Source organism: Pseudoruegeria sp. HB172150 (assembly GCF_013184805.1).
Classification (GTDB): domain Bacteria; phylum Pseudomonadota; class Alphaproteobacteria; order Rhodobacterales; family Rhodobacteraceae; genus Psychromarinibacter.
Map to the genome: position 1 here is coordinate 52,817 of NZ_JAATNG010000003.1, position 113,417 is coordinate 166,233.

General features: G+C 64.0%; 112 protein-coding genes (2 of these 112 running past the window's edge). 58 read left to right on the forward strand and 54 right to left on the reverse strand.

What is annotated here, in order from left to right:
- From HCO70_RS14960 to HCO70_RS14975, 4 genes are all read left to right on the forward strand, one after another.
- Positions 1-719 carry the end of a tripartite tricarboxylate transporter permease gene (locus tag HCO70_RS14960; protein WP_172297590.1) on the forward strand. The gene continues 787 nt to the left of window position 1, outside the view, so the window shows 719 of its 1,506 coding nt (coding positions 788-1,506); its start codon lies beyond the left edge, outside the window; its stop codon occupies positions 717-719.
- A gap of 79 nt (positions 720-798) precedes the next feature.
- Positions 799-1,164, forward strand: coding sequence for a VOC family protein (locus tag HCO70_RS14965; RefSeq protein WP_172298245.1), 366 nt, complete (start codon positions 799-801; stop codon positions 1,162-1,164).
- Between the two features lie 85 nt (positions 1,165-1,249).
- A complete protein-coding gene (locus tag HCO70_RS14970) occupies positions 1,250-2,611 on the forward strand; it encodes an acyclic terpene utilization AtuA family protein (protein ID WP_172297592.1) in 1,362 nt (453 codons plus the stop codon).
- Positions 2,604-2,906: a DUF4387 family protein gene (locus HCO70_RS14975; protein ID WP_172297594.1), complete on the forward strand. Its 303-nt coding sequence runs from the start codon at positions 2,604-2,606 to the stop codon at positions 2,904-2,906. Before HCO70_RS14970 ends, HCO70_RS14975 begins: the two co-directional genes overlap by 8 nt.
- Before the next feature lie 6 nt (positions 2,907-2,912).
- Here HCO70_RS14975 and HCO70_RS14980 read toward each other — a convergent pair whose 3' ends face one another.
- From HCO70_RS14980 to HCO70_RS14990, 3 genes are all read right to left on the reverse strand, one after another.
- Positions 2,913-3,920: a LacI family DNA-binding transcriptional regulator gene (locus HCO70_RS14980; protein WP_172297596.1), complete on the reverse strand. Its 1,008-nt coding sequence runs from the start codon at positions 3,918-3,920 to the stop codon at positions 2,913-2,915.
- A gap of 185 nt (positions 3,921-4,105) precedes the next feature.
- Positions 4,106-4,711, reverse strand: a complete 606-nt coding sequence (locus HCO70_RS14985) for an alpha/beta hydrolase (RefSeq protein WP_172297598.1) — start codon at positions 4,709-4,711, stop codon at positions 4,106-4,108.
- A gap of 3 nt (positions 4,712-4,714) precedes the next feature.
- Complete coding sequence (locus tag HCO70_RS14990) at positions 4,715-5,647, reverse strand: VOC family protein (protein ID WP_172297600.1); 933 nt, start codon at positions 5,645-5,647, stop codon at positions 4,715-4,717.
- Positions 5,648-5,793: 146 nt separating this feature from the next.
- Here HCO70_RS14990 and HCO70_RS14995 point away from each other — a divergent pair, with 146 nt between their 5' ends.
- The 6 genes from HCO70_RS14995 to HCO70_RS15020 all read left to right on the forward strand — a co-directional run bounded on the left by HCO70_RS14995 (position 5,794) and on the right by HCO70_RS15020 (position 13,402).
- Positions 5,794-7,374, forward strand: a complete 1,581-nt coding sequence (locus tag HCO70_RS14995; RefSeq protein WP_172297602.1) for a GMC family oxidoreductase — start codon at positions 5,794-5,796, stop codon at positions 7,372-7,374.
- Positions 7,375-7,550: 176 nt separating this feature from the next.
- Complete coding sequence (locus HCO70_RS15000; RefSeq protein WP_172297604.1) at positions 7,551-8,402, forward strand: flagellar motor protein MotB; 852 nt, start codon at positions 7,551-7,553, stop codon at positions 8,400-8,402.
- Positions 8,403-8,501: 99 nt separating this feature from the next.
- Complete coding sequence (locus HCO70_RS15005) at positions 8,502-9,812, forward strand: flagellar hook protein FlgE (protein WP_172297606.1); 1,311 nt, start codon at positions 8,502-8,504, stop codon at positions 9,810-9,812.
- A gap of 22 nt (positions 9,813-9,834) precedes the next feature.
- Positions 9,835-11,289 carry a flagellar hook-associated protein FlgK gene (gene flgK, locus HCO70_RS15010; protein WP_172297608.1) on the forward strand — a complete coding sequence of 485 codons (1,455 nt, stop codon included), beginning with the start codon at positions 9,835-9,837 and terminating at the stop codon, positions 11,287-11,289.
- 2 nt (positions 11,290-11,291) lie between these two features.
- The gene (locus HCO70_RS15015; RefSeq protein WP_172297610.1) at positions 11,292-12,302 is read left to right on the forward strand and encodes a flagellin; all 1,011 of its coding nucleotides are present in this window, start codon (positions 11,292-11,294) and stop codon (positions 12,300-12,302) included.
- Complete coding sequence (locus tag HCO70_RS15020) at positions 12,302-13,402, forward strand: flagellar basal body P-ring protein FlgI (RefSeq protein ID WP_172298247.1); 1,101 nt, start codon at positions 12,302-12,304, stop codon at positions 13,400-13,402. The genes HCO70_RS15015 and HCO70_RS15020 overlap by 1 nt, the downstream gene beginning before the upstream one ends.
- A 175-nt stretch (positions 13,403-13,577) precedes the next feature.
- Here the strand turns inward: HCO70_RS15020 and fliP are convergent, their stop codons facing one another.
- The 4 genes from fliP to fliF are packed head-to-tail and all read right to left on the reverse strand — an operon-like array spanning position 13,578 to position 16,855.
- A complete protein-coding gene (gene fliP / locus HCO70_RS15025) occupies positions 13,578-14,321 on the reverse strand; it encodes a flagellar type III secretion system pore protein FliP (RefSeq protein WP_172297612.1) in 744 nt (247 codons plus the stop codon).
- A gap of 5 nt (positions 14,322-14,326) precedes the next feature.
- Positions 14,327-14,599, reverse strand: a complete 273-nt coding sequence (locus tag HCO70_RS15030; protein ID WP_253913321.1) for a FliM/FliN family flagellar motor switch protein — start codon at positions 14,597-14,599, stop codon at positions 14,327-14,329.
- Positions 14,592-15,203: a flagellar biosynthesis protein gene (locus tag HCO70_RS15035; protein ID WP_172297614.1), complete on the reverse strand. Its 612-nt coding sequence runs from the start codon at positions 15,201-15,203 to the stop codon at positions 14,592-14,594. The genes HCO70_RS15030 and HCO70_RS15035 overlap by 8 nt, the downstream gene beginning before the upstream one ends.
- Positions 15,203-16,855: a flagellar basal-body MS-ring/collar protein FliF gene (gene fliF / locus HCO70_RS15040; RefSeq protein ID WP_172297616.1), complete on the reverse strand. Its 1,653-nt coding sequence runs from the start codon at positions 16,853-16,855 to the stop codon at positions 15,203-15,205. Before fliF ends, HCO70_RS15035 begins: the two co-directional genes overlap by 1 nt.
- A gap of 107 nt (positions 16,856-16,962) precedes the next feature.
- Between fliF and fliL the strand changes: the two genes are divergently transcribed.
- The 10 genes from fliL to HCO70_RS15090 all read left to right on the forward strand — a co-directional run bounded on the left by fliL (position 16,963) and on the right by HCO70_RS15090 (position 27,169).
- Entirely contained in the window at positions 16,963-17,478 is a 516-nt protein-coding gene (gene fliL / locus HCO70_RS15045) for a flagellar basal body-associated protein FliL (RefSeq protein WP_172297618.1), read from the forward strand.
- Between the two features lie 8 nt (positions 17,479-17,486).
- The gene (locus HCO70_RS24870) at positions 17,487-17,993 is read left to right on the forward strand and encodes a hypothetical protein (RefSeq protein WP_253913322.1); all 507 of its coding nucleotides are present in this window, start codon (positions 17,487-17,489) and stop codon (positions 17,991-17,993) included.
- The gene (locus tag HCO70_RS15055; protein WP_172297620.1) at positions 17,990-18,625 is read left to right on the forward strand and encodes a MotE family protein; all 636 of its coding nucleotides are present in this window, start codon (positions 17,990-17,992) and stop codon (positions 18,623-18,625) included. Before HCO70_RS24870 ends, HCO70_RS15055 begins: the two co-directional genes overlap by 4 nt.
- 87 nt (positions 18,626-18,712) lie before the next feature.
- Complete coding sequence (gene motA, locus HCO70_RS15060; RefSeq protein ID WP_172297622.1) at positions 18,713-19,582, forward strand: flagellar motor stator protein MotA; 870 nt, start codon at positions 18,713-18,715, stop codon at positions 19,580-19,582.
- A complete protein-coding gene (locus tag HCO70_RS15065; protein WP_172297624.1) occupies positions 19,582-22,047 on the forward strand; it encodes a hypothetical protein in 2,466 nt (821 codons plus the stop codon). The genes motA and HCO70_RS15065 overlap by 1 nt, the downstream gene beginning before the upstream one ends.
- A 213-nt stretch (positions 22,048-22,260) precedes the next feature.
- Positions 22,261-22,875, forward strand: a complete 615-nt coding sequence (locus tag HCO70_RS15070; RefSeq protein WP_253913323.1) for a lytic transglycosylase domain-containing protein — start codon at positions 22,261-22,263, stop codon at positions 22,873-22,875.
- 4 nt (positions 22,876-22,879) lie between these two features.
- A complete protein-coding gene (flhA, locus tag HCO70_RS15075) occupies positions 22,880-24,967 on the forward strand; it encodes a flagellar biosynthesis protein FlhA (protein ID WP_172297626.1) in 2,088 nt (695 codons plus the stop codon).
- Positions 24,964-25,743, forward strand: coding sequence for a flagellar biosynthetic protein FliR (locus HCO70_RS15080; RefSeq protein ID WP_172297628.1), 780 nt, complete (start codon positions 24,964-24,966; stop codon positions 25,741-25,743). Before flhA ends, HCO70_RS15080 begins: the two co-directional genes overlap by 4 nt.
- Complete coding sequence (locus tag HCO70_RS15085; RefSeq protein ID WP_172297630.1) at positions 25,740-26,831, forward strand: flagellar biosynthesis protein FlhB; 1,092 nt, start codon at positions 25,740-25,742, stop codon at positions 26,829-26,831. The genes HCO70_RS15080 and HCO70_RS15085 overlap by 4 nt, the downstream gene beginning before the upstream one ends.
- Positions 26,828-27,169 carry a hypothetical protein gene (locus HCO70_RS15090; protein WP_172297632.1) on the forward strand — a complete coding sequence of 114 codons (342 nt, stop codon included), beginning with the start codon at positions 26,828-26,830 and terminating at the stop codon, positions 27,167-27,169. Before HCO70_RS15085 ends, HCO70_RS15090 begins: the two co-directional genes overlap by 4 nt.
- Positions 27,170-27,245: 76 nt before the next feature.
- Here the strand turns inward: HCO70_RS15090 and HCO70_RS15095 are convergent, their stop codons facing one another.
- The 9 genes from HCO70_RS15095 to HCO70_RS15135 are packed head-to-tail and all read right to left on the reverse strand — an operon-like array spanning position 27,246 to position 31,858.
- Positions 27,246-27,764: a flagellar basal body-associated FliL family protein gene (locus tag HCO70_RS15095; protein WP_172297634.1), complete on the reverse strand. Its 519-nt coding sequence runs from the start codon at positions 27,762-27,764 to the stop codon at positions 27,246-27,248.
- Between the two features lie 9 nt (positions 27,765-27,773).
- The gene (gene flgH, locus HCO70_RS15100) at positions 27,774-28,514 is read right to left on the reverse strand and encodes a flagellar basal body L-ring protein FlgH (protein WP_371742236.1); all 741 of its coding nucleotides are present in this window, start codon (positions 28,512-28,514) and stop codon (positions 27,774-27,776) included.
- A 3-nt stretch (positions 28,515-28,517) separates the two neighbouring features.
- A complete protein-coding gene (gene flgA / locus HCO70_RS15105) occupies positions 28,518-28,955 on the reverse strand; it encodes a flagellar basal body P-ring formation chaperone FlgA (protein WP_172297636.1) in 438 nt (145 codons plus the stop codon).
- A complete protein-coding gene (gene flgG, locus HCO70_RS15110) occupies positions 28,955-29,740 on the reverse strand; it encodes a flagellar basal-body rod protein FlgG (RefSeq protein ID WP_172297638.1) in 786 nt (261 codons plus the stop codon). The genes flgA and flgG overlap by 1 nt, the downstream gene beginning before the upstream one ends.
- A 21-nt stretch (positions 29,741-29,761) precedes the next feature.
- Positions 29,762-30,478: a flagellar hook-basal body complex protein gene (locus tag HCO70_RS15115; RefSeq protein WP_172297640.1), complete on the reverse strand. Its 717-nt coding sequence runs from the start codon at positions 30,476-30,478 to the stop codon at positions 29,762-29,764.
- Between the two features lie 3 nt (positions 30,479-30,481).
- The gene (locus tag HCO70_RS15120) at positions 30,482-30,751 is read right to left on the reverse strand and encodes a flagellar biosynthetic protein FliQ (protein ID WP_172297642.1); all 270 of its coding nucleotides are present in this window, start codon (positions 30,749-30,751) and stop codon (positions 30,482-30,484) included.
- Between the two features lie 4 nt (positions 30,752-30,755).
- On the reverse strand, positions 30,756-31,052 hold the full coding sequence (fliE, locus tag HCO70_RS15125) for a flagellar hook-basal body complex protein FliE (protein ID WP_172297644.1): 297 nt from the start codon (positions 31,050-31,052) through the stop codon (positions 30,756-30,758).
- 11 nt (positions 31,053-31,063) lie between these two features.
- The gene (gene flgC / locus HCO70_RS15130; RefSeq protein WP_172297646.1) at positions 31,064-31,456 is read right to left on the reverse strand and encodes a flagellar basal body rod protein FlgC; all 393 of its coding nucleotides are present in this window, start codon (positions 31,454-31,456) and stop codon (positions 31,064-31,066) included.
- 9 nt (positions 31,457-31,465) lie between these two features.
- On the reverse strand, positions 31,466-31,858 hold the full coding sequence (locus HCO70_RS15135) for a FlgB family protein (RefSeq protein ID WP_172297648.1): 393 nt from the start codon (positions 31,856-31,858) through the stop codon (positions 31,466-31,468).
- Positions 31,859-31,939: 81 nt separating this feature from the next.
- On the opposite strand from HCO70_RS15135, the gene HCO70_RS15140 reads away from it, so the two are divergent.
- Entirely contained in the window at positions 31,940-33,319 is a 1,380-nt protein-coding gene (locus HCO70_RS15140; RefSeq protein WP_172297650.1) for a FliI/YscN family ATPase, read from the forward strand.
- Positions 33,320-33,377: 58 nt separating this feature from the next.
- Here the strand turns inward: HCO70_RS15140 and HCO70_RS15145 are convergent, their stop codons facing one another.
- The 6 genes from HCO70_RS15145 to HCO70_RS15170 all read right to left on the reverse strand — a co-directional run bounded on the left by HCO70_RS15145 (position 33,378) and on the right by HCO70_RS15170 (position 37,514).
- Positions 33,378-34,211 (reverse strand): DUF1217 domain-containing protein, encoded by an 834-nt coding sequence (locus tag HCO70_RS15145; RefSeq protein ID WP_172297651.1) that lies wholly within the window; start codon positions 34,209-34,211, stop codon positions 33,378-33,380.
- Positions 34,208-34,612, reverse strand: coding sequence for a flagellar biosynthesis repressor FlbT (gene flbT / locus HCO70_RS15150; protein ID WP_172297653.1), 405 nt, complete (start codon positions 34,610-34,612; stop codon positions 34,208-34,210). Before flbT ends, HCO70_RS15145 begins: the two co-directional genes overlap by 4 nt.
- The gene (gene flaF / locus HCO70_RS15155) at positions 34,609-34,989 is read right to left on the reverse strand and encodes a flagellar biosynthesis regulator FlaF (RefSeq protein ID WP_172297655.1); all 381 of its coding nucleotides are present in this window, start codon (positions 34,987-34,989) and stop codon (positions 34,609-34,611) included. Before flaF ends, flbT begins: the two co-directional genes overlap by 4 nt.
- Positions 34,990-35,063: 74 nt before the next feature.
- Entirely contained in the window at positions 35,064-36,632 is a 1,569-nt protein-coding gene (locus HCO70_RS15160; RefSeq protein WP_172297657.1) for a flagellin, read from the reverse strand.
- Positions 36,633-36,883: 251 nt separating this feature from the next.
- Positions 36,884-37,237 (reverse strand): hypothetical protein, encoded by a 354-nt coding sequence (locus tag HCO70_RS15165; RefSeq protein WP_172297659.1) that lies wholly within the window; start codon positions 37,235-37,237, stop codon positions 36,884-36,886.
- On the reverse strand, positions 37,224-37,514 hold the full coding sequence (locus HCO70_RS15170) for a rod-binding protein (protein WP_172297661.1): 291 nt from the start codon (positions 37,512-37,514) through the stop codon (positions 37,224-37,226). The genes HCO70_RS15165 and HCO70_RS15170 overlap by 14 nt, the downstream gene beginning before the upstream one ends.
- 119 nt (positions 37,515-37,633) lie before the next feature.
- Between HCO70_RS15170 and HCO70_RS15175 the strand changes: the two genes are divergently transcribed.
- The 3 genes from HCO70_RS15175 (at position 37,634) to HCO70_RS15185 (ending at position 40,975) form a co-directional block, all read left to right on the forward strand.
- Complete coding sequence (locus tag HCO70_RS15175) at positions 37,634-39,283, forward strand: flagellar hook-length control protein FliK (RefSeq protein WP_172297663.1); 1,650 nt, start codon at positions 37,634-37,636, stop codon at positions 39,281-39,283.
- Positions 39,284-39,304: 21 nt separating this feature from the next.
- Entirely contained in the window at positions 39,305-39,985 is a 681-nt protein-coding gene (locus HCO70_RS15180) for a flagellar hook capping FlgD N-terminal domain-containing protein (protein WP_172297664.1), read from the forward strand.
- Between the two features lie 207 nt (positions 39,986-40,192).
- The gene (locus HCO70_RS15185) at positions 40,193-40,975 is read left to right on the forward strand and encodes an aminoglycoside phosphotransferase family protein (protein ID WP_172297666.1); all 783 of its coding nucleotides are present in this window, start codon (positions 40,193-40,195) and stop codon (positions 40,973-40,975) included.
- Here HCO70_RS15185 and HCO70_RS15190 read toward each other — a convergent pair.
- The 4 genes from HCO70_RS15190 to gyrB all read right to left on the reverse strand — a co-directional run bounded on the left by HCO70_RS15190 (position 40,924) and on the right by gyrB (position 46,377).
- Positions 40,924-41,712 carry an Asp/Glu racemase gene (locus HCO70_RS15190; protein WP_172297668.1) on the reverse strand — a complete coding sequence of 263 codons (789 nt, stop codon included), beginning with the start codon at positions 41,710-41,712 and terminating at the stop codon, positions 40,924-40,926. The genes HCO70_RS15185 and HCO70_RS15190 overlap by 52 nt on opposite strands.
- Positions 41,709-42,866: a M24 family metallopeptidase gene (locus HCO70_RS15195; RefSeq protein WP_172297669.1), complete on the reverse strand. Its 1,158-nt coding sequence runs from the start codon at positions 42,864-42,866 to the stop codon at positions 41,709-41,711. Before HCO70_RS15195 ends, HCO70_RS15190 begins: the two co-directional genes overlap by 4 nt.
- A complete protein-coding gene (locus HCO70_RS15200) occupies positions 42,863-43,891 on the reverse strand; it encodes a pyridoxal-phosphate dependent enzyme (protein WP_172297671.1) in 1,029 nt (342 codons plus the stop codon). Before HCO70_RS15200 ends, HCO70_RS15195 begins: the two co-directional genes overlap by 4 nt.
- A 68-nt stretch (positions 43,892-43,959) precedes the next feature.
- Positions 43,960-46,377, reverse strand: coding sequence for a DNA topoisomerase (ATP-hydrolyzing) subunit B (gyrB, locus tag HCO70_RS15205; RefSeq protein WP_172297673.1), 2,418 nt, complete (start codon positions 46,375-46,377; stop codon positions 43,960-43,962).
- A gap of 154 nt (positions 46,378-46,531) precedes the next feature.
- Here gyrB and HCO70_RS15210 point away from each other — a divergent pair, with 154 nt between their 5' ends.
- Entirely contained in the window at positions 46,532-46,855 is a 324-nt protein-coding gene (locus tag HCO70_RS15210) for a monooxygenase (RefSeq protein ID WP_172297675.1), read from the forward strand.
- Here HCO70_RS15210 and HCO70_RS15215 read toward each other — a convergent pair.
- The 4 genes from HCO70_RS15215 to dnaN are packed head-to-tail and all read right to left on the reverse strand — an operon-like array spanning position 46,848 to position 50,269.
- Complete coding sequence (locus tag HCO70_RS15215) at positions 46,848-47,468, reverse strand: LysE family translocator (RefSeq protein WP_172297676.1); 621 nt, start codon at positions 47,466-47,468, stop codon at positions 46,848-46,850. The genes HCO70_RS15210 and HCO70_RS15215 overlap by 8 nt on opposite strands.
- Positions 47,465-47,992, reverse strand: a complete 528-nt coding sequence (locus HCO70_RS15220; protein WP_172297678.1) for a DUF1697 domain-containing protein — start codon at positions 47,990-47,992, stop codon at positions 47,465-47,467. Before HCO70_RS15220 ends, HCO70_RS15215 begins: the two co-directional genes overlap by 4 nt.
- Complete coding sequence (gene recF / locus HCO70_RS15225) at positions 47,989-49,092, reverse strand: DNA replication/repair protein RecF (RefSeq protein WP_172297680.1); 1,104 nt, start codon at positions 49,090-49,092, stop codon at positions 47,989-47,991. The genes HCO70_RS15220 and recF overlap by 4 nt, the downstream gene beginning before the upstream one ends.
- A 58-nt stretch (positions 49,093-49,150) precedes the next feature.
- A complete protein-coding gene (gene dnaN / locus HCO70_RS15230; RefSeq protein ID WP_172297682.1) occupies positions 49,151-50,269 on the reverse strand; it encodes a DNA polymerase III subunit beta in 1,119 nt (372 codons plus the stop codon).
- 201 nt (positions 50,270-50,470) lie between these two features.
- Here dnaN and HCO70_RS15235 point away from each other — a divergent pair, with 201 nt between their 5' ends.
- The gene (locus HCO70_RS15235; protein WP_172297683.1) at positions 50,471-51,346 is read left to right on the forward strand and encodes a phytanoyl-CoA dioxygenase family protein; all 876 of its coding nucleotides are present in this window, start codon (positions 50,471-50,473) and stop codon (positions 51,344-51,346) included.
- 4 nt (positions 51,347-51,350) lie between these two features.
- Here the strand turns inward: HCO70_RS15235 and HCO70_RS15240 are convergent, their stop codons facing one another.
- From HCO70_RS15240 to mutM, 6 genes are all read right to left on the reverse strand, one after another.
- Positions 51,351-51,641: a hypothetical protein gene (locus tag HCO70_RS15240; RefSeq protein ID WP_172297685.1), complete on the reverse strand. Its 291-nt coding sequence runs from the start codon at positions 51,639-51,641 to the stop codon at positions 51,351-51,353.
- Positions 51,642-51,771: 130 nt separating this feature from the next.
- Positions 51,772-53,133, reverse strand: a complete 1,362-nt coding sequence (gene dnaA / locus HCO70_RS15245; RefSeq protein ID WP_172297687.1) for a chromosomal replication initiator protein DnaA — start codon at positions 53,131-53,133, stop codon at positions 51,772-51,774.
- Positions 53,134-53,890: 757 nt separating this feature from the next.
- The gene (gene rpsT / locus HCO70_RS15250; protein WP_172297688.1) at positions 53,891-54,154 is read right to left on the reverse strand and encodes a 30S ribosomal protein S20; all 264 of its coding nucleotides are present in this window, start codon (positions 54,152-54,154) and stop codon (positions 53,891-53,893) included.
- Positions 54,155-54,321: 167 nt separating this feature from the next.
- Complete coding sequence (locus tag HCO70_RS15255; protein WP_172297690.1) at positions 54,322-54,600, reverse strand: putative quinol monooxygenase; 279 nt, start codon at positions 54,598-54,600, stop codon at positions 54,322-54,324.
- 15 nt (positions 54,601-54,615) lie between these two features.
- Positions 54,616-55,392, reverse strand: coding sequence for an enoyl-CoA hydratase (locus tag HCO70_RS15260; protein WP_172298255.1), 777 nt, complete (start codon positions 55,390-55,392; stop codon positions 54,616-54,618).
- A gap of 63 nt (positions 55,393-55,455) precedes the next feature.
- Positions 55,456-56,307 (reverse strand): bifunctional DNA-formamidopyrimidine glycosylase/DNA-(apurinic or apyrimidinic site) lyase, encoded by an 852-nt coding sequence (gene mutM, locus HCO70_RS15265; protein ID WP_172297692.1) that lies wholly within the window; start codon positions 56,305-56,307, stop codon positions 55,456-55,458.
- Between the two features lie 84 nt (positions 56,308-56,391).
- Between mutM and ubiE the strand changes: the two genes are divergently transcribed.
- Both ubiE and ubiB read left to right on the forward strand, forming a co-directional pair.
- Complete coding sequence (gene ubiE / locus HCO70_RS15270; protein ID WP_172297694.1) at positions 56,392-57,144, forward strand: bifunctional demethylmenaquinone methyltransferase/2-methoxy-6-polyprenyl-1,4-benzoquinol methylase UbiE; 753 nt, start codon at positions 56,392-56,394, stop codon at positions 57,142-57,144.
- On the forward strand, positions 57,145-58,671 hold the full coding sequence (gene ubiB / locus HCO70_RS15275) for a 2-polyprenylphenol 6-hydroxylase (protein ID WP_172297696.1): 1,527 nt from the start codon (positions 57,145-57,147) through the stop codon (positions 58,669-58,671).
- Positions 58,672-58,691: 20 nt separating this feature from the next.
- Here ubiB and HCO70_RS15280 read toward each other — a convergent pair whose 3' ends face one another.
- On the reverse strand, positions 58,692-59,414 hold the full coding sequence (locus HCO70_RS15280; protein ID WP_172297698.1) for a GntR family transcriptional regulator: 723 nt from the start codon (positions 59,412-59,414) through the stop codon (positions 58,692-58,694).
- Positions 59,415-59,586: 172 nt separating this feature from the next.
- On the opposite strand from HCO70_RS15280, the gene dctP reads away from it, so the two are divergent.
- The 12 genes from dctP to kdgD all read left to right on the forward strand — a co-directional run bounded on the left by dctP (position 59,587) and on the right by kdgD (position 73,652).
- Positions 59,587-60,618 (forward strand): TRAP transporter substrate-binding protein DctP, encoded by a 1,032-nt coding sequence (gene dctP / locus HCO70_RS15285; protein WP_172297700.1) that lies wholly within the window; start codon positions 59,587-59,589, stop codon positions 60,616-60,618.
- Positions 60,619-60,773: 155 nt separating this feature from the next.
- Entirely contained in the window at positions 60,774-62,855 is a 2,082-nt protein-coding gene (locus tag HCO70_RS15290) for a TRAP transporter large permease subunit (protein ID WP_172297702.1), read from the forward strand.
- Between the two features lie 10 nt (positions 62,856-62,865).
- Positions 62,866-62,988 (forward strand): dihydroxy-acid dehydratase, encoded by a 123-nt coding sequence (locus tag HCO70_RS15295; RefSeq protein WP_172297704.1) that lies wholly within the window; start codon positions 62,866-62,868, stop codon positions 62,986-62,988.
- A 10-nt stretch (positions 62,989-62,998) separates the two neighbouring features.
- Positions 62,999-64,744: an L-arabinonate dehydratase gene (gene araD, locus HCO70_RS15300; protein WP_172297706.1), complete on the forward strand. Its 1,746-nt coding sequence runs from the start codon at positions 62,999-63,001 to the stop codon at positions 64,742-64,744.
- The gene (locus HCO70_RS15305; RefSeq protein ID WP_172297708.1) at positions 64,744-65,949 is read left to right on the forward strand and encodes a mandelate racemase/muconate lactonizing enzyme family protein; all 1,206 of its coding nucleotides are present in this window, start codon (positions 64,744-64,746) and stop codon (positions 65,947-65,949) included. The genes araD and HCO70_RS15305 overlap by 1 nt, the downstream gene beginning before the upstream one ends.
- Entirely contained in the window at positions 65,946-66,833 is an 888-nt protein-coding gene (locus HCO70_RS15310) for a phytanoyl-CoA dioxygenase family protein (RefSeq protein WP_172297710.1), read from the forward strand. The genes HCO70_RS15305 and HCO70_RS15310 overlap by 4 nt, the downstream gene beginning before the upstream one ends.
- A complete protein-coding gene (locus tag HCO70_RS15315; protein ID WP_172297712.1) occupies positions 66,830-67,741 on the forward strand; it encodes a dihydrodipicolinate synthase family protein in 912 nt (303 codons plus the stop codon). The genes HCO70_RS15310 and HCO70_RS15315 overlap by 4 nt, the downstream gene beginning before the upstream one ends.
- Before the next feature lie 13 nt (positions 67,742-67,754).
- On the forward strand, positions 67,755-68,471 hold the full coding sequence (locus HCO70_RS15320; protein WP_216665461.1) for a ribonuclease activity regulator RraA: 717 nt from the start codon (positions 67,755-67,757) through the stop codon (positions 68,469-68,471).
- Between the two features lie 3 nt (positions 68,472-68,474).
- Positions 68,475-70,010, forward strand: coding sequence for a UxaA family hydrolase (locus HCO70_RS15325; protein ID WP_172297714.1), 1,536 nt, complete (start codon positions 68,475-68,477; stop codon positions 70,008-70,010).
- Positions 70,011-70,019: 9 nt separating this feature from the next.
- Positions 70,020-71,159: a fumarylacetoacetate hydrolase family protein gene (locus HCO70_RS15330; RefSeq protein ID WP_172297716.1), complete on the forward strand. Its 1,140-nt coding sequence runs from the start codon at positions 70,020-70,022 to the stop codon at positions 71,157-71,159.
- Positions 71,160-71,171: 12 nt separating this feature from the next.
- Positions 71,172-72,680, forward strand: coding sequence for an aldehyde dehydrogenase (NADP(+)) (locus tag HCO70_RS15335; RefSeq protein ID WP_172297718.1), 1,509 nt, complete (start codon positions 71,172-71,174; stop codon positions 72,678-72,680).
- A gap of 66 nt (positions 72,681-72,746) precedes the next feature.
- On the forward strand, positions 72,747-73,652 hold the full coding sequence (gene kdgD, locus HCO70_RS15340; protein ID WP_172297720.1) for a 5-dehydro-4-deoxyglucarate dehydratase: 906 nt from the start codon (positions 72,747-72,749) through the stop codon (positions 73,650-73,652).
- A gap of 104 nt (positions 73,653-73,756) precedes the next feature.
- Here kdgD and HCO70_RS15345 read toward each other — a convergent pair whose 3' ends face one another.
- From HCO70_RS15345 to HCO70_RS15360, 4 genes are all read right to left on the reverse strand, one after another.
- On the reverse strand, positions 73,757-74,149 hold the full coding sequence (locus HCO70_RS15345; protein ID WP_172297722.1) for a curlin: 393 nt from the start codon (positions 74,147-74,149) through the stop codon (positions 73,757-73,759).
- 51 nt (positions 74,150-74,200) lie between these two features.
- The gene (csgH, locus tag HCO70_RS15350; protein WP_172297724.1) at positions 74,201-74,587 is read right to left on the reverse strand and encodes a curli-like amyloid fiber formation chaperone CsgH; all 387 of its coding nucleotides are present in this window, start codon (positions 74,585-74,587) and stop codon (positions 74,201-74,203) included.
- Positions 74,588-74,672: 85 nt separating this feature from the next.
- Entirely contained in the window at positions 74,673-75,116 is a 444-nt protein-coding gene (locus tag HCO70_RS15355; RefSeq protein WP_172297726.1) for a hypothetical protein, read from the reverse strand.
- Between the two features lie 309 nt (positions 75,117-75,425).
- Positions 75,426-76,349 carry a rhodanese-related sulfurtransferase gene (locus HCO70_RS15360; RefSeq protein WP_172297728.1) on the reverse strand — a complete coding sequence of 308 codons (924 nt, stop codon included), beginning with the start codon at positions 76,347-76,349 and terminating at the stop codon, positions 75,426-75,428.
- A gap of 111 nt (positions 76,350-76,460) precedes the next feature.
- On the opposite strand from HCO70_RS15360, the gene HCO70_RS15365 reads away from it, so the two are divergent.
- The 4 genes from HCO70_RS15365 (at position 76,461) to HCO70_RS15380 (ending at position 81,778) form a co-directional block, all read left to right on the forward strand.
- Positions 76,461-78,122 (forward strand): SDR family oxidoreductase, encoded by a 1,662-nt coding sequence (locus HCO70_RS15365; RefSeq protein ID WP_172297730.1) that lies wholly within the window; start codon positions 76,461-76,463, stop codon positions 78,120-78,122.
- A 154-nt stretch (positions 78,123-78,276) separates the two neighbouring features.
- Complete coding sequence (locus HCO70_RS15370; RefSeq protein ID WP_172297732.1) at positions 78,277-79,707, forward strand: sodium:alanine symporter family protein; 1,431 nt, start codon at positions 78,277-78,279, stop codon at positions 79,705-79,707.
- A gap of 131 nt (positions 79,708-79,838) precedes the next feature.
- A complete protein-coding gene (gene map / locus HCO70_RS15375; protein WP_172297734.1) occupies positions 79,839-80,588 on the forward strand; it encodes a type I methionyl aminopeptidase in 750 nt (249 codons plus the stop codon).
- A 77-nt stretch (positions 80,589-80,665) separates the two neighbouring features.
- Positions 80,666-81,778 (forward strand): twin-arginine translocation pathway signal protein, encoded by a 1,113-nt coding sequence (locus tag HCO70_RS15380; protein WP_172297736.1) that lies wholly within the window; start codon positions 80,666-80,668, stop codon positions 81,776-81,778.
- On the opposite strand, the gene HCO70_RS15385 is transcribed toward HCO70_RS15380, so the two are convergent.
- Together HCO70_RS15385 and HCO70_RS15390 are read right to left on the reverse strand one after the other, a co-directional pair.
- A complete protein-coding gene (locus HCO70_RS15385) occupies positions 81,775-82,149 on the reverse strand; it encodes a hypothetical protein (RefSeq protein ID WP_172297738.1) in 375 nt (124 codons plus the stop codon). The two genes, HCO70_RS15380 and HCO70_RS15385, sit on opposite strands and share 4 nt — an antisense overlap.
- Complete coding sequence (locus tag HCO70_RS15390; RefSeq protein ID WP_172297740.1) at positions 82,149-82,391, reverse strand: hypothetical protein; 243 nt, start codon at positions 82,389-82,391, stop codon at positions 82,149-82,151. The genes HCO70_RS15385 and HCO70_RS15390 overlap by 1 nt, the downstream gene beginning before the upstream one ends.
- 210 nt (positions 82,392-82,601) lie before the next feature.
- On the opposite strand from HCO70_RS15390, the gene pncA reads away from it, so the two are divergent.
- Positions 82,602-83,198, forward strand: a complete 597-nt coding sequence (pncA, locus tag HCO70_RS15395) for a bifunctional nicotinamidase/pyrazinamidase (protein WP_172297742.1) — start codon at positions 82,602-82,604, stop codon at positions 83,196-83,198.
- On the opposite strand, the gene HCO70_RS15400 is transcribed toward pncA, so the two are convergent.
- Entirely contained in the window at positions 83,185-84,156 is a 972-nt protein-coding gene (locus HCO70_RS15400) for an AraC family transcriptional regulator (protein ID WP_172297744.1), read from the reverse strand. The two genes, pncA and HCO70_RS15400, sit on opposite strands and share 14 nt — an antisense overlap.
- 128 nt (positions 84,157-84,284) lie before the next feature.
- On the opposite strand from HCO70_RS15400, the gene HCO70_RS15405 reads away from it, so the two are divergent.
- The 7 genes from HCO70_RS15405 to HCO70_RS15435 all read left to right on the forward strand — a co-directional run bounded on the left by HCO70_RS15405 (position 84,285) and on the right by HCO70_RS15435 (position 90,452).
- A complete protein-coding gene (locus HCO70_RS15405; RefSeq protein WP_172297746.1) occupies positions 84,285-84,920 on the forward strand; it encodes a glutathione S-transferase family protein in 636 nt (211 codons plus the stop codon).
- Positions 84,921-85,036: 116 nt separating this feature from the next.
- Positions 85,037-85,588, forward strand: coding sequence for an RNA polymerase sigma factor (locus HCO70_RS15410; protein WP_172297748.1), 552 nt, complete (start codon positions 85,037-85,039; stop codon positions 85,586-85,588).
- The gene (locus tag HCO70_RS15415) at positions 85,585-86,169 is read left to right on the forward strand and encodes an anti-sigma factor (RefSeq protein ID WP_172297750.1); all 585 of its coding nucleotides are present in this window, start codon (positions 85,585-85,587) and stop codon (positions 86,167-86,169) included. Before HCO70_RS15410 ends, HCO70_RS15415 begins: the two co-directional genes overlap by 4 nt.
- A 33-nt stretch (positions 86,170-86,202) precedes the next feature.
- Positions 86,203-87,534 carry a S8 family serine peptidase gene (locus tag HCO70_RS25055; RefSeq protein WP_216665462.1) on the forward strand — a complete coding sequence of 444 codons (1,332 nt, stop codon included), beginning with the start codon at positions 86,203-86,205 and terminating at the stop codon, positions 87,532-87,534.
- 251 nt (positions 87,535-87,785) lie between these two features.
- Positions 87,786-89,078, forward strand: a complete 1,293-nt coding sequence (gene pncB / locus HCO70_RS15425; RefSeq protein WP_172297754.1) for a nicotinate phosphoribosyltransferase — start codon at positions 87,786-87,788, stop codon at positions 89,076-89,078.
- Positions 89,079-89,197: 119 nt separating this feature from the next.
- Positions 89,198-89,698 (forward strand): hypothetical protein, encoded by a 501-nt coding sequence (locus HCO70_RS15430; protein WP_172297756.1) that lies wholly within the window; start codon positions 89,198-89,200, stop codon positions 89,696-89,698.
- Between the two features lie 55 nt (positions 89,699-89,753).
- A complete protein-coding gene (locus tag HCO70_RS15435; protein WP_172297758.1) occupies positions 89,754-90,452 on the forward strand; it encodes a hypothetical protein in 699 nt (232 codons plus the stop codon).
- A gap of 58 nt (positions 90,453-90,510) precedes the next feature.
- Here HCO70_RS15435 and HCO70_RS15440 read toward each other — a convergent pair whose 3' ends face one another.
- The 7 genes from HCO70_RS15440 to HCO70_RS15470 all read right to left on the reverse strand — a co-directional run bounded on the left by HCO70_RS15440 (position 90,511) and on the right by HCO70_RS15470 (position 97,376).
- A complete protein-coding gene (locus HCO70_RS15440; RefSeq protein ID WP_172297760.1) occupies positions 90,511-91,644 on the reverse strand; it encodes a serine/threonine protein kinase in 1,134 nt (377 codons plus the stop codon).
- 141 nt (positions 91,645-91,785) lie between these two features.
- Complete coding sequence (locus tag HCO70_RS15445) at positions 91,786-92,769, reverse strand: DUF3137 domain-containing protein (protein WP_172297761.1); 984 nt, start codon at positions 92,767-92,769, stop codon at positions 91,786-91,788.
- Positions 92,770-92,809: 40 nt separating this feature from the next.
- A complete protein-coding gene (gene arfB / locus HCO70_RS15450; protein WP_172297763.1) occupies positions 92,810-93,232 on the reverse strand; it encodes an alternative ribosome rescue aminoacyl-tRNA hydrolase ArfB in 423 nt (140 codons plus the stop codon).
- A gap of 269 nt (positions 93,233-93,501) precedes the next feature.
- A complete protein-coding gene (locus HCO70_RS15455; RefSeq protein WP_172297764.1) occupies positions 93,502-94,134 on the reverse strand; it encodes a queuosine precursor transporter in 633 nt (210 codons plus the stop codon).
- A gap of 61 nt (positions 94,135-94,195) precedes the next feature.
- Positions 94,196-95,113 (reverse strand): esterase-like activity of phytase family protein, encoded by a 918-nt coding sequence (locus tag HCO70_RS15460; RefSeq protein ID WP_172297766.1) that lies wholly within the window; start codon positions 95,111-95,113, stop codon positions 94,196-94,198.
- Complete coding sequence (gene mepA, locus HCO70_RS15465) at positions 95,086-96,012, reverse strand: penicillin-insensitive murein endopeptidase (RefSeq protein WP_253913324.1); 927 nt, start codon at positions 96,010-96,012, stop codon at positions 95,086-95,088. Before mepA ends, HCO70_RS15460 begins: the two co-directional genes overlap by 28 nt.
- A complete protein-coding gene (locus tag HCO70_RS15470; protein ID WP_172297769.1) occupies positions 95,982-97,376 on the reverse strand; it encodes an MFS transporter in 1,395 nt (464 codons plus the stop codon). Before HCO70_RS15470 ends, mepA begins: the two co-directional genes overlap by 31 nt.
- 129 nt (positions 97,377-97,505) lie before the next feature.
- Between HCO70_RS15470 and HCO70_RS15475 the strand changes: the two genes are divergently transcribed.
- The 3 genes from HCO70_RS15475 to yaaA all read left to right on the forward strand — a co-directional run bounded on the left by HCO70_RS15475 (position 97,506) and on the right by yaaA (position 100,786).
- On the forward strand, positions 97,506-97,796 hold the full coding sequence (locus HCO70_RS15475) for a YggT family protein (RefSeq protein WP_172297770.1): 291 nt from the start codon (positions 97,506-97,508) through the stop codon (positions 97,794-97,796).
- Between the two features lie 73 nt (positions 97,797-97,869).
- Positions 97,870-99,909: a DNA helicase RecQ gene (gene recQ / locus HCO70_RS15480; RefSeq protein ID WP_172297772.1), complete on the forward strand. Its 2,040-nt coding sequence runs from the start codon at positions 97,870-97,872 to the stop codon at positions 99,907-99,909.
- Positions 99,910-99,973: 64 nt separating this feature from the next.
- Positions 99,974-100,786, forward strand: coding sequence for a peroxide stress protein YaaA (gene yaaA / locus HCO70_RS15485; RefSeq protein WP_172297774.1), 813 nt, complete (start codon positions 99,974-99,976; stop codon positions 100,784-100,786).
- Between the two features lie 12 nt (positions 100,787-100,798).
- Here yaaA and HCO70_RS15490 read toward each other — a convergent pair whose 3' ends face one another.
- Positions 100,799-102,985 carry an ATP-binding protein gene (locus HCO70_RS15490; RefSeq protein WP_172297775.1) on the reverse strand — a complete coding sequence of 729 codons (2,187 nt, stop codon included), beginning with the start codon at positions 102,983-102,985 and terminating at the stop codon, positions 100,799-100,801.
- Positions 102,986-103,133: 148 nt separating this feature from the next.
- On the opposite strand from HCO70_RS15490, the gene HCO70_RS15495 reads away from it, so the two are divergent.
- Positions 103,134-108,572: an alpha-2-macroglobulin family protein gene (locus tag HCO70_RS15495; RefSeq protein ID WP_172297777.1), complete on the forward strand. Its 5,439-nt coding sequence runs from the start codon at positions 103,134-103,136 to the stop codon at positions 108,570-108,572.
- Entirely contained in the window at positions 108,569-110,611 is a 2,043-nt protein-coding gene (pbpC, locus tag HCO70_RS15500; protein ID WP_172297779.1) for a penicillin-binding protein 1C, read from the forward strand. Before HCO70_RS15495 ends, pbpC begins: the two co-directional genes overlap by 4 nt.
- A 183-nt stretch (positions 110,612-110,794) precedes the next feature.
- On the opposite strand, the gene HCO70_RS15505 is transcribed toward pbpC, so the two are convergent.
- Positions 110,795-111,970: an acetyl-CoA C-acyltransferase family protein gene (locus HCO70_RS15505; RefSeq protein ID WP_172297781.1), complete on the reverse strand. Its 1,176-nt coding sequence runs from the start codon at positions 111,968-111,970 to the stop codon at positions 110,795-110,797.
- A 33-nt stretch (positions 111,971-112,003) separates the two neighbouring features.
- Complete coding sequence (locus HCO70_RS15510; RefSeq protein WP_172297782.1) at positions 112,004-112,438, reverse strand: MarR family winged helix-turn-helix transcriptional regulator; 435 nt, start codon at positions 112,436-112,438, stop codon at positions 112,004-112,006.
- A gap of 145 nt (positions 112,439-112,583) precedes the next feature.
- On the opposite strand from HCO70_RS15510, the gene hmgA reads away from it, so the two are divergent.
- Positions 112,584-113,417, forward strand: the 5' portion of a protein-coding gene (hmgA, locus tag HCO70_RS15515; RefSeq protein ID WP_172297784.1) for a homogentisate 1,2-dioxygenase. Its footprint extends 528 nt past the window's final position; 834 of the gene's 1,362 nt are visible here — the first part of the coding sequence; the start codon lies at positions 112,584-112,586; its stop codon lies beyond the right edge, outside the window.

Genomic DNA, 113,417 nt, shown 5'->3' on the forward strand with positions numbered 1-113,417 from the left:
TCATCGCCGGTGTCCTACCCGGGGCCGGCGCGTCGCTGGGATCTTTCCTTGCCTACATGTCCGAAAAATCCATCGCCGGTCCGAATGGCGGTTTCGGCACCGGCGTGCCGAAGGGTGTTGCCGCTCCCGAAGCCGGCAACAACGCCGCCGCTGGCGGTGCACTTGTCCCGATGCTAACGCTCGGCGTGCCGGGCTCCGGCACCACTGCGGTGCTGCTGGCCCTACTGATGACGCTGAACATCACGCCGGGGCCTACCCTTTTTGCCGAGCGGCCAGAGGTCGTCTGGGGCCTGATCGCTTCGCTGCTGATCGCGAATTTCGTACTTCTGCTGATGAATGTCCCGCTGGTGAAGATATTCGTTCGGGTGCTTCAGGTGCCCGCCTGGGTCCTGTTGCCGGGCGTCACGATGATCTCCTTCGTCGGAATCTACTCGCTGACCGGCAGCTATTTTGACCTGCTGCTGATGGTCGCCTTTGGCGCGCTCGGCTATGTGCTGCGCAAGCTGGATGTCCCAACTGTTCCGATCATCCTTGGCATCCTTCTCGGCAACGAGATGGAGGAGAACCTGCGCCGCGCAATGGTGATTTCGGATGGAGACTGGACCTATCTGTTCTCTTCGCCCATCGCCATTGGACTCTGGATAGCGGCTGTCGCCGGCTTTATGGCGCCACTGTTCCTACGGAAACTCCTTAAAAAGCCACAGATGATTACCGACTGACGGCCGATCGGTCACCGGGTAAAGAATTGGTTTTTTGCAATTGGACCTTATGTATGCAATTGCATACAGTGAAGAGTCGATGATGATTGAAGAAATCCACCACGTTCAGCTGGCCATGCCGAAGGGAGGCGAGTTCGAGGCGCGTTTTTTCTATCAGGATGTCCTCGGACTTTCAGTAGTTGCCAAGCCCGAGGCTCTAGCGGATCGTGGTGGCGCATGGTTCGAAAATAGAGCGGTCCGCGTACATCTCGGCATCGAAGACCCGTTCGCCCCGGCGCGCAAGGCGCATCCAGCATTCAGGGTCGCGTCTTTGATAGAGATGCGCGCGATACTCGACAGCAAGGATATACCATATAGTTCCGACGCCGACTTGCCGGGTATAACCCGGATCTTCGTCCATGATCCGTTCGGAAACCGGATTGAACTGCTGGAAGAACGACCATGAAACCGAGCCACACCCGCAACCGGTCGATCTTGTCTCGCCCGATTCCGGGGAGTATGCCCATGACACCTCTTGGGGGAGAACGGCCATGACCCGCGTACTCATTCCGTCCGGCGCACTCGGGCTGGGCTACGACCCCACGGCCCTTGAACGGGGCCTCGCGGCTAAGCCGGATATAATCGCTATCGACGGCGGATCGACCGACAGCGGCCCAAGCTACCTCGGGCGTGGCGTCTCCAAGTATTCGCGGGCGTCGACCAAGGCGGAGTGGCGTGGCCTCATCGAAGCGCGGGAGAAAACCGGCGTGCCGCTGGTGATCGGAACGGCCGGTACCTGCGGCGCAGGAAGCGCGGTGGACTGGCTGGTCGGCATTACCGAGGAGATCCTCAGTGAACTCGGCCTGTCCGCGAAGGTTGCTGTCCTGAAATCGGACCAGCCGAACAAGCGCGTTGCAGAGGCGCTGACCAGTGGCCGGATATCACCCCTGTATCCGGCGCCAGAGATCTCCGCCGACCTGATCGCAGAATGCTCCAACATCGTCGCGCTGGCGGGGGCAGAGCAAATCGCCACCGCGATTGAAACCGGAGCGGACATCATCATCGCCGGGCGCACGACCGACACCGCCATCATCGCCGCCCTGCCGTTGATGCGCGGCGACAAGGCCGGCGCAGCCTGGCACGGCGCGAAGATCGGCGAGTGCGGCGCGCTCTGTACGACCAATCCGCAAACCGGCGTCATCCTTGTGGACTTTGACGCTGAGGGCTTCACAATCACGCCGATGGCCGAGGATTCGCACGCGACGCCGCACACGGTATCGGCGCATATGCTCTATGAGAACTCCGATCCTTTCATCCTGTTCGAGCCCGGCGGGCATCTCGACGTCACCGCTTCTGCCTATGCCGCACTGGATGAACGCCAGGTGCGCGTGACGGGATCGGAATGGGTGCCCTCGGACCGCTATACCGTCAAGCTCGAAGGCGCCCGGCGCGCCGGTTACCAGAGCGTTTTGCTGACCCTGCTGCGGGACAGGCACTATGTCGAGAACGCGGACGCGTGGTGCGCCGATATCCAGCAGAAATGCCGCGCCAAGGCGATGGACAGACTGGGTCTGAGCGCCGAGGATTTCGACCTCGAACTGCGCATCATCGGCCGCAACGCCACCCTCGGACCGCTGGAGAACCGCGCAAATGGCGCCGTCGAGCTTGGTGTGGCGGGCATTGTGACCGCAGCCAGTCCGGAACGGGTGGAAGAGATCGCCAAGATGCTGAACCCATATCTGCTGCACCATTCTCTGACGGCGGAAGAGGCGATGCCGACGTTTGCCTTCCCGTTCTCGCCGGCCGAGGTCGAGCGCGGCGAGATATTCGAGTTTTGCCTGAACCACGTCATGGAGTTGAACGACCCGATGGAAGCCTTCGATCTCAAGGTGATGAACCTGCCCCATGCCTGAACTTGGTTCGATTGTCGAAAAGGTCCGCAGCAAGAACGCCGGACCTTTCTGGCTTACGGTCGATATCTTCTGCGGCTCGATGGAAGCGTTCGAACGGGTGTCGAAAGGCGTCTCAACCGAGCGTGTGGCAACCCTGTTTCAGACCGACGCGGCCCAATTGAAACGCTTCGACATACCTTCGCTGAACGTGGTGAAGTTCTCGCTGCCGCGCCCGCAAGTTCAGGGAACGCGCTTCGACCGCGACATGCATGGCGCAGCCTGGGGCGCACTGGTCGAAGAAATGGACGTGAACTAGGAGCGTTCAGCGCACCTTGCTGGAATCTCGGATCGCCAGCTGCGCGGGATGGCGCACCTGCTCCAGCGGTTTCACACCGGTATCGATCCAGTCGTACAGGTCGGCCACACATTGCCGCGCCATCCCTGAAACGTCGCAATGCACCGAGCTAAGCGGCGGATAGGCCTGCGTGCATTCGGGCGTGTCGTCGAAACCGACAAGATAGAAATCCTCGCCGATCCGCCGACCGGCCTTTTCCGCCGCGTCCGAAATACCCAGCGCGACGCTGTCGTTGATGCAGATCGCCGCCTGCAGGTCCGGGTACTTTTTTGCAATTGTCATCATAGCCTCCCTGCCAAAATAGCGGTTGGACTCGCCATGTATGACAAGCGGCCTTTGACCGTGAACATCCATGATGTCGCGGTAGCCGGAGGCGCGTTCCATTGCGATCTGATGGCCCGCCTGACCGCCGACAAAGGCGATACGGGTCAGCCCCTGATCCAACAGGTGCTGCGTGGCGAGGTGGCTGCCAATGGCATAGTCGAAAGAATAGAATGGCAGCTGTGCGACCCTTTTATCGCCCTGTCGCATCACCTGGATGGCCGGGACACCCGCAGCCAGTACAGTGTCGAAGATCGGATGCTGGATGCCGTGGCAAGGAGATATCAGCAGCCCGGCTATATCCTGTTCCAGCGCCAGACGGACGGCGCGGTCTTCGGTATCCGTATCTTCGTCGGAGTTGGCGACCAATGCAACCATGCCCCGCGTCGCCAGCGCCTTTTGTGCGGCGACGACGAACTCGGTAACGAACGGGGTGCGCAGATCGTTGACGACAATCCCGATACGGCCCGATTTGGAACTGCGAAGCGCCGCGGCGGCACTGTTGCGCACGTAGTTCAGGTCGCGGATCGCGTCAGTGACGGCTTTCTTGGTTTCCGGACGCACAAGTGGCGAGTCGTGGAGTACTAAAGACACCGTGGATTTCGACACTCCGGCCTTTTCAGCCACGTCGCGAATCGTCGCACGCTTAGCCATGCGTTTCCTTTGTATGCACCCCCAGCAAGAAAATACCTGCCAAGGTCTTCCCACACCCGCGCAAGGCATACAGCCCACTGATAGTTAACCCAAGTTAACAATAAATTAATGGTTAACCGCCGGCGGCGACATGCATGACCCTGCCCGAGATGCATGCATGTCGCTTAACCAAAAGGCAAGCGGAGTCAAACCGCTACGGGATCAAGAAATGCAGCCAGGGCCCGAATTTCATCGTGAACCAGCTCATGACCGCCATTATGCCAAACAAGTGATAGTTCCGCCCCCTGACCGGAGTACCAATCCGCAAGCGCATCAGTGGCCGGAGCGGGGCAGATCGGGTCCTGACGACCAGCCGTGATCAGAACCTTTTTTCCGGCCAGGTCGGGCTGCGGCTCCGGCCGCCATGGGATCAGTGGATGTAGCAGGCCGATCCGGTCGAACAGATCCGGATAACCGAAGTTGACCGACGCGAGGATATTAGCGCCGTTGGAATAGCCGAACCCAAACACCCGGCTCGCGCCGGTCCGTGCCTTGGTATCCGCCACGAACTGCGCCATCGTCACGGTCCGCTTCGCAAGGTCTTCCATGTCGTAGACACCTTCGCCTGTTCGGCGAAAATACCGTTTCATCCCGTGTTCCGATACGTCGCCGCGAGGCGAGATGATGTGAGCATGGGGCAGCATCTGCCGCGCGAGCCCGTGAAACTGGGTTTCGTCGCCTCCCGTACCGTGGAACGTGAAGAGAAGCGGCGCGCCGGGCGCGCCGCTGGATTCGAGCGTATGAAAAGTCATGGGTCAGTCCTCGATCGGCTCGAGATATTTCTGCTCCAGCACATCTCGCAAGTAGGCGTGCTGTTGCGGCAGTTTCAGCGCCTCGCCGAGATGGGCGGTGTCTTCGTCCCGATCGAAGCCGGGTTCGTTGGTGGCCACCTCGAAAAGGACGCCGCCGGGCGAGCGGAAGTAGATTGCCCAGAAATAGTCTCTGTCGATGACCGGGGTCACCTGGTAGCCGGTGTCGGACAGTGCCTTGCGCACCTCTAGCTGTTTCGCGCGGTTGTTGACGCTGAACGCGATGTGGTGGACGGAACCCGCGCCCTGACGGGCGTAGTTCGCTCCCTTCAACGTTTCCACATCAATCACGTCAGCGCCATTGCCGTCCGGTATTCGAAGTCGGACGGTATCGCCGTCGCGGTCGTCTTCCTCGTAGCCCATGAAGCGCAGCAGTTCTTCAGTCGCACCGCCGTCGCTGACGCGCAGATGCGCCGAATGGAAACCACGTATCGCCTCGTCATCCGGGACGCCGCCGCCCGACCACGGTGCGCGGCCGTCTTCGACCTCGACAAGCGCGAAAGCGTCGCCGTCCGGTCCGGCAAAGTGCAGGCGGTCCTGGCCGAAGGTCGTTCCATGTCCAAGACCCTCGACGCCGAGAGATTCCAGCCGCTCCTGCCAGTACTTCAGAGTGCCCTTCGGGACAGAATAGACGGTGGTACCGACTTCACCCAGCCCCGGTCGACCACGGGCTGCATTCGGGAAGGGGAAATATGTTATCACCGAACCGGGTGTGCCGACCTCGTCGCCGTAATAGAGGTGGTAGACCTCTGGCGCGTCGAAGTTGACGGTCTTCTTTACCCGGCGCAGGCCGAGGGTTCTGGTGAAGAATGCGTTGTTCGCCCGAGCGCCGCTTGCCAGCGACGTCACGTGGTGCAGGCCGTTGATCTGGTCCAACATGGTACATCTCCGCGCACCGGCCATCCGGCACGCCTGTTGCGTTGTCCCTGAATGTCGTCTTTTCTTGGCGTAATGAAAGGGGCGTCCCGGCACCTATTCTGTGTGAGATCGCACAGGACCGAGCGGGGATGCCGGGGAGGATGTTAATGGTGGCCGAGGCGGATTTCGTCGTGGTCGGGGGCGGCACGGCCGGGTGCGTGCTGGCGAACCGGCTGAGCGAAGCGGGGCAGGTCGTTCTGCTGGAGGCGGGCGGGCGTGACAATTACCACTGGGTGCATATCCCAGTAGGGTACCTGTACTGCATCGGCAATCCTCGCACCGACTGGGGGTTTCGGACGGTGGAAGAAAAGGGCCTGAACGGGCGGTCGCTGCTGTATCCGCGGGGGAAGATCCTGGGCGGGTGCAGTTCGATCAACGGCATGATCTACATGCGCGGGCAGGCGGCAGATTACGATCACTGGCGGCAGCTGGGCCTGACCGGCTGGGGCTGGTCCGACGTGCTGCCATATTTCCGGAAGTCCGAGGACTATGTGGACGGTGCCAGCGAACTGCATGGCGCCGGCGGCGAGTGGCGGGTGGAGAACCAGCGGCTGCGGTGGGAGATCCTCGACGATTTCATGGCGGCGGCGGTGCAGGCGGGGATTCCCGCAGTGGACGATTTCAACACCGGGGACAACGAAGGCGTCGGCTATTTCCGGGTAAACCAGCGGAACGGCTGGCGCTGGAACACAGCGAAAGCCTTCCTGAAGCCGGCGAAGGACCGGATCCGGGTGGAAACGCTTGCGCAGGCAGAAACAGTGATCTTTGACGGCAGACGCGCGGTAGGCGTGCGTTACCGGCAGTCGAACGAGGTAAAGGAGGTCCGCGCGCGCAGGGAAGTGATTCTGGCTGCGGGCGCGATCGGGTCGCCGCAACTCCTGCAGCTATCGGGCATCGGACCTGGTGATCTTCTACGGAAATACGGGATCGATGTGATCCATGAGGTACCGGGCGTCGGCGAAGACCTGCAGGACCATCTGCAGCTGCGTTGCTCCTACAAAGTGTCAAATGCCGTAACACTGAACATGATGTCGGCCAGTCTCCTCGGAAAAGCAAAGATCGCTGCAGAATATGCGCTCTTTCGCTCCGGGCCGATGTCGATGTCGCCATCACAGTTGGGCGCATTCGCCAGATCCAGCCCGGACGTGGCAACGGCGGATCTGGAATATCACGTGCAGCCCCTGTCGCTAGACGCCTTCGGGGAGCCGTTGCACGCCTTTGACGCGATCACCGCCAGTGTTTGCCACTTGCGTCCCGAAAGCCGCGGCCATGTGCGTATCGCTTCACCGGACCCGACCGCGCATCCCGAAATCCGGCCGAACTACCTGTCGACCGAGCGTGACCGCAAAGTCGCGGCCGACGCGATCCGAATGACCCGCAAGATCGTGGCACAGGATGCTTTCGCGAAGTACCAGCCGCTCGAATTCAAGCCCGGCTCGGGTTTCCAATCCGACGAAGAGCTTGCGCGCGCGTCCGGCGACATCGGAACAACCATCTTCCACCCGGTAGGCACGGTCCGCATGGGCACGGATGCCGAAGCGCCTCTCGACGGTGCGCTTCGCGTACGGGGAGTCGAAGGACTGCGCGTAGTCGACGCCAGCGTGATGCCGACGATCACCAGTGGCAATACCAACTCCCCCGTCATCATGATTGCCGAGAAGGCCGCGGACATGATCCGCACAGGTTGACAGATTTGGGTCGTAGCCGAATGATTTTCGTAAATCGGACGCTGGTTTTTCTTAAAGTTCCAGACACATAACCGCCTGCGAGTCGCCTGACTCATTGACGACACTTCGAGATATTAAACCCGCTTTCATACCCCGATGCTAAATACACCGCGGGGGTACTATTTCGAGGTGGTGGGATGAGCGCGACTTCCAACGCGCCAGTCATCATCAAGCGGAAGAAGGTCGTCGGCGGCGACGGACACCACGGGGGTGCGTGGAAGGTTGCCTATGCCGACTTCGTCACGGCCATGATGGCCTTCTTCATGCTGATGTGGCTGCTGAACGCAACAACTGAAAAGCAACGAAAGGGCATCGCGGATTATTTCAATCCAACGATCCCGATCAATCGCATGTCCGGCGGCGGTGACGGCTCCTTCGGGGGCGAGGATATCATGGCCGAGAACCATATGGTCCGCAGCGGCATTGGAGCCTCGCAGCAAAACCCGACCGAGGAGCATCTGGCCCGAGGCGATACCGGCATTGCCGAGGCCGAAGAGAATGAAAACGGCCACGAGGAAGAAACCCGGACGCTGCAGGAGATCGAGGAACAGCTCTCGGCGTTGTCGGGTGAAAGCATGGCCAGCGAAGAGGCCGCGCGCCACATCGTGACCCGCGTCACCGACGAGGGCCTGATCGTGGAAGTGTTTGACCTGCCCGGCGAGCCGCTGTTCCACGAGGGGACGGACCAGCCGACCGAGATCATGTCAGAGATCGCTATGATCGTTTCGGCGGTCTTTGCGGTCGTCATCAACGACGTTGCCGTCAACGGCTACACAAGATCCCATGCAGTGGTCCTGGCTGAAAACCCGGTATGGAATCTGTCCAGCGACCGGGCCGACATGGTCCGGCGCATGCTGGAAGGGTCTGGTCTGCCGCCTGAAAGGATGGAACGCGTCACCGGATATGCAGACCGGAAACCGGTGGCGGAGAACCCCATGGCGGCTCGGAACAACCGCATCGAACTGATCCTGCTTCGGGAGAACATCTAAGGCTTTTGTGGCGCATTTTACCTGTTAGCGGGCTGTTAAGCCGGTGGGGGTTACCCCTCCGGCTGACAGTGGCCCGATGCAGCAGAAAGGCGCTTTTCGATGACCATTTCTTCCGCTCTCTCCGCCGGTGTGGCCGGATTGAACGCCAACGCGACACGGTTGGCGACGGTTTCGGACAACATCGCAAACTCCAATACATACGGTTACAAGCGTGCGACGGCGGAATTCCGGTCCTTCGTGATCAACGGAACGCAGGGCAGCGGCACATATTCCGCGGGCGGCGTTCAGGCCTCGACAACCCGACTGATCGACGAACACGGGCCATTGGTTGCCACCAGCCACCCGCTGGACATCGCCGTCTCCGGCCGCGGCATGCTGCCAGTCACGACAGAGGTGGCGCTTGATGTCGGGCTCGATGACGAGCCGATGATGATGACCACCACCGGGTCCTTCCGCACCGACGCCTCGGGCATCCTGAAGACGGAAACCGGACTGGTGTTGTTGGGCTGGGCTGCCGATGCCGACGGCACTATCCCGACCAATGCACGTGACACTGCGACGGATCTGGAGCCAGTGGTGATCAACTTCAACCAGACTTCCGGCGATCCGACGACCGAGATGGGGCTTGGCATTAACCTGCCGGCGACAGAGACGGAGTTCGGCTCTTCCGGAGACTCGCTTCCGCTTTCGGTCGAATATTTCGGCAACCTCGGCACCTCAGAGTCGCTCGACATTACCTTTACCCCGACAATCCCCGCCGCCGCCGGAATGTCGAACGAATGGACCATGGTGATCGCAGACTCGGCGCAGGCCGGAGCGGTGATCGGTGAATATACCGTTGTCTTCGACGACAGCCGCGCCAATGGCGGAACGTTGCAGTCCGTCACCGTCGTGTCCGGCGGCACCTACGATTCGGCCACCGGCGTACTGGATCTTACGGTGGCCGGCGGTCCAATGTCCGTTACGATCGGACGCCTCGGCGACCCGAACGGGCTAACCCAGCTTTCCGACAGCTTCGCACCGACGTCCATCACCAAAGACGGTTCCCCGGTCGGCAACCTTACGGCGGTGGAAATCGATGCCAATGGCTACATCCAGGCGACCTACGACACTGGCTTTACCCGCACGATCTACCAGGTGCCCCTTGTCGACGTGCCCAACCCCAACGCCCTGATCTCGCTCAGCGACCAAGCCTATCAGGTCTCGCCGAATTCCGGTTCCTTCTTTCTGTGGGATGCCGGTGACGGCCCGACCGGAGAGATTTCAGGTTTTGCCCGCGAAGGATCGACCACCGATGTCGCGGGCGAGTTGACCACCCTGATCCAGACCCAGAGAGCTTATTCGTCGAACGCTAAGGTGATCCAGACCGTCGACGAGATGCTGCAGGAAACCACCAACATCAAACGCTGACACGTCCTGACGGGGGTCCGCCATGTCGATTTCTACCGCCTTAAACGCCGCCCTATCCGGCCTGACGGCAGCGTCTCGCCGGGCAGAAGTCGTGTCGTCCAACGTCGCTAACGCGGCGACGCCCGGTTACGGCCGCCGCCAGGTGGAGCTTGCCTCGGGGCTGGTCGGTGGCCTGGTGCCTGGCGTCAGTATTATCGGCGTGACTCGTAAGGAAGATCTCCTTTTATTGAGCCAGCGCCGCGGAGCTGAAGCAGGCTTGGCCAATGCCCAGGTCCGCGCCGATTTCCTGAACGGCACCGAGGATTCAATCGGACTTCCAGACGAACCCGGATCACTGAGCGACCGGCTCAGCAGTTTCGAGACATCCCTGATCGAGGCTGCTAGTCGCCCGGATAGTGAAGCCCGGCTGCTCGCTGTTGCGGAAACGGCCAGCCGGGTGGCAGAAAAGCTGAACGCACTCCATGACAAGGTGCAGGACGAAAGGCTGAACGCTGACAGGGCGATCGCGGAATCTGTCGATGACCTCAATTCCGCGCTCAGGCAGGTCGTCAACCTGAACGCTAAGATCATCCAGTTCAGCAGTTCCACCCGCGACACCTCCTCGCTGATCGACGCCCGCCAGCAGGTAATCGACAGCATTGCCGGGCTGATCCCCGTCCAGCAGGTACCGCGCGACAATGGCGCCATAGCTCTGTTTTCGCCCGGTGGCGCGATGCTGGTCGACAGCAAGGCCGCCGATTTCGGTTTCACTGGCGTTCCGATGCTGACTGTCTACATGACGCAGGCCGGGGGCGGACTGTCGGGGTTGACGATCAACGGCCAGGACATCTCGACTGGTGCCGAGAATGGTCCGATTTCCGGCGGCCGACTCGATGCCCTGTTCCGGATCCGCGACGAAATTGCGCCAGGCCTCCAGACGCAGCTGGACGCAGTCGCCCGCAACCTGATCGAACGATTTGAGGACGTGACCGTCGACCCCACGCTGACCGCCGGCGATCCGGGCCTGTTCACCGATAATGGCCTGGCACTCGATCTGACCGAGGAGCTCGGCCTGGCCGGCCGCATTTCGCTCAACGCGCTGGCTGATCCGGACCAAGGCGGCGCCGTATGGCGTATCCGTGACGGGCTCGGTGCAGCGGCTATCGGCGACCCAGGCAATGCGAGCCTACTGAACGCGCTCAGCGCGGCACTGGCCGATGATGTGACCCCGGGCTCCGGGGTGTTCTCGGTGGCGCGCGACGCTATCGGCCTCGCCGGCGATTTCCTGTCCTACGTCTCGATCGGGGCTTTCGCCGCCGAATCGCAGGTATCCTACTCGCGCGCCGAGACCGACGCGCTGATCACCGCCGAGCTTCAGGACGCCGTCGATACGGACCAGGAAATGCAGGAACTGCTGCTGGTCGAGCAGGCATATACTGCCAATGCCCGTGTAATGGCGTCAATTGACGAAATGATGCAGCAGATTCTGGGACTCTGACTATGACACTCCTGCCACTCGGCGATCTCGCCATGTCCTTTCAGCAGAAGCTGCATGGCACGCGCATCCGCAGGGATATCGCGCGTCTCACTGACGAACTCGCCAGCGGCCGGCGCAGCGACCTGCGCGAGGCCACGGCGGGCCATTTCGGCGCTTTTGCAGCGATCGAACATCAACTGAGATCGCTCGCCGCCCACAAGACCTCCGCCGAGGAAGCGTCGCTTTTCGCCAGTTCCCTGCAGGTAGCGCTTGGCACGGTTCAGGAATCAAGCGCCGACCTGGCACCCCTGCTGCTTGAATCGGCCGACTCCGCCCATGCTTCGTGGATCTCTGCCACTTCCTCGGACTCGCGGGCCCGGTTCTCTACCGTCGTGTCGACTCTGAACACCAGTGCCGCCGACCGCACTTTGCTGGGCGGCACCGCCACCACGGGCCCTGCCCTCGCCGACGCCGAGACGATGCTCGGCGATCTCGCGGCTGCCGTCGTCGCGGAAACCACCGCCGTCGGCGTAGAAACCATAGTGATCGCCTGGTTCGACGATCCCGGTGGAGGCTTCGAAACGAACGGCTATCTCGGAAGCACAACCGCGTTGTCGCCTTTCCGGGTCGGGTCTGAGCAGAGCGTCAGCCTGCCGGCGACTGCCGCCGACCAGGAAATCCGCGACCTCCTCAAGAGCTATGCACTTGCCGCACTTGCCGACGCCGGCGCGCTCGACGGGTTGGAGGCGGAACAGGGCGCACTGCTCGGCCTTGCAGGCGAACGCATGTTCAACGCCAATGCCGACGTCGTCGAGTTGCGCGGCCGGATCGGTGCCGCCGAAGCCGCGATCGAGGTTGCGATATCCCGGAATGTCAGCGAAACGACCGCGTTAAGGCTCACGCGCAACCAGATGATAGCCGCCGATCCCTACGACGCCGCCGTCGATCTGGAGGCGGCACAGCTTCAGCTCGAAGCGCTCTACACCATCACGGCACGCGCCGCGCGCCTGACCCTTACGGATTTCCTCAGATGATGGCGCGCCTTGCTACCATTGTCTTCGTGATCTTCTTCGCCGGCGTGTCCCTATCCGCGCCGGTCCGCATCAAGGACCTCGTCGAATTCGACGGCGTCCGCGGCAACGACCTCGTCGGATACGGATTGGTGGTCGGGTTGAACGGCACCGGAGACGGTATCCGAAACGCGCCCTTCACCGAAGAAATCATGTCGAACATCCTTGAACGGCTGGGTGTGAATGTAACGGGAGAGCAGTTCCGTCCGCGCAACGTAGCTGCGGTCTTTGTCACCGCCGCCCTGCCCCCGTTTTCCCGCGCTGGCTCCCAGATCGACATCACGGTATCCGCCATCGGCGACGCCAGCAGCCTTCTGGGAGGGACGCTGGTGATGACGCCCCTCAACGCGGCGGATGGCCAGATTTACGCCGTTGCGCAGGGCACGGTCATTGCCGGCGGCATCTCCGCCGAAGGCGAGGCGGCTACAGAAATACAGGGTGTGCCGACCTCCGGGGTAATCCCGTCCGGCGCACGAGTCGAACGAGAGGTCGAGTTCGACTTCGCCGATCTTGATACCGTGCGATTGGCGCTTCGTACGCCGGATTTCACCACCGCTGGCCTGATCGAAACTGCAATAAACGCCACATTAAGTCGACCGGTGGCCCGGATGATCGACCCTGGAACGGTGGTCGTGAATGTTGCCGCAACTGGCGCCGCTTCTCCCGCCCACGCGATGGGGCGAATCGAAAACATCCCCGTCGAACCACAGCGCCGGGCACGGGTCGTCGTCGATCAGCGGTCGGGCACAATCGTCCTTGGCGAAGACGTCAGAATCAGCCGCGTGGCCGTCAGCCAGGGCAATCTGACACTGCGGATCGACGAGACCCCTCTTGTAATCCAGCCGAACCCGTTCTCCCCGGGCGAAACCGTGGTTGTGCCGAGGACCGCCGCCGAGATCGAAGAAGAGCCGGGCATCGGACTGGCCGAGATTCCAGACGGGACGTCGCTCTCCCAGGTCATCGCCGGTTTGAACGCCTTGGGTGTCAGCCCCCGCGATATGATCGACATTCTAAAGAGCATCAAAGCAGCCGGTGCCTTGCATGCGGAATTCATCGTCCGCTGACAGTCAAAAACTCGACGATGGTCTGGCCCGAGTTCGGACGCCTTTGGTCTGGACGGCTGGCCGCAGGAGTTGTCACTGCAGATTTTGTCTGTTCGAAAGTGTCGCTTCAACATCTCCTCTGCTAAGGGAACTCATTTGCACGGCCGGGATACGCAGCCGCCCAGGATCGGACGGACTAGAAGTAGCTCCGGACGAGCGCGCCGGTAATCAGGCTCCAGCCGTCCGCAACCACGAAAAAGGCCAGCTTGAACGGGAGAGAGACGATGGCCGGCGGAACCATCATCATGCCCATCGACATCAGGATCGCGGCCACGACCAGGTCGATGATCAGAAACGGCAGGAATATGAGGAATCCAATCTGAAATGCGCGTTCGATCTCGCTGAGCAGAAAGGACGGGATCAGCAGGGACAGGGGCGCCTCCTCGAGCGGAGCCGACATTCCTTCTGTCTCCGGCCGCAGACTCGCCAGACGCTCCAATGTATCCGGGTCGAGGCGGTTAGCCATGAAGCCACGGAACGGATCGATCGCCTGCTGAAATGCGGGTTCAAGCTCCAGCTTGCCGTCGATCAGTGGCTGTGCACCCTGGTTCCACGCTTCGGTAAAAACCGGCTGCATCACAAAGTAGGTCAGGAACACGGCGAGACTGATGATCAGCATGTTGGGCGGCGACTGCTGCAACCCGATAGCCTGCCGCAGGATCGACAGGACGGTGACAATGAAGGGAAAACAGGTGATCATTATGGCGAGGCCGGGCACGAGGCTCAGCACCGTGACCAGTACGATCAGTTGGATCGACCGCGCAGCAAGCGTCCCGTCGCCGTTGCTGAGATCGATGCTGATTTCCTGCGCAAGCGCCGGTGCGCAAGTCAGATACAGACCAGCCAGTGCCAGGCAAGCCGTGGCCGCGCCGGTTCGCATCACGGTCAGAGACCGTTGCTGAGATCGGCGACCTCGGTCAGCCGCACTGCCAGTTGACCGGTATTTTCGCCATCCAGTTCCTGCAGCTCGCCCCGTGCGATCAGCTTGTCGCCGACATAAAGCTCGACGGGATCCTCAACCCGCTTGTCCAAAACCAGAACCGCGTCGTTCTGCAGCGCCAGAAGTTCGCGGACCACTGGATGGGCGCGGCCGACCGACACCATGATCTCGATCGGAACGCGGGTGAAGGGGTGGTCCTCGCCCATTGTGTCAGGCATGTTGCAGCGTCCTTTCGTTCAATTCATGAAGCGCCGCGGCCGCGGCGCGGATCTGCGTCAGCGCGCCGGACAGATCGACCTGCCGCTCCACCTTCCCGATCCGCAGAAAGGCCTGGCCCTCGACAAGGGTCGGCTCCTCAACCAGGCGGATTGCCGCGGCAGCATTCTCGGCGATTTGTCCCTCAAGCGCGGTCCGCGCGCCAGGTGCCACGACCAGATCGATTGGGACATCGGCACTGCTGGCGATCAGCGGGCGAAGTTCTTCCTGCACGGTCAGCGCAAATGTCTCTGCGACGATCCCGGGCAGGACCGTGTTCACCAATTCGTTCAACAAGGGTTCCATTGCATGGAGGACATGGGCCCGTGCCTCGTGAAAGGTGAAGGATAACTCCTGCAGATTGCGCGCGAATTCGGCGCCGATGCGCTGCCTGTCTTGAGAATGTGCCGACACCGCATCATCCCAGCCGGCCTGATACCCCTCTTCAAAAGCCGCGGTGCGGGCGTCTTCGCCCAGCAGCGTCTGATCGGCAACGGCTGGCGACGTGGCGGCTTGGGGCGGTGCCGGCGGTTCCGTATCGAAATCTTCAAGCATCAGCCCTGGCATCACGCGGTCTCCTTATCCTCGTCCTCCATCCAGCTGCGCAGGATCTCGATCGTTTCATCACGCCGCTCCTCGATCAGTTGCCGCAACCGGTCGACGGGATTCTCTTCGTACTGGAAGCCCGGCGTCGGCAGGATCTCCGGCAGGCCTCCGTCATCGCCGACAAGAGACATCGTCGGAAGAGGTTCCAGACCATCATCGATCTCGCCTGTCAGCACGGTGTCGCCCAATGGCAGCTCGTCCCCGGCACTCAATTCGGAGTCGGCACCCGTTTCGCCGCTGTCACCCGGCGCGGCCAGGGCAGGCGTCGCATTTGCCTCGCGTGCAAAGACTGGGCGTATGACGAATAGGCCCATCGCCAGCGCAAGAAGCGACAGCACCACAAGCCGTATCAGGGCCATCGCGTCTATCTGCATTCGCGACAGGAGACCCGGCGGCTCCGACTCGCCGGCAAACTCGTTCGGTTCGAACTCCAGCGATTTTATCGCGATCGTGTCGCCGCGCTCCGCATTGAAGCCGATGGCCGAGGCCACCAGATCCCGAAGCGTGTCCAGCTCTTCTTGTGGTCGGGCCGCCCAGCTCCCATCTCCGGTCGCGATGTCGGGCGTCCGCAACCCGTCGACCAGAACTGCGACAGAGATCCGCTTGATCGCGCCCGGCGCACGCAGCAATTCGCGCGTGGTCTCGGAGACCTCATAATTCACCCGCTCGCGGGTTTCGGTGTTCTCGCTTTGCGAGTTCGAGTCGCCGCCGGCCGCATCGCCTTCGGGCAGGTTACTGGCCACCGTGACGGCGCCGTTCTCGGTGCCGCTGGACGAGCCGGAACGCTCCTCGGTATCGGTGCTGATCGCGACCCGGCCCTCGGGATCGAACCGGCGCTCGGTAATCGCCTCCCGTTCGGTTTCAGTCTCTACATGCACCTCGACCACCGCATTACCGACGCCGACACGCGCCTCCAGGATACGCTTGATGTTCCGCCGCAGCTCCTCCGCACGGTCGTTCCCGGATACGGACATGTCATCCTCCGTGCCGACGAGCGCGCCGTTTCCATCGATCACCGAGACGTCTCCGGGTTGCAGTCCGGCCACGGCAGAGGACACCAGGTAGCGGAACGCTTTCGCCTGCGCCGGCGACACCGCGCCAGAGGAAGCGCTGATGGTCACGGACGCGGTCGGCTTCAGGTGACGCTGGAACGGATTGGAAGACGGGTTGGAAATATGCACCCGTGCTGCGCGAATCGCCGGGCTGGCAGAGATCGTGCGCGCCAGCTCACCTTCCTTCGCACGCCAGTACGCGGCATCGAACATCTGGCTCGTGGTTCCGAAGCCAGTCAGCGAATCGAGCAGTTCGTACCCCATCGCGCCATTGGCCGGCAGTCCCTCTGCCGCAAGGGTCATGCGCAATGCGTCGCGCCGCGTGCTGTCGACAAAGATCGCGCCTTCTTGCACGTCATAGGCTATGCCCTGTTGATCCAGCGAGGCCACAACCTCACCCGCCGCACCCGGATCCAGGCCGGCGTAGAGCAGCGACATCGACGGCTGCCCTGCTACTCGCGACAATGCGATGATCGCGGCGAACATAATCACTGTCGCACCGACGACGGTAATACGACGCCGACTGTCGAGCGATGACCAGGCCGACTGAAATTGCTGCAACGGTGCCTCCATTCTGAAAGGACGCCCCGTTTCTGCTCTATCTGCCTTAACAATCGGTTAGTCAGAACTCGGCTATACCGGCTCTGTCACATCTGAAGGTGTCCGACATGGCCGAAGACGTCGACGAAGAGGACGGCGCGCTAAAGAAAAAGTCGAAGCTGCCGATGCTGATCGGCACCGTGCTGGCCCTGGTGCTGGGCGGCGGCGGGTTTTTTGCCGTGTATTCCGGCATGATTCTCGGCCCAGAGGATGCACAGGATGCCGCAGCTGACGCGCACGGCGATCCGCATGCCGAAGCGATGGAGGATGCGCTACCGCTGCCGCAAGTGGCTTTCGTCCCCATCGACCCACTGGTGATCAACCTCGGCACCGGCGCCAGCAGCCGGCACCTGCGGTTCCGCGCACAGCTGGAGGTGACGCCGCAGTATCAGCAGGACGTTACCGATGTTCTGCCACGGGTACAGGACGTGCTGAACAGCTATCTGCGCGCGGTCAGCATCGACGATCTGGAGGATCCGACAGCGCTGATCCGGCTGCGCGCACAGATGCTTCGACGGATTAAGATCGTGACGGGCGAGGGCCGGGTGCGGGACCTGTTGATCATGGAATTCGTGCTGAACTGAGGGGAACAATGGAACTTATCGCCGACATCTTGCTCATCGCCGGGGCGCTGGGCGCGGCGCTGTATTGCATCGTCCTGTCCCGCCGGCTGAGGAGATTCAACGACCTTGAAAAGGGCGTTGGCGGCGCCATCGCTGTGTTGTCGGCGCAGGTCGACGACATGACGAAAACGCTGAAAAAGGCGCAGGGCGCGGCGATCGGCTCGACCTCTTCGCTGAAGGATCTGACCATTCGGGCGGAATCGGTCTCCAAGCGTCTGGAAGTGCTCGTGGCGGCGATGCATGACCTGCCAGACCCGCCGCGGCAACCGCCCGCCGCCACGCCAAGTGCCGAGCCGGAACACGAGCAACCCGCCACCCAAGCCCACGCACCTGCGCCGGCGCCACCGGCGCCGGTCGAGCCCGGTCCACCCAAAACACAGCCGACTCAGTCAGAGCTACCGAACTCGCCGGAACCGGACAATGTGCCAAGCGTGTTCCGAAGCCAGAGAAGCTGGTCACAGGAGGCCGCCGAATGACCAAGGCAGCACGGAAAACCCGTAAGGCGCCCAGCAAACGCAAGGCGCGCCGGCGCAGCGGGCGCGGCGTCCTGTGGCTGTTGATCGCGATGCTGACGGCCTCGGGCGCCGCCCGCCTGGCATCCGGAACCGGTCAGGTACTAGCAGAGGAAATAGCCAATCTCACATCCGAAGAGGGTCACGCGATGCCGGCATCCGACGATCTGGCCGAGTGCGAACCTGCACCTGATGTCGCAGCTCTTCTCGAAGCCTTCGCCCAGCGCGAGGCACGGTTGGTCGAACGGGAAACGGCACTGGCGGACCGCACGGCCGCATTGAACCTGGCCGAGCAGGAGATCGAGAAGAACCTGAGTGCTTTGGAAAAAGCCGAAGCGAACCTTGCTGAACTAGTGACGATTTCAGACCAGGCGGCCGAGGGCGACCTCGCCAGACTGACCGCGGTTTACGAGCAGATGAAACCCAAGGAAGCCGCCGCCCTGTTTGAGGAAATGGCGCCGGAATTCGCCGCAGGTTTTCTCGGTCGAATGCGGTCCGACGCGGCCGCCGCGATCATGGCCGGTCTGGAACCGGGCACCGCCAACACCGTCAGCGTCCTGCTTGCCGGGCGCAACGCGAATGCGCCTACAGAATAGCCCGCCGGATACGCGGCATTAACCTGGACAGGCCTAACTGACGGTAGCCCGAAGGCACCCGCAAAGCAGCAGGATAAGAGACTTCAGATGATCGGCATAATCGGCATCGTGGTGATATTCATCATGGTCTTCGGCGGTTACATCCTCGCCGGCGGCAAGCTGGCCATCATCCTCAAATCGCTGCCTTTTGAAATGATGATGATCGGCGGCGCCGCAGTTGGTGCCTTCGCTATCTCCAACGACATGGGCGCGATCAAGCACACGATGAAGGACATCGGAAAAGTGTTCAAAGGACCGCAATGGAAGCATTCCGACTACCGCGACCTGCTGTGCCTGCTATTCGAGCTGATCCGCCTCGCCCGGTCCAATGCCGTCGCGCTGGAAGAACATATTGAAGACCCGCCGAATTCCGGGATCTTCAGCCGCTATCCCAAGATTCTGAAGGACAAGGAAGCCATCGCATTGATCTGCGACACGCTTCGCTCCGCCTCGATGAATTACGACGACCCGCACCAGGTTGAGGAGGTGCTTGAAAAGCGGATGGAGGCGAACCTGCACCACGCCATGCATTCCAGCCACGCGCTACAGACGGTTGCCGACGGACTACCAGCGCTCGGCATCGTTGCGGCGGTGCTTGGCGTGATCAAGACCATGGGGTCGATCGATCAGCCGCCCGAAGTCTTGGGCAAGCTAATCGGCGGTGCGCTTGTCGGCACTTTTCTGGGCGTGTTCTTGGCCTATGGGCTGGTCGGCCCCTTCGCCGCCAAGGTCAAGACCGTGGTCGAGGAGGACGCACATTTCTACCAGCTGATACGCGAGGTGCTGGTGGCGAACCTTTACAATCATGCAACGAACATCTGCATCGAAGTCGGGCGTCAGAATACGCCTAGCCATTGTCGGCCCAGCTTCTCCGACCTCGAAGAGGCGCTGAAGGCCGTCAAGCAGGACGCCGCCTGATGCGCTGGACGATTTGTATCCTCCTGTTGTTTCTCACCGCACCGGTTACGGCGCAAACTTATCGCGTTCAGTCCGGGGATCATCAGGGCTACACGCGGCTGGCGGTGCTCTACCGCGACATTCCCAACTGGAAATTCGGCCGCGTCCCGGGCGGGTACGAACTGCGGCCAGTTCTGCCGAACGCCACCTACAACCTCACCCGTGTCTTCGTCCCGATCAGTCGGAACCGCATCTCGGACATCGAGGCGCGGGACGACGGCCGACTGTTCCTTGCTGTCAGCTGCAACTGCCACGCGGAGCTGTTTGAAACCGCCGACGCCCTCGTCATCGACATTCGCGACGGCCGGCCCCCAGACGGCGCGCGGTTCGAGTCCGCTCTGCCGGAACCGGTGGAAGAAACCGATACTGTGATGGAAAGAATGGCGGCGGCAGACGAAGCCAAGCCGCCATCGCCAGAGCCGCCGCGCCAGAACTTCATGCCGATTACAACCCGGCCGCTGCATACGCCCTATGCCTGGCGGGACAGCCTCGCCCTCGACCTCGTTCCGCGCGAACGCGGATCCGTCGCATCACCGGCGACCGGAGAATTACCCGCGCCCGCGCCCGACAGCACATTGCAGGAGCGGCTGGCGGAGATGCAGGCGAACATTTTGTCCGAAATCAGCCGGGCAGCCGGTCAAGGCATGATCCAGGCAGACGAGGCGCAGATCGATGCCGCCCTCGACACGGCGCGCGGTCGACCTTATCCGAATCCGGAGGGAACTCCCCAAGCGAACGAAGCGACAGAACGACCGGAAGGGGCAGCACACCCTCCGGAGCCGATACCGCACCCGCCACCTGGGCCACAGGCGGACGAGCCGGAACCGATAACAACGCTCGGCACGCTCGAGGACAACGAACACGTCAAGATAGAGACTGCAGTCGATCGTGGCCAGAGCGGGCCGATCCCCCTCCCACCGATGACTGAGAAAGGTGGCGAATGCATTTCCGACGCGCACCTCGACATCGAAAACTGGGGCGAACCGTTGGAAAATGGCGCGGCGCTGGCCCCCTATCGTGGCCGGATCGTCGGTGAGTTCGACGAAGCCGACCCGAAAAGCATCGCCGCGCTGGCACGCAACTACTTGTATCTCACCTTCGGGCTTGAGGCGCGCGTGCTGATCGAGGCTTTCGAAGACGACGTGGCAGATGCCGACATCTACCTGACCATGGCCGAAATCATGGATGACGGCACCGTTGCGGGCGGCGGTGCCTTTGACGACCTGATGGCGTGCAAGAACCGCGCGGCATTATGGGCCGTCCTGTCTCAGTCCAAGGCCCGCCCGTCCGATCGGATCGCGACCGAGTCCGTGCTGTCCACCTTTTCCGAACTACCGCTCCACCTGCGCCGCCACCTGGGCCCATCGCTGGTGGAACGGCTGCTTGAAAGCGGAGACGAGACAGCCGCCACCGCCGTTCGAAATGCAGTGGCCCGGGCGCTCGGCGATCACGGCGACGGATTTCAGATGATGGAGGCGGAGCTTGCGCTGGACACAGGCGAAGCAGAACAGGGCGCCGAACACCTGAGGAACATCGTGCGGGCCGACGGCCCAATGGCGCCGGACGCACTGATCAAGCTGATCGACACCCAGGTCGATACCGGCCAACGCGTTTCCGCACAGCTGCGCGACAACGCTGCCGCCCTTGCGTTTTCCGTGCGCGGCTCACCCCTGGCAACGGATTTGAAACGCGTCGAAATTCGCGCGTTGGTCGGTTCCGGAGAGCTGGTACGGGCACAGGAGGAACTCCGTATGGCGCAGCCCGCGCTGCCGCCACAGACAGCGGTCGCGCTGCAACTTGAGATCCTGCAAATGGCAGCGGCGGAAGCATCGGACGCAATCCTACTGAATCTCACGCTCCCCGGCCCGGTCGAGCTAGACCAGACGGAGGAGGCAGACGCGGTGCGCAGGGCCATCGCGGATCGGTTGATTGCAATCGGCCTGACAGAAGCGGCACGCGCCCAGATGTCCCAGGACAGCACTATTCCGACAGTGGAAGACCGGCTGCTGTATGCGCGCGCCTATCTGGAAGAGCGGCGCCCGGATCTGGTGATCGGCTATCTCGCCGGACTGGAAAGCATCGAGGCCAAGGAAATGCGGGCCAAAGCGCTGGAAATGGCGAACGAATACACGCAGGCGGCGGAAACCTATACAGAGCTCGGGGACGAGGCGGCGCGTGCCAGAGCGCTCTGGCGCAGCGAAGACTGGTCGGCCGCCTCCGAAATCGTGGAAGGTGTTGAAAAGGAGGCCGCCGCGCTTGCCGGTGGCACCTCCGCTCCGCTGAATATACCAGAACCACCGGGCGGCGAAACCGCCACCGAAGTACCCGGCGCACTCGCGCAATCGCGCGCCCTGCTGGACGAAAGCCGCGAGGCACGACGCATTCTCGAACGCCTTCTTGCCGGTTCGCCGCCGCCGGAGGGCTGATTCCCGGCCCCCGCTTACGGTTTCTCAATGGACGGCGGCTAGACCATGTCTCACCGAAAAATGTTCTTTCGACCGGTCGGCAGAATGCCCGCAAATACAGTACCATGGCACAGCAGGTTCCGCTCCACACGTGTCGCTCTCGCGGCGGTGACCTGCAGTGTTGTGCTGATGCTTTGTGCGTCCGGGCCGACAACTGCCGGCACTTCCCACGGCTTGCCGGATCTCTGCGAACGAGCCGCAGTCATCACCGCCCGGGAGTCCGGCGTTCCGCTGGATGTCCTGCGCGCCATCGCGCTGACGGAAACAGGCCGTCAGGAAAACGGAACGCTCCGCCCGTGGCCCTGGACCGTGAATATGGAGGGCAAGGGTGAGTGGTTCGACACACGCGCCGCGGCCCTGGCCTATGCCGACACGCATTTCCAGGCCGGCGCGCGCAGCTTCGATATCGGCTGCTTCCAGATCAACTACCGCTGGCATGGCCATGCCTTCGTCTCCATCGACGCGATGTTCGACCCTTTGGCAAACGCGCGCTACGCCGCGGATTTCCTGGCCCGGCTTTACAGTGAAACCGGGGACTGGAGCCTTGCCGCCGGCGCGTACCACTCGCGCACACCGGTGCATGCGGAAAGCTACCGGCGGCGGTTCGACCGCCTGCGCGCATCGCTGCAAATGGTCCCGCCAACTGTTGCCACCACCCCGCCGTCAGTGCCGGAACCGCCTGTGAACACCTATCCGCTGCTCCTCTCCGAGGCCGCGCAGGGGCAGCTCGGCTCGCTGGTCCCGCTGCGTGGCGGGACCGCCATCGCCGGCCTCTTCGGGCAGGAGTGACCGGATGGACTTGAAACTGTCCGCATTGTTCCAGCCGACGATCCTGCTGGCGCTGGCCCTGATGGCGATCATCGTAATGATGATCCTGCCTATGCCGGCCTGGGTACTGGATGTCGGCCTAGCCGCATCCTTCGCGCTGGCGATCCTGATCTTTACCGTCACCCTGTTCATCGAGCGGCCGCTGGATTTCTCGGTCTTTCCAACCGTGTTGCTTGCCTCGCTCATGCTGCGCCTGTCGCTCAATGTCTCCTCGACGAAACTGATCATCGGCCAGGGTCACACCGGCACCCAGGCCGCCGGAAACGTGATCGAGGGCTTCGCCATGTTCGTCATGGGCGGCTCGGTCTTTCTCGGGCTCGTCGTCTTTGGCGTACTGCTCATCGTCAACTTCATCGTCATTACCAAGGGCGCCGCGCGTATGGCCGAGGTCGGCGCGCGCTTTGCGCTCGACGGGATGCCGGGTAAGCAACTGGCAATCGACAGCGATATGTCCGCCGGCGCAATCAACCATTCCGAGGCAAAGGCGCGGCGTGAACGAGAACAGCAGGAGACGACCTTCTTCGGCTCGCTCGACGGCGCTTCTAAATTCGTCAAGGGTGACGCCATCGCAGGTTTGCTGATCACCTTGCTGAACCTGGTCATGGGGCTGATCATTGGCACGGCGCTTCACGGTATGCCGCTAAGCCAGGCCTTCGAGACCTATGCCATCCTGACGGTCGGCGACGGGCTGGTCAGCCAGATCCCCGCCGTGATCATCTCCATCGCCTCCGCGCTCCTGCTGGCGCGCGGCGGTTTGGCAGGATCTACGGACCTGGCCCTGTTCAGCCAGATCGGTCGCTATCCCGCCGCCCTGATGACCGTAGCAGTTCTGATGGTGCTCTTCGCGCTGGTTCCCGGCCTGCCCTTCGTCCCCTTCGTCATCGGTGCAGTGGTTCTGGGTGCCGGCGCGCTCCACGGCCAGCGAGTGGCCCGGCAACGGGCGGAACAGGAAAGCGATGACACCCCGGCACAGGAAAGCGAACCGCGCGCCGCCTCGCTGGGAGACATGCTGGACCTGGACGATATTCATGTTGAATTCGCGCCAGACCTAGTGACCATGGTACTCGATCCGGGCACCGGCCTCGATGCGCGGATCGCGAATATGCGGATGCATGTCGCCACGGTGTACGGGCTGATCCTGCCAGAAATCCGGCTGACCGACGAGGCGTCCTTGCCGCCCGGTGGATATGTCATCAGGATACAGGGTGTCGAGCAGGCACGGGACCGGCTGATGCCCGACAAGGTGCTGGCGATCGTGGCGGCAGAGCCGGAGGATCTTCCACCCGGCGACGATGTCAAGGAACCTGTCTATGGCGCGCCGGCGCGCTGGATCGGCACCGCTCAGCAGGAACGGGCGGCCCTTGCCGGTACCACCATCGTGACCCCGACCGAGGTGTTGGCCACCCATCTTCTGGAAGTGATGAAACGCAACTTCGCGCGGCTTCTCGGTCTCAAGGCCCTGCGACGGCTGCTCGATGAATTCGCCAACCTGAGCGACCCGAAGCGTGCCGACGCGAACCGGCGCCTGCTGGACGAGATGATCCCCGACCGGGTGCCGGTCGACCTGCTACTGACCGTGCTGCGGCTACTACTGGAAGAAAGGGTGTCGATCCGCAACATGCCGCTGATCCTCGAAAGTATCGCCGAGGCGCGCGGCGCACATGCCACGCCAGAGACGATCTGCGAGCATGTGCGGCAGCGCCTCGGCTTCCAGTTGATCGCCGAGATTAAACGTCCGGATGGCACGTTGCCCCTGGTGCAGCTGGCCCCGGAATGGGAGGAACATTTTTCCAACCACCAGCTCGACGGTGATTTCGGGCAGCAGGATGTGGCGCTGCCGCCTGAGGATTTCAACCGCCTCGCCAACGCCGTGGCCGACCGGCTGGCCAAGGCGGGTGAAACCGGGATCTACCCCGCGCTGGTCACCTCCCGGCGGCGCAGACGATTCCTGCGCACCGTTCTCTCGGCCAAGGGTATCATGAATCCGGTCTTCTCTTTCGAGGAGATCGGGACCGATGCACGCCCAGCCCTGGTCGGCATGGTGCCGGCATGACTGCGATCCTCGCCGATCTGCTGGACGCTGGCCGCACTGGCATCGCCGTCGGATTGGTCGTATTCCTTCGGATCGGTGCGGTCATGGCCCTGTTGCCCGCCTTTTCCGAACGCTCGGTGCCGGAACGGGTACGGCTGGTGCTGACCCTCGCCTTCACATTGATCGTGGCGCCCGCCGTGACATCCCCGGTCCTCGAGGTCCTGACCGACGGCACCGGAATGCTACAGATCCTTCTGTCCGAAGTGGTTATCGGCCTCGCTTTCGGTCTGCTCCTCCGGATGTTCGTCATCGTTCTGCAGACGGCAGGGTCCATCGCCGCGCAGTCCACTTCGCTATCGCAGATCCTCGGCTCGGCCGGGGTCGAGCCTCTGCCGGCGATGGGCCACCTGATGGTGATATCCGGCCTGGCACTGGCAGTTATGGCCGGGTTGCACCTGCGTGTGGCGGAAATGCTGATCGGTTCCTATCAGGTCTTCCCGCCCGGCCGCTTCCCGGCACCGGATCTGTTGTCTGCCTGGGGGGCGGAGCGCGTGGCTCAGGCATTCCGCATGGCCTTTGCCCTGGCCGCACCCTTCGTTATCGCGTCACTGATCTACAACGTAGCGCTCGGTGTCATCAACAAGGCGATGCCGCAGCTGATGGTCGCATTCGTCGGCGCCCCAGCGATCACCGCGGGCGGGCTGATCCTGCTCTTCCTGACGCTACCACTAATACTGAAGGTCTGGAGCGACGGCTTTTTCGGCTTCCTCGCCGACCCTTATGGCGGCACGCCATGAGCGAGAACCCGGACGAAAGCGGCGAGAAATCCCACGACCCGACGCAAAAGAAACTTGAGGATGCGCGCCGCAAGGGCGAGTTCCCGAAATCCGCCGACCTCACGACCGCGGCCGCATATGGCGGCTTGCTGATGGTGTTGATCGCCTTCGGCTCTACCAGCATGGCCACCGTCGGATCGTCCCTGGCGGACCTGATCGGTCGCTCCGACAGCCTGTCGCTCGTCTGGTTCGCCGATGGTGGCACACCCCTGACCCTCGACCTGATCGGCGTTCTGTCCGGACCCGTTGCTATCTGGCTGGGCCTGCCGGCCCTTGCGGCGCTCCTGGCCATCGTATCGCAGCGCGCCATCGTCCTTGCACCCGAAAAGCTGAAGCCAAAGCTCAACCGCATTTCGATCCTATCGAATGCCAAGAACAAGTTCGGCCGCGGCGGACTGTTCGAGTTCGCCAAAAGCGCGGTGAAACTCACGATCTACTCGGCATTGCTGGGTATCTACCTCTATCGCCAGCTGCCGCAGATCGTTACGGCAGCTCAGCTGAGCACAGCGTCGGCCCTCGCCACGCTGGGGCAACTGGCTATAGGTTTCCTGGCCATCGTTCTGGCGATCGCCGCGTCAATCGGCTTTGTCGACCTGCTCTGGCAGCATCAGGAACACATCCGCAAGCACCGCATGTCGCGCAAGGAACTGACGGACGAGACCAAACAGACCGAGGGCGACCCGCATATGAAGCAGCAGCGGCGCCAAAGGGCGATGGACATCGCCATGAACAGGATGCTGCGGGACGTGCCCGGCGCAGACGTGGTACTGGTGAACCCCGAACACTACGCGGTCGCCCTGACCTGGAACCGGAAGCCAGGCTCGGCCCCGGTCTGCGTCGCCAAGGGGATTGACGAGATCGCCGCTCGCATTCGCGAGATTGCGGCAGAGGCGGCGGTCCCGATTCATCGCGATCCGGACACCGCGCGCGCTCTTTATGCGACAGTCGAGCTGGGCGAGGAAGTCCAGCCGGAACATTACCAGGCCGTCGCCGCAGCGATCCGCTTTGCCGAAGCGATGCGCGCACGGGCACGGAGGGGCCTTGGGTGAACGACGGGCTCAAAACACTCGCCCGGCTGGCCGGGCTGATCCGTGACCGCGAGCTTACCCGTCTCAACAAGTTGTCCGAGCAGCGGCGCAAGGCCGAGTCAGAACTTTCCGTCAGTCGGGAAGCCCGCATGCGCGCCCTAAGCCAGGCAGCGCCGGACCCAGCGCATATCGCAGGAAGCGTCGAAGACTGGCTAAGGCTTAACGCGGCAGAAACTGGGCGGTTATCGCGGGCGGTATCCCAGGCCGCAGCGCAGGCAGAAGGCCAAGGCGTCGTGGCAAGGCGCGCCTTTGGACGTGCCGATGCGCTGGAGCGGCTGGCCCGGCGGAAGGGCAGGTAAGCTGCGCCACTATTTAAATCGCGAAAGCGGCGACAGGCGCGCGCCGCAACCTCTCTAAGGCTGCGACCCGATGCGCTCAGTTGTCCTGCCGCACGATATCCAGAATCAGCACATCGCTGACAAGAGGGCCCACGGTCTTTTGCGCGGCCTCTCGCAGGGCATTGCGTAGAACGTTGAGCTGGCTACCGTTGGTGAAGGCGCCATCGAACCCGCCGGCATTGGCGTGGTCAAACATGACCTGAAGCAACGCATCGCGCAGCTTCGGCTCACGTTCGTAGATCGCCTCGGTCTGGCCCAATGGCACCTCGATCGTCAGCGACATCACCACCAACGAATTCACCCGCCCGTCCGAGACGACCGGCACGATGAACTGGTTGTTGAGCTTGACGTAATCGTGCGACGACGCCTCTTCCTCAACGTCCTCGTCCTCATGTCCGTCGGTCACTTGCGTTTCCTCGCCGTCATGACCGGACATGTCGCCGCAAGGATCCTCCAGTGCCATCTCGTCATGTGTTGGGCGCAGCGCGATCCCCGCACCGACACCGGCGCCAAGCCCGATCAATGCCAGCAGAAGTGGGATCAGTTTACCAAGCATCGCGGCACCTCAGAACGGCAGGATGATATCGGCGATCTGCTGCCCATAGCGCGGCTGCTGCACGTCGGTAATCTGCCCTCGGCCACCATAGGAGATCCGGGCAGCGGCGATCTTGTCATAGGTTATTTCGTTCTGGCGCGAGATGTCCTGCGGACGCACATAACCTGTCACCAGCAGCTCGCGCAGCTCGAAGTTCACGCGCACCTCCTGCTTGCCTACGATCTGCAGGATGCCGTTCGGCAGCACGCCGGTTACGGTCGCTGCGATGCGCAACTCCAGCTTCTCGTTCCGGCTGACCGACCCGTCACCGGATGCCGAACTTGTGCTGTTGGTATCGACGCCCGGGCTCAAAGATGCGCCGTCCGGCAGATCCTCGTTGATACGCTGCGGGATACCGAACAGCTGGGTGATGCTCATACTTTCCGACCCGCTGCGGGACCGGTCGGTGGAGTTGGAAATCTCGGCGCTGTCGTCGATCTCGATTACCACCGTCAGGATGTCACCCTGGGTCATCGCGCGCCGGTCGCCCAAAAGCGACTCGCGCCCGCCGTTCCACAGTGAAGCACCACCGGTGGGCGTTACTGGATCCAGCGATATTGGCAAAGGCCGCGACATCATTGCATAATACTCATCGCCGTCGCGGATCGAGGTAAAATCCGGCGCCTTGCCGACATCTTCCAACCGCCCGCATGCGCCCACCGCCAGCAGGATCGCGCCGAACATCAAACCCGTCCGCATCGTCTTCATCATGCGCTACTCCGAAGAGGGGGTGCCGCCCACGGAGACCGTTCCGTCGGCGCGTACGATCCCGGTCACCGTGTTCCGCGAGGCAAGGTTCATGACCCGCACGACATCACCGATGCCGGCGCGACCAAGTGCCCGTGCCTCGGCAGCTATGGTCAGGGGACCGCTGCGATAGGTTAAGGTGACAACCTGGTTGCGATCGATGATCGCCGGCGGACCGATATCGCCTGGCCGGATCGGCCGCCCGGCATAAAGCACTACGCGGCTCTCCATGCCGACCGCCTCGCTGGCGTCGGCGAGCGTTCCGGGGATCGTCCTGTCGATTATCGCCAGGTCGACCGGCGTGATGATCGCCTGCGCCCGAACCGTCCGCGCCGCCACCAGCGTATCGGCGTGCGCGGGCGCAGGCGCAGACAGAAGCAGAAGCAAGGTGGCCACAACTCGCATCAGCGGACCTGTGTCGTCGCCGCCAGCATCTGGTCGGCGGCGGTGATGACTTTGGCATTCAGCTCGTAGCCGCGCTGTGCCTCGATCAGTTCGGTGATCTCGCGTACCGCGTCGACCGAGCTTTCTTCGAGATATCCCTGGCGGATGGTGCCCAACCCGTCCTCGCCCGGTGCGCCGATGATGGCTGCGCCGGAAGCCGAGGTCTCCACGAACAGGTTGCTTCCGATTGCTTCCAGGCCTTTTGCATTCGAGAACCCGGCCAGAGAGAACTGACCAAGTTCCTGCGCCGCGACCGCATCTGCGAAATAGGCGAACACCTCACCTTGCGCATTGATCGAAATCGCGCGCACGTCATCCGGAATTGCGATATCCGGCACCACGGGAAACCCGTCGGAGGTCACGATCAGCCCGTCGGCCGTCCGCTTCAGCGCGCCGTCGCGGGTAAAGGCGGACCGACCGTCGGGCAAGGTCACTTCCAGGTAACCGGTGCCCTCGATGGCGATGTCGAGGTCGCCGCCGGTCTGGGCGATGGTTCCCTGCTCCAGGTGGATCGAGACTGCCGCGGGCCGGACACCCAAGCCCAGCTGCACTCCCGTTGGCAGGATCGTTCCATCCGTCGCGTTCACCGTACCGGGACGCACCACCTGCTGGTAATGAAGGTCCGAGAACTCGGCGCGGCGGGCGTTGTAGCCGGTGGTCGACATGTTGGCGAGGTTGTTCGAAACAACCTCGACCCGCATCTGCTGGGCACTCATCCCGGTGGCGGCAATCTGCAAGGCACGCACGGTTCTGCTCCTTTGCGGTCTCTATCGTCCGAGGGTCCGGATCACGGCGCGGATCCGCTCGTCTTCCTTGTCTATGAACTTTTGCGCCTGCTCGTAGGCGTGCTGCACTTCGATCATTCGGGAGATCTCGCTGATCGGGTCCACGTTCGATCCCTCCAGGTACCCCTGCAGAATCACTCCACCCTCGATCGCCTGAACGCCGTTCTCGGCCATGAACCGGCTACCCGCGCGGCGGCCCAGATCGGTTGGATCGTTTGGAGCCCAGACCCCCAGCTGCGCGAACGGCTGGCCGTCGACCGACAGCGTGCCGTCAGCTGCCACCGAGACAGACGTCGCGTCCGCCGGCACGAAGACGGGTGCACCGGCCCCATCGAGCAGGCGGGCGCCGTCGGGTGCCACCAGCTCGCCATCGGCATTCGGGGTGAAGCTTCCGGCGCGGGACAGCATTTGTCCCTCGGGCGTTTCCAGCAGGAAATAGCCTTCGCCCTCGATCGCGAAATCGAAGGTGCCCTTGGTCTGGGTCAGCGGCCCCTGCTCCTGGTTGATGTTGCGCACATCGGCATTGGTCATCGACAGCGAGTCGAAGGGCTGGCCGGTGTCCTTGACGAACTCGGCAAAAATCGGCACCTCGCGACGATAGCCAGTGGTTGAGATATTGGCGATGTTCAGCGCCACCGAGTTCAACTCGCGCATCAGTCCCGACTGGCGCGTCAGGGCGATATATCCAGGCGAATCCATTGCCTACCCCCCCGCGATCAGCGGCACGATCTGCCGGCTGAAAAAACCGGTCAGCGTTTCGGTCATGAACCCCATCGTCGCCCAGAAAACCGCGGCAATGGCGGCGAGCTTCGGCACGAAGGTAAGCGTCATTTCCTGCACCGAGGTCAGTGCCTGAAACAGGCCAATGAACAACCCGGTGATCAACGCCACGGTCAGGATGGGGGCAGAGATCACGACGGCGATCCACAGCCCCTGCCGCAATGTATCGTAGAACAGGAACTCGGTCAGCATCGTGTCAGACCGGCATCCGCAGGATTTCCTGGTAGGCCTCGACGACCTTGTCGCGCACCGTCACAGCGGTCTCCACCGCCAGCTCAGTCTGGGCGAGCGCCTGCACCAGCGCATGCGGGTCCGCCCCGCCGGTCAGCACCGATTTGGCTGCCTCTTCACCCTTGTGGATCGTGGTGGCGAAATCTTCGGCCAGGGCCCCGAACTCCGTCCCGGCGGAGGGTCCGTCCGGCAATGGCTTCGGCGCTGTTGCCGGACGGGTTGCGGCATAACCATGCGTAGCAAGATAAGATCGGATATCCATTCTGGTGTCTCCTATCTCCGTAACAGTTCAAGCAGGCGGGTCGACATTTGCCGGGCCTGGTCGAACATCTTGAGGTTCGCCTCGTAGCTGCGCTGCGCTTCGCGCGCGTCAGCGATCTCGACCACCAGATCGACATTCGATCCATCGTAGTGGCCGGTCTCGTCGGCCAGCGGGTGCGACGGGTCGTATTCCCGCGGCAGTTCCCGCTGGTCCAGCTGGACGCGTCCGGGCTCCACCAGCCCGGTACCGTGCCCGGCATCCTTGATCTCGTTGAAGGCCAGCGTCTTGCGCCGGTACCCTGGCGTATCCGCATTCGCGATGTTCTCGGACACATGGCGCAGGCGCATCGCCTGGGCCATCATCCCGCTGGCCGAGGCGGTGAGAGTTCTGAGAAGGTCGCTCATCGCCCTACCCTATCGCCCGCGGCCAAGGCTGAGGCGCAGGACATTGCGCGCAGCCTCGTAGACCGAAAGCGCAGAGTCGTGCGCATAGCTCACCTGCGCCGCCTTCATCATTTCGGATTCCAGGGAAACAGTGTTGCCGTTCGGTGCGGCCTCTGTCTGCGTCTCGAAGCGGCGAAGCTGCACGGCGTCACCGCTTCCTTCGCCAAGATGGCCGGCGCGGGTGCTTCGCATTCCGGCACCGCCCCGGTCCGCCTTGTAGAATTCGGAGAATGCTTCAACGTCGTGGGCACGGTAGCCTGGCGTATCGGCATTAGCGACATTGGCGGCTATCTCAGCCTGCCGCGCGCTGGCATGAGCCGCCAGCGCATGCGCCATGCGAAAAATCTCTATTCTGTCGAACATCGGGGCTTCTCCCTCGAAAACGCAACTCGGGCTTAACCCTGATTCCTTTAGAAACCGTTTCGGGTTGCAGGAGGATTTGCGATGAGTGGCGTCGGGTTGGATGCGCTGACGGCGGAGATAAAGGCGATACGGGCGGTGCGCCCGGTTGGGCGGATCGTGTCGCTTGGCGGTGGCATCGTGACAGTCGCAGGCCTGTCCGACTGCGCCGCGCTGGGTGATCTGGTGTCACTGCCCGACGGGCACGGTGAGCCGATGCTGGGCGAAGTGCTGACGCTATCCCCGGACTCGGTCACCATCCTGCCCGACGGCAATGCCGACGGGCTGCGGATTGGCGATCACGTGATCCTGCAAGGGCAGAACACCGTCGCACCGCATGACAGCTGGATCGGCCGTGTCATCGACCCGTTCGGCAAGTCGCTCGACGGCGGCCCGATACTGCGTGGCGATCGTCCTCGGTTGCTGCGCGGTCAGCCGCTGAACCCGACGGAACGGCGCGGCCTCGGCGCCCGGCTGCAAACGGGGATGGCCGTCTTCGACACCATGCTGCCCATCGTGCGCGGCCAGCGGATCGGGCTGTTTGCTGGCTCCGGGGTCGGCAAGACCACGCTGCTCGCCAAGCTGGCGTTGGGGCTTCAGGCCGACATCGTCGTGATCGCGATGATCGGCGAGCGCGGGCGCGAGGTCCGCGAATTCGTCGAACGCGTGCTCGGCCCCGCCGGCATGTCGCGCGCAGTCGTCGTTGCCGCTACTTCTGACACATCGCCCATGGTACGGCGCCGCTGTGGCTGGACGGCGATGGCCGTGGCCGAACATTTTCGCGACCAGGGGCGGCAGGTGCTGTTCCTCGCGGACTCGGTCACGCGCTTCGCCGATTCCCATCGCGAAGTTGCGCTTGCGGCGGGCGAGGCGGGCAGTCTGCGCGGCTACCCGCCGTCCACCGCACACCTGATCACGGCGCTCTGCGAGCGTTCCGGTACCGGCACCGCCCAGACCGGCGATATCACCGCCGTCTTCAGCGTGCTGGTCGCCGGGTCGGATATGGAAGAGCCCATCGCCGACATCCTGCGCGGGGTGCTGGACGGCCATGTCGTGCTCGATCGGCGGATCGCGGAGCGCGGCCGGTTTCCCGCCATCGACCTTCTGCGCTCGGTCTCGCGCTCTTTACCACTCGCCGCCAGCGAGGCAGAGAACCGGTTGATTGCCGAGGCGCGGCATCGGCTGGGCACCTATGACCGGTCAGAGATGATGATCCAGGCCGGTCTCTACTCCATGGGTTCTGACCCGGAGATCGACGCGGCGATCCGTACGTTTCCGTCACTCGACGCCTACATTTCCGAGACCGCGCCGGGCGGCGTGTCAGCCAGCTTTGCAAGGCTCGCAGAGTGCCTCGGCCAGAAGGTGGCAGCCGACACATCGCAGCCCGAGAAGACTGGAAATCAAGGTTCGGTCGGCTCTGGCTGATCGCCTGCGGTGGTCCTGCTCTGGAAGACTCATCCACCGAGTTCGCAGCGCAACACAGTCAACCGAAAGAGGCGTATAGCCCGACCACGCTTGTCACCGACCGCGACTGCAGCAGCGTCAGCGCAGCAGTCCCCGCGGAATGGCTGGCCGAGACAGTTCGGAGCTCGGCTTGGACAAGGAACAGCCGCACAAGCTCCTCGCGCTTGGCGGAATCGGTGAACTGCGCCACCTCGCCATTGCCGAAGCGGGAAAGCGCGCGATCACGAAAGATGGTCAACTGCTGGTCAAGGTCCAGCGCGCCGACCGCGGTCGGCAGACCCAGCGCCGTCTCGAACACCGCCCGCACCGGCCCCTGCCCCATCACCGTGAACCAACGGCCGTTCTCTGTCGTGTCCTTCTCGGCGATCTCCAACAAGGCGCTGTCGAGACCCAGGGCCAGCCGCATGTTGGGGTCCCGCTCGCCCACTGCGATCTCGAACTGCTTCCGCTTGAACGCATCGGTAATCTCGGACGGAAAGTCGGACAGCACCGTACGTGGCGTGTCGAAATCGCCGAAACCGAAGGCCTTGGAGAAACTGTAATAGCGCTTATCCGACAGACGGTTGGCCAGCGCGTCATCGTTCAGCGTGCCGTCATCCAGAACCTTCCGAAGGTAGTACTTGTTGCCGATGTCCTCATCGAGGCCGAAAGCGCCGAGCGCCACGCGCAGCAGTCGGCGGTCGGATATCAAGTCCTCGGCGCTCAGCACCTTGCCGATCTTTTCCTTGAAATATTCGACGTCGCGGGAAATCCGGCTGGAATTGTCGAACGCTTCCTGCTGCACCTCGCGGGTGCGGTTCAGGAAGGACCAGCCGGCGAAACCGCCGACGGGGATGACTGGCTGAAAGGTCATGTCCGTGATGCAGCCAGCAGCCGCTCCTCTCTGGGCAGCAGGGTGCGCAGCGCCTTCATTGCCTGATAGAATTGCCCGTCCACTACCGAATCCGAGGCGAGCGCCAGTTGCTGCCGGCTGTCGGTGTCCCGCATCGCCTGGCTCAGCTGCTCGATCCCCCGCAACAGTTGCAGCTTGGCTTCCTCCGGCTCCGCATCGCCGGATAACACCAACTGCGCGATGTAGCAGACGCGCCGCACCGGCGTGGTCACCTCTTCCGGGTGGATCGCGTCGCGCAGCCGCAGGATATTGGCGTTCGGCGTGACGATCGACAGCCGCGACCGCCGTTCGCCGTTCTCGATCACTGCGCCGTTGATGAGCACACGCTCGCGCGGTCCGAGCTTCAGGACCAGCCCGCTCATGGCGCTGCGAGCTCCTGCTGGCGCAGGCCGCGCATGACGGCCGTGTTTATATCGATCAGGATGTCAGCGCTGGCAGAGCCGTTCAGCACTTTCGGCGAATGCTGGTGCGTGAACTCGGCAAGATAGAAGATCTGTGCCCGTAATCCCTGCGGCAGAGTATTGTCCTTGTCTGCGACATCCCCGGCCAGCAAAGTCCAGAGGCGGCGGTTGTCGTGAACGGCGGAGGCGAGAGCGTTGAAACCGCGCCGGCCCTTTCCGGCCGCTTCCTTCATGCGTCGCGTTATCTGCGCGAAGGCATCGTATTCGGTGCTTTGGTGGGTGCGGATCGGGGCCGCGGAAATGGCGTAGGCCGTTCGAGCCAGATGCAGAGCGCTCACGTCGGATCCTTCCGAATAACAGCGATGTCAGGTTGGATGGGGCGCGGGGATCGCCCGCGCCCCGCCCGGATGTCTTAGCGGAACAGTGACAGGATCGACTGCGGCGCCTGGTTGGCGATCGACAGCGACTGGATCGCCAGTTGCTGCTGCACCTGCAACGCCTGGAGCCGGGCCGACGCCTCTTCCATGTCGGCGTCGACCAGTGCGCCGATTCCGGTCTTCAGGGAGTCCATCATCTTGGACACGAATTCCGACTGGGTATCGATCCGGCCCTGATCAGAGCCAAAGGAGGCGGCCGCGTCGATCGAGTTCTGGATCAGCGTCTCGATATTGGCCAGTGCCGCGTCGGCACCGTCGTTGCTGGTGACGTCGATCGAGTCGATGCCATTCAGGCCACCGGTGGCTTCGCCATCCGCGGCACCGGTCACCGCAAACGCGATGTCGGTGGCGTCGTCGTTGTCGACCTGCAGGAACCAGTTCCCGGTGGTGTCGTCCTGGATGACATTCGTGCTGATGTCTTCGAGCGCTGCGGCGTCGATCACCAGTTTCAGGCCCTTTGCGACATCCTCGAAAGTCTCGCCCTTGCCGGCGATGTAGTCGTAATTCGCCGAGCCGATGGTGACGCGATAGCCGTCGCCCTCGCTGACGCCGGCGGTATTCGCCGTACCGGCAGTGTCCGAGAACTCCACGGTCGATGCACGCGCCGCGATGGTGGCCGAAGCCACTGCCAGCGCACCTGTCGCATCGGCACCACCGTTATAGAGGTCGAAAGTCTGCGTGCCTGTTGTCGAGGCATTGACCTCGACTTCGTCGAATTTCGACGTCGAGGTGATGGTGATATCAGCAGTCGAAACCGTAGCGACAATATCCTCGATACCTGCCGCATTGATGGCAGCAGTCAGCGCCGCGGCGGTGTCGGCCGCGGTCAGCGAACCGGTGACCGAAGTATGCGACACGGTGATGCCCGCGATCTGCAGGTTGTATTGCTCGCCTGCGACGGCGGTCCCGGCCATCTGGATGACCATGGTGTTGCCCGCGCTGGAGAACTGGTTGCCTGCCGCACTGTTCAGGGCGTTGGCACCGTCCGCGGCGGTCACGTTGCCGGCCAACGTCGAACCAGTTCCGTAGACACCGGCCGTGGTCGATAGGTCCTGCCGGGTCACTGTAATGTTGGCCGCGGTCACGCCGCCATCGGAGCCGCGGTCGAGTGAGGAGAGGATGTTCACGTCCTCGGTGCCCTGCACCAGGTTCAGCCCGTTGAACTGCGCAGCCGAAACGACCGAGCTGATCTGCCCGCGCAGGGCGTCGATATCGGTCTGGATCTTGTCGCGGTCGACGTTCTCTTCCTGAGCAGAGACGATCTTGCCCTTGATTTCGGTCAGAAGGTCGGTGACCGTTTCAGACGCATTTCGCGCGACAGCCACGGTCGACTGACCCAGGGACAGGGTTTCAGAGATGCCCTTGAAGCCCTTGACGTCTGACTCCATCACCTTGGAAATCGCCCAGATAGAGGCGCTGTCCATGGCATTGGATATCTGCTTGCCGGTCGAGATCTCGTTTTGAGTCATCGACAACTTGGAATTAATGCCACGCAGGGTTTGCAGCGCCACCATGGCGCTGGTGTTGGTAAGAATGCTCGACACTAGATGTCTTCCTTCGATCAGACGGCGCCTTCAGCACCGCGGTACCAGTTGCGCCCCGAACTTTCCGGGGCGGTTCCGATGTCTTTCTGACAGCTGCGGGCCAGTTTTGGTGCTCGCGCCACCCGTGCGGGTGCGGCGCTATTCGTCGCCGGAAATCGGTAAAAGAGAGTGAAGAAACTGCGTCAGCTTCGTGCGTTTTCACTACAACTTATCATTAATTGCAGTCTGGCACGTATCGGCCTCCGGCCGGTTCAGGCGCGCTTCGGCGGCTCGCCACCTGTGTCGCATAGCGATGTCCGGCGCCCCTTCGCATCGTATGTCCTCAATGCTGACGGCCGCTCGCGCAGCGCCTTCAGCCGCTCCTGCGCCGAGGCAAGCCCAGCCCGCATCGCCTCCAGCAGGCGCCCGTTCCGCTCCACCTTCCCGCGCAATTGACCCAGCGCCACTCCGTCCGGCGGGCGCCGTTTCAACCGGTCCAACGCGCGTTCCTTCGCGGGGGTCAGGCGTTCGATCACGTCGAACTGACCCTCCAGGATTGCCGCTCGTTCCCGGTCCAGGATCTCGTCCAGGGTTTCGGCCCCTTCACGAAAATCAAACAGTGCCATCGCCGCGCTCCTTCAGCGCTTCGAACAACGATTCCGCCAGACCGATACCTCCGGCCCGCACGATCTCATCCGCCTGCGCCTGAACAAGGAAAGACGAAAACTGCTCCTCCCCCACGCCGCCTCCAAAGGCCCCGCGCGACTGGCCGAAGCCCGCCGTTTTCAGCATCTCTGCCAGAAAGGTCGCTTCCAGCTTCTCGGCCGCCTCGCGCAGGCGCGCGTTCCTGTCCGGTAAGTCCGTGCTCACCGGCAGCGGCCGGAGCGTGTCGATGCTGATCATGGACCAATCCCTCCAATTCTAAGAAGTTTTGCCGTCTATGCACCGGAACTGGTAAAGAACCGGTAATCATTCCCGGCCATATCTTCCCCCAATCCGAGGGGAACGCCCGGGAAAGAACCATGCAGCCAACACAGATAATCGACGCCCAGCCCACTGGAACGGCGCCGTCCACACGCACCGGCGCGACCAGTGCGGAACTTGACCGGAAACCGGAGTCGGAAGCGTTCCACGCGGTACTCGGCCGGACACATGGCCAAGCCCGCGAAGGAACGCGCAGTAACTTCGACCTCGACGCCGCGAAACGGATCCCAATGCCGAACGGGGGTTCTCCCTTCGCCGTTTCCGCGTCTGCGACCACAGGAACTATTTTTCTAACGCTCGACCAGTCACTCGATCTTCGCAGCATTCCCGATGACAGCTCTGGCGAATTTGTCGAAACGCTCTGGACCGACTCCTCCGTGGGGACCGACGTAGAGCGGGATAGCACCTCGGACGACGCAGATTCCTCGGAAAAGGCAGACGGAAGTATTATTTCAACTGAGGTTGAGATAATAAGAGGCGTAACCCCCGCCGTACCGACCGGCACAACTCCCACGGACCCGGCCGGCGAACCAACCTCGCCGGATTCAGCCGGATTATTCCCGCGCGTCGCTCCTGCGGAAGGAGCATTTCCCTTTACTCTGCCGGCCAACCCGGCATCTGTTGATGCGACCACGATCGCAGATCCGAAAAACGATCAAGCGGCGCGCAGCTTGCACGCTAGCAGGGCGGAGTTCGCCGTTGAGCAAAGCGCAGCGGGATATGCCCGGGCAGTGCCTGACAGCGAGGGCAAAGTGGCCGTTTCGGCGACAACAAATATGACTGGCAACTCCGCCCCCAAAACCCTCCCAAGTCAATCAGACAGGATCCCTCCTAACAAACCGGCTGCGACCATTGCGGCCGCTCCAGTTACGCCAGATGACACCCTTCCAGTGCAAAACGCTCCGGCATCGCAAGTGCAGGATCGAGAGACTCAGTCGCAGGCGCGCCACTTCCCGGCAGTGTCTTCACCTCCTGGAGTAGCCGTACCTGCAGCCACCGCACACGGCAGCACCACGGGGGAGTCAGATCGAACCCGAACCCTGAAAGCGCCGTCCGGTCCCGAAGGCCTTGCGGCGCCAGCGATCTCCGCCGCACCACCACCAGCGCAGGGAAACGCAGCAACGCTGACCGCGGCGCCCGCTTCCAGCGCCACTCTCTCCAAACACTCCCCCATCGGCCCCGCCGCCCTGCCCTTGGAGGACGCCGATACCGTACGCCATACCTCCGAACCGGTCACGGGCACCGGGCAAAATGACAGCCGCATCTCCACCACATCCGGCACCAGGTTTGGGGCGGAAACGGTCATTCCACGCCAGCTGGCTCTGCAACTCACCGATGCTGCGCGCCAGATGCCCGACCGCCCCGTTGAACTGACGCTTGAGCCGGCGGAACTTGGTCGCGTCCGCATGACGCTCGCTGCCGGGGACGCTACTATGGTGGTCACGCTCGCCATAGAGCGCGGCGAAACCGCCGACCTGCTGCGCCGCCATATCGACACGCTCGCGCAGGAATTTCGAAGCATCGGCTATCGCGACGTGAGTTTCGAATTCTCCGGTGGCGAGAAGCGCGATGGACGAGAGCCGGCAGACGACCACGATGCAGCCCTGGCCACACAGTCGGACGCCGAGGATCCCGCGCCCGACCCGCTGCGAATCCGGCTCACCGACCGAGTCGACATCCGGATCTGACCTTCACCGAAAGGAACCGACATGGAACTTGCCGCCGCAACTGCCCCAGGCGCGTCTCCCTCTGCGGTGCCGGCCAGCGCCGCCGACTCGAAAGCGACCATCTCCTCTGATTTCGAGACCTTCCTGCGCATGCTAACCGTGCAGATCGAGAACCAGGACCCGCTGAACCCGATCAAGGCAGAGGAATTCGCAGTACAGCTCGCAACCTTCGCCGGAGTGGAACAGCAGGTCCGGACAAACCAGCTGCTGGAGACACTGAGCTCTGAAATGGGCTTGTCAGGCATCGCGCGGTATGCCGACTGGATCGGCAAGGAAGCGCGTGCGCCAGTCTCTGCCTATTTCAACGGTGACCCAGTCACTGTCATACCAGAGCCGCTGGCAGAGTCGGAAAAGGCAGTTCTGGTGGTGCAGTCCGCCGACGGCACAGTCGTTCAGCGGCTGGATATACCAGTAACCGACGACCCGTTGGTCTGGGACGGGACGACAGCGGGCGGAATGCTGGAGGAAGGGCTTTACAGCTTCTCGGTCGAAAGCCGGACCGGCGACAGCCTCGACGCCATCAAGCGCGCAGACGTTTATGCGCGGGTGACCGAAGCCAAACTCGTCGACGGCGAGACTGTACTGGTCATGGACGGCGGCGAGGAAGCCCTTGTCGAGACGATAACCGCACTGCGGCCCACCGGACCCGACATGGCCAACTGAAGGTCATAGTCCGGGAACACACTGGCGCGACAAACGTTCGGGCATCCCCGGTTTCGCCCGGCCCTTCGCCGCGATAGCTTACCGCGGCGGAGCGGGAGGCCGCGCGACCTGGAACTCCACGACCCTGATCACGACCAGCCGCCACCAGCGGTCATTTCCGCCCTCCGCGCCGCGGGGCTGCCTGCGGATGCCGGGTCATGGGCCGCCTTGCCCGGTGGGCGCACGAACCGACTCTGGCGTTTCGGTCCGCAGGCTGGCGGCCTGGTCTGCAAGCTATTCGATCCAACGGCCGCGTCGCCCATGTTCCCTAACGACATCAATGCCGAGGTCAGTGCGCTGCGCGCACTCGCGGGCACCGGGCTGGCGCCGTGCCTCGAACGCGTTATTTCCACCGCCGAGGGGCATTGCCTTGTCTACGGCCATGTCGACGGCACGCCTCTGACTGCGAAACTTTCCACGGTTGCAGGCACATTGCGCCGCCTTCACCGCATCGCCCCCCCCGATGGGCTGCGGCGACTGCCGCGACAACCCGAAGCGATCCTGCTCCTCGGTGACCGGATCGCGAGCGACTTGTCAGCGCCGCACCGCGCGCGGCTCCATGCCACGCGTCCGCCACTCCCCCGCGCCGATATGGGCCTGCCGGTTTTCGTCCACGGAGACGCCGTGCCCGCCAACATCCTTTACGACGGCGAATCGATCTGCCTCATCGACTGGCAATGCCCGGCGATAGGCGATGCCACCGAGGACCTCGCCACGTTCCTGTCCCCGGCGATGCAGTCCGTCTACGCCGGCGCGCCGCTCGAACCGCAGGCAGAGACGGAATTCCTAGAAGCATACGGCGATGCCGCGGCAACCGCACGATACCGCGAACTTGCACCTCTCTTCCACTGGCGCATGGCAGCGCATTGCCTGTGGAAAGCGGCGCGCGGCGATCCGGACTACGCAGAAGCCGCCGAGTTGGAACTGTCCCGGCTCGCCACCGGCGAATGAGTTGCAAACAGCCGCCCCGGCATTAATGCCCGCTCCGACACCCCCGCCAGATGCAGAAGATGCCAGGCCAGCACCTGGTTGCTCGACAGCACAGGCCGATCCAGTCGCGCCTCGATCTCCGGGATAATTTCGAGCGTCCGCAGATTGGTGCAGGACAGAAAGATACCATCCACTTCCGCCCCCTTCGCCACACTCTCTGCCGCCGCCACGATCGACACCGCGTCGATGCGCGCGACCCGCGCCTCATCAGGCACCAGGAAACTGCCGAAGACCGGCGTGGCGACGCCGGCCCGATCCAGCACCGCACGGATACGGTCGGACACCGGCGCCACATAGGGAGAGATCAGCGCCAGGCGCCCGATCCCAAGCGCACCGCACGCGGCGATCAGGGCAGAGACGGGCTCGGTCACCGCCGCTGTCACTGTTCCATTCCGGATCTGTGCGGCGACCTCGCCGGGCCCGATCTGCGCCGTTCCCGAGGTGCAGCCATATGCCACTGCGTCGAACCGAACCGTGCGCGGAAACAGCGCGGCTGCCGTCGCCAGATGCTGTTCCATTTCCGCCAATGTCTCTGGCGTGACATCGTTGCCGGACGGCACACGAGACACAAGCAACTCCACCGAGTCAGGCACTAACTTACGGAAATCCAGCTCGATCGTCTCATCCGACTGCAGGATCACCAGCCCGATCTGCTTGGGGCGATCCGGTGTCAGGCGATAGGACAGCGCAGTTGTCATGTGCCGATCTCCGTCATGCGCGGTCCGTATGGGGTGGAAAGCCATTCGACTCCGGTCTCGCGGATCACGATGTTCTCCTCGTGCACGATGACCCTGCCGCCGCCGACCGCGATGCCCGGCTCCAGCGTCAGCACCATGCCAGGGGCCAGCTCTGTCTCATCCTCGGGTATCAGAGACGGCGGCTCGGTCAGTTGCATGCCCAGACCGTGCCCATACCGCCCCGCATCGGACCCGCCGGCGCCGCCCGTGAGGATGCGATCGATCGCATGGAACAAGTCCGCGGCTGTCTTGCCAGGCCTGGCGATGTCAACGGCGGCACGCATCGCGTCGATCAGCATCGCATGCGCATCGTGGGACGCAACCGGCGCATTTAGCGAGTAATTTCGGTCGAAGTCGCAGAAGTACCCATCATGGATGAGGCCGGTATCGAGCATCAGCACATCGCCCGATTGCAGCGGCCGTTCGTTGGCCGGAGAAATGACATCAGCGTATCCGCCTTCCGCCGCGCCGCCAGCAAGATAAAGCACCCAGTCGGCGCCTTCTTCCAGACAAAGCATCTGGAACCGGCGGAACACCTCTGAAAGCGGTGTACCAGTGCGCGCAATCTCGGGAACCCGCGCAAAGGCACGGTCGGCAATGCCGCAGGCCGTTCTGATCTTGGCTATTTCCGCCTCCGACTTGATCAGCCGCAGGCGGCGCAGCAGGCCGCCGTCACCGGTGAACTGCCGCCGCGGCAACAGGGCTTGCAGTGCCTGCCAATCGGCCAGCGGCATCCGTAGATGAGTCTCTATTTCGCACGGAACTGCAATTGTCTCACCCTCTGGAACCAGTTCCTCAAGCGTGTCTGCCAACAGCGAAACACCGTCGTCCCGGTAATCTGGCGCGCGCCAAGTGCGGATGTCGGCCATCCACGTCTCCGCCATCAGGGCGCGGCCAATGGAGGGGATGACAGCCACGGGGTCCCCCGTCGCGGGCACGATCAGATACCACGGCCGCGTCGGGCTTTCCCAGAACCGCGTAAGGAAGCCGGAGAAATAGCGTACGGCGGGTTCGGTCGTCAGGAACAGGGCCGCATACCCGGCCTGTTCCATGGCCGCCTGCGCATGCTCGGTGCGCGTGCGAAACTCCGAAACGGGGAAGCCACGGGGCGTCACGGCTCCGCCTGCTCGGTCAGCATCGTCAGAACCCGCGAGTCTGGGCCAAGGCTAAGACCACCAGCGGCAACCATAACCGCTGCAATCCCCGCAACGCCCGACGGGGTCGACGCCAGCCCGGCTTCATCGGCTCGGGCCGATCCGAAAACGGCCTCTTCTTCCGAAATAGTGACAAATTCGTCGGCATCTCGCGCCAATCCTTTGAGTGCAATCAGCGACGGTTCCTTGCAGTCGAGCCGCCCCATGATCGAAACCGGCCCAGGCGCGATCACGGGCTTGCCAGCTTCGATGGAAGCCGTCAGCGCCGGCGCCGCCTCAGGCTCGACGACAACGATCCGCGGGCCGTCGCCCCAATGCGCCCGCGTGATGGCGGCGGCTGCCCCGGCCAGACCACCGACACCCGCCTGAAGGAAAATGTGGGTCGGTGGCTCCGGTATCTGGCCAAAAACCTCCGCCATAAGGGTCAGGTACCCCTCCATCAGGATCAACGGACGTTCAGTGTACCCGGGCCAGGAACTGTCGGACAGAAGCGCAAGACCTTCAGCATCCGCCGCCTGCGCAGCGGCCGCCATGCTCTCCTCATAGGTCTCACCGGCACGGACAACCTCCGCCCCTTCGGCCCGCAACCGGCCAGCAAAGCTCTCGGGAACCGTCTCGGCCAGATAAACCCGCGCACACGCGCCGTAGGTCGCCGCGCCGAAGGCGACCGACATGCCGTGGTTGCCCGCGCTCGCCGTGACATAGGTGCGCCCCTCGGCCAATCCAGCCTCGGCGTCGCGGGCGATGACATGGGCGGCCCCAAGCGCCTTGAAGCTGCCAAGACCCATCCGGCCACGTTCGTCCTTGACGTGCAGGTGGCCGACACCCGCCGCCCGGGCGAGGTCAGGCAACTCAACCAGCGGCGTTTCGGCATAGCGGGGATGACGGGTGAGGATGCCGACCGGCTCGGTCAGCGGGTACGGAACATCGGCGAGAACGGGGATGTCGAGGCCGGTGCCGCGATACGGATTGGACAGGATGCGCATGCGCCATGGCTGCATGCCAGGGGGCCGGGCGTCAATCCGGGCGGCCGCAACGGCCGCCCGGCAGATCGTCAGAAGTCGAGGTTTTCGACGCTCAGTGCGTTCTGCTGGATGAATTCGCGGCGGGGTTCGACCACGTCCCCCATCAGCTTGGTAAAGATATCGTCCGCCTCGGCGACGTCCTCGATCTTGACCTTCAGCAGCGTTCGCGCCTCCGGATCCAGCGTCGTTTCCCAAAGCTGATCCGGGTTCATCTCGCCCAAACCCTTGTAACGCTGCAGGGTCAGGCCGCGTTCGCCTTCCTCCAGCATCGCCTCCAGCAAGCCGGTGGGGCCATAGATCTTCTGCCCGCGGTCGCGGCGGATAAGGTCGGAAGGATGGGTGTAGACAGCGCGGGTCTCGCGGGAGACCTCCGACAGCCGACGCGCCTCGCCCGAGCGCAGGACCGCGCCGTCCAGCGTGCGGATCTCTTCCACCCCGCGCAGGATGCGTGACAGGCGGATGCCGTGATCCTGTGTGATCCGGCCCATCCAGCCGCGCTCGTATTCTTCGGCCACCAGATCTAGCCTCCGGGCGACATTGTCGGCCACGGCCTGCAAGTCCGCATCGGCGCGGCCCGGGTCGAAGGCGCCGGCAATCGCCGCCTGCTCCAGGATGTTGCGCGGATAATGCGTCGGGAAGGCATCGAGCACGCGCTTGAAGCTGCGCGCCGCCTCGACCACCCGGTGCAGGTCGGCCCCGGCGATTTCCTCGCCGGTATTCAGCCGCAGCACCGCGCCCTCGATCCCCTGCTGGATTAGGTAGTCCTCCAGCGCCGGTACATCCTTCAGGTAGACCTCGGACTTGCCGCGCGACACTTTGTAAAGCGGAGGCTGCGCGATGTAGAGGTACCCGCCCTCGATCAGTTCCGGCATCTGCCGGAAGAAGAAGGTCAGCAGCAGTGTTCGGATATGCGCGCCGTCCACGTCGGCGTCCGTCATGATGACGACCTTGTGGTAGCGCAGCTTCTCGATGTCGAACTCGTCGCGTCCGATACCAGTGCCCAGCGCCATGACGAGGTTGCCAATTTCCTGGCTCGACAGCATCCGGTCGAAGCGGGCGCGTTCCACGTTCAGGATCTTGCCGCGCAGGGGCAGGATCGCCTGCGTCTTCCGGTCCCGCCCGGTCTGGGCGGAGCCACCGGCCGAGTCACCCTCCACCAGGAAGAGTTCCCGCTTTTCCGGGTCGCGTTCAGAGCATTCCTTGAGCTTGCCGGCAAGGAAGGACACGTCGTTCGTGGACTTCTTGCGCGTCATCTCGCGCGCCTTGCGCGCGGCCTCGCGGGCAAGTGCGGCCTCGACGATCTTGCCGACGATCATGCGCGCATGCTGCGGGTTCTCTTCGAACCATTCCGCCAGCTTTTCGTTCATCAGGCTCTCGACCGCCGGGCGAACCTCGGACGAGACCAGCTTGTCCTTGGTCTGGGACGAGAACTTTGGGTCGGGAACCTTGACGGAGAGGACGCAGGTCAGCCCCTCGCGCGCGTCGTCGCCGCTTAGGTTGACCTTTTCCTTCTTCGCGATGCCGGAAGAGCCGGCATAGAGGTTGATCGTCCGCGTCAGCGCGCCGCGGAACCCGGCCAGGTGGGTGCCCCCATCACGCTGCGGGATGTTGTTGGTAAAGGGTAGCACCGTCTCGTGGTAGCTGTCGTTCCACCACATCGCGACTTCGACGGTGATCCCCTCCCGCTCTCCGGTGACGAAGATCGGCTCGTCGATCAGCGGCTGCTTGTGCCGGTCGAGGTAGCGGACGAATTCCTTGACGCCGCCCTCGTAACACATCTCGGCGCGCAGCGGCTCTGCCGGGCGCTCATCCTCCAGGATGATCTTCACGCCAGAGTTCAGGAAGGCCAGCTCTCGCAGGCGGTTTTCCAGCGTCTTGAAGCTGTACTCGAGGTTGGAAAACGTGTCCGTCGAGGCAAGAAAACGAACGGCCGTACCCTTCTTGCCTTCCGCCTCGCCCACGACCTCCAGATGCTTGACCGTCTCGCCGCGTTCGAACCGGGCATTATGTTCCTTGCCGTTGCGCCAGATGGTCAGCTCCAGCCAATCGGACAGCGCGTTCACCACCGATACGCCGACGCCGTGCAGACCGCCGGACACCTTGTAGGAGTTCTGGTCGAACTTACCGCCGGCATGCAGCTGAGTCATGATGACCTCGGCCGCGGAAACGCCTTCCTCGGCGTGAATATCGACAGGAATACCGCGTCCGTTATCGAACACGGAAACCGAACTGTCGGCGTGGATCGTGACGACCACACGGTCCGCATGGCCGGCCAGAGCCTCGTCGATGCCGTTGTCTACGACCTCGTAGACCATGTGGTGCAGGCCAGAGCCGTCGTCCGTATCCCCGATATACATACCGGGGCGCTTGCGGACAGCTTCTAAGCCTTTGAGAACCTTAATCGAATCGGCGCCATAATCGTCCGGCTGCCGGGCTGCTTCTGCCATAGGGATGTCCCTTGTTATTTTGGGAGCATTTATAGGTGCTTGTGGGGGGAATGTCACGTGGAACCCACAATATTTGGTGTTTGCGGGCCGGATTCGCAAGGGGCAAGAACAGTGTTAAGTCTTGAGTGTGAAAATGCCTTGGGAGGGGCTGCCAATGCTGATCGAGATCGTGACCTTCGACCTGCCGGAAACCATGACCCGGGACGAGATGCTGCAGACCGCCTATTCGGTCGCCGACAAGTGGCGCAAGGTGCCGGAACTGGTGCGGAAAAGCTTCTATTACGACGGCGACAATCACACCGGCGGCGCGGTCTATCAGTGGAAGGATCCGGACGCTGCGGAGCAATGGCATGACGAAGCCTGGCGCGCCTCGATCCGTCGAACTTTCGGCAGCGACCCGCGCGTGCGCCGCTTCGACATGCCCCTGATCGTGGACAATGAGATGGGGAAGACCGAGGAGTATCCGGCGGTCATGTGAACGGTATGATCAGCCCCACCACGATCAGCAGTGACCCTGCAATGATATTGGTGCGTCGCAGTGCCTCTGGCGACGACAGCAACCGCCGCACCTGCCCCACCGACATCGCCACGAAGAGGTTCCCGATCAGCGGCACCAAGGCCGAGATCATGCAGATCGCAACGATATCCGGCGCGGTCAGCGCGCCGAGATCAAAGAACCCCGGCAGCACGCCCATGTAGAACAGAATTGCCTTTGGGTTGCCCAGGATAACGGCAACCCCGGCCATGAATCCGGCCCAGACCCCGGGCCGTGTCAGCCGCCCGTCGGTGGAAATCGTGCGGTCCGCATGCCGGATCAACATGATCCCCATGAACAGAAAGAACGCCACCGCGACGCCCTTCAGGAACAGAAGGAAGCCGGAGAAAACCGAAACCAGCCAGGTCACCCCAAGGATCGCCAGAAGCGGCCACAGGATATCGCCCACCACGACGCCGAAGGCCAGCGGCCAGGCGGCATGGAACCCGCCGGACAGCGCCCGCGCGGTCAGCGCCAGCCAGACCGGCCCCGGCGTCAGGAACAGCACGAACAGAGCCCCGGCATAAAGCGCAAGATCGAAGGGGGTGATAGTCATGCGATGCCCCGCCCCAGCGCGCGGATCGCCACCGCGCTTTTCCAGTTCCGCGCCGTCACAGGCACGCTCAGCGCCTTTTCCAGCTTCGCAGCCAGCTTCGATCGCCCGATACCGTCCGGCGCCAGAAGGAAGGCGGTGTTGCCGGCTACCGCCACTGCCTCTGTCTCAGTTGCCAGCGCCAGTATCGCGGCGTCCGGCTGCTTCGGCTTGCCGTCGGCAAAGAACACATGCACCGCCTTGCCATCCGTCTCCCCCTGCTCTGCGTAGGGGCACGCGTCGAGGACCTCTTCATATGAACTCAGCGGCAGTACCAGCACATGCGGCCGGAACCCTTTTTCCGTCTCTATCGCGTCGGAAATCGCGCCGGCGCCAACCTCCCCCCGAAACACAGCATTGCCGCTCTGGATGTAGGTCTTGACCTCTTCCGCCCCCAGCCCTTCCAGCATCGCGCGCCACTCGGCCATCGGCAGCGAATTCTTACCACCCACGTTGATCCCGCGCAGCAGCGCCACGGTCACGCTCATCCATCAACCTCCGACAACCCGCCGCTTTCGCTGACGGACAGGTATTGCGCCCGCGCGCCCAGTTCTTCGAACAGTTCCGGCCCGGTCCCGGTCATCCAGGCCTGCGCGCCCAGCGCGCAGATCTCGTCATAAAGGGCCGCACGCCGCGCAGCGTCCAGATGCGCCGACACCTCGTCGAGCAGCACGATCGGCGGCGCACCGAAGTCCTCCGCCAGCGCCCGCGCATTGGCCAGGATCAGCGAAATCAGCAGCGCCTTCTGTTCGCCGGTCGAGCATTGCCGCGCCGGCACGCCCTTCGCGGCATAGGCCGCCTCCAGGTCCGCCCGGTGCGGCCCCACTAGCGTGCGCCCCGCGTAAAGATCGCGCTGCCGCCCCGCCGCCAGGGCGGCCGCGAACGCCTCTACCGTCTCCGGCGTCTCGCTCTCCTCCGCCGCGCCCAGTTCCAGCGCCGCCACTGGAAAGGCCGTCTCCGCCCCTTCCTGCGCCGCCGCAAGACGCTCCAGCGCCGCGAGCCGGTTGGCCTGCACCGCGGCCCCGGCCTCGGCCATCTGCGTCTCCAGCGCGGCGTACCAGTGCGCATCCCGCACCTGGTCCTTCAACAGGCGGTTCCGCTCCCGCATCGCCTTGTCATAGGCCAGCGACGCATCGGCATGGGACGGCTCGAAGCTCATCACCATCCGGTCCAGGAACCGCCGCCGCCCGTCCGCGCCCTCTATCCACAGCCGGTCCATCGACGGCACCAGCCAGACCATCCGCGCGATCCGGCCCAGCGCCACCTGCGTGGCCGCCTTGTCGTCGATGGTCACCGCGCGCGCCGCGTCGGGCTCCCACCAAGTCGCCACCTCGTGCACCTGCGCCAGGCTCCGCAGCACGCCCGACACCTTCCAGCCCACAGCTTCCGGCTGCCGCGCCATCTCCTCCGCCGCGGCCCGGCGGAGCCCGCGCCCCGGTGAGAACAGCGATACCGCTTCCAGGATGTTGGTTTTGCCCGCTCCGTTCGGTCCGTGGATCGCGACCGGGCGCGCGTCCAGCTCCAACCGCGCGCGGCGGTGCGAGCGGAAATGCGACAGGGTCAGCTCCGTCAGGAATAGTCCGGGCATGACCCCCAGCTTCTTCTGGCCATAAATATCCCCGCCGGAGGCATCCGGCGCAGCCGGATTACACGCGCATCGGCATGACGACATAGACCGCGCTCAGGTCGTTGCCCTCGCGCATCAGCGTCGGATCACCGGCAGAGTTGAACAGGAACACCGCGTTCTCGCGGTCCACCTGGCTGGCGATCTCCAGCAGGTATTTCGCGTTGAACCCGATCTCCAGCTTTTCGTCGCCATAGGCCACCGCAAGCTCTTCCTCGGCGGCGCCACTGTCGGGCGCATTGACCGACAGGATCAGCTGATCCTCGGCCAGCTGCAGCTTCACCGCGCGCGACCGTTCCGACGACACCGTCGCCACCCGGTCCACCGCCTGCGCGAACTCCTGCGCGTCCACCTCCAGCTTGCGGGTATTCCCCGCCGGGATGACCCGCGAGTAATCCGGGAAGGTGCCGTCGATGACCTTCGAGGTCAGCGTAATCTCCGGAGTAGCGAACCGGACCTTGGTCTCGGATACCGACACCGCGATCTTCGCCTCGTCGTCGTCCAGCAATTTACGCAGCTCGCCAACGGTCTTGCGCGGCACGATCACGCCCGGCATGTCCTCGGCCCCCGCCGGCAGCTCGGCGTCGATCCGGGCCAGCCGGTGGCCGTCGGTCGCGACGCAGCGCAGCACCTGGCTCCCGTCGCTTTCGGCTACATGCATGTAGACACCGTTCAGGTAATACCGCGTCTCCTCGGTGGAGATCGCGAATTTCGACTTGTCGAACAGCCTCCGCAGCACCGGGGCCGGCGCGGAAAAGTTCGACTGGTACTCCGAAGACGCCATCACCGGGAAATCTTCCTTCGGCAGCGTGGCCAGTGTGAAATGCGACCGCCCGGCCGACACTTCCAGACGCCCCGACGCGCCATCATCTGACAGTTGCACCAGCGCGCCGTCGGGCAGCTTGCGCACGATTTCGTGCAGGGTCACCGCGCTGACCGTGGTTGCGCCGGCCCGCTCGACCTGTGCGGGGGCCTTGTCTACCACCTCGATATCCAGGTCCGTTGCGCGGAAAGATACGGTATCGCCTTCGGCTTCGATCAGCACATTCGCGAGGATCGGAATCGTGTTGCGACGCTCGACCACCGACTGCGCCTGAGCCACCGCTTTCAGAAGCGTGCCGCGCTCGATGCTGATCTTCATGCCGTTGCTCCCATTGGTGCCGGGGAGGAGCAAGGTATTCGAATTCCCCGCCGGCTCAAGCCTTTTCACGCTTTCTCCGCCGGAAACCGAAGGGCGTCAAGGGCGGGGGCCAGCGGGCGATGCAGCGATGTCACAAAACTTGCATTGCCTCGCCGAAAGCCGCACGTCAGGCTGAACCCGATCGGTCACGGGAGGCGCGCGATGATCACCGAACAACAGGCGAGAGATGCCGCGGAACAGTATCGCGAGGAAGGCTACGCGCTGCTGCGCGGCTTCATCGACCCGGAAGAGGTAGCACACCTTCAGTCGGAAACAGCGCGGATCTACGAGGCCGGGATGCAGCATCCGTCGACCTGGCGGCACGGCAACCTATGCTACGAGATCCTGCCGGAAGAGGATTTCGGCCGTCGCTACGTGATCCAGGCATACTGGATGGCCTGGGTGTCGGACTACTTCGAACGCCTGCGCCGCTCCGAGCCGTTTCGCCTTGTGTTAGAGCCAATTCTCGGCCCCGACATCCGCCAGGTTACACAGCAGATCCACTGGAAACCGCCGGGGGCCGGGCTTACCGGCTACCGTTTCCATCAGGACCTGCGGTTCCGCGAGGTGAAGGAGGCATACCGCGATATCGAGACCTCCTCGATCAACGCCGGCCTCGCCATCGACCCGTCCGCCCGCGAAAACGGTTGCCTCCAGGTCGTGCCGGGCTCGCAGAAGCTCGGCTATGTCGGCCTCTCGGACGAGGGCGACGGCCAGATCATGAAGGGCCTTACAGCAGAGGACGAACTGCGCGCCAAAGGCATCGACCCCGACAGTATCGTATGGCTGGAAATGGAACCGGGCGACCTCGCACTCTGGGGCCTGATGACGGTGCATGGCTCCCTCCCGAACACCTCGGACCACGACCGCGCCTTCCTGATCTCAAGCTACGTGCGTGCCGACAGTTCGGATCGCGGTGAATGGGCATTCCGCGGCGGCCAGAGCATTCCGCTGGGCGACGCCCCGTCACTCTGCAAGTACGAGAAGCTCTATGAACGGCCCGAGCCGCATTACGTGAACCAGAAGTGGTACGCTTGACGGATCAGGCGCGGTAAAGCCGCACCGGTTTCTCCGACCGTTTCAGGACGCCCTTCGCCTCAAGGTCCAGATGCACTGCCTTCAGCCACCAGCCCGCTGTGGCGCCGCCGGGAAAAAGGGTTTCGTCCAGATGCGGCAGCAGGGCAGCCTTTGCGTCGGCGACCGAAATGCCGGGCGGGTCAGTGGGCACCACGGCCATCAGCGCCCTGTACATCGCCTCGTACTTCGCCCGGTCGACACGGACGGTCTTGCCCGGCTGGTTGACGTTCTCCACCTCGATCTTGTCGTCACTCATAACAGAAACGCTCCGCAACAACTCGACAGAAATGTTGGTAGCAACGCAGTTTCTCTCGGGCAATTCCCTCGGAAAATGCAAAGCGCCCCGGCGGTTGACCGCCGGGGCGCTTATCGAAACAGGTCACGGATCAGGCTTCCAACGCGCGCCGCAACAGTTCGATGTCATCGGCCAACTGGCTGTCCTGCGCCATCAGCTCCTCGATCTTGCGCACGCCGTGCATGATCGTCGTGTGGTCGCGGCCGCCGAAGCGGCGCCCGATTTCGGGCAGGCTGCGCGAGGTCAGCTGCTTCGACAGGTACATCGCGACCTGACGGGGCCGGGCGAGCGCACGCAGGCGGCGCGGGCCGATCAGGTCGCTGAGGCGGATGTTGTAATGCTCGCTGACCCGGCGCTGGATCTCCTCGATGGTGATCTTGCGGTCCGAGGCGCGCAGGATGTCGGCGAGACAGTCCTGCGTCAGGTCGAGGGTGATTTCCTTGCCGACCAAGGTCGCAAACGCAAAAAGCCGCATGAGGGCACCTTCCAGCACGCGCACGTTGGTCGAGATGCGCATGGCGAGGAATTCCAGGACGCCGTCGGCGATGACGAGGCCGGGATACTGCATGCGCTGCTGTTCGACCTTCTGTTGCAGGATGCCGAGGCGGAGTTCGTAATCGGTCGGGTGCAGGTCGACCACCAGCCCGCATTGCAGTCGGGAGGTGATGCGGTCTTCCATGTCCTTGATCTCGCCCGGAGCACGGTCGGCGGAAATGATGATCTGCTTGTTCTGATCCACCAGTGCGTTGAACGTGTGGAAGAACTCTTCCTGTGTCGAATCCTTGCCTGCGATGAACTGCACGTCGTCGACCATCAGCACGTCGACGGAACGGAACAGCTGCTTGAAGTCCATCATCTGCTTTTCGCGCAGGGCCTGCACGAAGCGGTACATGAACTGCTCCGCGGACAGGTACACGATCTTCAGCCCGTCCTCACGGTTGATCAGCTCATGTGCGATCGCATGCATCAGATGGGTTTTGCCAAGACCGACGCCGCCGTACAGGAACAGCGGGTTGAACGTTACCTCGCCACCCTCCGCGACACGACGCGCGGCGGCATGGGCCAGCTCATTCGGCTTGCCCACGACGAACCGGTCGAAGGTAAAGCGCGGGTCTAGCGGAGCGCCCGGCAGGTCGCCGTCATCCGATGTGGTGGCGGCCGTCGTGGCCTTCGCGGCCGGCTTGGTCAGCGGCGCCGGCCTAGGCTGCGCCTGCGGCGGCAGGGTGAACTGCACGCGCGCCGCCGGCAAACCGGCGGACTGCAGGTGCGACAGGATCAGATCCTTGTAGTGACGCGACACCCAGTCGCCGATGAAGTTGGTCGGTACGTGAAAGACCGCGGCGCCATCCTTTACGCCCGCGAAATCCAGAGGTTCGATCCAGCTCTGGAAATGGTTCTTCCCCACCACGCCTTCGAGTTCATGCCTGACTTTCCCCCATGTCGCATCGTTCATTTGTTCCATGACCCGCAAAAGTTATCGTTGTCCCACCCGGAATTAATCCGGTCCGGGCCGCCCAAAACGGACTGTACCCGACTGCTTCGTCGCGCTCGCGCTGTTGCCGCCGTGCTCATAGGAGAAAAGCCGGGTGGCAGCCCCGGATTGCTCCTGAGAACGTCCCGTCCGGCGGCGCCGGGCAGTCGGGTTCGAAACGGCTGAAACAGCCGATTCCCGCAAAACTGCAGGTCCCCGTATCAATTGAGACAAAAAGCCTAAGCTATCGTGCGTCCTGCTCGCTACCCTGTCTCGTGTCCCGGTTCGCGGCTATTTGGCAGCGCCCTCGGTTTCCGGTCCACTCAACAAATGTTCGTGCTCGCCCGTCACTCGATCACGACATATTCACTTTCTACCTGTGATTGTCGCACCTTACTTCGGCTACCTGTCCCCCCAAGTGTCACAACGTGAATCGCAGGGCCAAGCTAGCAAGGGGTCCGCCGGATGATCAACGTGCTTTGCGCACCAGAGCAGAGGTTTCTTGCACCGAACCCTGTAAACCCTTGATGGTCTGCCAGGCAGCGATACCGAAAAACCACAGCTGTTAAGCAACCACGCCGGGAAGAGCGGATGCGGCTTGGTTCGATTTGTCGGTGAGTCGGTCGCGTTTGTTGCTGAAATTGCGACAAAATCGCAGGTAGAATTGTCCGGCGGCCCCTCGCGACTCGCGAGAATGGGGCCGCCGATTAGTCGGAAATGATCACTACCAGCGCCTGACTCAGCCCAGCGCTTTCACCCGTGCGTTGAGCCGCGAGACTTTCCGCGCGGCAGTATTCTTGTGCAGTACGCCCTTGGAGACGCCGCGCATGATTTCGGGCTGTGCGTTGCGCAGGGCGGTGGAGGCCGCGTCCTTGTCGCCAGAGGCAATCGCCTCCTCGACCTTGCGCAGGTAGGTGCGGATGCGCGAGCGGCGCGCCTTGTTGATGTCGTAGCGGCGGACGTTCTGACGCGCGCGTTTCTTGGCCTGGGGCGAATTCGCCATGTCTGTTTCCCAACTCCGGGTTCATTGCATTCGATTAGCGCAGCAAGTGCCCCGGCCGGGTTTCAGACTACCGGCTGTTCCGGCCAAAGCGGGCCTCACGCGCATGTTCAAGCGGGCCGTATAGGCGAGATCTGCGGGATTGTGAAGCGGGAATCTTTACCGGCGCGTCAGCCCAGCGGTTCTGTCCGCGCGACGGTCTCGAACCCGGCGATCAGCGGCCGCGCGGCGCCGATGGTCGCGCGCACCTCCGTTAGCTCCAGCGAAACCTTATGAGCCTCGGCACTGTCCCAGGTTTCGGTGACCCACAGCACGTCCGCATTGTCTGCGTCCAGCGCGATGACGTAGCTACGGCACCCCGGCATGTCCCCGGTCGCGCTCCGCATCAGTTCGGCCAGCACCCTGCCCTGACCCGGCTGGGCCGTGATCTTTCCGATCATCCCGAACATGGTGCCAGACCTTTCCTACTTGTCGCGGAACTGCGCCTCGCGCTTGTCGAGGAAGGCGGACATGCCCTCCTTCTGGTCCTCTGTCGCGAACAGAGAATGGAACAGCCGGCGCTCGAACAGCAGCCCCTCGGCCAGCGGCGTCTCGTAGGCGCGGTTCACCGCTTCCTTCACCGCCCGCGTCGTGATCGCCGACTTCTCCGCGATCTTGTTCGCGGCGCTCATGGTCTCTTCCATCAGCTTCTTCGCGGGCACCACGCGGCTGACAAGGCCCGAACGTTCGGCCTCCTCCGCGTCCATGAAGCGCCCGGTCAGGTGCATGTCCATCGCCTTGGACTTGCCGATGAACTTGGTCAGCCGCTGCGTCCCACCGATCCCGGCTATGACACCCAGGTTGATCTCGGGCTGGCCGAACTTGGCGGTGTCGGCGGCGATGATGAAGTCGCAGACCATCGCCAGTTCGCAACCGCCGCCCAGCGCGTACCCCGCGACCGCGGCGATGATCGGCTTGCGCGTCCGCTGCAGCACCCCGATATCGTCCGTGAACATGTCGTCCATGAACACGTCGACAAAACTCTTTTCGGACATCTCGGCGATGTCGGCACCGGCGGCGAATGCCTTCTCCGAACCGGTGATGACAATGACCCGCACCTTCTCATTCGCTTCGGCCTCGGCAACGGCGGTGGCCAGTTCCCGGAGGAGTTCGGAATTCAGCGCATTGAGCGCGTCCGGTCTGTTGAGCTTGATGAGTGAGACGTGGTCTTCGATCTCGACGATGATCGTCTTGAAGGCCATGTGTTTGCCTTTTGGCTGTTCCCCGTCTGGCGAGTCCATAGCACCCTTCGGTTGGGGTTCAAGTCATCTCTGGCAATTAGGACAAAAGAAGCTGGACCGCCCGGACTGCACGATGCGGGCAATGGTGCCCGGGCAGTCTGGCGTCGTGCACGGCTGCCCTTCGCGGTCGTAGACCCGGAACGTGTGCTGAAAATATCCAAGCTCCCCATGGGCTTGGCGATAGTCGCGCAGCGAGGAACCGCCCGCAGCAATGGCATCCTCCAGCACCTCACGGACTACCGGCACAAGCGCCCGCACCCGTTGCTCAGAAACCTGTCCGGCCCGGCGACGTGGCGTAATACCTGCCCGAAAAAGCGCCTCGCAAACGTAGATATTGCCCAATCCGGCGACGACTCGCTGATCCAGCAGCGCGGATTTGATCGGAGTGTTCCGCCCCTTCAGCCGGCCGACGAGATAGTCCTCGTGAAACGCGTTGCCCAGCGGCTCGGGCCCCAGATCCTTCAGCAGCCAGTGCTCGCCGATACGCTCCGTCGGCCACAGGTCCATTGCCCCGAAGCGTCGCGCATCGTTGAACGTGATCCGCGCGCCGGACGACATCTGCAGCACGACATGGTCATGCTTCTCCGGCGCCGCATGCGGGTGATGGAACCCGCCCGGCATGTCGCCGGAGATCAGCATCCGCCCCGACATACCCAGATGCACGATCAGCGTCTCGCCCGAGGAAAGGTCCGCCAGCAGGTACTTCGACCGGCGTCCCAGCCGCGTCACGGTCTGCCCAGCCAGCCGTTCCGCCATGCGCTCCGGAAACGGCCAGCGCAGGTCCGGCCGCCGCACCTCGGCAACGTCGATGGCATGGCCTTCCATCGCCGGCAGCAGCCCGCGACGCACGGTTTCGACCTCTGGCAGTTCCGGCATCACCCCTCCAAGACGGGACGACGCATTGTCTCGACCCGCAACGCACCTATAAGAAGGGTGAGTTTCCAAGGACCTCAAGGCCCGATGACCGACGACGACCAGAAGACCACTCATTTCGGCAACGAAACCATCCCCGAGGATGAAAAGGCCGGGCGCGTCCACGGCGTCTTTTCCTCCGTCGCGTCACGCTATGACATCATGAACGACGTGATGTCGGGGGGGGTTCACCGGCTGTGGAAAGACGCGATGATGGACTGGCTGGCGCCCCGTCCAGGCCAGCGACTGCTCGACGTGGCCGGCGGCACCGGCGACATCGCCTTCCGCTTCCTGAAGCGCGCCGCTGGCGCCACCGCCGTCGTCTGCGACATGACCGAGGGTATGCTTGTCGAAGGCCGCAAACGCGCCGAGGCGGAACAGATGGCCGACCGGCTCGACTGGGTCGTCGGCGACGCGATGGCGCTGCCCTTCGATGCGAACAGCTTCGACGTCTACACGATCAGCTTCGGCATCAGGAACGTCACCCGCCCACAGGACGCGCTAGCCGAAGCGTATCGCGTGCTGAAACCCGGCGGGCGGCTGATGGTCCTGGAATTCTCGCAGCTTCCCAATCCGGGTATGCAGAAGCTCTACGACCTCTATTCCTTCAACGTGATCCCGCGCATGGGCCAGCTGATCGCCGACGACCGCGACAGTTACCAGTACCTCGTCGAATCGATCCGCAAGTTCCCCGATCAGGAAACCTTCGCCGGGATGATCCGCACAGCCGGGTTCGAACAGGTGAAGTACCGCAACCTTACGATGGGTGTCGCCGCTCTGCATTCCGGGTGGAAGCTCTAGGTGCGCGGCCCGCACAATATCTGGCGGCTGGTGCGCACCGGCGCGACCATGGAACGCACCGGCGCGATGGGTGTGGTGCTGGACGCGCTGAACGCGCCGCCGCTTCTGCGCGCGACGGCCCATTTCCTCGGCTGGCCGTTCAAATGGCTGGGCTATGCGGGCGATCCCGCGATGCCGCCGGTCACCCGCGCCCTCACCGCGCTGGGTCCGGCCTACATCAAGTTCGGCCAGATCCTTTCGACCCGCCCCGACGTGGTGGGCGAGGAACTGGCAACCCAGCTCCAAGTCCTTCAGGACAAGCTGCCGCCCTTCTCCATCGAGGACGCGAAACGCACTGTAGAGACTGAACTCGGCCACCCGGTAGACGAGATATTCTCCAGCTTCTCCGCCCCCGTCGCCGCCGCCTCCATCGCGCAGGTGCACCACGCGACGCTGGCCGAGGAGGGGCGCGAGGTTGCGGTAAAGGTGCTGCGCCCCGGTATCGAACGCGCTTTCCGCAAGGATATCGACGCCTTCTATTTCGCCGCCGACATGATCGAGCTTCTGTCGCCCGCCTCGCGCCGGCTGCGGCCGCATGACGTTATCGAACACTTCAACGGCGTCGTGCAGGGAGAGCTCGACCTGCGCATGGAAACCGCAGCCGCCGCCGAGTTCTTCGCCAACACGGCCGAGGATCCCGGCTTCCAGGTGCCCCAGGTTGAATGGATCCTCTCGGGCCGCCGCGCCATGGCGCTGGGCTGGGCCGATGGCATTCCCCTCAACGACCTCGACGCCATCGACGCCGCCGGCCACAACCGGCAGGCGCTGGCCGAACGGGTGCTGCAGCTGTTCCTGAAACATGCGCTGCGCGACGGCTACTTCCACGCCGACATGCACCAGGGCAATCTCAAGGTCGCCCCCAACGGCGATCTGATCGCGCTCGATTTCGGTATCATGGGCTCGATCGACGTCTACACCCGCCGCGTCTATGCCGAGATCCTGTTCGGCTTCATCCGCAAGGATTACCGCCGCGTGGCAGAGGTGCATTTCGAGGCCGGCTATGTCCCCGCCGATCAGGATGTCGATGCCTTCGCCCGCGCCCTGCGGTCGGTCGGCGAACCGATCTTCGGCCTCGACGCCTCGCGCCTGTCGATGGGCCGCCTGCTGAACCACCTGTTCGAGGTGACGGACCAGTTCGGCATGGAAACACGGACCGAACTGATCCTGCTGCAGCGGACCATGGTGGTGGTCGAGGGCGTCGCACGCTCGCTGGATCCGCACATGAACATCTGGCAGGTCGCGCGGCCGGTGGTCGAGGATTACATCAAGACCAATGTCGGCCCCCGCGCCCTTCTGAACGATCTGGCCAAGACGGCGCAGATCCTCGTCCGCATCGGGCCGCAGCTACCGGAACTCGCCGAATCCCTGCTGGTTCGCAAGGAAGACCCTGCCCCGAAAAAGCCGCCAAGCCGCATCTGGCCCGCGCTCGGATTCATGGTTCTGGGTGGCACACTTGTGGCCCTCGGCGTTGCGTTGGCGGGCCTTTGAATAGGCACTAAACAGGGCAATCAGCCCCTTATCGGCGCGAAATAGTCCGGAAACTCATCCCGCAGGGTAGAGATTCGCCGGATCGTCGCGCCGAGGTGTCCGCGCATCGCGGCCGCCGCCAGTTCCGGATCGCCCGACGCGATGCCCTCGACCACGGCCATATGCCCGTGCACGATCTCCGACATCTTGCCCTCGCGCGGCAGTTCCAGCCGCTGGCATCGACTCAGGTGGCCAAGGCGCCGCGCCAGCATCGCGTTCAGCGGCAGCATCCCGACCGCATCGAACAGGGTGGCGTGAAAGGCGCGATCGAACTGGTTGAACAGGTCCATCTCGGACGGATCGCCGACCAGCGCCTCCTGCATCCGCACGAAACTGCGCGCGCGTTTCAGCACGTCCATCGGCGGGTTGGCGGCCAGCCGGCGCACCACCTCGGATTCCAGTGCGATTCGCAGGAAATGCGTCTCTCGCAGCAGGTCCTCGCGGATCGGCATCACTACGGTCTTCGACTGCGGATAGATCCGGATCAGCCCGTCTTCCTCCAGACGCTGGAGCGCCTCGCGCACCGGCGTCTGGCTGACGCCATAGTCTTTCGCCAGGTCATTGCGGCTCAGCGTTGCATCGGGCGGCAGGTCGAAATCCACGATTCGCCTGCGCAGGTCCTCGTAGATCCGGTCGACGGCCGAACCTGCACCTTCACCGCGCAGGGCGGACAGGTTCAGGGCGTTTTCGGCAGACAGGTTCATTCAGCTTCCAAGTGATCCGGGCAGCGCCGTGCACGGGGACGGCAATGATAGCGCAATCTAGACAGCATTCGCGGTTGATTCAACTAGTCAGCTAATATATCAGTTGCCGCGTCAGTCGCCGCGGGACGGGAGGACCGGGGGGAACGGCACTGAAACCCTAGGGAGGTAACTCATGAAGATCAGAACACTGGGCACTGCCCTGACACTGGCCGCGGCGATGGGAGTCGCGGGCCTCGCGGCAGATGCCGCCGACCGCACATTGAAGATCCAGACATCGTCCAATGCCAGCCATGCGTCGCTGGCCTACCTGAACGAAGTCTGGGTGCCGATGCTCGAAACCATGACCGGCGGTGAACTGACTGTGGAGCTTCTGCCGGTCGACGCCGTGGTGCCGCGCCGCGAGACCGCCGAAGCGATCGCGGTGGGTATCCTCGACGGAGACCTGACGTCGATCAACTATTTCGCCGGTATCGACCCGGCATTCGCGCTGATGGGCGACCTGATCGCGGGCTACGACTCGGCCGACCAGATACAGGCGTTCTGCGCTCAGGGCGGCGGCAAGGAGATACTGCAAAAGCTCTTCGATACCCACTTCCCCGGCGTGCATGTCGTCGGTTGCGGCGCCTATGCCCGTGAAGCCTTCGTTTCCAAGGTTCCCGTTCGCGGTGTCGAGGACCTGGCGGGCCTGAAGATCCGCTCGCCCGAGGGCCTGGCCGCCGACGTGTTCAAGCGTGCCGGCGCCGCGCCCGTGTCGATGTCCGGCTCGGAAACCTACGGCGCACTGGAGAAGGGCGTGATCGACGCCGCCGACAACTCGGCCTATGCAAACAACGATGCCAACGGAATGCACAAGATCGCCAAGTTCCCGATCTTCCCCGGCATTCACTCCACCCCGATCCTGCAGTTCACCGTGTCCGACCAGGTCTGGGAGGAGATCGGCGAAAAGAATCAGGCCGTGCTCGAGACCTGGTACCTCGCCGCCTATAACGGCCTGCGGCAGTACTTCGACCGCCTCGACCGCCAGCTGGTCGCACGCGACAAGGCAGCCGGCGAACTGGAAGTGATCGACTGGCCGCAGGAAGAGCGCGACAAGCTCCGGGCAATTGCGCAGGAAGCATGGAGCGACTTCGCGGCGCAATCCGACCTCGCCAAGGAAGTCTATGACGCGCACGTCAACTTCATGAAGGAAGCCGGGCTGCTGTAAGCCCGCCCGTCCCGCGCCCTCGGGGGCGCGGGACACCGGCCCTGGCCGCAAGAATAGCCGGGAACAAGACCCGGAACCGACGGGAAACCACCTGAGTAGTGACAGTTATGCCGGCCGCTCGGGGCAGCAGCGCCGGTAGGGGGAGAAGGTCCGCGATGAGCCGCGAATACGAGGAACATCTTGCCGACGCACCGCTTGAAGTCGCGGGCGACGATCCGATTCACGACCATGACGACAGCGTCCCCACGCGGGACCAGTACACGCCCGTCGATCACTTCAGCCATGTCCTCGGCATCGCGATCTCGGTCTTCTACATGTTCGCGGCTCTGGCAACTCTCTACGAGGTGTTCTCGCGCTACCTGCTGAACGCGCCGACCTACTGGGCTTTCGAGACCGTGATGATGCTCTGCGCGGCGGCATGGATGCTGTCCTCCGGCTACATCACCCTGAAACAAAGGCATATCGGCATCACCGTCTTTCACGTGATGGCCTCTGCCAATACCCGCTGGTGGCTCGACCTTTTCGCGATGATCGTCGGTATTTTCGCGCTCTACATGCTGCTCTCCGACGCCGCGATCCGCGCCTATATCAGCGTCGCGCGGGTGGAAAAATCCGGCTCCGCCTTCAACTCGCCGCTGCCGATGATGCTGAAATCGCTGATGGTCGCGGGTGCGTTCCTGTACCTGACCCAGCTGATGGTGAACCTGCACCGGCATTTCACCTCGACCGCGATGCGCTGGGTGGTGCGGGCGCTGGCGGTCTATTTCGTCATCTACTTCGTCTCCGCCTTCCTCGCCGAGGCCTTTGGCGTCTCTCTGGCAGAGACTGTGTCCGGCTTTTTCACCGCAATCGGCGCCGCGCTGGACCCGTCGCAGGCCCTGAACATGCGCGCGATGGATCTCGGCACGGTCTCCCTGATCATGGTCGCCCTTCTCATCGCGCTGATGATGACGGGCATGCCTCTGGGCATCGTGACGCTGTTCGTGTCGGTCATTATGGCGGTGGGATTCTTCGGCCCGCGCGGCCTGTTCCTCGTGTCGTCGAACGCGGTCGGCCTGCTGGAGCACTACACCCTGGTCGCCGTCCCGTTCTTCGTGCTGATGGCCTCGATCCTCGAACGTGCCGGCATCGCCGAGGACCTGTTCGACGCAATGTCGATCTTCGCCGGCAACCTGCGCGGCGGCGTCGCGGTGCAGACCACCGTCGTCGCCGTCATCCTCGCCGCCATGTCCGGCGTGATGGGCGGAGAGATCGTGATGCTCGGGCTCGTCGCGCTGCCGCAGATGTTCCGCCTTGGCTACGACCGCAAGCTGACCATCGGCCTGATCTGCGCCTCGGGCGCTCTCGCCACTCTGATTCCACCCTCGATCATCATGATCGTCTACGGCCTGTCCGCCGAGGTCGGCATCGGCGACCTGTTCATGGCCGGCGCGACGCCCGGCATCATGTTGGCCGTGTTCTACGCCGGCTATGTGCTGCTGCGCGTCAACCTGAACCACGATCTGGCGCCCACTGCGGCCGAAGTCGCGGAAAAGTCCGGCAAGGACCAGAAACTGTCGAAAGACCGGATGACGGCCGTCATACTCTGCATCCTGCTGATCGCCGCAGTGATGGGTTCGATCTACGGCGGCGTCGCCTCGGTGACAGAGGCCGCGGCCGTCGGCTGCATCGGCAGCCTGTTCGTCGCCGCCGTTCGCCACCAGTTCAAGTGGGAGGTGATCTCGGCCGCCCTCATCGGTTCGATGACCACGGTCGGCACGATTATCTGGCTGGTGCTGGGCGCGATCAGCTTCATCGGCATCTTCAACCTCGTCGGCGGCGGCGATTTCATGCGCTCGCTGTTCCTCGATCTCGGTCTGCCCGCCATGGGCACGATCCTGGTGATGATGCTGATCCTGATGGTCCTCGGCACCTTCATGGAATGGATCGCAATCGTCTTCATAACCGTGCCGGTCTTCGCCCCCGTGGTGATGACCCTTGCCCCGGAGCTTGGGCTGACCGAAGATCAGGCCAAGATCTGGTTCGGCATCCTGTTCGTGATGAACATCCAGATCTACTTCCTGTCGCCGCCCTTCGGCCCCGCCTGTTTCTGGCTGAAATCGGTCGCCCCCAAGGACGTGACACTGCAAGAGATCTTCCTGGCCGTCCTGCCGTTCATCGGACTGCAGGTCACCGGCCTGATCCTGGTGATGATCTTCCCACAGATCGCGCTATGGCTGCCGGAACTGCTGAATTGAGGAGAATGAGATGATCGGAAGAGACAGCCGCGACGATATCGACGGGTATGGCCCATGGCCCTGGATCGGTGGCGTGATTTTCGCCTGTGTGCTGATCTACACCCTGCATCATTTCTCTACGCCGATTTCCTGAGGATTAGGGAATGAAAGACGACAAACCGGCCAAACGCTACGAAGACCTCCGCTCCGCGCGCTTCTTCGCGGCCCAGGATTTCCGCAGCTTCGGCCACCGGTCCCGCGCGATGCAGATGGGTCTCGGCCACGAGGACTGGGACGGCAAGCCGGTCATCGGCATCATCAACACCTGGTCCGAGGCACAGCCCTGCCACATGCATTTCAAGGACCGCGTGGAATGGGTGAAACGCGGCATCCTGCAGGCAGGCGGCATGCCGATGGAACTGCCCGCGCATTCGCTGTCGGAACAGTTCCTCAAACCCACCTCGATGCTCTACCGCAACATGGCCGCGATGGAGGTGGAAGAGATCCTGCGCGCCCATCCGGTCGACGGCGCTGTGCTGATGGGCGGCTGCGACAAGTCCACCCCGGCGCTTGTGATGGCGGCTCTAAGTTGGGGATTCCCCTTCATCTACCTGCCTGCCGGCCCGATGCTGCGCGGCAACTACGCGGGCAAGGTCCTCGGCTCCGGCTCCGACGCCTTCAAGTACTGGGACGAGCTGCGCGCCGGCACCATCACGCAGGAGGAATGGAAGGGCATCGAGGGCGGCATCGCCCGGTCCGACGGCCACTGCATGACGATGGGCACCGCCTCGACCATGACCGCCATCGCCGAGGGCTTCGGCCTCTGCCTGCCCGGCGCTTCCTCGATCCCTGCCAATGACGTCAACCACAAGCGCATGTCCGCCGCATGCGGCCGCCGCGCGGTGGAAATGGTCTGGGAAGATCTGACGCCGGACAAGATCATGACCCGTGCCGCCGCCGAGAACGCGACGACCGTCGCCATGGCCACCGGTTGTTCCACCAACGCCGTGATCCACCTGATCGCGATGGCCCGCCGCGCCGGGGTCGACTGGGGGCTCGAGGATTTCGACCGTCTCAGCCGCTCCGTCCCGGTCATCGCCAACGTCCGCCCCTCCGGCAAGGAATACCTGATGGAGGATTTCTTCTACGCCGGCGGTCTCCGCGCGCTGATGAACGAACTGGGCGACAGGCTCGACCTCTCCGCGATCACCGTCACCGGCAAGACGATGGGCGAGGGGCTGGAGGGCGCGCAGAACTACAACCCCAACGTCATCCGCCCCCTGTCGAACCCGGTCTACAAGGAAGGCTCGCTTGCCCTGCTCAAGGGCAACCTCGCCCCCGACGGCGCAGTGATCAAGCCCGCCGCCTGCGATCCGAAATTCCACGTCCATTCCGGCCCGGCCATCGTCGCCGACAGCTATCCCGAGCTGAAGAAGATCATCGACGACCCGGACTACCCGATGACGCCCGACCACGTGCTGATCCTGCGCAACGCAGGGCCGCAGGGCGGGCCGGGCATGCCGGAATGGGGCATGATCCCGATGCCCAAGGCCCTGCTGAAGCATGGCCACCGCGACATGGTGCGCCTCAGCGATGCGCGCATGTCCGGCACCAGCTTCGGCGCCTGCATCCTGCACTGCGCGCCAGAGGCATATATAGGCGGCCCGCTGGCGCTGGTGCAGAACGGCGACATCATCGAACTCGATGTGCCCAACAGGACACTGAATCTCAAGGTTAGTGACGAAATCCTCGCTGAGCGCCGGGCCGCATGGACGCCTCCGCCGCCCCGCTACGAACGCGGCTACGGCTGGATGTTCACAAAGCATATCGAGCAGGCCGACAAGGGCTGCGACTTCGACTTCCTCAAGACTGAATTCGGCGCACCCGTGCCGGAACCGGAGATCTACTGATGGCCCTCGACCTTTCCACCCGGCGCATCGCCGCGCGCCTGCCCTTCGGCGGCAACCCCAAGGGCAAGGCCACGCAGGACGCGCTGACCGGCATGACGCTCAGCCATATTGTCCTGCCGCTGGAAAACCCGCTGTCTGACGCCAAGGTCCTGACCGGCCGTCAGTCGCCTCTGTCCGCGGTCGACATCATCGCCTGCGAGGCGGTCTCCGAGAACGGCCATCGCGGCATGGGCTTTGCCTACACGCTGCGCGCCGGCGGTGCCGGCATGTTCGCGCTCGCATGCGAGATCGCGAACCGCATCATCGGCCACGATCCCAACGATATCGGCCGGCTGTGGGAGCTTCTGCGCTGGCAGACTAACAGCCTCGGGCAGGGCGGCATGTCCTATCAGACCATCGGCGCCTTCGACACGGCGCTGTGGGACATGAAGGCGAAAAAGGCCGGTCTGCCGCTGGCCAAGCTTCTCGGCGCGCATCGCGATACCCTGCGCATCTACAACAGCCAGGGTCAGTACCTGCAGGCGTCCATCGACGAGATGAAGGCCGCGGCCGACCGATCCATCGCGCTGGGCATCGGTGGCATCAAGATGAAGGTCGGCCAGCCCGACGGGCAGGAAGACCTGAAGCGCATCGACGCGATGCGCGCCCACCTGCCGGACCAGATCGCCTTCATGGTCGACGCCAACCAGCAATGGGATCGCGCCTATGCGCTGCAGTTCGGCAAGATCGTCGATCACATGGGGCTGGAGTTCATAGAGGAACCGCTCGACGCCCTCGATTTCGAGGGCCACGCGGATCTCGCCCGCAACCTCGCGACGCCGATCGCCACCGGCGAAATGCTGACATCGCCGACCGAGGCGATTCAACTCGTCCAGAAAGCGGCCTGCGACGTCAGTCAGGTCGACGCGCTGCGGATCGGCGGCATCACGCCCTTCCTCAAGGCGATGACGATGGCAGAGGCGCATCGCGTGCAGATTGCGCCGCACTGGCTGATGGAACTGCACGTCCACCTCGCCGCCGCTTTCCCCGAGGAACCGTGGATCGAGCACTTCCACTGGCTGGAACCGCTGTTCGACGAACGTCTCGAAATCGCCGATGGCCGGGTCGCGGTACCGGACCGCCCGGGCATTGGCCTGACCCTGTCCAGCAAGGCCCGCGACTGGACGGTCTCGACACAGGACATCGGGCAACGGGGGCGGGAATGACCGAAGTACTGTCTGAAGACCAGATCGCGTTCTACCGGGACCAGGGCTACCTGATCCTCGAAAACCGCGTGCCCGACGATGTCATGGCCTCGATCCGGGCAGAGATTGCGCGGTTCCAGGAACAGGCGCGCGGCATGACCGCCTCGGACGACAGGATCGACCTCGAGGACAGCCACACCCCCGACGATCCGCGTATCCGGCGGGTGAAACTGCCGCACACGCAATCCAAAGTCATCGACGACCTCCTGCATTCGGACCACATCCTCGCCCCTGTGCGCGACCTGATCGGCCCGAACCTGCGGCTGCAGACCACCAAGCTGAACATGAAATCGGCGGGCTACGGCGCGGCGGTGGAATGGCACCAGGACTGGGCCTTCTACCCCTACACCAACGACGACGTGCTGGCCGTCGGCCTGATCATTGACGACATGGGACCGGAAAACGGCCCGCTCATGGTGTTTCCCGGCACCCACCGCGCGGGCGTCTACAGCCACCATCACAACGGCTGCTTCGTCGGCGCCATGGATCTGGAAGCCTGCGGGCTGGACATGAAGGACGCGGTGCCGCTGATGGGGCCTGCCGGTTCCATCTCGATCCACCACGCCCGCATCGTCCACGGCTCCGCGCTCAACCGCTCCACCCAGGACCGCCGCATCATCTTCTACGAGATGATGGCGTCCGATGCCTTCCCCATCGTCGGCGGGCGCGGCAAGTGGGAAGGGCTGGAAGAGTTCGACAGCCGCATCCTCTGCGGCGAACCGACACTTGAACCCCGCCTCGTCGCCAACCCGATGCGCGCCGCCTACCCGGACGCGCCGACGCAGGGCTCGATCTACGAAGTTCAGAAGGCAATGGGCAAACGCTCTTTCGAGGTGCTGTCATGACCGACCTGCAAACCGCCCTTACCGGCATATCCGGCATCCTGGTGACGCCGTTCGACGATACGGGTGCCCTCGCGCCCGACCGTCAGGCGCCGATCGTGAACCGGGCCATCGCCGCCGGCGTTCACATCCTGACCGCCAACGGCAATACCGGCGAATTCTACGGGCTGACCACGGACGAAGCCGTCACGATGGTCCAGTCCGCCGCACAGCATATCGCGGGCCGCATCCCGCTTGTCGCCGGTGTCGGCCGCGCCATCCCCGATGCCTGCCGCCTTGCGAAAGCGTCGGCAGAGGCGGGCGCGACGGCCCTGATGATCCACCAGCCGCCCGACCCCTTCGTTGCGCCGCGCGGCCTGGTCGATTACCTGAAATCCGTCTCTGATGCTGCGCAAAACCTTCCCCTGATCCTCTACCTTCGCAACGACACCATCGGCACCGATGCCATCGCCGCGATGTGCTCGGTGCCCAATGTCATCGGCGTCAAATGGGCCACGCCCAACCCGATGAAGCTCAAGGCCGCGATGGCCGCCTCGCCCGATCACATCGTCTGGGTCGGCGGTCTGGCAGAGGTCTGGGCGCCCACCTTCTATGCCGTCGGCGCGCGCGGCTTCACCTCCGGCCTGATCAACGTCTGGCCCGAACGCTCCGTCGCGATCTCGCAGGCGCTGGAAGCGGGCGACTACCAGAAAGCCCGCGACCTCATCGACAGCATGCAGGTCTTCGAGGACATCCGCGCCGAGGAGCAGGGCGGCGCCAACGTCCCCGGCGTAAAAGCCGCACTGCAGCTGATGGGAGAGGATTGCGGCGCCGCCCGGCCCCCCGCCGCCTGGCCCCTCAGCGACAACCAGATGACCCGCCTCAAAGCCTTCATGACCGAAAACGGCCTGCTGGCCCGCGCCGCAAGCTGAGGAAAGCAAAAAAATGGATGTGAAACCCGAAACCATCGACCGCCTGAAAACGGTCAGCGTCGCAACGCTCGCCACCGCGCTGTTCAAGCGCGGCCTCCGGCGCCAGGTGATCCAGGACGTGCGCCCGGTGAAGCCCAAGGGCGCCAACATGGTCGGTCCCGCCTTCACCCTGCGCTACATCCCGGCGCGCGAGGACCGCAACACCCTGGCCGAGTTCCGCAACCCGAAACACCCGCAACGGCACGCGGTAGAAACGTGCCCGCCAGGCTGCGTCATGGTGATGGACAGCCGCAAGGACGCAACCGCCGCCTCCGCCGGCGATATCCTGATAACCCGCCTGATGATGCGCGGCGGCGCCGGCGTGGTGACCGACGGCGGCTTCCGCGACGCGATGCGTATCGGCGAACTCGACATGCCCGCCTATCACAACCGCCCCTCCAGCCCGACCAACCTGACGATAAACGAGGCGCTGGACATCAACGTCCCCATCGGATGCGGCGACGTGGCGGTGTTTCCCGGCGACATCGTGGTCGGCGACGATGACAGTGTCATCGTCATCCCCGCGCATCTCGCCGACGAAGTCGCCGAAGAGGCCGTCGAGATGACCGCCTACGAGGATTTCGTGGTCGAGCAGGTCAGGGCCGGCGAAACCATCATCGGTCTCTATCCTGCCACGAAAGAGGAAAACCTCGACAAGTTCGCCGAGTGGCGCAAGGCCAACGGGCGCTAGCGCATGACCGACACCCTCCTCCGCTCTCCGGTGATCCGGCTCGACCCCGCCGACAACGTCGTTGTCGCGCGGGTGGAGATTCCGGCCGGCACCGAGATCCCGGAGGAGGGCGTGACGACCAGCGCCGACATCCCGCTCGGCCACAAGATCGCGACGCGGCCGATCCGCAGGGGCGACCCGGTGCTGAAATACGCCACCGTCATCGGCTTTGCCGGCGCCGACATCGCGCCCGGCACCTACATGCACGCCCACAACGTCCTGATGGACGAGGTGCAGAAGGATTACCGCTTCGGGCTGGATTATGTGCCCGCGCAGGTTCTGCCGCCGGACCAGCGCGCCAGCTTCCAGGGCTACGCCCGCGCCGATGGCCGCGTCGCCACCCGCAATACCATCGGCATCTTCATCACGGTGAACTGCGCCGCCACCGTGGCGCGCAAGATCAGTCACTATTTCGATGAGGAACGCCTCGCCGACTACCCGAACGTGGATGGAGTCGTCGCCTTCATTCACGAACAGGGCTGTGGAATGGAGCAGACGGGCGAGCCCATCGACCTGCTGCGCCGCACCCTCTCGGGCTACATCCGCCACCCCAACACCGCCGGCGCGCTGATCGTCGGCCTGGGATGTGAACGCAACAACCTGCAGCGCTTTTTCGAGGCGGAAGGCCTCGCCACCGGCACCATGCTCCGCTCGATCACCATGCAGGAGGTCGGCGGAACCGCCGCCGCCATCGCCGAGGGCAAGCAGGCCGTGCGCGAGATGCTGGAACAGGCGAACCAGGCCACCCGCACCCCCTGCTCCGCAGAGCATATCACCATCGGCCTGCAATGCGGCGGGTCGGACGGGTTCTCCGGCCTCTCCGCCAACCCCGCCCTCGGCCGCGCCGTGGATCTGCTGGTGCAGAACGGCGGCACCGCGATCCTCTCCGAAACGCCCGAGCTTTACGGCATCGAGCACACGCTGACCGCACGCGCCCGCGACGAAACCGTCGGCCGCCAGTTCCTCGACCGCATCGACTGGTGGCTCGGCTACACCGACGGCCGCGACGTGCAGATGCAGGGTGTCGTCGGCCCCGGCAACCAGACCGGCGGGCTCGCGAACATCATCGAAAAGTCCCTCGGAGGCTCTAAAAAGGGCGGTTCCACCGGTATCGAGGCCGTCTACCGCTATGCCGAACCTGTCACCCGGCACGGCCTCGTCATCATGGACACGCCCGGCTACGATCCCGTCGCCGCTACGGGCCAGATCGCAGGTGGCGCCAACCTGATCTGTTTCACGACCGGGCGCGGGTCCTGTTTCGGCTCATATCCGGCTCCCACAATCAAGCTGGCCAGCAACACGCCGATGTACAATCGCATGACCGGCGACATGGATATCAACTGCGGCCCGGTAATCGACGGAACGAAAACGCTGGATGAGATGGGACAGGAAATCTTCGAGAAGATCCTCGCCGTCGCATCCGGCGAGAAATCGAAAAGCGAAGCACTGGGCGTGGGCGAAGAGGAATTCGCCCCCTGGCCCATCGGTGTGACCGGATAGGGAGGCGGGATGCACCTGAACGAAACAGAAATGGCCGGCCTCTGGCTCGGGCGCGTGTGGCGGCCCGGCATCGGCCCCTGTGTGGTCACGCTGCGGGACGGTGCGCTGGTCGACATCACCTCGAAAGACGCGCCCACCGCGCGTGATGTTCTGGAACTCGACGATCCCGCCGACCATGTCCGCAACGCGACCGGCGAAACGCTCGGCCCGCTCGCCGATTTCCCCGGCGCCGCCGAAGCCGCCGATGCCACGCATCTCCTCGCCCCCTGTGACCTTCAGGCGGTCAAGGCGTGCGGAGTCACCTTCGCCCAGTCCATGGTCGAACGGGTGATCGAGGAGCAGGCGGCAGGCGATCCCGACAAGGCCCAGACCATCCGCACCCGTGTGTCAGAGATCATCGGCGACAGCCTCGACCAGATCGAGGCAGGCAGCCCCAAGGCCGCGAAGGTCAAGGAAGAGCTGATCGCGCTGGGCATGTGGTCGCAGTATCTCGAGGTCGGCATCGGCCCGGATGCCGAGGTCTTCTCCAAGGCACAGCCGCTCTCCGCCATGGGCACCGGTGCCGATGTGGGGCTGCATCCGGTCTCTAAATGGAACAATCCCGAGCCAGAGGTCGTCCTCGCCGTCAATTCGCAGGGCAAGATCCACGGCGCCACCCTCGGCAACGACGTCAACTTGCGTGATGTCGAAGGGCGCTCGGCACTGCTGCTGTCCAAGGCCAAGGACAATAACGCCTCTTGCGCCATCGGCCCGATGATCCGCCTGTTCGACGACAGCTATTCGCTCTACGACGTGCGCCGCGCGCAGCTGGAACTGACCGTCGAGGGCGAAGACGGCTTCACCCTGAGCGGCCGCTCCGACATGTCGAAGATCAGCCGCGATCCCACTGACCTCGTGAAACAGACCATCGGGCGCCACCACCAGTACCCCGACGGCTTCATGCTGTTCCTCGGCACGCTCTTCGCGCCGACCGAAGACCGCGACGCCAGGGGACAAGGCTTCACCCACCACATCGGCGACCGTGTGACCATCGCGTCCGAGGGTCTGGGTCGCCTGCAGAACACTGTCCGGCTTTCCACGGAATGCCCGGAATGGACCTTCGGGCTGGCCGCGCTGATGCGCAACCTGGCTGGCCGCAACCTGATCTAGGGAGACTGACAGATGACCTTGACCGGAAAACACCTGATCGCCGGCGACTGGGTGATGGGCGACACGATGTTCAGCAGCGCACCGGCCGAAGGCCCGGCGCACGAGTTCTCGGTCGGCACACCGGCCCATGTCGAGGCTGCGTGTTCCGCCGCCGAGGAAGCGTTCTGGGAATACGGCTACTCCACCCGCGAAGCGCGGGCGAAGTTCCTGAATGCCATCGCCGACGAGATCGAGGCGCGCGGCGATGCGATCACCGAGATCGGCACGCAGGAAACCGGCCTGCCCGCGGCGCGGCTGCAGGGTGAACGTGGCCGTACCACCGGCCAGCTCCGCCTGTTTGCCGATCACATTCTCAAGGGCGACTACCTCGACCGCCGCCATGACGAGGCATTGCCCGACCGGCAGCCCCTGCCGCGCCCGGACCTCAAGATGGTGCAGCGCCCGATCGGCCCCGTCGCCGTCTTCGGCGCCTCCAACTTCCCCCTCGCCTTCTCCACCGCCGGCGGCGACACCGCCGCCGCGCTCGCCGCCGGCTGCCCCGTCATCGTCAAGGGCCACTCCGCCCACCCCGGCACCGGCGAAATCGTCGCCCAGGCCATCGACGCCGCCATCAAGTCCTGCGGCCTGCATCCCGGCGTCTTCTCCCTGATTCAGGGCGGCAAGCGCGATGTCGGCACCGCTCTGGTACAGCACCCGCTGATCAAGGCGGTCGGCTTCACCGGCTCCCTCGGCGGCGGCCGCGCTCTGTTCGACCTCTGCGCCCAGCGCCCCGAACCGATCCCGTTCTTCGGCGAGCTTGGCTCGGTAAACCCGATGTTCATCCTGCCAGAGGCAGTCAAGGCGCGCGGCCAGGCCATCGGCGAGGGCTGGGCCGGTTCCCTGACCATGGGCGCGGGCCAGTTCTGCACCAATCCCGGCATCGCCGTCGTGCAGGAAGGCCCCGAGGGCGACGCCTTCGTCCAGGCCGCCGCCGAGGCGCTCAAGGGCATCGCCACCCAGTGCATGCTGACCGACGGCATCGCCGACGCCTACCGCACCGGCAAATCCCGCTTCGACGACCGCAACGCGGTGGAACCCGTGCTCGTCACCGACAGCGACGGCCGCTACGCCAACCCGAACCTCTACCAGACCCGCGCCGACGCCTACCTGCAGGACCACGCGCTGGGCGAAGAGGTGTTCGGCCCCCTCGGCCTCGTCGTCCGCGTCGATGGCACCGACGAGATGGAAACCCTCGCCCGCGGTTTCGAAGGCCAGCTGACCGCCACGATCCACATGGACAATGGCGACACCGATACCGCCAAGCGCCTGATGCCGATCCTCGAACGCAAGGCCGGGCGCCTGCTTGTCAACGGATTCCCCACCGGCGTCGAGGTCTGCGACGCGATGGTCCATGGCGGCCCCTACCCCGCCTCGACCAACTTCGGCGCCACCTCGGTCGGCACCCTTTCGATCCGCCGCTTCCTGCGTCCCGTCTGTTACCAGAACATGCCCGACGCGATCCTGCCCGGCGATCTGCAGTGAACTCTCCCCGGCCCGTGGCAGCCCTGCCGCGGGTCGTTTTCAATCTCTAATAAAGGCAATCCCTCAATGATCGCACCCACAGAGCTTCGCGATATCATCCGATCCGGGCTGCTCTCCTTCCCTGTCACGCCCTTCGACGCGCAGGACAACTTCAACGCCTCCGCCTTCAGCGCGCATCTGGAATGGCTGGCGGATTACCCCGTCGCCGGGCTGATCGTCGCCGGCGGCACGGGCGAGATGTTCTCGCTCACCCCCGGTGAAATTGTCGACGTGGTGAATACCGCCAAGGCCGCTCAGCCCAACGCCCCGATCCTCGCGGGCTGCGGCTACGGCACCAGACTCGCCTGCGAACTCGCGCAGGGGATCGAGGCGGCCGGCGGCGACGGCATCCTGCTCCTGCCGCACTACCTGATCGGCGCCCCGCAGGATGGGATAGAGACGCATATCCGTACCGTCTGCCGCTCCACGAAGATGGGCGTCATCGTCTACAACCGCGGCCAGTCCGTCTGCTCCGCCGACACGCTCGCGCGGCTGACCGACGACTGCCCGAACTTGATCGGCTTCAAGGACGGCACCGGCGACATCGACACGGTCAAACGCATCACGGTCGGCCTCGGCGAACGCCTCGCCTATATCGGCGGCATGCCGACGCACGAGCTGTTCGCCCAGGCCTATCGCGGCGCCGGCGTCGATACCTACAGCTCCGCCGTCTTCAACTTCGTCCCCGCCACCGCGCTGGAATTCCACGCGGCCTTCACCGCGGGCGACGATGCAAAGTGCAACCAGATGCTGCGCGACTTCTACTATCCCTTCGCCAAGATCCGTGACCGCAAGACCGGCTATGCTGTCTCGGCGATCAAGGCCGGCGTGAAACTCCGCGGTTTCGACACCGGCCCGGTCCGCCCGCCGCTCACCTCGCTGACCGAGGAAGAATTCGCGCTGATGGAAAAGCTGATCGCCGACCGCAAATAGCGGCACGCAACGAATATGCCCGCCGGAGTTACTCCGGCGGGCGAGGGCTTCGGGCGGGGTACACGGTTGGAAAGGACGAGTACCCGAAGCCTTTTCATCTGGCCTCAGAACCCGGCCTGAAAGATCAGGCACGCTTCGCCGCCATTCTGGTTCACGTGCCCCGTGGCGCCATTGCCGAACTGGAACAGGCCGCAGGCATTGTTGTTGCCGTTCTGCGTGATCGTCCCATCATGGTTCTTGCCGTCCTGGTGGATGATGCCTTTGTTGTTCTTGCCACCCTGGGCGATGCCCGCCGCATTGTTGATACCGTTCTGGGTAATGTGCCCGTTGGTATCGATGTCCTTCACCAGGCTGTAGATCGCCAGCCCGGCGCGGATCGCGTTGGCCTCGTCCTGATTCTTGGCGTTGAAGCCGAATGTGATGGTGCCGCCGGCCATCGCAGGCACGGCAAAGGCGGTGGTCAGGGCCAGCGTCAGGGCGGTCAGAGTGCGTTTCATGATCAAATTCCTTTCAAGTAGAAGCGATTTATCGGGACGATGAGGTAAAGGTCAGAGCTCGGTCTGCGGCATGCAGCTATAGGTCTTGCCGTCGACGGTCAGGATCAGCTCGGCATCGACGCTGTCCGGCAGCCCGCCGAACGTCGCCTGTCCAAGGGTCGCCGTCTCGCCGGCCGCGATGTCCAGCAGGCCCGACTGGCGGATCTTGGTGCTACCGCCGCCAAGCTTGGTCAGGACCAGCTCGAAACTGCCGCGCAGCGGCTCGTCTGCCTGTACCTTGCCGGTATAGGTATAGCCCATGCCGGACTTGGTGACGGAAATCTCGCATTTCATCGGTGCGTCGGCTCCGTTCTCTGCCGCGCTTCCGGCGGCCAGGCCGAAGCCGGTCAAAGCAGCCGCGGGCAGGACGAACTTGCCGAAAATGCTGTAAAGGGTCATGGCAGTGTCTCCTTTCTTGCCGCCGTGAAGCGGTGGTTGGGGTCATGTGCCGGGCGGCCGCGCCACCCGGCACCGGGGGTTGGGATCAGTACTGGATGACGACGGCGGTGTTGCCCTTGCCCTTGGTGCTGATCGAGGCGCTGTTGCCGTCGCCGACCTGGATCACGCCGGTGACGTTGTGCTTGCCGTACTGCTCGACATTGGCGGTGTTGCCGTTGCCGATCTGCGCGACGCCCAGGGTGTTCTTCTTGCCGCCCTGATGCGTGGTGGAGCGGTTCCAGCCGCCGCTCTGGCCGACGACGGTGGTATTCTTGGCGCCGTCCTGCGTGGCGACGATGCCGTTGTTCCAGCCATGCTGCTCAACCTCGACATGGTTGACCCAGCCATTCTGGCCGACGCCGGTGGAGTTGCCCCAGCCGGTCATGTTGATGTTTGCGGAATTCCAGCCGCCGGCGAAGGAGGGCGCAGCGGCCATCAGGGCGGAAGCGGTAAGAAGCGAAAAAGCGGCTTTCTTGAAGGTGAAGGTCATTTGAAAGGTCTCCGTGTGGGTTGGTCGTCGTGTGTCAGGTTTCAGGTTCGTGTCCGGCGTGGCCCGTGGCGCTGTGCCGATGACCTCAAACTGGCTCCACCTGCCGACGTCAGGCAATTTCAGCGCCGGGTTATGCGATGACCCGGGCGCTGTTATCCGATGACACGACGGAAAGCCGGTGCCAGAAATGCCTGTAAAACAAGGGGATGTACGCAGATCCGGTCAGACGCCGCAGCGCCTGCGCCGATCAGTCCGCGGACGGGAAGTTTTTTCAGGAAAGGCTTGGACGGTCAGCGCGACAGGGGCAAATCAGCCCTCGGCGTCATCCGATAGCAGCCCCAGATGCGCCTCTCCGCGCTCACGCGCGAGTCGGATCTGCCGTTCCCGCTCGCGAAACCGCGCCCGATCCGAATCGGAATACTCCCCGATGCACCGGTGACAGGACACGCCCGCCTCATAACCCGGCTTCGCCAGATCCGCCTCGGTCAGCGGCCGCCGGCAGGCGTGGCACAGCACGTGCCCGCCCTCGCGCAGCCCGTGCTCCAGGCTCACCCGCTTGTCGAAGACGAAACAGGCGCCGTGCCACAGGCTCTCCGCCTCCGGCACGTCTTCAAGGTATTTCAGGATCCCGCCCTTCAGGTGATAGACCTCGTCCACCCCCTGCTCCACCAGCCAGCTCGTCGCCTTCTCGCAGCGGATGCCGCCGGTACAGAACATCGCGATCCGCTTGTTGTGAAACCGGTCCCTGTTCGCTTCCCACCATGCAGGGAACTCGCCAAAGCTCTTGGTCTCCGGATCGACCGCACCGTCGAATGTGCCGATCTCCACCTCGTAATCGTTACGCGTGTCGATCACCGCCACGTCGGGCGCAGAGATCAGCGCGTTCCACTCGCCGGGCTCCACGTACCGCCCGACAGAGGCGTTCGGATCCACATCCGGTTGCCCCATCGTGACGATCTCGCGTTTCAGCCGCACCTTCATCCGGCCAAACGGCATCTCGTCGGCGGTGCTTTCTTTCCATTCGAGGTCCGCGCATCCCGGCAGCCCCCGGATATGCGCCAGCACCGCGTCGATCCCCGCCCGCGTCCCGGCGATCGTCCCGTTGATCCCCTCGCGCGCCAGCAACAGCGTCCCGCGCACCCCGTTCGCGCAGGCAACCTTCGCCAGCCCCGGCTTGATCGCGGCGGGGTCGGGAAAGCTGGTGAACTTGTAGAGAGCGGCAACTGTGAACATGGCCCGGCGGGATAGACCCGGAATCGGCAACCCGCAAGCCTGAGACAGTGTACCGCCTTGCCTCCGCCGCCCCGAACCGCAGAATTGACCGAGGGAAGAAGGGATACGCGCGTGAAACTCCTGATCCTCGGCGGCTACGGCGTCTTCGGCGGGCGCCTGGCCTACCTGATCCGCGACATGCCGGTCACCGCGCTGATCGCCGGCCGGTCAGAGGCAAAGGCCCGCGCCTTCTGCAAACAGGTCGGCGGCACCGCGACGTTCCAGCCGCTGGCCCTCGACCGCGACGCAATCGCCGATGCCCTCGCCAGCCACCAGCCTGACATCGTCATCGACGCCTCCGGCCCGTTCCAGCAATACACCGGCGACCGCTACGCCGTGATCCGCGCCTGCATCGCGGCCCGCGTGAACTATCTCGATTTCGCCGATGCCGCCGATTTCGTCTTCGGCGTCCCGCAATTCGACGCGCAGGCCCGCGCCGTCAATGTCTTCGTCCTCTCCGGCGTCAGCAGCTTCCCGGTCCTCACAGCCGCCGTCCTGCGCGAGATCGCCCAGCGCATGGAAATCGAGGACGTCACCGGCGGCATCGCCCCCTCGCCATATGCCGGGATCGGCCTGAACGTGATGCGCGCCGTCATCGGCTACGCGGGCGCCCCTGTCCAACTCCTCCGCGACGGCGCCGAAACCACCGCCCCCGGCCTCGCCGAGACCCGGTATTACACCGTCGCCCCGCCCGGCAGGCTCCCGCTCCGCCACCTGCGATTCTCTCTGGTCGACGTGCCCGACCTTCGCGTGATCCCGCCCGAGTATCCCACGATGCGCTCTATCTGGATGGGCGCCGGTCCTGTCCCCGACATCCTGCACCGCGCGCTCAACCTTCTCGCCCGCCTCCGCGCCCGCGGCTGGCTGCCCTCCCTCATCCCCGCGGCCCCCTCCTTCTACCGCGTCCTGAACCTGATGAAGTTCGGCGAGCATCGCGGCGGCATGTTTGTCGAGGCGAAGGGCCACGCAGACGGTCACCCCGTCACCATCTCCTGGCACCTCCTCGCCGAGGACGACGACGGCCCGATGATCCCCTCCATGGCGATAGAGGCGCTGCTGCGCAAAGCCGTCGCCGGCACCCTGCCCGCCCCCGGCGCCCGTGCCGCGACCCAGGCGCTGGACCTCGCCGACTACGAATCCCTTTTTGCCACCCGCACCATCACCACCGGTTTCCGCGACAGCCGAGACGAAACCGCCGCCGTCTACCCCGCGCTGCTCGGCAGTGCCTACAAAGACCTGCCACCGAAAATTCAGTCCCTGCACAAGGGAAAAACCATCCGCACATGGCAGGGCGAGGCAGAGGTCACACCCGGCGATAACGCCCTCGCCCGCGGCACGGCCCGCCTCTTCGGCTTCCCCACGCGCCCCGGCACCGTCCCCGTCAACGTGACCTTCACGCCGGACGGCAAGGGCGAACTCTGGCGGCGCGACTTCGACGGACAGATCCTGAAAAGCCACCAGTCCCCCGGCACCGGCAGGAACCACCGCCTGCTCCTCGAACGTTTCGGCCCCTTCGCCGTCGCGCTCGCGCTGGTGTTCGACGACGGCAAGCTCCGCCTCGTCCCCCGCCGCTGGACCTTCCTCGGCCTGCCGCTGCCCAGGGCCATCCTCCCCGGCGGCGACAGCCACGAAACGGAACAGGACGGCCGCTTCCGCTTCCACGTCGATATCCGCGCGCCGCTGCTCGGCCGCATCGTGCGATACCGCGGCTGGCTGCAGCCCGGCGCAGGCTGATCCCCCGGCAAGCCCCTGACGAAGCGCCCAAATAGCGGGCAGGAATGTCACAGAACTGACGCAAACGGCACCCGCGCCGACGCTTTCCTTGCGTCATCCCGTCGCAGTCGAACTAGCCTATAAGTTGAAACAAAAACGAGGACAGGGGGCTGTCATGGACTTCTTCAATTCCATCTTCAACGTCATCAACGACCTGACATGGGGCTTCGCGCTCGTGCCGTTTCTGGTCGTTCTCGGTGTCTTCTTCACCATCGCATCCGGCTTCGTCCAGTTCCGGTTCTTCCGCCGCATGTTCAACGTGCTCGGCAAGAGCGACGAAACCGACGACCCCACCAAGATTTCCGCGCGCGAGGCGCTGCTGGTCTCGGTCGGCGGCCGTGTCGGCGGCGGCAACATCGCCGGCGTCGCGGTGGCGATCACCGCCGGCGGCCCCGGTGCCGTGTTCTGGATGTGGGCCATCGCCCTCGTCGGCATGTGTTCCGCGCTGGTCGAGGCTACCCTCGCTCAGGTCTACAAGCGTACCGAAGCCAACGGCGACTATCGCGGCGGCCCCGCCCGCGCGATCATCCACGGCCTCGGCGAAAACTACCGCTGGCTCGCGATCGTCTACGCGATCTGCCTGATCGCCTCCTTCTCCATCGGCTTCAACGCCTTCCAGGGCAACACCGTCGCCGGCGCCGCGAAAGACAGCCTCGGCATCCCGCGCATCTACACCGGCATCTTCCTCGCCATCGCCACCGGCCTCATCGTTTACGGCGGGATCCACCGGATCGCCAAGGCCGCCGACATCATCATCCCGATCATGGCCATCGGCTATCTCGGCATGGCGCTGCTGATCATCGTGCTGAACCTCACTTCGCTGCCCGGCGTGATCTGGGACATCGTCGCCAACGCCTTCGGCATTCGCGAAGCGGTCGCCGGCGGCATGGGCGCGGCCATCGCCAACGGCCTGCGACGCGGCCTGTTCTCGAACGAGGCCGGCCTCGGCTCCGCCCCCAACGTCGCCGCGACGGCCTATGTGCGGCACCCGGTCAGCCAGGGCATCACGCAAAGCTTCTCGGTCTTCATCGACACGATCATCATTTGCTCCTGTACCGCTTTCGTCATCCTTCTCGGCGACGTGTACGTTCCCGGGGCAGAGGGCATCGACGGCGTCGCGCTGACCCAGCAAAGCATGGTCTCCCATGTCGGCGACTGGGCGCAGTACTTCCTGACAGCCGCGATCTTCCTCTTCAGTTTCTCGTCGATCATGTACAACTACTACCTCGGTGAGAACGCGCTGACCTTCATGACGAACCAGTCCATCGCCCTGCACATCCTGCGCATCGCGATCATGGGCATCGTCCTTCTGGGTGCCACAGCACCGGGCGCAACGGCGGTCTTCTCCTTCTCCGACCCGATGATGGGCATCCTTGCGCTGGTGAACCTGCTCGCCATCGCGATGATGTTCCCCATCGCCGTCCGCCTGATCCGCGACTTCCGGGATCAGGTGAACGCGGGCGTCAAGAAACCGGTCTTCGACCCGGCCAAGTTCCCGGATCTCGACACCGACCCGACAGCCTGGCCTGACGCGCCGAAGGCGTAGGACCTTTAAGGCACAAACGATCCACACCCTCGCCAGACTGTGCGAGGGTGTGGACTCTCCCAGCCATCGCCTGCACTGACACAAGGGGCGACAGCCACTAATCTGCCTGCGGCAGTCGAAAAGGCAGGCACATGACGATCACGAAACAGGACGAACTCGACGGGCTGAAGGAAATCGGCCGCATCGTCGCCAATACCATGCATGCCATGGCGCAGGCGATGGAGCCCGGCATGACCACGCGGGAACTCGACGGGATCGGACGCGACTTGCTGGACCGCGAAGGCGCCACCCCCGCACCGGAATCCACCTACGGGTTTCCGGGCGCCACCTGCATCAGCGTGAACGAGGAAATTGCCCACGGTATCCCCGGCGACCGCGCGGTCGCGCAGGGCGATCTCGTCAACATCGACGTCTCCGCATCAAAGAACGGCTATTTCGCCGATACCGGGGCGACCTTTCGCGTCGGCACGGTGCGTCCCCCGCTCGATCGTCTCTGCCGCGACGGGAAACGCGCGATGCAGATCGGAATCGGGCAGGTCGCCAGCAACCGTCCGCTGGCCGGCATCGGCAACGCCGTCGGGCGCTTTGCATCGGACCGCGGCTACACGCTGATCCGGAATCTTGCCAGCCACGGAGTCGGCCGGTCTCTGCACGAATATCCCGGCGAAATCGCCACCTGGCCCACGCGCAGCGACAGGCGGCGCATCAACAAGGGCCTCGTTCTGACGGTCGAGCCCTTCCTGTCCACCGGCGGCCTCTGGGCCAATGCCGGGAATGACGGCTGGACGCTCTATAGCGAACCCTGCGCTCCCGTCGTGCAGTACGAGCACACCGTTGTCGCATCGGATCGCGGGGCAATCGTGGTGACTTTGCCGGGCTGACACTTCGCCACCTTTGAAACCGTCCCGCGCGTGGCTACATCTACCCCGAACGCGCCGACCCGAGGCCCGAAATGCCAATGACCCGCAGGAAATCCATCGCCCTCATCGGGGGCGGTATTGTTCTGGCCGCGACAGCCGCCGCCGGTGTCCGCGTGATGCGCAAACCACAGACTGCAACCGATCCGTGGGAAACCGCCGGTACCGGCGATGATCCGCGCCTCACCGCCCTCTCCTACGCCATCCTCGCGCCCAGCGCCCACAACCTGCAGCCGTGGCTGGCAAAGCTCGAGGATGACGGCAGCCTGACCATCCTGCAGAACCAAGACCTGCGTCTGCCACAGGTCGATCCCCTCGGCCGGCAGCATTTCATCGGCATGGGCTGTTTCATTGAACTCCTGTCCATGGCCTTCGCCGAACAGGGACTAAACAGTGAGATTCAGCTTTTCCCAGACGCCGAAACCAGCCCCGACAACCCCGTCGCGACGGTTACCCTGACCGACGGCGCCACTGCCGATCCGCTCTTCGCCCATGTCCTCGACCGCCGCACCAACCGCGCAGCCTACGACATGGCGCTGGAGGTACCGCCAGACGCCATCCTCGGCATCGAAGGCAGCGCCGAAGGTGCGCAAACTGTGCACGAGCCGGAATTGCTCGATCTTCTGCGCGAACTGACCCTCGAAGCCATGCTGACAGAGGCCAACACCGAGGCCCCGGCGCTGGAGACCATCGAGAACATGCGCATCGGCGCCCGCCAGATCGACGCTTCGCCCGACGGTATTGCCCTGCGCGGCCCGGCCATCGAAGCAATGGCCGCCAGCGGACTGCTCAGCCAGGAAAGCCTGTCGAAACTCTCCGGCACAGCCCACGAGGCCTCGCTCAAAACCTACCGTGACGCATTCCCCGCGACTCCAGCCTATCTCTGGTTCGCGACCGGGCAGAACGAGCGCGCCGACCAGATCGCCGCCGGCCGCGCCTGGGTCCGCATGCACCTCGCCGCTACCGCCTATGGCCTCTCGGTCCAGCCGGTCAGCCAGAGCCTGGAGGAGTACGAGGAAATGACACCCTACCGCGAACGCGTCCATGAACTGCTCGCGCCCGGCGGTGCCCGCATACAGATGCTCGGCCGCCTCGGCTTCGGCCCCGAAACGCCACCCTCGCCGCGCTGGCCGGTCGAGGCAAAGCTGATCTAGCCAGCCACCGGCAACAGCCCCACCGTCCGCGCCTTCGGATCGGCCAGCCTTTCGGCATCGTACCCGGCGCTCCGCACCAGCTTCATCCCCAGATCGGTATGCAGCTCGACAAAGGTGACACTGTCCTCCTGTCCCATCCGCTCTGCGATCAGGGACAGAAACGCCAGCGTCAGGGTCGCATTGAACTTCTCCGGCACCCCCGCCCGCTCGGTCAGCGCCCGCAGCCCCGACGAATACCGCCACGCCGCCTCGAAGAACTCCCACCGGCACAGCGCCGCATGCGCCACCGCCACATGCTCCCTGTGCCCGAACCCTTCCGCCGCCAGCGTCCCCGCCAGCAATTCGTCCAGCATCGCACCCGGATCGCGCATCACCCTTCCTCCAGCCCGTGGCTGTCCTCCGCCGTCAGCTCCAGCCCGTAGACCTCCTTCAGCACGGCGATCTTCGCCCGCGTCTCCTCGGAAAACGGTGCCTTTCCCTCGAAGGCATGCAGCGCCATGCCCTCGACCAGCTCGCTCATCGGCATGTCGAGGTACTCCGCCAATCCCTTCAGCACCTTCACCAGCCGCTTCTCCAGCCGCAGGCCCGTCTGCATTCGTTCGACTCGTTTCATGGCCTCTGTCTAACAGAGCGTTGTCATGACAACAAGACAACTGAAACGCACGCAATTGACCCTCCCCCCGCCACTGCTAAAGCGTTCCGGGAAACATCAGGCGCATGCCGCATCGCCAATGCCCCGAGAGCGCGAAGCGCGGCAGGGCATTGGCGATTCCACTTCTTCCCGAAACGCCTTAGGGTGCGTCGGACCACAGCGGAGACCCCAATGACCGAAGCCCTCCTCGTCATCGACATTCAGAACGATTTCTGCCCCGGCGGCGCGCTGGCCGTGGCGGCGGGCGACCAGATCGTCCCCGGAATCAACGCGCTGATGAAGGAGTTCGAAGCCGTCATCCTGACGCAGGACTGGCACCCCGCCGGGCATTCCTCCTTCGCCTCGTCCTATGCCGGCGCCGATCCGATGTCGGTGATCGACATGTATTACGGCCCGCAGGTCCTGTGGCCCGATCACTGCGTCCAAGGCAGCCACGGCGCGGCCTTCCACAAGGACCTCGACACGACCCGCGCCAACATGATCATCCGCAAGGGCTATAACCCCGCGATCGACAGCTATTCCGCCTTTTTCGAGAATGATCGCACCACGCCGACCGGTCTCGAAGGGTACCTCCGCACCCGCGGCATCCAGAAGCTGACGCTCGCCGGTCTCGCCACCGATTTTTGTGTGAACTACTCGTCGGTGGACGCCGCCCGGCTCGGCTTCGACGTCACCGTCCGCGAGGACCTGTGCCGCGCCATCGACTTCCAGGGCTCGCTCGAGGATGCCCGCGAAACGATGCTCGCCGCTGGCGTCACCCTGGGCTGACGCTCAGCTCCGCCGCATCCGGTTCCACCGCACGCCGGCTGTTCCGGTATTCCGCCGGCGACATGCCGATGGTCCGCCGGAACGCCTTGGAAAACGACGCCGCGCTGTCGTACCCGAACCGGTCCGCGACCACGGCCAGCCCGTCGCGTCCCTCGGCCAGCACCTTCGCCGCCAGCGCCATGCGCCACTGCTGCAGATAGGCCATCGGCGCCTCGCCGGTCGCCTCGCGGAACCGCCGCAGGAACGTCGCCCGCGACAGGCATGCGATGTCGGCCAGCGCGTCCACAGTCCATCCGCGTCCCGGGTCCGTGTGGATCGCCGACAGAGCAGCCGCGATCCCCGGCTCTTTCATCGCCCGGAACCAGCCCGGCGCGGCCGGGCCCGACAGCTCGAACCAGCGCCGGATCACATAGATCAGGACAGTGTCTAACAGGCGCGATTTGGCGATTTCCGTGCCATCCCCGCCCTGTTTCGCCTCTTCCGAAAACAGCTCCAGCGCCGCCGACAGCCGCGAGTCCCCGGCCACCTGCGCGCCGGTCAGATGAATCAGCTCCGGCAGGGCCGCGAACAGCCGCGTCTGCCGCGGCATGTCCACCTCGAACTTGGCGCAAAGCATCGTCACCTGCGGCAGCTTGTCCGCCTGCGCCGATGCGGCGCGCAGCTTCATGACCTCCAGCACGTCGTCCATCTCGCGCAGCTCGCGCCGGGGCGCATCGGAAATCCCATGCGCCGCGCCACTGGTCGCCAGGATCACGTCGCCCTCACCCAGGCGCAGCGGCGGGCCGGCCGCGTCCTGATGATACCAGCAGCTTCCCTTGCGGCTGGAATGCAGCACCATCGCCATCGACGGGCTGACCCGCACGCCCCAGTCGCCATACATCGTGGGATGACCCATCAGCGTCTGGCCGACGCGCCCGATGCGCAGAAGTTCCGTCAATACATCCATGTCACCCATCATGCCCCCGCCCTCCGGACTGGTCCAGCACCGTGATCCGATCGGACATGTATTTGCTCCATCCGCGCATTCAGCGGATCAGGCCCCAGAGCTTAGCTGTGGCCCATCACGGCGAATGAAAGGACATCCCCATGATCATTCTCTACGGCCACGGCACCCCGAACGTGTTGAAAATCGCCATCGCGCTGGAAGAGCTGGAGCTGCCCTACCGGGCCGAAACCGTCAACTTCCTCGAAGGTGGAACCCAGACGCCCGACTTCCTGTCGATCAGCCCCGCCGGCAAGATCCCGGCGATCCGCGACGGCGACCTCACGGTCTGTGAATCGAACGTCATCCTGACCTACCTCGCCGACAAGACCGGCAAACTTGCCCCCACCGATCCCGCAGACCGCCTGCGCATGCAGGAACGGCTCTTCATCCAGGGGTCTCTGCAGGGCCCGATGTTCGGCCAGCGCGCCTTCTACACGCGGTTCTCCCCCGACACGGTGCCGCTCGCCATCGACCGGTACGAGGAACAGGGAAAGCTGATCGACATGACGGCGGAACGCCTGCTGGGCGACCGCGACTACATGCTGGGCGACGACTTCTCCATCGTCGATATCTCCTGGTTCGGCTGGTACTACGCCGCCTGGCGCATGGGATATATCGAGCACGCGCCGAATACCGTCGCCGCCTGGTACGACCGCATCGCCGCCCGTCCGGGGGTGCAGCGCGGCCTCTCGGTCTACCCGACTGCGCCGCTGCCAGCGGACAAGCGCGCTGCTTAACCTGACAAGTCAATGCTGGTTCCCCGGACTGGACAGTCGGGGAACCAGTTGCGATACGTTGCGGCAAGGACCATTTCAGACAGCCCATGCCGCAATTTCCATTAGAGATGTGAGAGATGGACGCGCACGCCCAGCTTCTCACCCAGGTCGCCCATGGCGACAAGCAGGCACTGGCCGCGCTTTATCGTGCGCTGGAAAAGCCCGTCTACAGATTCATCCACTCCAGATTGAACGATCCCTTCGAGTCATCCGACGTACTCCATGACGTGTTCATGGAAGTCTGGCGCAGTGCGTCCAGATTCGAAGGGAGATCGAAAGTGCAGACCTGGATATTCGGTATCGCTTACCGAAAGGTCATCGACCTGCACCGCAAGCGCGTGCAGCAGGACGTGACCGATGACATACCCGAGCAGGAAGACGACAGCCCCGACGCTGCTACCTGTCTGGCCGCCGGCCAGGAGGCAGAGCATGTGCGCCATTGCCTTGGCACCCTCAAGGACGACCACCGCAGCGCCATCAGCCTCGCCTTCTACGAAGACATGACCTATGCCGAGATCGCCGAGGTTCAGGGCGTGCCCGAGGGCACGATCAAGACCCGCGTCTTTCATGCGAAAAAGCTGCTGCTGCGCTGTCTTTCCGGCCGCATCGACCGGAGGGTTCCGGCATGAACAGGCAACAGATAGAGACGCTTCTGCCGCTGCTGGCCAACGGCACCCTCGAAGGCGCGGAGCGTGACGAGGTAGAAGCGGCGGTGGCAGAGGACGCGGATCTGCGCGCCGAGCTGGAAGCACTGCGCGCCATCCGCACGACGATGCAATCGGAGGAAACCTACAGCCCCGGTGAAATGGGCCTCGCCCGCCTGATGCGCGATGTCGGCGAGCAGCCGGCGAGCGCGGAACCGGCCATGAAGACCGTCATCCGCACCCGCATCTGGCAGGCCGTCGCCGCCGTCCTGCTGGTCATGGTCGTCGGCCAGTATGCGTTCCAGATGCCCGGTGACACGACCGAGGACGGCTACAGCCTCGCTTCGGGCGACGAGGCGGGACGGGTCTCCATCGCCTTCGTGCCCGATGCGACAGAAGAACAGATCCGGTCGCTTCTGCTTCAGGCCGGCGTGGAAATCGTGGCCGGTCCATCCGCGATTGGGTTCTACGACCTGCAGCTGCTCGAAGGCGTGACTCCAGAGCAAGTATATGGTATTCTTGATAATTCCGAGATTGTTGATACATTGAATTTTCCAGAGGATTGATACCCGCCGATGATATTGCGGCCGCTTTTCTTGTTGCTCGTCGTCTCCCTGGCCGCGCCTGTCGCGGCACAAACCGTTCCGGTCGATCCCGATACAGGCGCACCGGTCGACCCGCAGAACCCGGCCGATCCGGCTGACCCTCAGGATGCGGGCGACCCGGCTGATCCGACCGACGCGGGCGATCCGACCCCGGACCCGGTCGCAGATCCCGCGACCCCCAGCGATCCGGCCGATCCCGTGACGGCCGAAGACACCCCGGGTTTCGAGAATGACGATCGCGACAGCAACGACCGCCCGCTCGGCCAGACAGCAGAACGCAGGACCCGCCCGGGAAGAACCGAGTTTCTGACGGTCGGCCCCCCGGAACAGGCGCAGGCCGTCGCAAACGCGCTGGCCCAGGCCAATGCCCGCCCGATCCGCACCCGCGAATTCCCGGCGCTCGGTCTCTACGCGGTATTTTACGACCTGAACGGCCTGTCGCCCTCCACCGCACAGCAGATCGTGCGCGCCATCGCGCCGCAGACCGCCTTCGACATCCACGCGATCTATCGGCTGGTGCAGGGCAAACCGCGTCTCTACGCGGCATCCATGATCAACGCACAAGGCCAGGCCTGCGCGCTTGGCGGGCTGCGCATCGGCCTGATCGACGGCGCCGTCGACCCGACCCATCCGGCCCTGTCCGGCGCGCGGGTGTTTACCCATTCCGTTCTCGAAGGCGCCGCGACCAATCCCGGCCACGGCACCGCCGTCGCGGCCCTGATCGCCGGGCGCGATCCCGCCGGCGCGCTCTCCGGCTTCGCTTCCGGCGCCGATCTCTACTCCGTCACCGCGTTCGGCAGCGACCGCGGCGGACCGGCGGCTGATGTGGAACGGCTCGGCATCGCGCTCGACTGGCTGATCGCGCATGACGTGCGGCTCATCAACATGTCCTTCGCCGGCCCGCGCAACATGGGGCTCGAGGTGCTGCTGCGCGCTGCCGCCGCCCGTGGCGCCGTGATGATCGCCGCCGCCGGCAATGACGGCAGCTCCGTCGCCGCCTATCCCGCCGGCTCCGACTCGGTGATCGCGGTCACCGCCGTGGACGCCGCCGGCCGCCGCTATGTCGCCGCCAATACCGGCCCGCATATCGAATTCGCGGCGCCGGGCGTGGATCTCTACGTCGCCGGGCGCCGGGGCGGCAGCTATGCCTCCGGCACCTCCTACGCCGCGCCGATCATCACCGCGCTCGCCGCCCGCCTGATGGCGCGCGGCGTCCGCTCGGTGGACGGCATCCGCGCGCGCCTGCGCGAGCAGAGCTCCGACCTGGGAACGCCCGGCCGCGACACCTCCTTCGGCTGGGGCCTCGTCCGCGACCCCGGCTGCTGACCTTCCCGAACCCCTGATCTTTTTTTGAACCGGTCACGGCCCCGGCACGTCCTACATGTGCAACGTCGAGACTGTCCCCTCGTCCCGTTGCTAGCCTCGCTGGTGGGGGAACCCCCTTCTCCCCGCCATCCAACTGCCCCCGCCACTGGCGGGGGCTTTTTTCTGACATCGGGCCAAACCCGGGGCCTGCCCATAGGTTTTGACATCCACCGCCCCGCTTGCTCTAACGAACTGCCCGCAGGAGGAGCGTCATGGTCGACATCGCCACCCGTGTCTACAATCACAAATGGAAGATCGACCCGATCGTCCGTTCGCTGATCGACACCGACTTCTACAAGCTCCTGATGTGCCAGTCGGTGTTCCGCAACCGCCGCGACACCACGGTCAAGTTCTCGCTGATCAACCGCACGAAAGAGGTCCGCCTCGCCGAGCTGATCGACGAAAAGGAACTGCGCCAGCAGCTCGACCACATCCGCTCCCTGCGCTTGACCCGCGGCGAATCCACGTGGCTGCGCGGCAATACCTTCTACGGCAAGCGCCAGATGTTCCGCTCCGACTTCATGGAATGGTTCGAGAACCTGACGCTCCCCGACTATCGCCTGGACGTGAAGGACGGCCAGTACGAGCTGACCTTCGAAGGCGCCTGGCCCGAGGTGATGCTGTGGGAAATCCCCGCCCTCGCCGTGCTCATGGAACTGCGCGGCCGCGCCGTGCTGGAAAAGATGAAGCGCTTTGAGCTGGAGGTCCTTTACGCCCGCGGCATGACCAAGCTCTGGGAAAAGATCGAGCGCCTGCACGATCTCCCGAACCTGCGCATCGCCGATTTCGGCACCCGTCGCCGGCATTCCTTCCTCTGGCAGGACTGGGCCGTGCAGGCGATGATGGAAGGGCTGGGCGAAAAGTTCACCGGCACCTCCAACTGCCTGATCGCCATGCGCCGCGATATCGAGGCGATCGGCACCAACGCCCACGAACTCCCGATGGTCTATTCCGCCCTCGCGAATACCGACGAGGAACTGCGCGCCGCCCCCTACAGGGTGCTGGAGGACTGGCAGGAGGAACACGAGGGCAACCTGCTGATCATCCTGCCCGACACCTACGGCACCAAGGGCTTCCTCGAGAACGCCCCCGACTGGCTGACGAAGTGGACAGGCATCCGCATCGATTCCGGCGATCCGGCGGCCGGGGCGGAAATCGCCATCGACTGGTGGAAATCGCGCGGAGAGGATCCGCGCAAGAAGCTCGTCATCTTCTCCGACGGGCTGGACGTCGACCGGATAGAGGAGCTCTATCACCAGTTCGACGGTCGGGTCCGCGTCTCCTTCGGCTGGGGCACCCTGCTCACCAACGACTTCCGCGGCCTCGTCCCCGGCGACGAACTCGCCCCCTTCTCGCTGGTCTGCAAGGCGACCGAGGCAGAAGGCCGCCCCACGGTCAAACTCTCCGACAACCCGAACAAGGCGATGGGCCCGGCGTCAGAGGTGGAACGCTACAAACGCATTTTCCACGTCGGTAACCAAATGGCGCTAGATGTTGTCGTTTAAAGTCACTTCGCCATTGCCAGCGAATCGGCGCCGTGGCATAATATTATTTAGGCAAAGAGTCAATGATGAAACTGTTTCGCGCTTAGCGCGTTACCTAATCGATGGGCTGGGAGACTCAAATGCTCGACAAGTGCGATAGCGATTTGGTGCAGATCGATTTTCTGGAGGCTCAGAAAGCTCAGCATGAGCATGACCTACGAAACCATTTCGATATTTTGTCCCTCCACAAGGTTGACCGTCTGAAGCACTACGGGTTGCACTTCGCCAAGTATGTGGGGCGGCTCGCTCGTGGCAACTTGGAGGAGAAGCCATATTCCGTAACACTGACTGACGCTTATCTTGTCTGCTTGAGTGCAGCAAATACTCTGCATCAGCGTCTAGAACACAATTCTTCGCTTGATCAAAAGGAGTTTTTGGACTTCGCTTCCAGTGCAGGTCGTTTCTGTGATGCGTGCGAGAAGGTCGATCACCTCGAAGAATTCGTTCAGCTTGCACGCACATCGAATCAAGAAGTGATGGAGTATTTGATTTCGGCATCGTCCTGCGCGGGCATTGATGTTAACGAACTTGCAAAAAATCGGCGTTTAGAACTTCGAGATCGCCACTTCTATATAAGGTGATCGGTTGGCATTTTGGGGTAAATCTTCCTGGGAGGATCGGGGGAAAACCGAAAGTGTGGTTGTACCCTGGAACCCATTCGCCGTTGAGGAAGCAGGTTACCGACTTCGAGTCGGCAACGAGATCTTTACAAATGACAAAGAAGAAAAGTCGGCAAGGAAATTGGTAGATGGTGAACCATTCGTCGTAGGTCCAGGTCAATTCTTATATGTATTAACTGAAGAAACAGTGCACATACCTAGAACGTGCATTGGATTCATCTCGGCACGTGCTTCAACAAAATTTCAAGGCTTAGTAAACGTCTCTGGATTTCAGGTTGATCCTGGATACCATGGAAAGCTTATATTTGCATTGTTCAACGCTGGTCCTCGACACATCCACCTAAAGAGAGGTGATGACATATTCTCAATTTGGATATCTGACTTATCTGAGCCTGTACCTGTAGATTTCGAAGGAACGGATCAAATACCTAACGGCTTGAACGCAATTCCGTCGAATATACTCAACAGAATTTCCGGAAAAGCTTTGACCGCATACCAAGTCAATGAGGCAGTTGAGAAGCTTGAGAACGAAATCAAAGATCTAAGAGAGCTCCTTGGAAAAATTAAGGACCGGTTAATATACACAGGTACAATTGCGGGCATACTCTTGGCAATAGGCTTGTTACTTTTCGGGCCAAGACTTAGAGAGCTTCTAGTTGAGAGTCCTGAGACTAATGTTTTCCAGCCGAGTTCTTCCGAAAACTCTGGGAATTAGGCTGCAGCATCAGAAATACTTACTGCAAGTCGGGCGGATGCATCCTACCTAAATTAGATCACTTAAAACTCGGTTTCCGAGAAAAATAATCCTCGCACTCCCCCTCCCGCAGCACATCCGCCGTGCAGCAGTGCAGCCCGCCACCGAACGCATAGGCGTCGCGCAGGTCCACTTCAACGACCTCCATCCCCAGTTTATCCATCTGCTCCGCCTGGTAGACTTCGGACTTCTCGACACAGACAGTCTTGGGGTCCAGCACCAGCACGTTCATCGACAGCCAGACCGACGAATAGCACAGCGGCGGCGGCGCGTTATGCGCGGGCTGCGCCGAATCCACGATCTCCCAGCCGTTCCGCTCGAACATCTCGCGCTGGTCCTGCGGCAACCGGCGCTGCGGGTTGTTCAGGATCAGCCCCGGGCGCAGCGGCGTGAAAGTCGCGTCGATATGGATCGGGTAGGGATCGCCCGGGAAATTCACCGCGTGCACCCGGTGATCCGGAAAATGCCGCCGCAGCCACTCGATGCCCTTCAGGTTCGTGGTGAACCCGTGCTGCACCACAAGGTCGCGCCCGAACCGCAGCACGTCGGCGGCGTCGAACAGCGGCTCCTCCTCGGTGGTGACAAAGAACTTTTCGGCGGTCCATTTCAGTCTCTGTTCCACGCCGATCCGCTCTGACAGGTAATCGTCGCGGTAATCCGCGCCGGTCAGCCGCGGCTTCGGCGCCGCCTCGTGACGGAAATTCGGGTCTTCCTCCCAGTACCGCTGCAGCAGGGGCCGGTAGTTCAGGTATTCGAACCAGCGGCAGCGATAGGACATCGTCGCCTCAAGGATCTCCGACCCGACCGTCAGCAGCACGTCGCGCGGCGGCATACAGCCGAACTGACTGCCAGTGTGGAAATCCGGCGTCGTCACCGGCTGCGAATGGTCGATCGGCACCGGCCGGTCCACCCGGATCCCGCGCGCCTCCAGTTGTGCCGCGAACCGGTCCAGCAACTCGTTCGCCCGGTCGATGGTCTCCTGCGGCCGCCGGCCCCATTGCCCGCGCATGTCGCTGTCCTCGGGCACTTTGGCGTCCAGCGCCGGTTCCTCGGGCGGGATGTGGCAGTCGTCGGCCCGGCCGACGATCACATGGCGCAGCGGGTCCCATTCGTTCCAGCTGCTGACGACGGTCTTCTGTACGGTATCTTTCATGAAATCCGGATTAGAGCCGGGGCGCCGTTCCGGCAAGCGCCATAAACCCGATTACGGCGAAGCGTCCGCAATCGTACGTTTGCGCTAACACGCCTGAAATCAACCACTTGACCCCCCGTCCCCATGGGGACGCCCCGAAAATCACCCCCCGTGCAGCCGGTCGATGATCCGCCGCACCAGCCCGATATCGTCGAAGATCTCGTGCAGATCCTCCTCCATATCCGCCACCGGCGTGGTCAGCGATCCCATCTGCAGGAAGTCCCCGCCCCGCGACAGGGCCAGGTAGAACGACCGCCCCTCGAACCCCGCCACCATCGAGCCCGTCCCCCGCTTGCCGCCTTCGCCCGTGCCGATGGCCATCAGGCTGTCCAGAAACGCCACCGGCATGAATTTCTTCGCCGCCACCGGATCGCCGGCATAGACCTCGAACGCCTTCTCGAAGCCCGAATGCCCCATCTCCACCCGCACCATCCCCCGGCTGCGGTCCCCCGCAAACAGCGACCCCAGCTTCTTGCTGACCGCCCCGTAGTCCCGCCCGATCAGGATCCGCCCCGGCGCCTCCACCGGCACCTCGATATGAAACAGCAGCCCGCGAAACACCGTCTTGGTCCGTGACCCCCCGTCCGAGCTTCGCGACTGCCGCGTCAGCCGCGCCTCGACCATCTCGAACCCTGTGTCCCGATAGCGCCCCTTCAATTCGTCGCTGACATAGGAGTCCTGAAACGACCCCACCACGCCCAGCTTCGCCAGCGCCTCCAGCGGAAAGTCATCTCCCGCGAACCCGTCATAGCTCAGGTCGCCGATATGCTCGCAGATCGCAGGCATCACCGCGCCCTCGACCGCCTCGTTCCACATCATCGCCTGAGCCTGCCACACCATGTAGCCGATCATCCCGCCCACCAGCGCCAGGAAGGCCCCGACGAAATAGGGCCACTCGCCAGTCCCGGCCCATATCAGGAACGCGACCACCGCCACGGTCACGGCGGCCACCACAGCCACCCACATCCACGCCTTGCGCAGCCGCGCGATCCGCCGCTCTTCCAAAACAGCCAGCGCGGGGCGAACCCGGTCCCGGTAGACCGCCGCAAACCCGCGCTCCAGCTCGCTCCGTTCCGTGAATTCCATGGCGTCCCTCCCGCGAACCCGCCCGAAGCTGGCCGAACGCCTACCCCTCGCCGTCCACCTTCCCGCGCAGCGCCTTCACCTCGCCGCGCGCTTTCTTCCCCTCAAGCCGCCGCCGCTTCGAGGCCAGCGTCGGCCGCGTCGGGATCCGCCGCTTCGGCCGCTCCAACGCCGCGCGCACCAGTTCCGCCAGCCGCTCCCGCGCGATCTCGCGGTTTCGCGCCTGGTGCCGCGTCTCGTCCACCCGGATCAGAACCGCGCCGTCATTCGTCCAACGCCGCCCTGCAAGCCGCCGCAGCCGCGTTTTCACAGCCCCCGGCAGGTTCGGCGAGCGCTCCGCCTCGAACCGCAATTCGACCGCCGTGGACACCTTGTTCACGTTCTGCCCGCCCGGGCCGCCGGACCGGGTGAACTGTTCGGTCAGCTCCCAGTCCTCGATGGCAATGGTGTCGTTGATGCTCAGCATCCCGCACCCACAATTAGCCTCCCCCCTCAAATCGAAAAGGGCCGCCCCAGCTAGGCGACCCTTCGAGTTCTTTCGGAGATTGGTTCCGGTTAGAACGATTGATTGCGTCCAATCGAAAGGAAGTCCCCCGTCGGGGCTGCCCTCAGGAGGATTCACCTCCGACTGTTCCGACACCTCTCTCCAACATCACTCTAGACACTGGATCACCTCCTTTCGCTTGGTTGCTGTTATCCCCAGCGTGGCACAGATTTTGTGTCTGTCAAATATTTTCACGCAACCCGTGGCAACATTCTTCCAACAATTAGGCGGAACGGCACCAATGCGATCAAAGCGAGGGCAAGTTTCACACACCAGTCGGCGAATGCGAGCGACATCCAGTAGGGCAGCACCGGTCCGACACCCAGCAGCGGCGTCGGTTCGTTGGCCCAGCTGACGTCGTTCATCGGTTCAAGGAAGACGAATACAGAGGAGAAGGCGATCGAAAAGAAGATCACCGTATCAAGGAACGACCCGACCAGGGTCGAGGCCAGAGGCGCGCGCCACCAGCTGCCCTCGCGCAGGCGGTCGAAGATGGCGACGTCGACCAGCTGCGCAGTCAGGAACGCCAGGCCCGAGCCGATGGCGATCCGCAGCGTCACCGCCGGGAAGGTATAGCCGTCGCCCTGCAGCATGATCTGTGTGCCGATCAGCGAACAGGCGACGCCGGTCAGGAAACCGGCGAACACGACCTTGCGCGCCGTGGCGGGGCCGTAGACCCGGTTCATCACGTCGGTCACGAGGAAGGCGAAGGGATAGGTAAAGGCACCCCAGGTCAGCCAGTTCCCGAACAGGAACTGCACCAGGATGTTCGAGGCCACCACGACGATGGCCATGGCAATAATGCCGGGAAGAAGTCGGGTCATGGATCTGGTCCGTTTTGACAAGGTAGCGGAGACTTGGCCCCCACTGCGGGGACGCGGCGCCCTACCGCCCTGCGCGCCTGCCGTCAAGAGACGCCGGCACGCGATATTCCACGAACTCCGTCACCTGAAACGGCCGGTAATTATCGTCCGAGATCATCGTCAGCCGGATGTACCCGTCGTCATCGCGCCACGCGGCGATGCCTTCCAAGTTGTCGTGGGTCCCGGCATAGGTCTCTAACAAGGTGATTTCATCCGTCACACCCGTCGCTCCGATCTCGAAACTGCGGACGCGGCTGCGAAACCCGAAGATGCCGGTAAAGTCCCGCTCCAGCAGATAGAAACGTCCGTCGGGCCCGAAATCTGCACCGACGGGAAGAAACTCGCCACGGCGAGGGATCGAGAAGGGCTGTGTCCACGCGCCATCGGCAAAGCGGTAGACCGGAAACGGCCGCTCCATCTTTCCGGACCGTTCGGGCAGGGTGTAAAGCGCACCGTCCGCATCGATGGCCAGCGCCTCGAGCGAGGAGTTGTCCTGCATGAACTGGAAATCCGGATGCCGCGTCAGCCATTCGGCCTGCGCTTGCGGATCGCGATAGGTCCAGACCCTGTGGAAGCCCTCGAAGGAAATGAAGATGCGCCCGTCCGGGGCCACGGCCAGCCCCTCGGAATCGCTCATGAACGGCGTGATCCGCTCGTTCTTGCTGTTCTTCAGCCGCTTGATCTTGCCGGCCTCGACGCCGGTGATCCGCCCGTCCTGGCGCTGCAGGATGCCCTGAACGATGGTGCCTCTGTCGCCGATCGCCATGAAATGCCGCCCGTCGTCGGACAGCTCCAGCCCGGAAAACCCGCCGAACCCGCGGCCCTTCTTGGGCCAGGTGTAATCGCCTACATGCTCCGCGACATTGCCGGACCCGGCATGCCCGGGACCCAGCGCCGCGAAACCAAGCAGGATTACTGCGACGACAGGACGGAAGCGCATTGAGCAGGCAGGTCGGCCAGCACGTATTCACGCTTGGGCGTGGGCGGCGGGGCGTTCGGGTCGGGCGGCGGCGGGTTCAGGATGTTGTTCACCCATTGCTGCGCCTCGGCACAGCCGTCCCCGGCCGGCGGCGGCGCCTGGTTCACACAGCCGCTGGCGCCTTTCGGGCAATTCAACCGGACGTGGAAATGATAGTGATGCCCGTACCAGGGCCGGATCTTGCGCAGCCAGCTCCGATCCCCCGTGGCATCCTTGCACATCTGCACCTTCGCCCCGGCAAAGATAAAGATACGGGCGACGGCCGGGTCGCTGGCAGCCGCCTTCAGGATCGCCATGTGCTGCGGCGACCATGAACTGTTCACATAGGCGCCCCCGGCCGTCTGCATGGTGATCGACGATATGCTCTCGCGCTGTGCCGGGCTCAGCTTCAGGCTTTTCGGCGGAAGCATCCAGATATCGGCATCCATACCGATCTGGTGGCTGGTGTGGCCGGTCAGCATCGGACCGCCGCGCGGCTGCGACATGTCCCCGACATACAGACCTTCCCACCCGGGTTGCGTCGCCGCGAATGCGGACAGCCGCTTGACGAATGCCACCGTTTCCGGATGCGCCCAGTTGCGATTCCGGGACAGGCGCATCGCCTGCCAGGTCGGCCCGGTTTCGGGCAGTTGCGCGGCTCCGGCTATGCAGCCCTTGGCATAGCTGCCATAGGGCGCCGGGCTCTGGTCGGATGCGGCATCGACGGCGCCGAACAGCCGCTTGGCGATGGCATTCGGATCAAGATTGGCAGCGGCAAAGGTCAGAGCGGCGCTGGCTGCGCTGTCCTTGTTGGCGTCGCTGCCTCCGCCACAGGCGGCAAGCGAAACGATCAGGCCAAGGATTGCGAACTTTCGGACCAAACGTGGTCTCCATCGGGTTTGACCCATGCTAACAGGATCAGCCCGACGAGAAAAAGGACAATCAGCGGAGTGACGCCAAGGCGCTGACTGCCGCTTATGTCAGAGACCACCGCGATTGCCGCGGGCGCGATAAAGGTCGTGGCCTTGCCCGCCAGCGCATACAGCCCGAAGGCTTCGGTCATCCGCTCGGGGTTCGCCTGTCGAACCATCATCGTCCGGCTCGCCGATTGCAGCGCCCCGCCCGCCGCGCCGATCAGCGCGCCGGCGAGGTAAAATGCCATGTCGGGCAGCGAAGACCCTTCGCCAACCGAAATGCCCAGAACCGAGGTCGGAGAAATCGAGGCGATCAGCACCGCGACGAACAGCAGGATGACGATACAGGTCCGGATCACCGGCATCGGACCAAAGGCGCGGTCCGCCTTGCCGCCGATCCACGCAAAGACGGCGCCGGTGATCGCGGCAAGGATCCCGAACACCCCGATATCCACGACAGTCCAGCCCAGCACGCCCAGCGCGTAGACGCCGCCGAACGTGTACATCCCGTTCAGCGCATCGCGGTAGAACATGGAAGAGCCCAGATAGGCCGTCATAGAGACGTTTTTCGGCAGGCTGGCCAGCGTGCGCCCCAGTTCTCGCAGCCCCTCCATTGCCGGAGAGCCGCGCACGACCCCGTCCGCCGGTTCACGGACCCACAGGAAGAACGGGATCATGAAGACGGCGTACCAGATCGCCGTGAATGGCCCGACGAACCGGGTCCCTTCCCGCGCGGCCGGATCCAGCCCCAGCGCAGGCTCGCGGCCGATGAATGTCACGCCCTGCGCGTTCTCGGCAAACAGCGCCAGCATCAGAACCAGCGAGATCACGCCGCCGACATAGCCCCAGGCCCAGCCATTGCCCGAGATCGCACCGATCTCGCGCCGGTCGCCCAGCGACGGCAGCATCGCATTGGTAAAGATTGTCGCGAACTCCATGCCGATCAGGCCGATCCCGAAGAAAGCCAGCAGCGTCCCGACGCTGAACGTCTCCGGGTTCGACAGCCACAGCCCCGCCGCACCCACGACGTACAGGATCGAGAAACCCCAGACGTACGGCAACCGCCGTCCCCGGCTGTCCGCGATTGCCCCGAGGATTGGCGCCAGCACCGCGATCAGCACCCCCGCCAGCGTCAGCCCGTAGCCCCACCATGCCTGCGCCTGCGCGCTCGCCGCCTCGCGGCTCATGCCCTCGCCGGTCAGCCGACCGATGACGATCTCGGCAAAGAACGGTCCGAATATGAATGTAAGCAGCAGGGTGTTGTACGGCTGGCTGGCCCAGTCGAACATCATCCAGCCCCAGATACGCTTGCGCGCGCTGACCTCCGCCATAGCGGTGACTCCCCATCTGCCGCTGCGTTATGGCCCGCAAATTAACCCGACCGCAATAGTTGTGTGGCCCCTGCTTGTCAGCGCGCGCAGGAGGCCTTAACTAGCCACCGATCCAAAAAAGGGCCGGAAATGATCACGATCCTGAAAATCATCTCGCTTCTGCTCGACGTGGCGTTCTTCATCATGCTGGTCCACATCATCATGAGCTGGCTGATCAACTTCCAGGTCCTGAACCTGCGCCAGCCCATCGTCGCCCAGATCTGGGAAGGGCTGAACCGGCTGCTCGAGCCGATCTACGCCCCGATCCGCCGCATCCTGCCCGACACGCGCCCGCTGGACCTCGCGCCGCTGGTCGTCTTCATCGGCATCATCATCCTGCGCGACATCCTGATTCCCGACCTCGCCCGCTCGTTCTACTGACGGGCTTGTTAAGCGATTCTTCATCTGCGATGGTTCCCCTAATCAGAGCAGTTTGAAGTAAATCGCAGGCAACATGGACCGCGCAGCGCAGCTCCTCGGCACCGTTTTCGGATTCGACGAATTCCGCCCCGGACAGGCGGAAATCGTGCAGGCGGTCACCGAGGGCCGCAACGTCCTCGCCATCATGCCAACCGGCGGCGGCAAGTCGCTCTGCTACCAGCTTCCCGCGCTCGTGCGCGACGGGGTGACCGTCGTCATCTCCCCCCTCATCGCCCTGATGCGCGATCAGGTCCGCTCCCTGCGCGAAGCAGGGGTCGAGGCTGGCGCGCTCACCTCCGGCAACACGCAGGAGGAAACCGACGAGGTATTCCGCGCCCTCGACGAGGGCCGGCTGAAACTCCTCTACATGGCGCCCGAACGCCTCGCCTCCGGCGGAACTCAGTCTCTGTTAAGGCGGATCGGCGCGTCCCTGATCGCCGTGGACGAGGCGCATTGCGTCAGCCAGTGGGGCCACGACTTCCGCCCGGACTACCTGGCCATCGGTGAACTACGCCGCAGCCTGAACGTCCCCCTCGCCGCCTTTACCGCCACCGCGGACGAGGAAACTCGCACCGAAATGGTCACGCGCCTCTTCGATGGCACCGACCCGCAGACCTTCCTGCGCGGCTTCGACCGGCCGAACATCCACCTCGCCTTCGAGGCCAAGAATTCCCCGCGCAAGCAGATCCTCGACTTCGCCGACGCCCGACGCGGGCAGTCCGGCATCGTCTATTGTGGCACCCGAGCCAAGACAGAGACCGTGGCGCAGGCATTGCGAGAGGCGGGGCACACCGCCTGCCATTACCACGGCGGCATGGACCCGTCCGACCGCCGCGACGTCGAAGCCCGCTTTTCCCGCGAGGACGGGCTGATCGTCGTCGCCACCGTCGCCTTTGGCATGGGCATCGACAAGCCGGACATTCGCTGGGTCGCGCACGCCGACCTGCCAAAATCCATCGAGGCCTATTATCAGGAAATCGGCCGTGCCGGCCGCGACGGCGCCCCCGCTGAAACCCTCACACTCTACGGCGCCGACGATATCCGTCTGCGCCGTACCCAGATCGACGAAAGCCTCGCGCCCGACGACCGCAAATCTGCCGATCACGCCCGCCTCAACGCGCTGCTCGGTCTGGCCGAGGCGCTGCGGTGCCGCCGCCAGACCCTTCTGAAATATTTTGGCGAAGATCCCGAGCCCTGCGGCCATTGCGACCTGTGCGACAGCCCGCCAGAAGTCTTCGACGGCACCGAAGCGGTGCGCAAGGCACTCTCCGCCATGCTGCGCACCGGCGAATCCTTCGGCGCGGGCCACCTGATCGATATCCTCACCGGCAACGTCACCGACAAGGTCCGCGCTCGAAGCCACGATCAGCTTCCGACCTTCGGCGTAGGCAAGGACCTCAGCCGCGCGCAATGGCAGGCCGTCTATCGCCAGATGATGGGTCGCGACCTAGTCCGCCCCGATGCCGCCCGTCACGGCGCCTTCCGCATGACCGCGGCCGCACGCCCGATCCTGCGCGGAGAGGAAAGCATCGAGTTGCGGCGCGATACGATCCAGACCGCGAAATCCCGCCCCGCCGTGAAGACGCTCGTCAGCGAGGAAGACGCGCCGCTGCTGTCCGCCCTGAAGGCCAAGCGCCGCGCGCTGGCCGAAGCGGCACGCGTCCCGGCTTATGTGATCTTCACCGACCGTACCCTGATCGAAATGGCAGAGACCAAGCCGGAAACGCTGGACGATATGGCACGGATCAGTGGCGTCGGCGCCAAAAAGCTGGACCGCTACGGTGCCGAATTTCTCGCGGTGATCGCCGGACAGACGCCGGACCCGGTTCATCCGGCGCGAATGAAACTGGCCGGCCGCGAATCCGGGGACCTATATGACCGGCTGCTGCAGGCACAGGCCGATCTCGCTCGGGGCGAAGAAGGCACCGAGAAGCCTATGAGTTGTTCCGCCTCGCTCCTCGCCCGTGTCGCCTCGATGCAGCCGCGCGATCTCGGCTCACTTGCGGGCATCCTCGGCGAGCGCCGCGCGGAACGGTTCGGCCCCGCCTTCCTGACGATCCTGCAAGAGGCGTGATCGCGTTGCGACGGTCGATATCAGTGACTAATCAGGGCAATTCAGACAAGATGGGGGATGCGCAATGCTGGTGGTAGTCTCGCCTGCCAAACGGTTGGATCTGACGCCGATGCCGGGGGTGAAAACGTCCACGCCGGATTTCCTGCCCGAGGCAAACCGCCTTGCCGGGCACGCGCGCCAGCTTAGCCAGGCGCGGCTCAAGGCGCTGATGGGCCTGTCGGACAGTCTCGCCAGGCTGAACCGCGACCGCTTCCGCGACTTCCGCGACTTCCGGGACGATCCGGAACCAAAGGCAACCCGACCCGCCGTTTTTGCCTTCGCGGGCGATACCTATCTTGGCCTCGAAGCGGCCTCGCTGGAACCGGAAACGCTTAACTATGCCCAGCGCCACCTTCGCATCCTGTCGGGCCTCTATGGCATCCTCCGCCCGATGGACGCGATTCAGCCCTATCGCCTTGAAATGGGCAGCCGCCTGAAGACCCGGCGCGGCAATACGCTGTACGATTTCTGGCGCGACCTGCCGGCGAAGGCGCTGAACGCCGCCGCGGAAGAGGCCGGAACCAATATCCTCTTGAACTGCGCGAGTCAGGAATATTTCGGCGCGGTGGACCAGCGCGCGCTTGGCCTCCGCATCGTCACCCCCGGTTTCTACGAGGTGAAAGACGGCGAACCGAAAATCGTCAGTTTCTATGCCAAGCGTGCGCGTGGCGCGATGGCGCGTTTCATCCTCGAACGGCGCCTGACCGATCCGGCCGGTCTCCGGGATTTCGATACGGGCGGTTACCGCTTCGACGAAACGCGCAGCACGTCCGATCAACCGGTCTTCCTGCGTCCGGCCGAGGTTGCGCAGGAACAGGACGCCCTCGCAAGCGCCTGACCCAATCTCGCCTCAGGCCCGCGCGGCCTGCGCTTCCTCCAGCTCCGGCAGGGGCGGCGCGCAGTCTGGCGGGCAGGCATCGGCGATATGCGCTAGCAGGTCCGCCTTCTTCAGCGGCTTGCTCAGGTAGTGGTCCAGCCCGGCCGCCAGAATTTCATCCCTGTCGCCAGTCAGCGCGTGCGCGGTCATCGCCACGATCGGCACCCGCCGCAGCCGCCCGTCCCGCTCGATCGCACGAATCCGGCGCGTCGCTTCGCGACCGTCGACCTCCGGCATCGAGATGTCCATGAAGATCAGATCGGGCGGCTGCGCCTCATAGGCATTCACCGCCTCCAGCCCGTTCTCTGCGAATTGCAGCTCGATATCCGCTGATTTCACCAGTTTAGAGAAGACCAGCCGGTTGGTCCGGTTATCCTCCGCAGCCAGAATCCGCATCCGGCGCCGCTCCGTCCGCGCGAGCGGGGTCGGCGCCGGCAAATCCGGCGTTTCTGGTTCCGGCGACGTCGACAGGGCCCGCAACACATCGTGGCGACGCAGCGGTTTCTGCAGGATGCCGGTAAACACCCCGTCCGGGTTGGTTGGCGCCCCCGACAGCAGGTAAAGCGGCCCGTCGAATCCGCCATCGCGCAGCTCGTTGCCCAGCGCATCCGCCGCCGCATCCTCCAGCCCGCAGTCCAGCAGCACGACGTCGCCAAGGGTCGGCCTCGCATCGCGCAGATCCCCGGCGTTTGAAAACGCATGCGCGGGCAGCCGCTGCGACACCAGCTGCCGCCGCAGGATGTCCCGTTCCGGAAAATGTGCCCCCGCGATCAGGATGCGCCGGATCCACGGCGGGATCTCCGGCGGTTCGGCCCACTGCTCCTCCGCAACCTCCAGTGTCAGGTAAAAGCCAAAGCTCGACCCCTGCCCGACAACGCTGTCGGCCCAGATCTCCCCATCCATCATCTCCACCAGCCGCCGGGTGATCGCCAGCCCCAGCCCGGTGCCTTCGTATTTCCGGTTCCGCTCCCCATCCACCTGGTTGAACTCGCCGAAAATGTGGTCGATCTGCCCCGACCCGATCCCGATGCCGGTATCCTCCACCGAGATGTGCACCCGATGCCGCGCGCCCTCCGCATCCGGAAGCGACGACACCCGGATCAGCACATGCCCCTCCTCGGTGAACTTCACCGCGTTGCCGACGAGGTTGGTCAGGATCTGCCGCACCCGCCCCGGATCGCCGACATAACAGGCCGGCATGAAGATGTCATAGTCGACCAGCAGCTCCAACTTCTTGGTCCCGACAGACGGCCGCAGCAGCCGCGTCACCTCGTAAACCGCCTGCTCCAGGTCGAACGCTTCCGGGTGCAGCTCCAGCTTGTCCGCCTCGATCTTCGAGTAGTCCAGCACGTCGTTTATCAGCACCAGCAGCGACTCGCCCGACGACCGGATCGTCTCTACATATAGCGATTGCTCCTCCGTCAGCCCCGTTTCCGCCAGCAGCTGCGCCATCCCGACGACGCCGTTCATCGGCGTCCGGATCTCGTGGCTCATGTTCGCAAGGAACGCCGATTTTGCCCGGTTCGCCGCCTCCGCCCTGCGCCGCGCCGCCTTCAGCTTCGCCTGGTTCCGGATCTCCGCCGTGATGTTCAGCGCCAGCGAAACCGTGTCGCCGTCGTCCGACCGCCGGTCCACCAGCTTCGCGAACCCGCCGTTCCAGAACCGGATCGTCCGCGGCGGAATCGCCGGCGTCCGCCAGCGCCACAGCATCTCCTCGACCCAGTCGTCGCGGCTGGCCCCCTCGGTGTCGATGACCCCTTCCTCCGCCGCGATCCGCAGCAGCGCCTCGTACCCGACGCCGGGCCCCACCGCATCGATCCCGTCGAACGGCGCAAGGTAGGCGGCATTGGCCGCCACCATTACCCCGGAGTGATCAAAAATCGCGAACCCGTCCTGCACCGTCTCGATGGATGTCCAAAGCCGCCGCTCGGCGATCATGATCTTGCCGCGCGCGGTCTCCAGCTGCGTCAGCGCCTCCGTCGTCTGGTGACGCAGCGCCTGCGTCTCCTCGCGCTTCTCGATGATTTCCTCGGTCAGGTCGCGGGCATGGGCGGAAAGCTTGCGGTTCGCCTCGTGCAACTCCGCCTGCTTCAGGTCCAACAGCCGCTCTGCCGCCAGCCGGGCGCGCCGCTCCCTGGCCAGCTCTTCCGCGTTGCCCATACCGGTCCGCTTCTGCCCCCCGATCGCTCTCTCGCAATATTGACTGAATGTTGATGAAAAGGGTCTTAACAACCCTCGGAATCCGTTGCGCCAATCACGGACCGCATGCGACGATGGGCGCGATTTATCCTACCCCCGAGGTAACCCCATGCGTTTCAATGTCCTGCTGGTTCTCGTTTTTTCCCTTTTCGCAACGGCCGCAAGCGCGCAAAGCCCGGTTCCCGAACGGCGCCTCGCACTGATCCGGAACACCGATTTCCCCGGCGGCGACATCCAGACGATTCTCGACACCACACTGGAGGCTTGCGAAACAGCCTGCCTTTCCAACGCGGCCTGTGTCGCGTTCACCTACAACACCCGTTCGCGCGCCTGTTTTCCGAAAAGCACGCTGGGCGACGCCTCCATTTACGAGGGCGCGTTTTCCGGTCGTGTACTGGTCACCGCGCCCGGGGTGCTGACGCAGGCTGAAACGCGCAAGGCGGAACTCGACTTCCTGCAGGACCACGATTTCGAATCTGCCCGAACCATGGCGCTCGACCTCACGAACCAGCACGTGCCGAACGACACCGCCGTCGCGGATTTCCTGAATTCGGCGGCGGATGCGCAGTCAAACGGCAATATCGTCTCGGCGTTCCGGCTTACCGCTGCAGCGGTCGTGCTTAGCGATGCGCCCGACCAGTGGACAGAACTTGCACGGCTCGGCCTCGCCATCGAATCAGACAAGAGTTCGGAAACCAGGGAATATCGGCGGCAGGCCCTGTCGGCGGCGATCAACGCCTACCTGCGCGCAGACAGCGCACCGGTTCAGCATAACGCGCTGGCCGTCATGGCCGAGGCGCTGGAAGCGAACGGTCGCGGACGTGACATGATCCCCGCCCTGCGTCTGGCACAATCCGTCTCACCCCGCACCGATACCGAGGAGATGCTGGACGACGCCATTGGCAAATACGGCTTCCGCATCGTCGAACACACCGTTGACAGCGACTCGGTCACACCCCGCGTCTGCGCCGAGTTCTCCGAAAACCTCGTCCGCGCCGGCATCGACTACACGCCCTATGTCCAGCTTCCCGAAGGCGGGATGACGGTGGAACCGGATCAGCGGCAGCTTTGCATCGGCGGCGTGCAGCACGGCGAACGCTATCGCGTGACTTTCCGCGAAGGTCTCCCCGCCGCCTCCGGCGAGGAACTCGCGAAATCCGTCACCCTGAACCTTTACGTCCGCGACCGTTCGCCCGCCGTCCGCTTCCCGGGCCGCGCCTACGTTTTGCCCGCGACCGGAGAGGTGAACATACCCGTCGAGACGGTGAACCTGACCGAGATCGAACTCACCCTGCGCAGGATCAGCGACCGCTCGATCATCCGCGCCGTGCAGGACGGCTATTTCGGCCGCCCGCTCGATCCGTGGGAAGAAAACCAGTTTAGCGACTCCATCGCCTCCACCGTCTGGGAAGGCACCGGTGAGGTCGGGCAGGAACTGAACAAGGATATCACCACGCGCCTGCCGTTGACCGATGTCGTGGGCGGGCTGGAGCCGGGCATTTATGCGCTTCAGGCCAGGATCCCCGATGCCGATCCCTATGACGAACCGGCGGCGACGCAATGGTTCGTTGTCAGCGATCTGGGCCTTGCAACGATGAGCGGTACAGACGGGCTGCACGTCTTCACCCGATCCCTCGCCTCGGCGGATCCGGTCGAGGGCGTGGAACTCACGCTCCTGTCCCGCGCCAACGCGATTCTTGGCGAAAGTGAGACTGACACAGAAGGTTATTCTCGTTTCGAACCGGGTCTGATGAACGGCACCGGCGGCGCCTCGCCTGCGATGGTGCTGGCGAAGCAGGGCGACGACCTGACGTTCCTGTCGCTCACCGATCCGGAATTCGACCTCTCTGACCGGGGCGTCGAGGGCCGCGCGCCCGCCGGCCCTATCGACACCTTCCTCACCACCGACCGCGGCGCCTATCGCGCAGGCGAGACGATCAACGCGACCGTCCTGACCCGCGACGGCGAAGCAGAGGCGATCGAGGGGCTGCCGCTGGTGGCGATCCTGACCCGGCCCGATGGTGTCGAATATGCCCACGCCATGAGCGTCGATTCCGTCGCGGGCGGTCATGTCTTTTCCTTCTCTACCTCCGGCGAGGCACCGCGCGGTGCCTGGCGGCTGGAAATCCACGCCGATCCCGACGCGCCCGCCATCGCCTCTGCCAATGTGCTGGTTGAAGACTTCCTGCCGGAACGTATCGACTTCGACCTGTCGCTGCCTGACGGGCCGATTCAGCCCGGCGACACTCCGCCTCTGACCATCGACGCCAGCTATCTCTTCGGCGCGCCCGCAGGCGACCTGCCGGTCGAAGGCGACGTCCGGCTCAGCGCTGTCCGCACGCTGGAGGATTGGCCCGGCTACGTCTTCGGGCGTTACGACAGCGACGTGCAGCCTGCCTTCTGGTACCTGCCGCCGGATATCCGCACCGGCGAGGACGGTACCGTGACCGTAGGTCTCGAAATGCCTGAGTTAGAGACGACATTCCGCCCGATGGAGGCGCGCGCCACCATCCGTGTCTCCGAAGGGTCGGGCCGCCCGGTGGAACGCTCCATCACCCATCCCGTCGCGCCGATGAACGCTGTCATCGGCATCAGGCCGAACTTCGACGGCACGCTCGCCGAGAACACCGAGGCTTCCTTCGGCCTCATCGCGCTCGACGAGGATCAGGCCGTCACCGACATGGACGTGCACTGGACGATCAGTCGGGTGCAGACCCGATACCAGTGGTACAGCTACGACGGTTACTGGGACTGGGAACCGGTCACCACGCGCTCTGTCGTGGCAGAGGGCGACGCCACGCTTGGCGAAACGCCCGCCACCGTCACCGCCCCGGTCGAATGGGGACGCTACGAGATCAAGGTCGAGGCGACCGGAGCCGATTACGTCGCCGCGTCCGAGGATTTCTATGCCGGCTGGTACGGTGGCGCCGATGCCTCCGCCACGCCCGACTTCCTCGAAATGTCGCTCGACGCCGAAAGCTACAGGCCCGGCGATACCGCAAAGGTCCGCATCGTGCCGCGCAATGCCGGCAAGGGCCTGATCACCGTCGTCTCCAATCGCCTGATCGACATGAAAGCGGTCGATCTCGTCGAGGGCGAGAACATCGTCGAACTGCCCGTGACCGATGACTGGGGTGCGGGCGCTTATGTCACCGCCACCGCGATCCGCCCGATGGACGTGGATGGCGGCCACAACCCCGCCCGTTCACTCGGCCTCGCCCACGCCGCCATCGACCCCGGCGCGCACAAGCTGTCCGTCGCGTTCGAGGTGCCGGATCAGGTCGATCCCCGCGGCCCGATGCCCGTCGCGCTCAAGGTCGGCGGCGTGACAGAGGGCGAAACCGCCTGGGCCACCATCGCCGCGGTGGATGTCGGCATCCTGAACCTCACCGGCTTCGACGCGCCCGACCCGAGCAGTCACTATTTCGCGCAAAGAAAGCTCGGAATGGGCCTCCGCGACGTCTATGGCCGCCTCATCGACGGCATGTCCGGCGCCATCGGCAACGTCCGTTCCGGCGGCGACTTCACCCCGATGTCCCGCAACGACACCCCGCCACCCACCGAAGAACTCGTCGCCTATTTCTCCGGCCCCGTCGAGGTCGGCGCCGACGGCTACGCCCGGACCGAATTCCAGCTCCCCTCCTTCAACGGCACCGTGCGCCTGATGGCCGTCGCCTGGTCGAAGACCGGCGTCGGGCAGGCCGACACCGACGTGCTGGTCCGCGACCCCGTCGTCGTCACCGCCAGCCTGCCGCGGTTCCTCGCTCCCGGCGACACCTCCCGCCTGCTGCTCGAAATCGTCCACGCCTCCGGCCCCGCCGGCCGCGTCGGCATGGACGTCGCCGCGCAGGGCGTGACACTGAACCGCGCCGTCCCCTCCGGCTTCGACCTCGCCGAGAACGGCAAGCAGACCTACGTCCTGCCGATCACCGCGACCGACACCGGCCTCGCCGAGGTCGACGTCACCCTCACCACCCCCGGCGGCAAGGTCCTGACCAAGACCCTGAAGCTGCCCGTCGAGGTCAACGACCCCGTCACCACAAGAACCACCCGCTTCGACCTCGCCGCGGGCGACACCTTCACCTTCGACAGTGACGTCTTCACCGGCTTCCGCGCAGGCACCGCCTCCGCCACCCTCGCCGCCGGTCCCATCGCAAAGCTCGACGCCCCCGGCCTCCTGCAGGCGCTCGACCGGTACCCCTACGGCTGTACCGAGCAGACGACGAGCCGCGCGCTGCCGCTGCTCTACCTCGACGAGGTCGCGCGCGCGGTGGGCCTCGCCAGGCGCGACGACCTTGCGATGCGCATCGATCAGGCCATCGACCGCGTCCTCACCCGGCAGGCCCCGAATGGCGCTTTCGGTCTCTGGCAGGCGCAATCCGGCGATTTCTGGCTCGACGCCTACGTCACCGACTTCCTGTCACGCGCAAAGGCCACCGGCCACGATGTCCCCGACATCGCCTTCCGCAACGCGCTCGACAACCTGCGCAACCGCGTCAACTACGCCCCCGACTTCGACGAGGGGGGCGAGGATATCGCCTACGCGCTCTATGTCCTCGCGCGTGAAGGCGCGGCATCCATCGGCGACCTGCGCTACTATGCCGACGTCAAGGCAGACGCCTTCGCCACGCCGCTTGCCCGCGCCCAGATCGGCGCCGCGCTGGCGGCCTATGGCGATCCGACCCGCGCCGACCGCATGTTCGGATCCGCCGCGCGCCTGATCGCCGGACAGCAAAGGGTTGAACCCCACCTCTGGCGCGCCGATTACGGCACCCGCCTCAGGGACCGCGCCGCCGTCCTGACCCTCGCGGTCGAGGCGGGCAGCAATGTCGTCAACCAGGACGCCCTGCTCGACAGCATCGCGCCCGTCGACACGCGCCGTTACCTTTCCACGCAGGAACAGGTCTGGTCGCTGCTCGCCACCCACGCGATGCTGGAAAACGACGCGTTCGGCACGCTCACCATGAACGGCGAGTCGCTTGAGGGCCCGCTAGTCAAGGTGGTCGAGGATGACACTGCCTTCAATCCGCTGGCGATCCGCAACGAGGGCGACAGCGACACCACGATCACGCTGACCACCTTCGGCGTCTCAGAGGTGCCGGAACCCGCCGGCGGCAAGGGCTACGGCATCTCGCGCCGCTACTTCGATATGGAAGGCAACCCGGTCGAACTGTCAGAGGTCGAACAGGGCATGCGCCTTGTCGCGGTCATCACCGTTCAGCCCTTCGAGAAGTCAGAGGCGCGGCTGATCGTCGACGATCCGCTGCCCGCCGGGTTCGAGATCGACAATCCGAACCTTATGCGCGGCGGCGACATCCGCGCGCTCGACTGGCTGGAGCTGGAGACCGACGTTCGCACCACCGAGTTCCGGCAGGACCGCTTCATCGCAGCGGTCGACTGGCGCTCGGGCGATGCGTTCCGCCTGGGCTATATCGTCCGCGCCGTTTCGCCCGGCGACTACCACCATCCCTCCGCCTCGGTAGAGGATATGTACCGGCCAGAATTCCGCGCCCACAGCGACGCGGGCCGCGTGACCGTAGTGGAATGAGCTGGTATAGTCTCTGGTTTCTCGCCCTGGCGCTGTTCCTCGCGGCGCTTGGGCGGGACCGGTTCGACCAGTGGGTCGATGCCACGGAATTGCCGCCGCTGGCTGTCGAAACCTCCGTCGAGATGCTTGACCGTAACGGCGTGCTGCTGCGCGCCTATACCGTTGCGGACGGGCGCTGGCGGCTGGCCGTTTCGCTGGACGGAGTCGATCCCGACTACCTGAAAATGCTGATCGCCTACGAAGACAAGCGCTTCTATGACCATCACGGCGTCGACACGGTGGCGATGATGCGCGCCGTGGGTCAGGCCGTCTGGCACCGCGAATTCGTATCCGGCGCCTCCACCCTGACGATGCAGGTGGCGCGCCTGCTGGAAAACGGCACCACCGGCCTCTGGCCGGGCAAGTTCCGGCAGATCCGCGTCGCGCTGGCGCTGGAACGTCGGCTCACCAAGGACGAGATCCTTGCACTTTACGTCAACCGCGCGCCATTCGGCGGAAACCTCGAAGGCGTCCGCGCCGCGACCTTCGCCTATTTCGGCAAGGAACCCCGGCGTCTGACCGTGGCGCAGGCGGCCCTTCTGGTGGCGCTGCCGCAGTCGCCGGAATACCGCCGGCCGGACCGTTTCAACGGTGCCGCGCACGATGCCCGCTCGCGGGTACTCGCCCGGGCAGAGGGCGCCGGAGTGATCGGCGAAGGCGCGCGGATCGCAGCTGAAACAGAGACTGTTCCGGCGAAAAGGCAACCGTTCCCTGCCCTCGCCCCGCATCTGACGGATCGCATGCGCGCCGATGAACCGGCGACGCAGGTGCATCGGCTGACCCTCGATTCCGCTCTGCAGGCGCGGCTTCAGGTACTGGCCGAACGTGCCGCGCGCGAGGCTGGCCAGCGTCAGTCCATCGCGCTGATGGTCGCCAATCACCGCACCGGTGAAATCCTCGCCTCCGTCGGCTCCGCAGGCTACGAGCCTGGCGCGCGCGAGGGCTTCGTCGACATGACACAGGCGGTGCGGTCGCCCGGCTCGACGCTGAAACCGCTGATCTACGGCCTCGCCTTCGACCAGGGGCTGGCGCATCCCGAAACGCTGATCGAGGATCGACCGGTCGCTTTCGGCACCTACGCGCCGCAGAATTTCGACGGAGAGTTCCGCGGCACCGTGCGGGTGCGCGAAGCCCTCGAAATGTCGCTGAACATCCCGGTGGTAAAGCTGCTCAACGCGCTCGGCCCGGCACGGCTGATGGCCCATCTGCGCCGCGCCGGAACCGAGGCCGAGCTGCCCGGCGACCAGCCCGGCCTTGCCGTCGCGCTGGGCGGTGTCGGTGTCAGTCTCGAGGGGCTCATGCGTCTCTATTCCGGGCTTTCCAATGGCGGTAAGGCTGTCGTGCTGTCTGCGCGGCAGGGCGTAAGACAGCCCGAAGTGCCGCAGGTTGTGCTGTCATCGGAAAGCGCGTGGATGATCGGCGATATCCTGTCCGACATCCCGCCGCCGCGTGGTGCCGCACGTACCGGGCTGGCCTACAAGACCGGCACCTCCTACGGCCACCGCGACGCATGGGCGATCGGCTACGACGGCACCCATGTGGCAGGCGTCTGGATGGGCCGGCCCGATGGCACGCCCGTACCCGGCGCTTTCGGTGGCGAGGTTGCAGCTCCCATCCTGTTCGAGGCATTTGCGCTGCTCAAACCCTCGCTCGACCGCCTGCCGCCCCCGCCGCCCTCCACCCTGATCGTCGGCAATGCAGGCCTGCCGCAGCCGTTGAAACGGTTCCGCCCCCGTGACGCCGCTTTCTCCGACGCGCCGGACGCCCCGGCGGTGGCCTTTCCACCGGATGGCGCAAGGGTGGATACCGGCGGCGGTATGCTGTCGGTGAAGGTACGCGACGGCCGCCCGCCCTTCACCTGGCTGGCGGATGGGCGGCCCGTCCTTTTGCGAAGCCACGACCGCAGCGCAATGATCCCGCTGCCGGGGCCGGGCTATGTCACCCTGTCGGTCATCGATTCCGAGGGGCGCTCGGCCCACAGCGCCGTCTGGCTGGACTAGAGCATCTCGATCTGGGCCGGACACGAACCGCATCACGCACAGCGCTGAAATCTCCGATCTCAGGCAGGGCAGCGTGACCTTGTTCCGTTCGGCAATGCTCCGGGTTTCACAGGAGTCCGCAAACAGACGTTTGCGCTAACATCAATAAAAACAGCGCCTTAAAAGGCGTCCCCATGGGGACGCCTAGATTCTTTCTATCGCCAGGGCGATCCCCTGACCCCCTCCGATACACATCGTCACCAGCGCCCGGCGCCCCCCGATCCGCTCCAGCTCATAGAGCGCCTTCACCGTGATGATCGCCCCCGTGGCCCCCACTGGATGGCCCAGCGCGATGGCACCCCCGTTCGGATTGACCTTCTCCGGATCCAGCCCCAGCTCCTTGTTCACCGCAAGCGCCTGGGCGGCGAAGGCCTCGTTCGATTCGATCACATCGAAGTCGTCCGCCGTCAGCCCGGTCCTCTCCAGAAGCTTCTGAACGGCTGGCACTGGCCCGATCCCCATCACCTCCGGTCGGACCCCCGCATGCGCATAGCCAAGCACCCTGGCCCGCGCCTTCAGACCCGCTTTCTCGGCAGCCTCCGCCCGCGCCAGAACAATCGCCGCCGCCCCATCATTGATCCCCGAAGCGTTCCCGGCTGTCACCGTCCCGTCCTTCTGGAACGCCGGCCTCAGACCCGCGAGTTTCTCAAGGCTCGTCGACTTCGGATGCTCGTCCGTATCGAAGGCCACGACGTCCCGTTTCACTTTCACCTCGACCGGCACGATCTGATCCTTGAATCGGCCTCCCGAGATCGCCGCCGCCGCCCGCGTCTGGCTCTCCATCGCGAAGGCATCCTGCGCCTCGCGGGTGATCTGGTGCTCGGCCGCGACGTTCTCTGCCGTGACACCCATATGCCCCGTCCCGAATGGACAGTTCAGCGCCCCTAGCATCATGTCCTGAGCACTGAAGTCGCCCATCTTCTGGCCCCACCGCGCCTGCGGAATGATGTAGGGCGACCTGCTCATGCTCTCCGCTCCGCCGGCGATCCCGAACTCCGCGTCGCCCATTGCCAGCGACTGCACCACCGACACGATCGCCTGCGCCCCCGACCCGCAAAGACGGTTCACGTTCATCGCCGGCGTCGTATCCGGAACTCCCGCCTCCATCGCCGCCGCCCGCGACAGGTACATGTCCCGCGGCTCGGTATTGATCACATGCCCGTAAGCCACGTGTCCAACCTGCCCCGGCTCCACCCCGGCCCGCGCCATAGCCTCTTTCGCGACGGTCGCGCCCAGCTGGATCGGAGGCGTTGCAGCCAGCGCGCCGCCAAAGGTGCCGATGGCCGTCCGCGCACCGCTCAGAATGACGATGTCTTCCATGATCTCCTCCATTTCCCTGCCGTATTTTAATCCTTAGACGACGGACCTGTCCTGCGACAATTTCTGCACTGCAGCAAGAAAAGCCGCGGCATCATCACCGAGACGCGAGAGAACCCGAGCCTCGTATTCCCGTGCCAGCGGCGTCATCTCTTCCATCAGCGCCGTCCCTTTTTCCGTCAGCGCCAGCGAGATCAACCGCCGGTCGCTCTCGTTCAATTTCTTGGTGATATAGCCCGCCGCCTCAAGCCGACTGGCGGCGCGGCTGATCTTGGATTTGTCGAGCTCCACCTGAACGTGGATGTCACGCACAGACACCGAATCGGCCTGGCTGAGATGCGCCAGAACCCGCCATTCCGCGCGGCTAATCCCGAAGCGTTCCCGATAGAGTGTCGCAAAATCCTTCGAGACGCGTTCGGACAGTACTGCGAGCTGATATGGCAGGAACTGGCTGAGATCAAAGTCGAGCATGGGACATCCCGGTCGTTGCAGGTGCAATGAAGGCACGAATCCGCCCGGCGGGCAACCGGCCAGCCCTTGACATCGTTGCAATTGCAACGATAGGGTTCGCGCACGGTGCGGCTGCCCGCCCAAACGCACCGTTCAGGAGGATCAAATGAACAAGCAGGCCACTTTGCGCGACATGGTGCGCGATGCGTCGACCGTCGGCACGCTTGACGGTTACATGCCCGGCTTCGGCAATGATTTCGAAACCGAGGCGCTTCCCGGTGCGCTACCGCAGGGCATGAACTCTCCGCAGAAATGCAATTATGGCCTTTATGGCGAACAGCTTTCCGGCACCGCCTTTACCGCGCCGTCGCATCAGAACGAGCGGACATGGTGCTATCGCATTCGCCCCTCTGTGAAGCATTCACACCGCTACGAAAAGATCGACGTTCCCTTCTGGAAATCCGCGCCGAACATAGACCCGGACGTGACCTCACTGGGCCAGTACCGCTGGGACCCGGTGCCGATGACCGAAGAGTCGCTGACCTGGATTACCGGCATGCGCACGATGACCACCGCGGGCGACGTGAACACCCAAGTGGGCATGGCGGCGCATATCTATCTGGTCACCGAATCGATGGTGGACGAGTACTTCTATTCCGCCGATTCCGAGCTGCTCGTTGTCCCGCAGGACGGCAAGCTGCGGTTTTACACCGAACTGGGGATCATCGACCTTGAGCCGAAGGAGATCGCCGTGATCCCGCGCGGCCTGCTCTACCGGGTTGAACTGGTGGATGGCCCGGCGCGGGGTTTCGTCTGCGAGAATTACGGTCAGAAATTCGAACTGCCGGGCAGGGGGCCGATTGGCGCGAACTGCCTTGCCAACCGGCGCGACTTCAAGACGCCTGTCGCGGCCTTCGAGGATCGCGAAACCCCTTCTACAGTGACGATCAAGTGGTGCGGACAGTTTCATGAAACGCATATCGACCACTCGCCGCTGGAC

Excerpts from the sequence above, each read along its gene's own strand:
- HCO70_RS15355 (WP_172297726.1), bottom strand. The coding sequence starts at position 75,116 with ATGACCTTCACCTTCAAGAAAGCCGCTTTTTCGCTTCTTACCGCTTCC.
- HCO70_RS15175 (WP_172297663.1), top strand. The coding sequence starts at position 37,634 with ATGCAGCCAACACAGATAATCGACGCCCAGCCCACTGGAACGGCGCCG.
- flgC (WP_172297646.1), bottom strand. The coding sequence starts at position 31,456 with ATGAGCGACCTTCTCAGAACTCTCACCGCCTCGGCCAGCGGGATGATG.
- araD (WP_172297706.1), top strand. The coding sequence starts at position 62,999 with ATGAAAGACGACAAACCGGCCAAACGCTACGAAGACCTCCGCTCCGCG.
- HCO70_RS15440 (WP_172297760.1), bottom strand. The coding sequence starts at position 91,644 with ATGAAAGATACCGTACAGAAGACCGTCGTCAGCAGCTGGAACGAATGG.
- HCO70_RS14965 (WP_172298245.1), top strand. The coding sequence starts at position 799 with ATGATGATTGAAGAAATCCACCACGTTCAGCTGGCCATGCCGAAGGGA.
- dnaN (WP_172297682.1), bottom strand. The coding sequence starts at position 50,269 with ATGAAGATCAGCATCGAGCGCGGCACGCTTCTGAAAGCGGTGGCTCAG.
- HCO70_RS15495 (WP_172297777.1), top strand. The coding sequence starts at position 103,134 with ATGCGTTTCAATGTCCTGCTGGTTCTCGTTTTTTCCCTTTTCGCAACG.
- HCO70_RS14985 (WP_172297598.1), bottom strand. The coding sequence starts at position 4,711 with ATGACTTTTCATACGCTCGAATCCAGCGGCGCGCCCGGCGCGCCGCTT.
- HCO70_RS15505 (WP_172297781.1), bottom strand. The coding sequence starts at position 111,970 with ATGGAAGACATCGTCATTCTGAGCGGTGCGCGGACGGCCATCGGCACC.
- ubiE (WP_172297694.1), top strand. The coding sequence starts at position 56,392 with ATGACCGACGACGACCAGAAGACCACTCATTTCGGCAACGAAACCATC.
- HCO70_RS15360 (WP_172297728.1), bottom strand. The coding sequence starts at position 76,349 with ATGTTCACAGTTGCCGCTCTCTACAAGTTCACCAGCTTTCCCGACCCC.
- HCO70_RS15015 (WP_172297610.1), top strand. The coding sequence starts at position 11,292 with ATGACACTCCTGCCACTCGGCGATCTCGCCATGTCCTTTCAGCAGAAG.
- HCO70_RS15320 (WP_216665461.1), top strand. The coding sequence starts at position 67,755 with ATGGATGTGAAACCCGAAACCATCGACCGCCTGAAAACGGTCAGCGTC.
- HCO70_RS15290 (WP_172297702.1), top strand. The coding sequence starts at position 60,774 with ATGAGCCGCGAATACGAGGAACATCTTGCCGACGCACCGCTTGAAGTC.
- HCO70_RS15235 (WP_172297683.1), top strand. The coding sequence starts at position 50,471 with ATGATCACCGAACAACAGGCGAGAGATGCCGCGGAACAGTATCGCGAG.
- HCO70_RS15115 (WP_172297640.1), bottom strand. The coding sequence starts at position 30,478 with ATGGATTCGCCTGGATATATCGCCCTGACGCGCCAGTCGGGACTGATG.
- HCO70_RS15020 (WP_172298247.1), top strand. The coding sequence starts at position 12,302 with ATGGCGCGCCTTGCTACCATTGTCTTCGTGATCTTCTTCGCCGGCGTG.
- HCO70_RS15385 (WP_172297738.1), bottom strand. The coding sequence starts at position 82,149 with ATGCGCGATCCGGGTGCGATGCTGGACGAATTGCTGGCGGGGACGCTG.
- HCO70_RS15415 (WP_172297750.1), top strand. The coding sequence starts at position 85,585 with ATGAACAGGCAACAGATAGAGACGCTTCTGCCGCTGCTGGCCAACGGC.
- flgH (WP_371742236.1), bottom strand. The coding sequence starts at position 28,514 with ATGATGAAGACGATGCGGACGGGTTTGATGTTCGGCGCGATCCTGCTG.
- flbT (WP_172297653.1), bottom strand. The coding sequence starts at position 34,612 with ATGAGCGGGCTGGTCCTGAAGCTCGGACCGCGCGAGCGTGTGCTCATC.
- HCO70_RS15330 (WP_172297716.1), top strand. The coding sequence starts at position 70,020 with ATGCACCTGAACGAAACAGAAATGGCCGGCCTCTGGCTCGGGCGCGTG.
- recF (WP_172297680.1), bottom strand. The coding sequence starts at position 49,092 with ATGCCCGGACTATTCCTGACGGAGCTGACCCTGTCGCATTTCCGCTCG.
- pncB (WP_172297754.1), top strand. The coding sequence starts at position 87,786 with ATGGTCGACATCGCCACCCGTGTCTACAATCACAAATGGAAGATCGAC.
- HCO70_RS15475 (WP_172297770.1), top strand. The coding sequence starts at position 97,506 with ATGATCACGATCCTGAAAATCATCTCGCTTCTGCTCGACGTGGCGTTC.
- recQ (WP_172297772.1), top strand. The coding sequence starts at position 97,870 with ATGGACCGCGCAGCGCAGCTCCTCGGCACCGTTTTCGGATTCGACGAA.
- kdgD (WP_172297720.1), top strand. The coding sequence starts at position 72,747 with ATGATCGCACCCACAGAGCTTCGCGATATCATCCGATCCGGGCTGCTC.
- HCO70_RS24870 (WP_253913322.1), top strand. The coding sequence starts at position 17,487 with ATGGAACTTATCGCCGACATCTTGCTCATCGCCGGGGCGCTGGGCGCG.
- HCO70_RS15380 (WP_172297736.1), top strand. The coding sequence starts at position 80,666 with ATGACCCGCAGGAAATCCATCGCCCTCATCGGGGGCGGTATTGTTCTG.
- motA (WP_172297622.1), top strand. The coding sequence starts at position 18,713 with ATGATCGGCATAATCGGCATCGTGGTGATATTCATCATGGTCTTCGGC.
- HCO70_RS15305 (WP_172297708.1), top strand. The coding sequence starts at position 64,744 with ATGGCCCTCGACCTTTCCACCCGGCGCATCGCCGCGCGCCTGCCCTTC.
- HCO70_RS15405 (WP_172297746.1), top strand. The coding sequence starts at position 84,285 with ATGATCATTCTCTACGGCCACGGCACCCCGAACGTGTTGAAAATCGCC.
- HCO70_RS15445 (WP_172297761.1), bottom strand. The coding sequence starts at position 92,769 with ATGGAATTCACGGAACGGAGCGAGCTGGAGCGCGGGTTTGCGGCGGTC.
- HCO70_RS15215 (WP_172297676.1), bottom strand. The coding sequence starts at position 47,468 with ATGACTATCACCCCCTTCGATCTTGCGCTTTATGCCGGGGCTCTGTTC.
- dnaA (WP_172297687.1), bottom strand. The coding sequence starts at position 53,133 with ATGAACGATGCGACATGGGGGAAAGTCAGGCATGAACTCGAAGGCGTG.
- HCO70_RS15310 (WP_172297710.1), top strand. The coding sequence starts at position 65,946 with ATGACCGAAGTACTGTCTGAAGACCAGATCGCGTTCTACCGGGACCAG.
- rpsT (WP_172297688.1), bottom strand. The coding sequence starts at position 54,154 with ATGGCGAATTCGCCCCAGGCCAAGAAACGCGCGCGTCAGAACGTCCGC.
- HCO70_RS15325 (WP_172297714.1), top strand. The coding sequence starts at position 68,475 with ATGACCGACACCCTCCTCCGCTCTCCGGTGATCCGGCTCGACCCCGCC.
- HCO70_RS15095 (WP_172297634.1), bottom strand. The coding sequence starts at position 27,764 with ATGCTTGGTAAACTGATCCCACTTCTGCTGGCATTGATCGGGCTTGGC.
- flhA (WP_172297626.1), top strand. The coding sequence starts at position 22,880 with ATGGACTTGAAACTGTCCGCATTGTTCCAGCCGACGATCCTGCTGGCG.
- pncA (WP_172297742.1), top strand. The coding sequence starts at position 82,602 with ATGACCGAAGCCCTCCTCGTCATCGACATTCAGAACGATTTCTGCCCC.
- HCO70_RS15490 (WP_172297775.1), bottom strand. The coding sequence starts at position 102,985 with ATGGGCAACGCGGAAGAGCTGGCCAGGGAGCGGCGCGCCCGGCTGGCG.
- HCO70_RS15000 (WP_172297604.1), top strand. The coding sequence starts at position 7,551 with ATGAGCGCGACTTCCAACGCGCCAGTCATCATCAAGCGGAAGAAGGTC.
- HCO70_RS15510 (WP_172297782.1), bottom strand. The coding sequence starts at position 112,438 with ATGCTCGACTTTGATCTCAGCCAGTTCCTGCCATATCAGCTCGCAGTA.
- HCO70_RS14980 (WP_172297596.1), bottom strand. The coding sequence starts at position 3,920 with ATGGCTAAGCGTGCGACGATTCGCGACGTGGCTGAAAAGGCCGGAGTG.
- HCO70_RS15145 (WP_172297651.1), bottom strand. The coding sequence starts at position 34,211 with ATGACCTTTCAGCCAGTCATCCCCGTCGGCGGTTTCGCCGGCTGGTCC.
- HCO70_RS15085 (WP_172297630.1), top strand. The coding sequence starts at position 25,740 with ATGAGCGAGAACCCGGACGAAAGCGGCGAGAAATCCCACGACCCGACG.
- HCO70_RS14975 (WP_172297594.1), top strand. The coding sequence starts at position 2,604 with ATGCCTGAACTTGGTTCGATTGTCGAAAAGGTCCGCAGCAAGAACGCC.
- HCO70_RS14990 (WP_172297600.1), bottom strand. The coding sequence starts at position 5,647 with ATGTTGGACCAGATCAACGGCCTGCACCACGTGACGTCGCTGGCAAGC.
- mutM (WP_172297692.1), bottom strand. The coding sequence starts at position 56,307 with ATGCCGGAACTGCCAGAGGTCGAAACCGTGCGTCGCGGGCTGCTGCCG.
- HCO70_RS15240 (WP_172297685.1), bottom strand. The coding sequence starts at position 51,641 with ATGAGTGACGACAAGATCGAGGTGGAGAACGTCAACCAGCCGGGCAAG.
- HCO70_RS15345 (WP_172297722.1), bottom strand. The coding sequence starts at position 74,149 with ATGAAACGCACTCTGACCGCCCTGACGCTGGCCCTGACCACCGCCTTT.
- HCO70_RS15065 (WP_172297624.1), top strand. The coding sequence starts at position 19,582 with ATGCGCTGGACGATTTGTATCCTCCTGTTGTTTCTCACCGCACCGGTT.
- HCO70_RS15055 (WP_172297620.1), top strand. The coding sequence starts at position 17,990 with ATGACCAAGGCAGCACGGAAAACCCGTAAGGCGCCCAGCAAACGCAAG.
- HCO70_RS15430 (WP_172297756.1), top strand. The coding sequence starts at position 89,198 with ATGCTCGACAAGTGCGATAGCGATTTGGTGCAGATCGATTTTCTGGAG.
- HCO70_RS15030 (WP_253913321.1), bottom strand. The coding sequence starts at position 14,599 with ATGCCTGACACAATGGGCGAGGACCACCCCTTCACCCGCGTTCCGATC.
- pbpC (WP_172297779.1), top strand. The coding sequence starts at position 108,569 with ATGAGCTGGTATAGTCTCTGGTTTCTCGCCCTGGCGCTGTTCCTCGCG.
- dctP (WP_172297700.1), top strand. The coding sequence starts at position 59,587 with ATGAAGATCAGAACACTGGGCACTGCCCTGACACTGGCCGCGGCGATG.
- csgH (WP_172297724.1), bottom strand. The coding sequence starts at position 74,587 with ATGACCCTTTACAGCATTTTCGGCAAGTTCGTCCTGCCCGCGGCTGCT.
- flgK (WP_172297608.1), top strand. The coding sequence starts at position 9,835 with ATGTCGATTTCTACCGCCTTAAACGCCGCCCTATCCGGCCTGACGGCA.
- HCO70_RS15315 (WP_172297712.1), top strand. The coding sequence starts at position 66,830 with ATGACCGACCTGCAAACCGCCCTTACCGGCATATCCGGCATCCTGGTG.
- HCO70_RS15410 (WP_172297748.1), top strand. The coding sequence starts at position 85,037 with ATGGACGCGCACGCCCAGCTTCTCACCCAGGTCGCCCATGGCGACAAG.
- HCO70_RS15120 (WP_172297642.1), bottom strand. The coding sequence starts at position 30,751 with ATGCTGACCGAGTTCCTGTTCTACGATACATTGCGGCAGGGGCTGTGG.
- HCO70_RS15140 (WP_172297650.1), top strand. The coding sequence starts at position 31,940 with ATGAGTGGCGTCGGGTTGGATGCGCTGACGGCGGAGATAAAGGCGATA.
- arfB (WP_172297763.1), bottom strand. The coding sequence starts at position 93,232 with ATGCTGAGCATCAACGACACCATTGCCATCGAGGACTGGGAGCTGACC.
- HCO70_RS15165 (WP_172297659.1), bottom strand. The coding sequence starts at position 37,237 with ATGGCACTGTTTGATTTTCGTGAAGGGGCCGAAACCCTGGACGAGATC.
- HCO70_RS15200 (WP_172297671.1), bottom strand. The coding sequence starts at position 43,891 with ATGCGCATCCTGTCCAATCCGTATCGCGGCACCGGCCTCGACATCCCC.
- HCO70_RS15190 (WP_172297668.1), bottom strand. The coding sequence starts at position 41,712 with ATGACAACTGCGCTGTCCTATCGCCTGACACCGGATCGCCCCAAGCAG.
- HCO70_RS15280 (WP_172297698.1), bottom strand. The coding sequence starts at position 59,414 with ATGAACCTGTCTGCCGAAAACGCCCTGAACCTGTCCGCCCTGCGCGGT.
- HCO70_RS15255 (WP_172297690.1), bottom strand. The coding sequence starts at position 54,600 with ATGTTCGGGATGATCGGAAAGATCACGGCCCAGCCGGGTCAGGGCAGG.
- fliL (WP_172297618.1), top strand. The coding sequence starts at position 16,963 with ATGGCCGAAGACGTCGACGAAGAGGACGGCGCGCTAAAGAAAAAGTCG.
- HCO70_RS15295 (WP_172297704.1), top strand. The coding sequence starts at position 62,866 with ATGATCGGAAGAGACAGCCGCGACGATATCGACGGGTATGGCCCATGG.
- HCO70_RS15180 (WP_172297664.1), top strand. The coding sequence starts at position 39,305 with ATGGAACTTGCCGCCGCAACTGCCCCAGGCGCGTCTCCCTCTGCGGTG.
- HCO70_RS15390 (WP_172297740.1), bottom strand. The coding sequence starts at position 82,391 with ATGAAACGAGTCGAACGAATGCAGACGGGCCTGCGGCTGGAGAAGCGG.
- HCO70_RS15220 (WP_172297678.1), bottom strand. The coding sequence starts at position 47,992 with ATGAGCGTGACCGTGGCGCTGCTGCGCGGGATCAACGTGGGTGGTAAG.
- HCO70_RS15460 (WP_172297766.1), bottom strand. The coding sequence starts at position 95,113 with ATGCGCTTCCGTCCTGTCGTCGCAGTAATCCTGCTTGGTTTCGCGGCG.
- HCO70_RS15370 (WP_172297732.1), top strand. The coding sequence starts at position 78,277 with ATGGACTTCTTCAATTCCATCTTCAACGTCATCAACGACCTGACATGG.
- HCO70_RS15400 (WP_172297744.1), bottom strand. The coding sequence starts at position 84,156 with ATGATGGGTGACATGGATGTATTGACGGAACTTCTGCGCATCGGGCGC.
- HCO70_RS15210 (WP_172297675.1), top strand. The coding sequence starts at position 46,532 with ATGCTGATCGAGATCGTGACCTTCGACCTGCCGGAAACCATGACCCGG.
- HCO70_RS15455 (WP_172297764.1), bottom strand. The coding sequence starts at position 94,134 with ATGACCCGACTTCTTCCCGGCATTATTGCCATGGCCATCGTCGTGGTG.
- HCO70_RS15335 (WP_172297718.1), top strand. The coding sequence starts at position 71,172 with ATGACCTTGACCGGAAAACACCTGATCGCCGGCGACTGGGTGATGGGC.
- yaaA (WP_172297774.1), top strand. The coding sequence starts at position 99,974 with ATGCTGGTGGTAGTCTCGCCTGCCAAACGGTTGGATCTGACGCCGATG.
- HCO70_RS15170 (WP_172297661.1), bottom strand. The coding sequence starts at position 37,514 with ATGATCAGCATCGACACGCTCCGGCCGCTGCCGGTGAGCACGGACTTA.
- HCO70_RS14970 (WP_172297592.1), top strand. The coding sequence starts at position 1,250 with ATGACCCGCGTACTCATTCCGTCCGGCGCACTCGGGCTGGGCTACGAC.
- gyrB (WP_172297673.1), bottom strand. The coding sequence starts at position 46,377 with ATGGCAGAAGCAGCCCGGCAGCCGGACGATTATGGCGCCGATTCGATT.
- fliE (WP_172297644.1), bottom strand. The coding sequence starts at position 31,052 with ATGGATATCCGATCTTATCTTGCTACGCATGGTTATGCCGCAACCCGT.
- HCO70_RS15005 (WP_172297606.1), top strand. The coding sequence starts at position 8,502 with ATGACCATTTCTTCCGCTCTCTCCGCCGGTGTGGCCGGATTGAACGCC.
- HCO70_RS14995 (WP_172297602.1), top strand. The coding sequence starts at position 5,794 with ATGGTGGCCGAGGCGGATTTCGTCGTGGTCGGGGGCGGCACGGCCGGG.
- HCO70_RS15035 (WP_172297614.1), bottom strand. The coding sequence starts at position 15,203 with ATGCCAGGGCTGATGCTTGAAGATTTCGATACGGAACCGCCGGCACCG.
- map (WP_172297734.1), top strand. The coding sequence starts at position 79,839 with ATGACGATCACGAAACAGGACGAACTCGACGGGCTGAAGGAAATCGGC.
- fliP (WP_172297612.1), bottom strand. The coding sequence starts at position 14,321 with ATGCGAACCGGCGCGGCCACGGCTTGCCTGGCACTGGCTGGTCTGTAT.
- HCO70_RS15080 (WP_172297628.1), top strand. The coding sequence starts at position 24,964 with ATGACTGCGATCCTCGCCGATCTGCTGGACGCTGGCCGCACTGGCATC.
- HCO70_RS15135 (WP_172297648.1), bottom strand. The coding sequence starts at position 31,858 with ATGTTCGACAGAATAGAGATTTTTCGCATGGCGCATGCGCTGGCGGCT.
- HCO70_RS15260 (WP_172298255.1), bottom strand. The coding sequence starts at position 55,392 with ATGGCCTTCAAGACGATCATCGTCGAGATCGAAGACCACGTCTCACTC.
- HCO70_RS15470 (WP_172297769.1), bottom strand. The coding sequence starts at position 97,376 with ATGGCGGAGGTCAGCGCGCGCAAGCGTATCTGGGGCTGGATGATGTTC.
- flgA (WP_172297636.1), bottom strand. The coding sequence starts at position 28,955 with ATGCGAGTTGTGGCCACCTTGCTTCTGCTTCTGTCTGCGCCTGCGCCC.